Raw genomic sequence first — 111,961 nt, 5'->3', positions numbered from 1 at the left:
CTGGCGAATGAGCCGAGGCCCGGGCGGCGGGTGGTGCTGCGGTTCGGTGCCACGCCGACCCGTTGGGATCCGGCCGCCGGGCTGAGCACAGCCGCTGGGGATCTGATCCGGGCCGGCAACCTCTTCACAGCGATCGGTTTCGTGGGGCAGCCGGTCGACGGGCTGCCGTTCGACGGCGTGCTGGGAATCGTGCCGAACGTGCGGGGTGCGGTGATCGGCCGGCCGGGGCACTTCGTCACCGGGTGGATCAAGCGGGGAGCCCGCGGCGGAATCGGCGTCAACCGGGCCTGCGCCGAGGAAACCGTGCGTACCTTGCTGACCGGCGCCGAGGTGTCACCGGCACTGCTGTGACAGCTTTCGGCGGCGACGTTTCCTCCCTGAAACACAACCGTCGCACCTGGGCAACGACTCGCGATCAAGCTGTTCCTACCCGCGGGGATTCTCCCCGCGAGCTCGATCCGCCCGATCGATGAGGGAGCAGGAGTGCCCATGAGGCCGACCTTGACGGTGATCGCCGACCCCGCCGACCGCTGGATGATGAAGGCCGCGTGCGTCGGCCAGGCGCCGGCGTACGACGAGACCGCGAGTCAGTGGGAACAGCGCAAGGCGCGGGCGGTCTGCCTGACCGCCTGCCCGGTGCTCGACGAGTGCCGGGAGTGGGCCCGCCGGACCAAGTTCACCGGCACCGCGGCCGGGGAGAAGTTCCTGGACGGCCGGCGTCGCGGCCGCCCCGGACCGACCGAGCGCCGCCGTCCGACGGTCGTCGAGGTCGAGGTCGAGGTTGAGCAGCAGCAGGCCAGCTGAGACGTGCCAGGGCCCGCGCAGTCAGCCGAGCTGACCGCGCGGGCCCTTCGCCGTCAGGCGCCGAACTCAGACGCCGATCAGCTCGTCCGAGCGCTGCTCGGCCTGCTTCGTCCGCCGGAACGGTTCGGCCAGCGTCGGCAGGATCTCCCGGCGGTGGTGCACGAACGTCGCCAGCGCGAGCGCGGCGTAGACGCCGCAGAGCACGTACCGCCCGGTCTGCCCCGGTACGGCGAACTGGACCGCGAACAGCCCGAGCAGCGTCCAGGCGGCCCAGCGGGGGAAGCGCAGCGTCAGCAGGATCGCGATGCCGAGCAGCGTCTGGGTCGCGGTGAGCAGGAACTCCTCGACCTGCCGCCCGTCCAGCTGCAGCGCGGCCGGGCCGCCGCCGATGCCGTACGCGATCGGCAGGCTTCCGATCAGCAGGGTCCACTGGTTCACCTTGGCCGAGATCAGCAGGCCGAGCGCCGCCGCACCCTTGCCGCGCCAGGCGAACAGCAGCGCGATGATGAACTCCGGCGCCTCCGAGGCGAGCGGAGCCAGCCACTGGACCAGCAGGAACTGGTCGATGCCCAGCGCGTGCCCGCCCTCGACCAGCGAGTCGGCGAACGGCTCGGCCGCCGCCAGGATCACTCCGGCCGCCAGCGCGAACATGGCGACCACCGTGAGCCGACGCTGCACCTTCGGCAGGGCGCCGATCCGCGCCGCCGGACCGATCAGCTCGGGCTCGTCGCCGTGCTCGCTGGCCGCCGCCCGCCACAGGTAGTACGCGAAGAACGCGAGCAGCGCGATGCCCAGCACGAGGTGGATCTGACCGGTGAGCGGGATGACGAACGCCACCACACCGGCGATCGACAGGAAGCCCAGCTCTCGCCGGTAGCCCGAGTCGAGCACCAGGGACCGGACGGAACGACCGCTGCGCCGGCTGGCGACGTACAGGCTGACCAGGACGACGCTGGACCAGCCGAGGCCGAGCAGGAGGCGGTTGGAGCCGGTCATGTTGGCCGCGGCGTACTGGACGTACTCCGGCTGGCTGCCGGCGGTGTGGGCGAAGTACAGATCGACCGCGTACTCCGGAAGCACGGCGATGACCGCGAGCAGCGCGATCGCCAGCCCGCCGGAGATGTCCAGCTCGGCGGCCTCGGCGGCCCAGGCGAGCACGAACGAGGCGGCGACCACACCGAGACCGAAGACCATGATCGCCAGCGGGGCCGCTGGGTGGACTCCGGTGACGCGCAACGCCACCGCGGGAACCGCCACCGCGAGACAGAGGAGCACGGGGCGGAGAGCTCTGACCATGCCGTCCAGATTAGTCATCGTTTCGATACTTTCGCAATTGCGAAAGTGTGAGATGGTGCTCACCACCGGCCTGCCGCCTGCCCAGGACCCGCTGCACCGGTCACAATGACCGCGAGATGACAACACCGTTCCCCGAACCGACGAAGGCCCAGCTGGAGTCCGCCGCCGGCACCTTCGCGATGCTGTCCGCGCCGGTGCGGCTGCATCTGGTCTCCCTGGCCGCCCAGGGCGAGTACGACGTGGGCACGCTGGCCGATCGCGCCGGCGTCAGCATCGCGACGGCCAGCCAGCACCTCGGCAAGCTCCGGCTGGCCGGCATCATCACCGCCCGGCGGGAGGGGCGGCGGCACATCTACACGGTCGACGACCCGCACGTGCTGAACCTGGTCGACCAGATCTTCGAGCACATCGCCCCCGACGGCTCGCTGGCCCCCGACCCGCCGCTGCGCACCCGGCCACCGCACGCTGCCGACTGACCCAGCCGCCGCCTGGCCCCCGGCCGCCGGCTAGAGAATGTGCCGCAGGTACCGCTGGGGTCCGTCCAGGTACGCCCGCCAGTTCTGCACCAGCTCCAGCTCCTCCCAGGCGGACTCCCGGATGCCCCAGTCGCCGACCTCGAGAATGGTCGCGCCGGGCAGTGCCGCGATGACGGGGGAGTGGGTCGCGCACAGCACCTGCGAGCCGGACCGCGCCAGCTCGTTCAGAACGCCGACCACGGCGAGGCTGGACGAGAACGACAGCGCCGACTCGGGCTCGTCCAGGCAGTAGAGGCCCCGGCGGGTGAAGCGGTCGCCGATCAGGGCGAGAAAGCTCTCGCCGTGGCTCATCTCGTGGAACACCGGCTCCGGCCGGGCGCCCGGATTCTCCTCCAGGTAGGTGTAGAAGCCGTGCATCGTCTCGGCCCGCAGGAAGAACCCGGCCTTCGACGCGCCGGCGCCCCTGGTCAGCACGAGGTCCTGCGACAACGGTGACTCGCTGGCACGCGTGGTCAGCCGGGCCCCGGTCGACCCGCCCTCCGGCGACATGCCGAAGGCGACCGCGACCGCCTCGACCAGCGTCGACTTGCCCGCGCCGTTCTCGCCGACCAGGAAGGTGACGCCGGGGCCCAGGTCGAGCCCGTCGGTGAGCAGCTGCCGGACCGCGGGAATCGTGTGCGGCCAGTGCCCGGACGGCCGAACGCCCTCCGCCGCGGCCACCCGGCGTACGGGGTGGTCGGCGAAGGGCATCCGCTCAGCCTAGACCAGCAGGAGGATCAGTCGTCCTCGTCGTCGAGCCGGGCCAGCCAGGTGGCGAAGCGCTCGATCGGCGTCTCGAACTCGGGGTTCAGGTCGACGAACTCGCGCAGCCGCTCGGCCACCCAGGCCAGCGAGACGTCCTCCTCGCCCCGCCGGCCCTCGAGCTCCTCGATCCCTCGGTCGGTGAAGTACACGTCAGCTGAACGCCTGCTTCAGCAGCGTCGCCTGCTCGGCCTGGTGCACACCCATCGAGCCGACCGACGGCGCCGACATCGCGGGCCGGGAGACCCGGTAGAACGGCTTGCCGCCGAGGTGCTCGGTCAGGTTCAGCGCCATGAACGGCCACGGACCCTGGTTCGCCGGCTCGTCCTGCACCCAGCGGATCTCGGTCGCGTTCGGGTACTTCGCCAGTTCCGCCTTGATCTGCTCGGTCGGCAGCGGGTAGAGCTGCTCGACCCGCAGCACGGCGGTGCTGATCTTGTCCGGCTCGACCTTCTTGCGCTCGGCCAGCAGGTCGTAGCTGATCCGGCCCGAGGCCAGGATGACCCGCTCCACGGTGGCCGGGTTCTGCTCGGCGTCGGAGTCGTTCAGCACCGGGCGGAACGAGCCGCTGGTGAGCTCCTCCGGCTGCGACACCGCTTCCTTGCGCCGCAGCAGCTGCTTCGGCGTGAAGACGATCAGCGGGTTGTGCTCCTCCTGCAGCGTGTGCCGCCGCAGCAGGTGGAAGTACGACGCCGGCGTGGACGGCTGCGCCACGGTCATCGCGTTCTCCGCGCACAGCGTCAGGAACCGCTCGATCCGGGCCGAGGAGTGGTCCGGGCCCTGGCCCTCGTAGCCGTGCGGCAGCAGCAGCACGACCCCGGACTTCTGGCCCCACTTCGCCTCACCGGCCGAGATGTACTCGTCGATGATCGACTGGGCGCCGTTGACGAAGTCGCCGAACTGGGCCTCCCAGAGCACCAGCGCGTCCGGCCGGGCCACCGAGTAGCCGTACTCGAAGCCGAGCGCGGCGTACTCGCTGAGCAGCGAGTCGTAGACGTAGAAGTTCGCCTGGTCCTCGCCCAGGTGCTGCAGCGGGACGTGGTCCTGCCCGTTGACCCGGTCGATGATCGCGGCGAACCGCTGCACGAACGTGCCGCGGCGGCTGTCCTGACCGGCCAGCCGGACCGGGCGCCCGGCCAGCAGCAGCGAGCCGAACGCGGTGATCTCGGCGCTGGCCCAGTCGACCGGCCCCTGGGTGATCGCGGCGGCCCGGCGCTGCAGCTGCGGCAGCACCTTCGGGTGCGCGGTGAAGCCCTCCGGCAGCGTGGTGTACGCGTCGGCGATCTTCTTCAGCACCTCGGGCGTGGTCGCGGTCGCGTCCGGGCCCTCCGGCTTGTCGGGGTAGACCGGCACGGTCACGTACGGCGCCGGGGTGTCGGGCTGGCTCTTCGCCTCCCGCACCTCGGTGAACACCCGCTCCAGCCGCTGCTGGAAGTCGCGCATCGCCTGCTCGGCCTCCTCGACGGTGATGTCGCCACGGCCGATCAGCGCCTCGGTGTAGAGCTTGCGCACCGACCGCTTCTGCTCGATCAGGTCGTACATCAGCGGCTGGGTGAAGCTCGGGTCGTCGCCCTCGTTGTGGCCCCGGCGGCGGTAGCAGACCAGGTCGATGACGACGTCCTTGTTGAACGCCTGGCGGTACTCGAAGGCCAGCGAGGCGACCCGGATGCAGGCCTCGGGGTCGTCGCCGTTCACGTGGAAGATCGGCGCCTGCACCATGCGCGCGACGTCGGTGCAGTACATCGACGAGCGCGACGAGGCCGGCGAGGTGGTGAAGCCGACCTGGTTGTTCACGATCACGTGGATCGTGCCGCCGGTGCGGTAGCCGCGCAGCTGGGACAGGTTCAGCGTCTCGGCCACGACGCCCTGGCCGGCGAAGGCCGCGTCGCCGTGCACCAGGACCGGCAGCACCGGGAACGCGGCGCCGCGGTCGAGAATGTCCTGCTTGGCCCGGACGATGCCCTCGAGCACGGGGTCGACGGTCTCCAGGTGCGACGGGTTCGCCGCCACCGACACCTTGATCTTGTCGCCGAACTCGGAGACGAACTCGCCCTCGGCGCCCAGGTGGTACTTGACGTCACCGGAGCCCTGGACCGTGCGCGGGTCGATGTTGCCGTCGAACTCGCGGAAGATCTGCCCGTACGACTTGCCGACGATGTTGGCCAGCACGTTCAGCCGGCCGCGGTGCGCCATCCCGATGACGACCTCGTCCAGCCCGGCGCCGGCGGCCTCCTCGCACAGCTCGTCGAGCAGCGGGATGGTGGTCTCGCCGCCTTCCAGCGAGAACCGCTTCTGGCCGACGTACTTGGTCTGCAGGAAGGTCTCGAACGCCTCGGCCTCGTTCAGCTTGGCCAGGATCCGCAGCTGCTCCTCGCGCGGCGGCTTGGTGTGCGGCCGCTCGATCCGCTCCTGCAGCCACTTGCGCTGCTCGGGGTCCTGGATGTGCATGTACTCGACGCCGGTGGTCCGGCAGTACGAGTCGCGCAGGATGCCGAGGATCTCCCGCAGCTTCATGAACCGGCGGTCGGTCGCGGCCCCGAACGAGCCGGTGGCGAACTCGCGGTCCAGGTCCCACAGGGTCAGCCCGTGGGTGGCCACGTCGAGGTCGGGGTGGCTGCGCTGCTTGTACTCCAGCGGGTCGGTGTCGGCCATGATGTGGCCGCGCACCCGGTAGGCGTGGATCAGCTCGAGGATGCGGGCCTGCTTGCTGATGTCCTCCTCGTGGCTGTGCGGGAGGTCGGCGGCCCAGCGGATCGGCTCGTACGGGATCCGCAGGCTCTGGAAGATCTCGTCGTAGAAACCCTCCTCGCCGAGCAGCAGCTGGTGGATCTTGCGCAGGAACTCACCCGACTGGGCGCCCTGGATGATCCGGTGGTCGTACGTCGAGGTCAGCGTCATCACCTTGCTGACCGCGAGCTTGGCCATCGTCTCCTCGGCCGCGCCCTGGTACTCCGGCGGGTACTCCATCGCGCCGACGCCGATGATGCAGCCCTGGCCGCTCATCAGCCGCGGCACCGAGTGCTGGGTGCCGATCGTGCCGGGGTTGGTCAGGCTGATCGTGGTGCCCTGGAAGTCGGGCAGCGCCAGCTTGTTGTCCCGGGCCCGGCGCACGATGTCCTCGTAGGCCATCCAGAACTCGGCGAACGTCATCGTCTCGGCGGCCTTGATCGACGGCACCAGCAGCTGCCGGGTGCCGTCCGGCTTGGCCATGTCGATGGCCAGGCCCAGGTTGATGTGGGCCGGCTGGACCAGGGTCGGCTTGCCCTCGGTCTCGTCGTACGACGCGTTCATCTCCGGCAGCGTCTTCAGTGCCTTCACCAGCGCCCAGCCGATCAGGTGAGTGAAGGAGATCTTGCCGCCGCGGGCGCGCTTGAGGTGGTTGTTGATGACGATGCGGTTGTCGATCAGCAGCTTGACCGGCACCTGGCGGACGCTGGTCGCGGTGGGGACCTGGAGGCTGGTCTCCATGTTCTGCGCGGTCCGGGCCGGAGCGCCCCGCAGGACCTTGCGCTCCGCGTCCGTGCTGGTCGCCGGGGCGGGCTTGGGCTGCGCGCTGGGCGGTTGGTTCACCGTTCCTCCGGTCGGCGCGCCGCTCGCGGCGGGCGCGGTCTGCTGGGCGGACGCCGGGGGCTGGGTCTGGGCCGGCCGGCTCTGAGCCGGCTGGGCCGTGGACGCCGTGGTCGGCGGAGCGGCCTGCTCCGGGGTGCGGGCGGCGGCCTGCGCGGCCGGCTTGCTCGCGGCCGGGGCGGTCGCGGTCGTCCCGCGGACGGCGGCCTCCGGGGTCTTGTTGTCCGACACCGCATCGGGTCGGGGAGCGTCGGCCGGGCCGGTCGTCACCGGCTTCGCGTCACCCGGTCCGGATCCCTTGAATCCGTCGCTCTCGAAGTAGGTCTGCCAGGCCGGATCCACCGACTTCGGATCCTGCTGGTACTTCTCGTACATCTCGTCGACCAGCCATTCGTTGCTTCCGAAGGCTGCAAGGGGATTGGTGTCTGATGGCTCGGTGGCCACTTGGCAGTTCGCCTCTTCCGATTGCGGGTCTGATACCACTGTGCTGGGTGTGGCGGAGTTGTCGGGGGGCAGCTCCCGAAGGCAAGGCTAATAGCACCTGCATCACATCTACAGCCCGGGACCACCGGACCAGTGTGTCGAGTGGTCCCGCCGCGGGGCGTGGGCCGACCGGGCGCTGGAACACCTGCGTTTCCGGTGTTTCAGCGGTATGCCGCCGAGCGGGTCCCGGATCGGCCGCGGCACGACCGGAACCGGCTCCCGGACACGTTGCAGAGGTGGGGATCCGGCACCCTGCCGAAGGCTCGCCACAGGCTTGTTCACGCTCAGGTGCCCACTGTATGCACCAGGATCATCGCTGACCGCAAGGGCTGCCTCCGGCGCGCGATGTGGCGAAGGTCACGTGAAGCATCAGTCCAGTTCCTCTGAATTGGCTCGGTCACGGCATACTGAGCGGATGGCGCTGACGGACGAGGCGATCGTCAAGATCAAGGAGATGATCACCTCCGGCGAGCTCGGCCCCGGCGACCGGTTGCCGAGGGAAGCCGACCTCGCCGCCCGGCTTGGCCTGTCGCGGAACTCCTTGCGGGAGGCGGTCAAGGCGCTGACGCTGGTCAACGTGCTCGACGTCCGGCACGGCGACGGCACCTACGTGACCAGCCTGGACTCCGCGCACCTGCTCGACGCGCTCAGCTTCATGGTCGACCTGCACCGCGACGACTCGATCCTGCAGTTCTTCGAGGTCCGCCGGCTGCTCGAGCCCGGTGTCGCCGCGATCGCCGCCGTACGGATCTCGGCCGAGCAGCTGGCCGGGCTGCGCTCGCTCACCGGTGAGCTGACCCCGCAGGCCGGCGTCGACGAACTGGTCGCCAACGACCTGCGGTTCCACCGCGGCATCGCCGAGGCGACCGGCAACGCGGTGGTCTGCTCGTTGCTCGACGGCATCTCCGGTGCCACCCAGCGGGCCCGGATCTGGCGCGGCGTCACCCAGGCCGGCGCGGTCGACCGAACGCTGACCGAGCACACCGCGATTCTCGACGCGCTCGAGCAGCGCGACGCCGAGGCCGCCCGCGCGTGGATGACCGCGCACATCGCCGGCGTCGAGTCCTGGCTCCGCAAGGCGCGCTAGGGCGGTGCTCCGGAGAATTCCGTTGAGCCGGCCGGCGGGCCGTGGGACCCTGAGTGACGTCACATCGCCTACGTCAGGGGTGCGGGTTGTCGAACTGAGGTCTCTCACCAGCAGCGGTTGATCGCCACCGGTCGGTGCGCGGTCTCGTTCGAGATCTCGGAGCACACCCATGAACGTATCCCTGACCTGCAGTGACCTCTTTTTCGCCTGGCCGGACGGCGACGTGCTGTTCGACGGCCTTTCCTTCGCGCTCGGGCCGGTCCGGTCCGGGCTGGTCGGGCGCAACGGCGCCGGCAAGTCGACGCTGCTCCGGCTCGTCGCCGGCCGGCTGACCCCGCAACGCGGCTCGATCCGGGTCACCGGCGAGCTCGGCTACCTCCCGCAGGACCTGACCCTGGACACGGCGCTGCGTGTCGACGCCGCCCTCGGCATCGACGGCGTCCGGCAGGCCATCACCGCGATCGAGCAGGGCGACGCCTCCGAGCGCAACTTCGCCCGGGTCGGTGACGACTGGGACGTCGAGGAACGTGCCGAGGCGCTGCTCGGCCGGCTCGGCCTCGGCGCGATCGGCCTGGACCGTCACGTCGGCGAACTGTCCGGCGGCGAGACGATCCTGCTCGGGCTGGCCGCCGAACTGCTGCGCCGCCCCGACGTCCTGCTGCTCGACGAACCCACCAACAACCTCGACCTGCGGGCCAGGCGGCACCTGTACGACGCGGTGGACGCGTTCCGCGGGGCGCTGCTGATCGTCAGCCACGACCGTGAACTGCTCGACCGGGTCGACCAGATCGGCGACCTGCGCAAGGGTGACCTGACCTGGTACGGCGGCAACCTGACGGCGTACGAGCAGGCGGTCGCGGTCGAGCAGGAGGCGGCCGAGCGGATGCTGCGCACGGCCGAGTCCGACGTGCGCAAGCAGAAGCGCGACCTGATCGAGGCACGGATGAAGATGGACCGCCGCCGGGCTGCCGGGCAGCGCGCGTTCGAGTCCGGCAGCGTCTCGAAGATGGCCGCCGGCGCGCTGAAACGGTCGGCGCAGGTGTCGGCCGGCAAGCACCTCGACCTGCACAGCGGACGGCTGGACGCGGCTCAGGAAGCCCTTGCCGAGGCCGAGGAGAAGGTGCACGACGACGACCACATCCGGGTGGACCTGCCGGACACGAACGTGCCCGCCGGCCGGATCGTGCTGCGCCTGGAGGACCACGCCCTGCCGACCGGGCTGCGCGCCACCGTGGAGATCCGCGGTCCGGAGCGGATCGCACTGGTCGGCCCGAACGGCGCGGGCAAGTCCACCCTGCTGCACGCGGTCACCGGCGAAGCGCTTCCTCTGGTCCCGTACCGGCTGTTGCCGCAGCGGCTGGACCTGCTCCGCGACGAGCTGTCCATCGTGGAGAACTTGGCTCTGCTCGCGCCCGGGGCGGACAACAACGAGCGCAGGGCGCGGCTGGCCCGGTTCCTGTTCCGTGGCCGGGCCGCCGACCAGCCCGTCCGCACGCTGTCCGGCGGCGAGCGCTTCCGGGCCACGCTGGCCGCCCTGCTGCTCGCCGAACCGCCCCCGCAGCTGCTGATGCTGGACGAGCCGACGAACAACCTCGACCTGGCCAGCGTCGACCAGTTGCGCGACGCGCTGGCGTCGTACCGCGGGGCGCTGCTGATCGCCAGCCACGACGTGCCGTTCCTGCGCGAGATCGGCATCACCCGCTGGCTGGCGATCGAGGGCGACGAGCTGGCCGAGATCGACGCCCTCTGAGGCGCCTAGGCGGACATCTCCGGGACCGCGTCCGACGGCGGCACCGGTACGCAGCGCAGGTTCGCCCGGGCGAGGTCCTCCTCGAAGTCCACCTCGACCGCGGCGTAGGCCGAGATGTCGAGCGGGCGGATCTTCAGTCCCCGCTCGGCGATCGCGGTCTCGATGCCCCGCTCGAAGTAGTCGTTGTCGTCGCACCGGGCGAGGTGCTCGATCAGTGTCGGCTTGTCCCAGGCCGAGACGTAGTTGATGCCGATCGCCTCGCCCAGCCCGCCGGTCACGGTCTTGGAGAGCTGGTCGATGAAGCCGTGCGCGTCGACGGTGTACTTGACCTCCTCGTCCGCGACGGACGCGGTGTCCACGCAGACGAAGCTCTGGTCGGCGTGGATCGCCTCCGCGATGTGGTCGAGCACGGCGGGGTCGAAGACGACGTCGCCGTTCATCCACAGCACGCCGCCCGGCCCGGACACCCGCAGCGCGCGCCACAGGCTCTTGCTGGTGTTGGTGGTGGCGTAGTACGGGTTCTGCACGAAGCCTGCCTGCGGTGCGGCGAGCATCAGGTGACCGGCGTTGTAGCCGACCACCAGCGTGACCGAGTGGTCCTCGCCGAACGCGCTCTGCAGCGCGTCCAGCTGGTGACGCAGGATCGTGCGCCCGTCGCGCAGCACGGTGAGCGGCTTGGGCAGGTCGCGACCGAGACGGCTCCCCAGGCCGGCGGCCAGAATGACCGCCTGGACCCTGGTCCCGGTGCTCGGCTGCTCGGTGTCAGCGCTGGTCATACTGGCCTCCTTGTGGCGGTTTCGGATGGGTGGCCCCGGTCAGGTCCGGGAAGATGCGGTCGATCACGCGGTCGGTGGCGTGACCGTCCTCCAGGTGGCAGAACGCCTGCCGGAACGCCGCGTACGCGTCCCGGTGCGACGCGGTCACCTGGTCGAGGTCGAGCAGGGCGTCGACGACGTCGGCGCTGGTACGCAGCAACGGGCCGGGCGCGACCTCCGCGAGATCGAAGTAGAACCCGCGCAGCTGATCGCGGTAGTTCTCCAGGTCGTAGGTGAAGTACACGATCGGCCGGCCGGTGACGGCGAAGTCGAACATCGTCGAGGAGTAGTCGGTGATCAGCACGTCCGCGGCGGCGTACAGGTCACGGACGTCGGGGAAGTTCGAGACGTCCACGACCGGCGCCCCGGCCGGTACGGCGAGCCGGTCGGCGACCATGCTGTGCACCCTGAGCAGCAGCACGTGGTCGCGTCCGAGCCGGCGCGCGAAGTCGTCCAGGTCGAGCTGCAGGGTGAAGTCCGGCTGGTCCGCGGCGAAGACCTGGTCGTCGCGCCACGTCGGCGTGTAGAGCACCGCCGTGGTGCCCTCGGCAATGCCGAGCTGGTCCCGGACCTCGGCACGCACGGTGGCCTGCCTCGGTGAGCTGAGCAGGTCGTTGCGCGGGTACCCCGTCTCGTGCAGCTCGCCGGAGAAGCCGAAGGCGGTGCGTAGCCGCTCGGTGCTCGCCCGGTTCGGCGACAGCAGGTGGTTCCAGGTGGCGACGTCCTCGTCGAGGCGCTCCAGCCTGCCTTCCGGGGCCCAGCGCACGTCGTGGTGGATGCGCTTCAGCGGAGTGCCGTGCCAGGTCTGCAGGAACACGGTGCCGGACCGCTTCTTCCAATCGAGCGGGAGGTGGTCGTTCGACACCACGTAGTCGGCGGACTCCAGCGCCTCGATGCACGCGTCGCTGCCGTACGGGACGGTCCGGACCCCAGCCGGAAAGCCCTGCCGGTACGCCGGTGCGGCGGTCCAGAGGTGCTCGTGGTCCGGGGCCCGGGCGACGAGCTCCTCGTAGAGCGCGCGCGGGTTGTCGCAGTACCGGCCGCCGAAGGCGTTGTAGACGATCTTCATCGAACAGGCACCTCCGCGGTCGCAGCACGATGTCCGAGCGCGGGAAGCAGCAGGTCGGCGAGCTCGTTCCACGAGGACACCACAGTCAGCACCCCGGCGTCGTGCAGAGCGGCGATTCGCTGCGCGCGTTCGGCGGCGGGCACGAAGACGACGTTGCCGATCGTGGGGCAGCCGGCCGCGACGGCCGATCGAACGCCCGGGACCGAGTCCTCGACCGCGAGGCCGGCGGCGGGCTCGATGCCGAGCCGCTCACAGGCGTACCGGTAGATCGCCGGATCCGGCTTGCTCGTCGGGGTGGCCAGCGAGTCCTCCGCGGAGAACACCAGCTCGGTCCGGATCAGCTCGTTCAGGCCGGTGGCGGCCAGGCAGGTGTGCAGCCGGGTCAGCGCACTGGAGCTGACCGCGGCGAGCACCAGGTGCCGCCCGAGCTCGGTCAGCGGGTCGATGACGGACCGGTCGGGAGTGAGCGTTCGCTGGAGGTGAGCGGTGACGACACGCTTCTCCTCGTCCACCCAGGCCTCGAGGTCCGGAACCTCGTGGACTCCGTGCTCGGCCGCGAGCGCGAGCGCGGTCCGCCGGAACGTCATCCCGGTCGTCGCGCGGCGCAGCTGCTCGGCGCTGAGGGCGCCGGTCACGCCGAGTCCGGTCAGGAACCGGTTCGTCACCTGCGCGGACGCGGCGAAAGCCGGCTCCTCGGACGGGAACAGGTTGCCGTCGGCGTCGCACAGCAGGACCTGGACGGCGTCGGTGACGGACGTCGGGAGGGTTTCGCCGCGGGGGTGCGGACGGGGAATCGGTGCGGTCAAAGGTAGGTCCTCATCGTCGGGGTCAGGCCTCGGTGGTCGAGGCTGCTGATCATCGTTTCGATCGTGCGGACGTCGTCGTCGTGGTGGGCCAGGTCGGCGAAGACGTCGGTCAGGGTGAGCACGGCGGCAGGCCCCTGCGCGGCGAGTGCTCGCAGCTCGGCCAGCCGGGCGTCCTCGACCTCGATGGTCTCGTTGCGCAGGCCGACGCCGTGCAGGTAGCGCAACCAGGCGGCGACGGCGAGCAGCAGCAGGTCACGCGGCCGGCCGGCGGCTTGGGCCGCGTGCAGCGACGGCAACAGGTAGGCGGGCATCTTGGTCGAGCCGCGCCGGCACAGCCGCGCCAGCCCGTCGCCCACGGCCGGATTGCCGAACCGCTCGATCAGCGTACGTCGGTACTCGCCGAGCTCCATGCCCGGGACGTCCTGCGGCAGCAGCGGCGCGATCTCGTCGGCGAGCAGCTTCGCCACGTACCGCCCGATGACCGGGTCGGCCATCGCCTCGTCGGTCCGGCGGTGGCCCGCCAGGGTCCCGAGGTAGCCGAGTGCGCAGTGTGCGCCGTTCAGCATCCTGGTCTTGATCAGCTTGTACGGCGCCACGTCGTCGACGTACCGGACGCCGACCCGGTCCAGCGGCGGCCGCTCGTTGCCGAAGCGGTCCTCGATCACCCACTGGCTGAACGGCTCGGTGATCACCGGCCAGCCGTCGTTGACCTGGAACTCCTGCTCGATCCACCGCCGGTCGCCCGGGCTGGTGACGGGCGTGATCCGGTCCACCATGCTGTCGGGAAAGGCCACCGACCGGTCGATCCACGCGGCCAGCTCGGTACTGCGTTGCTCGGCGGCGGCGACCACCGCGCTCCGGGCGGCCGCACCGTTGTCCGGCAGGTTGTCGCAGGACAGCACGGTGAAGGGGGTGATGCCCCGCTGCCGCCGCAGGTCCAGGGCGGCCGCGATGACGGTGAAGACGGACGGGCGGCCGCTGGTTCCACCGGCGGCGTACCCGTCGCCGGTGATCGTCAGGGTGACCAGGCGGATGCGGGGATCGATCAGGCGCGCGAGGACGGCGTCGCGGTCCTCGGCGAGCAGCAGGTACTCGACCATCACACCGACCACCCGGGCAGTGCTCGCGGTCGAGCCGCGCTGGACGACGGTGAAAAGATTGTCCTGGCCGCTGAGGACCTGACCCATCCGGGGGCTGCTGATCCCGACGCCGACAACGCCCCAGTCGTTCACCCGCAGGCTGGCGAGCTCGTCGAAGTAGCTCAACTGGTGGGCGCGGTGAAAGCCGCCGACCCCGAAGTGCACGACGGCCGGCGTCAGCGCCGTCCGGTCGTAGCTGGGGAGATCGACCCTGCGGGCGGGGGCGGGGAGAGTCGACGGGGTGCGACGAAGGGCCATGGAACTCCTTGGGGGCTCGATCCACCGAACCCTGCTGCCCAACGCTCGGAGGAATCCGGTGCCCCGTCGCAGGAGTTGTAAACGTGTCAGCTACCCGTGATGAACGTCACGTGTCCGTCCGGTGACGGTCAGGGGCGCGGATTGACCCGGCGCCAGCGCGGGCGGAGGTCGGCGGCCCGCTTGCCCGCCACCGCCGCGCAGCGCGGGCACTGCCGCTGCACCTCGTCGGCGGCGCCGCCGGTCTCGACGAAGGTTTCCTCCCACGGAACGTGCGGGAAGCGGCGCAGCCGGGCCCGGTTCAGCGGCAGGCCGCAGACGGTCTGGTTCAGGCCCTGCTCCCAGGCGTGCACCTCGCCGCCGGGCAGGCGGGTACCGGTCTCGTCGATCCACTGGCTCGACGCCGCCACGGCGTACCGCCGACGTGCTGCCATCTCGGTCGTCTCCCTTCGCGTGCGGGCTCGGGGGTGCTGTACCCGTCGCTGAGGCTTGCTACCGGGCCGGGGTGACCTGAGCGGCGGCGGGTCGAGCGAGGGCGCATGTCGCCGCGTCGTCCGGGTACCGCCTGAGCACCGGCTCGCGCGAACAGGAGGCTGCCATGGCGACCGATGATCCCGAGCGGACCGCGGCGGACCGGGGGGCCCGCAGGCCCCGGGTGGTCGTCGTCGGCGGCGGCTTCGGCGGCCTCCAGGTGGTCCGGAACCTGCGGCGCGCGGACGTCGACGTCCTGCTGATCGACCGCACCAACCACCACCTGTTCCAGCCGCTGCTCTACCAGGTGTCGACCTCGTTGCTCGCGCCCGGCGACATCGCGCCCGCGCTGCGCAAGATCTTCGCCGGTCAGCGCAACGCGAAGGTGCTGCTGGGAGAGGCGACCGACGTCGATCCGGTCGGCCAGACGGTGCAGGTGCAGCTGGCGGACGGGACCCGCCGCGCCGCGCCGTACGACCACCTGGTGCTGGCGACCGGCTCGGAGCCGAGCTACTTCGGGCATCCGGAGTGGGCTCGGGACGCGCTGCCGATGAAGACGATCGATCAGGCGGTGACGCTGCGGAACCGGCTGATCCACGCCTTCGAGGCGGCCGCGGTCGCCGAGGACCCGGACGAGCGGCGCGAGTGGATGACGTTCGTGGTGATCGGCGCCGGCCCGACCGGCGTGGAGCTGGCCGGTCAGCTGGCGGCGATGGCCCGCCGGACGTTGCGGGACCAGTTCCGCGACCTCGACCTGAGCGAGGTCCGGGTCGTGCTCGCCGACGGCGCGGACAGCGTGCTCGGCGCGTTCCCGGAGACGCTGCGCAAGCACACCCACCGGCGGCTGCAGAAGCTCGGCGTGGAGATCGTGCTGGGCGCCTTCGCGACCGACGTGAAGCCGGCGGCGGTCACGTTCAAGGCCGGCGAGCACGAGCAGGTGATCCACGGCCGCACGATCCTGTGGACGGCCGGCGTGCAGGCGTCGCCGCTGACCCGGGACCTGGCCAAGGCGATCGGCGCCGAGACCGACCGCGGCGGCCGGGTCGTCGTCGGCCCGGACTGCCGCCTGCCCGGGCATCCGGAGATCTTCGTGATCGGCGACGCGGCCAACGTCGCCAACCTGCCCGGCATCGCGGAACCGGCCATGCAGGAGGGCAAGTACGTCGCCAAGGTCATCCGGCACACTCTCGAGGGCGAGCCCTTCGACGAGCCGTTCAAGTACCTCGACCTCGGCACGATGGCCACGATCTCCCCCGGCGACGCCGTCGCCGACATCCGCGGTCTGCGCCTCAAGGGCGTGATCGGCAAACTCGCCTGGGCCGCCGTCCACCTGGCCTTCCTGGTCGGCTGGGGCAACCGCGCCTCGGTCCTCACCACCTGGGCCGCCACCACCCTCAACGGCACCCGCCGCCAGCAAGTCATGCTCGGCGGCCCCACCACCCGAACCCCCGACTGACCCCGCGGTACGCCGGTCAGCTCGGGGTCGGGGCGTCCGCGCGGAGGAGGCCGGTGGATTTCAGGTCTGACCAGAAGGGGGTGGGGACCTGGGTGCGGGCGAGGGTGGCGTTGGCGTGGACCTCGGCGGCGGAGCGGCAGCCGACGGCGATGCCGGCGACGGCGGGGTGGAAGAGGGGGAAGGCGAGGGCGGCTGACGGCAGGGTGAGGCCGTGGGCGTCGCAGACGTCGGCCAGCTGGTTCGCCTTGGCGATCAGGGCGGCGTCGGCGGGGGCGTAGTTGAAGGTGGCGTCGGCGGACGGGCGGGGCCGGGCCAGCAGGCCGGAGTTGAAGACGCCGACAGCGATCACCTGGACGTCGTTCTCGACGCAGGCCGGCAGCACGTCGTCCAGGCCGTCGGGGTCGATCAGGGTGTAGCGGCCGGCCAGCATGATGACGTCGAGGTCGACCTCCCGGACGAAGCGGGTGAGCATCGCGGTCTGGTTCATGCCGGACCCGATCGCGCCGATCACGCCCTGGTCGCGCAGCTCGATCAGGGTCGGGAAAGCGGTCGCGACCGCCTCGTCGTAGTGGTCGTCCGGGTCGTGCACGAAGACGATGTCCAGCCGGTCGGTGCCGATCCGGCGCAGCGAGTCCTCGATGCTGCGCAGCACGCCGTCGCGGCTGAAGTCCCAGCGGCGGCGGCGCTTCGACGTCACCGCGAACCCCTCGTCGTCGGGCGCCTCGGAGTCGGCCTCGTCGATGATCCGCCCGACCTTGCTGGACAGCACGTACTCCGACCGCGGCTTGCCGGCCAGCGCGGCGCCGAGGCGCTCCTCGGCCAGCCCGAGTCCGTAGTGCGGCGCGGTGTCGAAGAACCGCCAGCCCTCCTGCCAGGCCGCCTCGACGGTCGTGGTCGCGTCGGCGTCCGAGATCGGCGTGAACAGCCCGGCCAGTGGGGCGCCGCCCAGCCCGATCCGCAGGTCGGTGGGAAAGATCTTCACGTCGGCATCACCTTCCAGGAAGAGATCGAGCAAGACAGTACGCCGCACAACCCGCCGCCGGCGGTCGCCGGGCGCGGCCTCCCGCTGATCAACGCGTCCGACGGCTGCGTCACCCGCGAACAGGCGGCCCGACCGAGTCGCGGGGGAGGCGGGTGACGCCGGCGCGGGTGCTGGAGCGCCGGCTCAGTTGCGCCCAGCAGGCAGCCGCAGGTTCTGCATCCCGCCGTCGACGGCGAGCGCCGTACCGGTCGTCGAGCCGGACAGCGGGCTGGCCAGGTAGACGATCGCGTTCGCGACCTCGTCGGCGGTCACCAGCCGGCCCATCGGCTGCCGCGCCTCCAGCGCCGCGCGCTCCGCCTCCGGGTCCGTCGCCGCGTCGAGCAGCCGGCCCACCCACGGGGTGTCGGCGGTGCCCGGGTTGACGCAGTTCACCCGCACTCCTTCGCGCACGTGATCGGCCGCCATCGCCATCGTCAGCGCGAGCACGGCACCCTTGCTCGCGCTGTACACGGCGCGGTTCGGCAGCCCCGCGGTCGCGGCGATCGAGCAGGTGTTGACGATCGCGGCGGCCGGGGAGCGCCGCAGGTACGGCAGCACCGCCCGGGTCACCCGCGCGATCCCGACCACGTTCACGTCCAGCACCCGGTGCCACTCCTCGTCGTCGTTCGCCGTGATGTTGCCCTGGGCCCCGATCCCGGCGTTGTTCACCAGGATGTCGATGGCACCGAGCCGCAGCGCCGCGGCGGCGACCGCGTCCCGGACGGAGCGGTCGTCGGCGACGTCGGCCGCGATCCCGGTCAGCGGCTCCGGCACGTCCGGCTTCAGGTCGAAGACCACCACCTGCGCGCCCCGCGCGGCCAGCTGCTGGGCGGCGGCCAGGCCGATGCCCGAGGCGCCTCCGGTCACCACGGCCCGCAGGCCGGCGAAATCGGTCACTTCGACTGCTCCTTCGTGAACTCGGTCCAGACCTTGCCGCCGGGGTACCGGAAGTCGCGCAGCGTGCCGGCGGCCAGCTCCGCGCTGAACCCGGGCCGGACCGGCGCGACGTAGTGTCCCGCCTCCATCACGACTGGGTCGAGGAAGTGCTCGTGCAGGTGGTCGACGTACTCGATCACCCGCTGGTCCGTACTACCACTGACCGCCACCAGGTCGAACATCGACAGGTGCTGCACCAGCTCGCACAGACCGACCCCACCGGCGTGCGGACACACCGGTACGCCGAACTTCGCCGCCAGCAGCAGGATCGCGACGTTCTCGTTCACCCCGGCGACCCGGGCCGAGTCGATCTGCAGGAAGGACAGCGCCCCCGCCTGCAGCAGCTGCTTGAACACCACCCGGTTCTGCACGTGCTCGCCGGTGGCGACCCGGGTCGGCGCGATCGCCCGCGCGATGGCCGCGTGCCCGAGCACGTCGTCGGGGCTGGTCGGCTCCTCGACCCACCACACGTCGTACGGCGTGAGCGCCTCGATCCAGGTGATCGCGTCGGCGACGTCCCAGCGCTGGTTGGCGTCGATCGCGATCCGGATGTCCGGGCCGACCGCCTCCCGGGCCAGTTGCATCCGGCGGACGTCGTCCTCGAGGTTCGCGCCGACCTTCAGCTTGATCTGGCCGAACCCCTCCGCGACCGCCTCGTGGCAGAGTTGGACCAGCTTGGCGTCGTCGTACCCGAGCCAGCCCGGTGTCGTCGTGTACGCCGGGTAGCCGTGGTCGAGCAGTTGCTTCTCCCGCTCGGCGCGCCCCGGCTCGGCCTTGCGCAGGATCTCCAGCGCCTCGTCGTGGGTGAGCGCGTCGGTGAGGTAGCGGAAGTCGACCAGGTCGACGATCTGCTCCGGGCTCAGGCCGGCCAGCAGCTTCCACAGCGGCACACCGGCGCGTTTCGCGGCCAGGTCCCAGACGGCGTTGACGACCGCGCCGATCGCCATGTGGATGACCCCCTTCTCCGGGCCCAGCCAGCGCAGCTGCGAGTCGTGCACCAGGGACTTCCAGAACCCGCCGAGGTCGGCCAGCGTGGACTCCACCTCGAGCCCGACCACATGGTCGCGTAGCGCCTCGATGGCCGCGGTCTGCACGTCGTTGCCGCGGCCGATGGTGAAGGCGAAGCCGTGTCCCTCCAACCCGTCGCCGGCGTCGGTACGCAGGATCAGGTACGCGGCGGAGTAGTCCGGGTCGGCGTTCATCGCGTCGGAGCCGTCCAGGTGCAGCGAGGTGGGGAAGCGGACGTCGTACGTCTCGAACTCGGTGAAGCGCGGCATGGCGGTCCGTCCTGGGCTGCGGGGCAAGCGAATGAGGCGGATCCTATAGGATATGTGTCCCCGCCGTCACGAGCGCCGCCGGGCGGAGGCCGAACGCCCACCACTGACCAACCGCCCACGGACGCCAGGCGACCGCCCGACAGCGGCGCCCCGGCACGGGACCGGCCGGGTTGGTGAGTGGTGGACGTTCGCTGCCTGGCTAGAGTCGGGGGCGTGGCTGCTGCGGGGGTGTTGCGACTGGGCGCGCGGACGTTCGGGGCGAACGAGTTCGCCCTGATGGCGATCGTGAACCGGACGCCGGACTCGTTCTACGACCGCGGCGCCACCTTCGCCACCGACGCGGCGTACGACGCGATCGGCCAGGCGGTCGCCGACGGCGCGGACCTGGTCGACATCGGCGGCGTCAAGGCCGGCTACGGCGAACCGGTCAGCGAGACCGAGGAACTGCGCCGCACGGTCGACTTCGTCGCCGGGATCCGGTCCCGGCATCCCGACCTGGTGATCAGCGTCGACACCTACCGCAGCGGTGTCGCGCGCCGGGTCGGCGAGGCGGGCGCGGATCTGATCAACGACACCTGGGCGGGCGCAGATCCCGGCATCGCCGCCGCCGCGGCCGAGGTGGGGGCCGGGCTGGTGTGCAGCCACGTCGGCGGCTTGACCCCGCGGACCGACCCGCACCGGATGGCGTACTACGACGTGGTGGCGGACGTGATCGCGACGACGACGAGGCTGGCCGAGCGCGCGGTCGCGGCGGGCGTCCGGCGCGACGGCATCGTGATCGACCCGACCCACGACTTCGGCAAGAACACGCTGCAGTCGCTCGAGCTGACCCGGCGCCTGGACGAGCTGGCGGCGACCGGCTGGCCGGTCCTGGTCGCGGTGTCGAACAAGGACTTCATCGGCGAGACGCTCGACCTCCCGCCGGGGCGGCGCGGGGCCGGGACCCTGGCCGCGCTGAGCGTCTCGGCGTGGCTCGGCGCCCGGGTGTTCCGCGTGCACGACGTACCGGCCGCCCGGCAGGCGCTCGACCTGATCGCCGTACTGCGTGGCGCGGCCCAGCCCGCCGGAACCCGAAGGAGCCTGGCGTGATGCGTCCGCTGTCCGAGCTCACCGAGGCCGAGGTGATCGCGGCGTACCAGGTCGCGGACCGGTCGGTGCCGCACCTGCGCTGCAACTTCGTCACCAGCATCGACGGCGCGATGGAGGTCGAGGGCAAGTCCAAGGCGCTGAGCGGGGCGGCGGACCAGGAGATCTTCGGCAAGCTGCGGATGCTCAGCGACGTGGTGCTGGTCGGCGCGGGCACGGTCCGGATCGAGGGGTACCGGCCGCTCCGGCTGAGCGCGGCGCGGCGGGAGTGGCGGCGCGCTCAGGGTCTGCCGGAGAACCCGACGCTCGCGATCGTGTCGTCGCGCCTCGACCTCGACCCTGCCTCGCCGTTCCTGGCCGAGGCGCCGGTGCGGCCGATCGTGTTCACGCACACCGCGTCGCCGTTGGATGCTCGGGAGGCGCTGGCCGAGGTGGCCGACGTTGTCGTCTGCGGGAGAGCCGGGGTCGACCTGCGCGCGGTGATGAAGACGTTGGTCGAGCGCGGGTTGCCGCAGGTCCTGTCGGAAGGCGGTCCGCACCTGCTGGGTGCGCTGACCGCGGCGGACCTGGTCGACGAGATGTGCCTCTCGCTGGCGCCGGTGCTCGCCGGGCCGGGGTCGGGCCGGATCACCGCCGGGCCGACGGCGACCGCGATCAGGTCGTTCGCCCTGCGCTCCTTGCTGGCCGGCGACGACGGCTTCCTCTTCTTCCGCTACCTGCGGGAGGCCTGACGTGCCCGTTGTCGCTGCTGTCGTCTGCCCGCATCCGCCGTTGCTCGTCCCGGAGGTGGCGAGTGGTGCCGCGGCCGAGCTGGACGATCTGCGCGCCGCATGCTTCGCCGCGCTCGACCAGCTGGCGGACGTCGACCGCCTCGTCGTCGTCGGCTCGGGCCCGACCACCGGCACGCAGTACGACGGAACGGCCGCAGGCACCTTCGGCCCGTACGGCGCTTCGTCGGTGCGGGTCGGTTCCGGGCCGGTGGTGCTGCCGTTGTCGCTGACGATGGGAGCCTGGCTGATCGGTCGGAGCAAAGTCGCCGGGGTGCCGAGGACTTCTGTCACCGTCGCGGCCGACGAGAGCCCGGCCGGTTGCCTGGCCCTCGGCAAGGAGCTTGCCGGTAGCAACGATCGCGTCGGTCTGCTGGTGATGGGCGACGGGTCCGCGCGGCGCAGCGAGCACTCGCCGGTCCATCTGCATCCCCGCGCGGAGATCTTCGACAGCACCATCGCCTCGGCCCTCGCTCTGGCCGACACCACCACGCTCGCTGCCCTGGATCCAGATCTCGCCGCTGAGCTCTCCGCCGCCGGCCGAGCCCCGTGGCAGGTCCTCGCCGCGGTCCCGGAGCTCACCGGCAATCTGCTCTACCACGCGGCCCCGTACGGCGTCGGCTACTTCGTCGCCGTGTGGAGCTGACCCCGGCCGAACCGTCCGGCCTCGCCCGCCGCGGACCTCTTGCGCGAGTTCACGCCGCCGCGGCACTGGGCGATCGTGGTCGCCGCAACCCGGTGATCACCTTGTGCACCCACCAGCCGGATCCGGCGCGGTGTGATGGCTGGTCGGTGCACAGAGCCGCAGCTCGGGCGAGCGGGAGCGACCGGCAGGAGCGGGGTCAGGGCTGGACCGGGACGGGGGCCCAGCGGGGTTCGGTGCGGGCGAGGTCCTCGTGGCCGCCGGTCCGGAGTTGGTGGGCGAGCTCGACCCGGGCCGCGCGGACGGCGGCGACGGCCTCGTCGGCGGTCGGGTAGGGCCCGGACCAGTTGCAGACGGCGTCTCCGGCGTACCAGTCGCCGGCGGAGGACCGGCGTACGTGCGAGGTGGCGAGACGGTCGGCGGGCAGGGCGTCGCCGCGTCCGGCCGCCAGCTGGACGACTGCGTCGACGGCGACGACCTCGGCCGAGAGGTCGGTCAACGGCCGGAGGTGCACGGCGTCGGTCAGCACGAACTCGTACCCCGCGGGAGCCCGCTCGGCCAGCCAGGCGAGGGCTTCCTGCGCGGTGTCGTGCAGGAGCTTGGAGTTCTCCGGGTCGGCCAGCGTGTGCACGCCGACCAGCCGGGTGTGCGTCGGCCGCAGCTCGTTCTGCCACAACCGCACCTGCAACTCGCCCCGCCCGTCCAACCGCCGCCCCAGAATCCGCGCCAGCCCGACCACGTCGAAGTTCAACTCGTCTGCAGTCCGCCGCCGCCCGGGCTCAGTCGGCTCACCCGCCGCCGTTCCATAGCTGGTCCAGGGCCCCACATGCCACCGCTGCAACCCACTCACAACCCGACCCTACAGACGCTCCGGCTGAGCACGCCTACCTTCCACCCGCAGCCCACGGCCGGGCTCGCGAGCAAGCTCGCAGAAAGAAGTCAGCCGGTCGGATTCCCCTCGCCGTATGCCGGCGACCGCCGCTCTCGGGCCGGGCGCCGTGCGTTCGTCTTCTGCGAGCTTGCTCGCGTGCTCAGCGGGGCACGGGGTTCGGGTGTCAGCGCACGCCCCGCGTCCGGCGACCCAGTCAGCTCTTGACCGGCGCCGGAACGTCGAAGGTCTTGGCGAGGTCGGTGAGGATGGCCCAGGCGCCTTGCAGGCCGACCGCGGTCATCCAGGTCAGGTCGGGCACCTCGTGCACCTTCGGCGCGAGCGGCTTCCACAGCGGGTTGGCCTTGAACTGCTCCGCCGTCTTCGCGCTCAGTCCCTTCTCGTCGGCGTAGACCGCCACGAAGATCGCGTCCGCGTCGGCGTCCTTGATCCGCTCCGCGCTGATCTCCGCCGCGAACCCGTCGGCGTCCTGCGACGTCGGCCGCCGCAGACCGGCGTCTTTGAACACGATGCCGGAGAAGCTGCCGTTCTGGTACAGCCGGGTCGGCCCGTCGACGAAGCGCACCATCGAGATCGTCGGGTTGTTCGCCTTCGCGTTGATCGCGTCCCCGACCGTCTTGGCCGCCGTCTGGTACGCCGTCAGCTCCTTCTCGGCGAGCTCCTCCTGGCCGAGCGCCTTCGCGGCCAGCCGGATGTTGTCCTTCCAGGTCGGCCCGGTGGTCTCCGACATCACCGTCGGCGCGATCGCGGTCAGCTGCTCGTACAGCTTCTCGTGCCGCACCTTCGCCGAGATGATCAGGTCCGGGTCCAGCTCGGCGATCTTCTCCAGGTTCGGCTCGGCGAGCGTGCCGACCGCCTGCGCGTCCGACCCGTACGTCGTCCGGTCCTCGCCCAGGTAGTCCGGCAGCTTGCCGTTGATGCTGCGGTAGTCGGTGTAGCCGACGACCGGCGTGTCCAGGATCAGCGTCGCGTCGACGAAGCTGGCGTCCAGCGCCACCACCCGCTTGGGCTTGCTCGGGATCTCGGTCTTGCCCATCGCGTGCTCGACCGTGCGCGGGAACCCCGCGCCGGCACCGCCCGCGGCGGCCGAGCTGTCCTCGGCTCCCGATCCACACCCGGCCAGCGCGAGCGCGGCCACGACCAACACGGCACTCAGACGGCGGATCCCCACAAGCACTCCCAAGATCGTCACGAACGGATCAGCGGAACCCTACTCCACCCAAGTTAGGCTCGGCTCACCTAAGATCGGGCCACCATGGTGAGGGTTCGGGTGTCGCGGCCGGTGGCGCTGCTGGGGTTGGTCCTGCTCGTCGTACTGGTTTTCGGCGCCAGTCTCGCGCTGGGCTCACGCTGGCTGGGCGCCGGCGCCGTGCTGCGGGCTCTGGTCGAGCCGGCCGGCACGGACGCGGACGTGATCGTGCGCAGCTTGCGTTTCCCACGGACGGTGGTCGCGGTGCTGATCGGCGCCTGTCTCGGAGTGGCCGGCGCGCTGATGCAGGGTCACACCCGCAACGCGTTGGCCGAGCCCGGCATCTTCGGGGTGAGTGCGGGCGCGGCGCTCGCGGTGGTGCTGGGGCTGCAGCTCGGTGTGGTCGAGTCCGTGAGGTCGACGGTGTGGTTCGCGCTCGTCGGAGCGCTGATCGCCACGTTCGGCGTGCAGCGGCTGGCGTCGCGGGGGAGTGGCGCGACTCCGGTCGGGCTGGCGTTGACCGGAGCGGCGGTCGCGGCCCTGCTCGGAGCCTTGACCTCGGCCATCGTGCTGCTCGACGCGGACACGCTCGACTCGTACCGGTTCTGGGCGGTCGGCTCTGTCGCTGGGCGTGGCCTGGATGTCGCCGTGCAGGTGCTGCCCTTCGCCGTGGTCGGCCTGGTGCTGGCGGTGATCAACGCGCGCGACCTCGACCTGCTCGCCTTGGGCGACGACGTCGCTGCCGGGCTCGGGCTGTCCATTCGCCGCGCCAGGTTCGTCGGACTGCTGGCGATCGGTCTGCTCACCGCGGCCGGAGTCGCCGCCTGCGGCCCGATCGGCTTCCTCGGGCTGCTCGCCGGACACGTCGCCCGCCGGGTCTTCGGCGCCCGCAACATCTGGCTGATCCCGGCCGCGGCCCTGACCGGCGCGGCAGCGCTGATGCTCGCGGACCTGGTCGGCCGGTTGGTCGGCGGCGCCGGTGAGGTCCAGGCAGGCGTCGTGCTCGGACTGGTCGGAGCTCCCTTGTTCGTTCTCGTCGTACGGCGCCGGGCGGTGGCTCTGTGACCGCCACAACGCAAGCCCTGGCTCCGACGGTGAAGCCGCGCACGGTAGTCCTCGCCGCAGCCTTCGCCATCGCCGCTGTCCTGGCAGCCCTCGTCTCCCTCAGCGTCGGTACGACGAGACTCCCGCTGGCCGACGTCGTCGAAGTTCTGCTGGGCGGTGGACGGTCAGGGACGCGACTGGTGGTCCTGGAGCTTCGCATGCCGCGCGTGGCCACCGGTCTGCTCGTCGGAATCGCCTTCGCCGTCTCCGGTGCTCTGCTGCAGACACTGTCGCGCAACGCGCTGGCCAGCCCGGACATCGTCGGCGTGAACTCCGGCGCCTCTGCCGCAGCAGTGGCGGTGATCGTCCTGGCGGGCACCGGAGGCGGCAACATCTCCGGCTACGCGGCGAAGGTCGGCATCCCGCTGGCCGCCGTACTGGGCGGGCTGCTGGCCACGGCCGTCGTCGCGATGCTGTCCATCCAGCGTGGCGTCGTCGACGCCGGCCGGGTTGTGCTGATCGGAGTCGGAGTCGCCGCAGCGGCCAACTCGCTGGTGGCGTGGCTGCTGGTGATCGGTGACGTGACAGACGCCGGCCGGGCGGCTGCCTGGTTGGCCGGCTCGCTCAATGCCAGGACCTGGAGCGACGCTGTACCGGTCGGCCTGGCCGTGCTCGTCCTGCTGCCGCTCGCGCTGACCTTCAACCGCAGTCTGGAAGCGCTGGTTCTCGGGGACGACGTGGCCTCGTCACTCGGCGTCCGGGTGTCCCGGGTCCGGATCGCCCTGCTGGTCGTCGCGACCGTGCTGGCGGCGATGGCGACCGCCGGAGCCGGCCCGATCGCCTTCGTCGCGCTGGTGGCTCCGCAGATCGCCCAGCGGCTGGCCCGGTCCGAGCGGCCGCCGCTGATGACCACGGCGATGCTCGGGGCGCTGTTCGTGACACTCGCCGACCTGGTCGCCCGGAACGGCCTGGAAGTCCTGCAGGTCGGCCCGTACGAGCTGCCGGTCGGCGTGGTCACCGCCGCGTGCGGCGCGCCGTACCTGATCCAGCTCATCGGGCGTCAGCAGAAGGGACGTTGAAGCGTGCACGTCGAGAACCTCACCCTGGCGTACGGGACCGACGAGCCGGTCGTGTCCGGACTCACCCTGGAGGTGCCGCGCGGCCGGATGACCGCTGTGGTCGGCCCGAACGGCTCGGGCAAGTCCACCCTGCTGCGGGGCATGAGCAGGCTGCTCAAGCCGCAGTCCGGTCAGGTCCTGCTCGACGGCAAGGACATCCACCAACTTCCCGCGCGCGAACTGGCCCGCCGGCTCGGCGTACTGCCGCAGGGGCCGGTCACGCCGGAAGGCATTACCGCAGCCGAGCTGGTGTCGCGCGGCAGGCACCCGCACCGGGGCATGTTCGCCCGGCTCACCGCTGAGGACCAGCAGGCGATCGAGGACGCGCTGGACGCGGTGGAGCTGGCCGAGCTCCGGGACCGGCCGGTCGACCAGCTCTCCGGCGGCCAGCGGCAGCGGGTCTGGATCGCCATGGTGCTCGCCCAGGGCACTGAGCACCTCCTGCTCGACGAGCCGACCACCTACCTCGACCTGGCGCACGCAGTCGACGTGATGAACGTCGTGCACGCCGCCGCGCACAGCTCCGGCCGGACAGTGATCACCGTGCTGCACGACCTCACCCTGGCCGCGCAGTACGCCGACCACCTGGTGGTGATGGGCGAGGGCCGGATCGCAGCGCAGGGGCGGCCGGTGGACATTCTCAGCGAGCGGCTGCTCGCGGATGTGTTCGGTCTGCGCGCGACCATCGTGGAGGTCGGCGGCGCACCGGTTGTCGTGCCCGACCGTACGCTGGCGGTATGACGTACACCGCGAGCCGTCTCGCGGACCTGCTGGACGCCGAGGTCTCCTGGCTGTCGGTGCGGGCGACGGACCGGGTGCCTGGTCCGGACTGGGTCCACTGCGCCACGCTGCTGGAGGAGCAGCTGGCGGGTGCTGATCCGACGTACGGGTGGCGGAAGGCGCTGCAGGACGACTACGGCCGGGAGTATGCCATCGAGCCGCCTGCGCAGGTGGCCGCGATGTTCGTGCTGATGTGGTACGTGTCCGTGCCCTCGATCGTGGCCGGACTGTCCACCGCGCTGACCGGGGTTTCACCGGACGTGTCGCCGGAGTCGCTGGCCTTCCGGCGCCACCCGACCGCGCACTATCCGGTCGAGGTCGCACTGCTGTCGTCCGAGCTGGTCGAGCCGGAGGAGGCCGCGCGGCAGGTCGACCGTCACACCCGGGCCTTCACCGACAGCTACCGCCCCGGGGTGAAGCTCGGCTCGCGGCAGCGGCGCGGAGCGGTCCAGGACGAACTCCGCGCGGCTGTTCGCTTGCCCGACGAGGCACTGCACGCGGCCCGCGCCGCTGAGGCTTTCGGACTGGATCTGCAGCAGCGTCTGCGGACGTCGTGCTGCTTCGTCTACGCGCTGCCGAACGTCAGGCCGTGCAGTGGCTGCCCGCGGATTTCCGCCGAGATCTGAGGCAGGGCGCAAAAACTGTCGGTGCCGCCGGGCACGATGGCGGGCATGAATTTCTGCCAGTGTCAGCTGCTGATGTCACCGACGGGTCACCGGATGTCGGTTGTCCCGGCCGGTCCGCGGAGTTAGGTTCGCAGACGTGACGGAGCCAGGTTCGACCTCGGCGACGACTCCGATCGGCTCCCGGGCCGACGCGGAGGGGTACGTCGCGATGGTGTGTTTCAAGCACGGCCCTCCTCGGCTGCACGGTGTCGAGCTGGAGTGGACGGTGCACCATGCGGACGATCCGCACCGGCCGCTCGACGCCGGACAACTGAGCAAGGCCCTGGGCGCGCACGCGCCCGCCACCCTGGTGCGCGGCAGTCCGCAGCTGCCGCTCGGTCGGGGTGCTCTGGTCACGGTGGAGCCGGGTGGCCAGGTGGAGATCTCCGGCCCCGCCTCGGCCTCCGTGCCCGGGCTGATCGAGGACACCGCCGCCGACGCGGCGCAACTCACCTCCCTGCTGGCCGCCGGCGGCCTCGTGCCCGGCGACCACGGCCTGGACGCCTTCCGTCCGCCGCGCCGCCTGCTGACCGTGCCGCGCTACGCGGCGATGGAGCGAGCCCTCCAGCAGCTCGGCCCGCACGGCCCGCGAATGATGTGCAGCACCGCCGGTCTCCAGGTCTGTCTCGACGCCGGTGAGCCGGGGCAGACGGCGACGCGCTGGCGGGCCCTGCACGACATCGGTCCGGCGATGGTCGCGCTGTTCGCCAACTCCCGGCAGCGGGCCGGCGCGAACACCGGCTGGGCCTCCGCCCGGACGGAAGCCACCTTCGGCACCTGCGCACCCTTCACCGAGCCACCGACCCAGGACGGCGACCCCGCCGAGGCGTGGGCCCGGACGGCGATGGAGGCGCCCGTGCTCTGCCTGCGCCGCGGCGACAGCTGGGACGCACCGGCCGGGCTGAGCTTCGGCGCCTGGGCCGACGGCGCGCTGCCCGGCGACCGACCGACGTACGACGACCTCGACTACCACCTGTCCACCTTGTTCCCGCCGGTCCGGCCGCGCGGCTACCTCGAAGTCCGGTACCTGGATGCCCAGCGCGGTGACGACTGGATCCCGCCGACGCTGCTGCTGATCGCCCTGCTGTCCGACCCGGCCGTCACCGACCAGGCGCTGGCCGCGGCCGCTCCGGCGGCGGGCCGGTGGTTCCCGGCCGCGCGGCACGGGCTGGACGACAAGCTGGTTCACCAAGCCGCCGCGGAGCTGGTCGAGCTGGGCGCCCGCGCGCTCGACCGCACCGGCGCAGGCCGGGACCTCACCGACCAGGTCGCCACCCAGCTGCACCGCATCGTCGACGACACCCACGGAAGGCGAGCATCATGACCCACCAACTGTCCGACCTGACCGAGGAGGGCCTGCGGGCCTTCGTCGCCGGACAGCTCGAGCGCTCCCGCTCGCGTACCGTCCAGCTGACCGACGCCGTCGACACCGACGACCTGGTCCGCCAGCACAGCAAACTGATGTCGCCGCTGATCTGGGACTACGCCCACATCGGCAATCAGGAGGAGCTCTGGCTGGTCCGTGACGTCGGCGGCCGGGAGCCGGTCCGGCAGGACATCGACGAGCTGTACGACGCGTTCATGCACGCCCGGGCGGACCGGCCGTCGCTGCCGCTGCTCGGGCCGGCCGAGACCCGCACCTACGTGGTCGAGGTGCGGGACAAGGTGCTCGACGTGCTGGACCACGTGAAGTTCGACGGCGGTCGCGAGCTGGTCGACAACGCGTTCGCGTTCGGCATGATCGTGCAGCACGAGCAGCAGCACGACGAGACCATGCTGGCCACGCACCAGCTGCGCGCGGGTGTGCCGGTGCTCGACGCCCCGGCTCCGCCCGCCGGCCGACGGCCGGCCGCGCCGGAGGTGCTCGTGCCGGGCGGCGTGTTCGAGATGGGCACGTCGATCGAGCCGTGGGCCCTGGACAACGAGCGGCCCGCGCACGCCGTGCACGTCGCGCCGTATGTGATCGACGCGGTGCCGGTGAGCAACGGCGACTACCTGAGGTTCGTGCTCGCCGGTGGGTACGACGACGAGCAGTGGTGGTCGGAGGCGGGCTGGGCGCACGTGCGCAAGGCCTCGCTGGTCGCGCCGCGCTTCTGGGAGGTCGTCGACGGCCACTGGACGCGTACGCGGTTCGGGCACCGCGAGCCGCTGCCGCTGGACGAGCCGGTCATGCACGTCTGCTTCTACGAGGCCGAGGCCTACGCCGAGTGGGCGGGCAAGCGGCTGCCGACCGAGCAGGAGTGGGAGTTCGCCGCCCGCTTCGACCCGGAGTCCGGGCGGACGCGGCGGTTCCCCTGGGGTGACGAGAGCCCGGGGCCGCAGCACGCGAACCTCGGCCAGCGGCACCTGCGCCCGGCGCCGGTCGGGGCCTACCCGGCCGGTGCGTCGCCGCTCGGGGTCGAGCAGCTGATCGGCGACATCTGGGAGTGGACCAGCAGCGACTTCACGCCGTACCCGGGCTTCCGCGCGTTCCCGTACGACGAGTACTCGCTGGTGTTCTTCGGGTCCGACCACAAGATCCTGCGCGGCGGGTCGTTCGGCACCGACGAGGTGGTCGCCCGCAGCACCTTCCGGAACTGGGACTACCCGATCCGCCGGCAGATCTTCGCCGGCTTCCGCTGCGCCCGCGACCCACGGCCCGAGGAGCTCGCCTAGTGTGCCGTCACCTGGCGTACCTGGGACCGCCGGTCACGCTGGCGAGCCTGGTCCTCGACCCGCCGCACTCCCTCTACGAGCAGAGCTGGACGCCCTGGGACATGCGCGGCGGCGGATCGGTCAACGCCGACGGTTTCGGGCTGGGCTGGTACGTCGACGGTGAGCCGGTCCGGTACCGGCGCAACGTGCCGATCTGGGCGGACGAGTCACTGCCCGGACTGGCGCGTTCGGTGCGATCGGGCGCGGTGCTGGCCGCCGTGCGCAACGGCACCGTCGGCATGCCGTTGATGGAGACGGCGGTCGCGCCCTTCCACCGCGACCAGTGGTTCTTCAGCCACAACGGGCGGATCAGCGGCTGGCCCGGGTCGGTGGCGAAGCTGGCAGAGACCCTGCCGGTGACCGACCTGCTGACGATGGGCGCACCGGTGGACTCCGCCCTGCTGTGGACGCTGATCCTGCGGCGCCTCGACGACGGCGTACCGGCTGCTGAGGCGGTGGCGGGGGTGGTGCTCGACGTGGCGGCGGCCGCGCCGGAGTCCCGGCTCAACGTCCTGCTCACCGACGGCGAGCAGCTCGTCGCCACCACCTGGACGCACTCGCTGTGGGTTCGTCAGGCCGCCGAGTCGCTCACCGTCAGCTCCGAGCCGTGGGCCCGCGACGACCCGTCCTGGCAGCCCGTACCCGACCACTCGTTGCTCACCGCAACAAAGAACGAGTGTGCCGTCACCCCCTTGGCAGCACCCCCGATGGAAGGACGACAGTGACCCTGATCGACGTTCATCTGACCCCGGACTACACCTCCCGTGCACTGCGGGAGGACGCCCGGGCCGGGCTGACCGCGGACCCGAAGTGGCTGGCGCCGAAGTGGTTCTACGACGCCCGCGGCAGCGAGCTGTTCGAGCAGATCACCCGTCTGCCCGAGTACTACCCGACCCGCGCCGAGCGGGAGATCCTGCTGGCCCGCTCGGCCGAGATCGCCGAGCTCACCGGTGCACGGACCCTGGTGGAGCTGGGGTCCGGCTCCTCGGAGAAGACGCGGCTGCTGCTCGACGGTCTGCGCGACCACGGCACACTGACGACCTTTGTACCGCTGGACGTGTCCGAGTCGGCGTTGCGGGAGGCGGCCGCGGCGATCACCGCCGACTACCCGCAGCTGACGGTGCACGGCGTGGTCGGCGACTTCACCGAGCACCTGGACAAGCTGCCGGGTGACGCGCCGCGCGTGGTCGCGTTCCTCGGCGGCACCATCGGCAACCTGCTACCCGCCGAGCGGGAGAGCTTCTTCGCCTCCGTGCGCGAGGTGCTGGAGCCGGGGGAGTGGTTGCTGATCGGCACCGACCTGGTGAAGAACCCGGCCACCCTGGTCGCGGCGTACGACGACAGCGCCGGGGTGACGGCCGAGTTCAACCGCAACGTCCTGCGGGTGCTGAACCGCCAGCTCGGCGCCGACTTCGACGTCGAGGCGTTCAGCCACGTCGCGCTCTGGGACCCGGAGAACGAGTGGATCGAGATGCACCTGCGCGCCGACCGGACGATGCGGGTGCTGATCCCGGAGATCGGCCTCGAGGTCGACTTCGCCGAAGGCGAGGAGCTCAGCACCGAGATCTCCGCCAAGTTCCACCGCTACGGCGTGGAAGCCGAGCTCGGCAAGGCCGGCTTCACCTCGGCCGCCTGGTGGACCGACTCCGAGGACCGCTTCGCCCTGTCGCTCTGGCAAGCGGTCTGACCTGGTCATTGCGCACGAGAGCCCGGCCAGGAAACCCTGGCCGGGCTCTCGGTCAACCGGCGGTCAGCCGCCTTGCTTGATCAGGTCGTTGATCTTGCCGACGTAGGTCTGCAGCTCCGACACTGGCTTTTTGCCGTTGAGGATCGGCTGGTACTGGGCCACGCCTCCTGGACGGTAACGTTTCCAACGCTTACTGTCGGGTGACGATGCCGTGTCGCGAGAGGGAAGTCAACCCTGTGTCCGAAACGTTTCCAAGGCTGTCGGAGCCGAAGCCGCCGACGATGATCGACGTGGCCCGGCGGGCCGGCGTCGGGCTCGGCACGGTGTCCCGGGTGGTGAACGGCGGCGCCGGCGTCCGGGCGGAGACCGCGGACCGGGTCCGGGTCGCGATCGACGAGCTGGGTTTCCAGCGCAACGAAGTCGCTCGCGCGTTGCGGCCGGGCAAGAAGTCGTCCAGCCTCGCGCTGGTGCTGGGCGACCTGACCAACCCGTTCTACGCGTCGATCGCGAAGGCGTCGCTGGAGGTGGCCGGGCAGTCCGGCTTCGCGGTGGTGCTGGGCAGCGTCGACGAGGACCCGGCGGGGGAGAAGCGGGCGATCCAGGAGCTGATCGGCCGGCAGGTCGCGGGCCTGATGATCGTGCCCGACCAGGGGGACCACTCGTTCCTGGCCGGTGCGGGGGTGCCGGTGGTGTTCGTCGACCGGCCGGCGCACGGCATCGAGGCCGACATCGTGATGGTCGACAACGAGGGCGGCGGCAAGCTGGCCACCGACCACCTGCTCGGCCAGGGACACCAGCGGATCGCGATCCTGCTCGCGCCGTCGTACTACACCACCGGCCGGCGGCTGCGGGGATACCGGCGCGCGCACCGGGCCGCCGGCCTGCCGGTGGACGAGTCGCTGGTGGTCGCGCTGCCGGAAGGTACCGCCGAGGCCGCGGAGAAGGCGACCCGCGAGCTGCTGCACCGGCCGGATCCGCCGACCGCGGTGTTCGCCTCCACGAACTTCGTTGCCGAGGGCGTACTCCGGGCCCTGCGCGAGGTCGACCGGCAGCCCGCGGTGGTCGGCTTCGACGACTTCCGGCTCGCCGACATGCTGCCCACGCCGGTCACCGTCGTCGCCTCCGACACCGCCGAGCTCGGCCGGGCCGCCGCCCGCCTCCTGCTCGCCCGCGCGGCCGGCGCCGATCCCCGTCCACCCCAGCGCATCATCCTGCCCTGCGCCCTCATCCAGCGCGGCTCCGGCGAACGGCCGCCACCCTGATGCGCGCCGGCCCCGCGTCGCCGGCGATCGCGGCCAGGTTGGGGTCACGGCGTACGGGCGGAATCTGGTGCAAAAGGCTGAAGGCGTCCGGTCGCTGAGGGGCGGGGCGACCGGACGCCTGATCGAGGCGGCTGCTAGGGCGTGTTGATCAACACGCCCTAGAAGTTCGGCCAGGCCCAGCCGAGGTAGTTGGAGAAGTACGGGAGCTTGGCGAGGCCGATCTTGCCGCCGACGCTGGTGGCCCAGAAGTAGCCGTCACCGCGGGCGACGCCGACGTGGCCGTAGGGGGCGGCCAGGTCCCAGAAGACCAGCGCGCCCTTGGGTGGGTTCAGGTCGCCACGGTGCGCGGCGCCGCGGGCGACGGCGTCGTTCCAGTTCGCCTTGGCGGAGGCGTAGATCCCGGTTTTGCCGTAGGAGTTCTCGGCCGCCATCTCGCAGTACCCCTGGAACGCCGTCGAGCCGTTGCGGGCGGCGAACCAGGCGATCGCCTTGTCCGCCCGCGGGTTGCTGCTGCACAGCGGCGCGACCAGGCCGGTGCTGCCGGTGTTGACGTAGGCGTCGGAGATGAAGCCCTTGCCGGGGATGTGGTCCCAGATCAGGCTGCGGCCGAACTTGCCGGTCACCGGCTCGCCGTAGAGCTGGCAGTCGATCTGGACCGTGCCGTTCGGCTGGGTGCCGACGGCGCCGAAGCTGGTGGCGTTGCCGGACCGGATGGTCACGCCGGTCCCGCTGTCGGTGACGACGGTTCCGGTGGCGGCGTGGGCGGGCACGGTGGCCGCGCCGACGAGGGCGGTGCCGCCGATCAGGGCGGTGACGGTGGCTCGGGCGACGGTACGGAAGAGGGCGGTCCGCATCGGTTGCCTCCTTTTCACTCGGAGTGCCTGGACATTCGGCACTGCTTGCAGAGAATCAGAGGGTCACCGTGTTGTCGCAGTGGGCAACGAAAACATCCAACCAGCCATGGGTAAACTCCGTGGACCAGTAACGGTGAGACGGGAGTGCACCGTGAGGCCAGCTCAGGCGCGGACCGTGATCGGCAGCCGGATGCGCGAGCTGCGCGAGGCGGCCGGTGTGCCGCTGACCCGCGCGGCGGCGATGTCGGGCTGGGACAAGGGGCACCTGTCCCGGGTCGAACGGGGTCACACCAAGCCGAGCCGCGAGCTGATCGAGTGGTACGACGAGTCGTTCGGCGCCGGCAGCGCGCTGGTCAACCAGCTGGTCGAGCTGGACGCCGCCGTCCGGGCCGGCAAGGACGTGTCCCAGCGGGACCTGCGCCGGCACGTCCAGCCGATGCTGCTCGGCGGCTCGGTCCCGGTCGACCATCACCCCGAGGACCGGGCCGAGCTGGTCGGCGAGACCGTGCCGGACGGCAGCCGGGTCGTCCGCGACCAGACGTTCGAGAAGACCTGGGAGCTGCGCAACAGCGGCGAACGGCCGTGGCGCGACCGCTGGCTGACCCGCCAGGGCGCCGCCGCGACCCCCGGCTGGATGCGATCGCCCCGCAGCGCGCGCATCCCCGACGCCCTGCCGGGGGACGTGGTGACGATCCGGATGACGCTGCAGGCGCCGTCCCAGGTCGGCGCCTCCACGGCGTACTTCAAGGTCACCGACTCCGACGGCCGGCTCTACTACCCGGGCCTGGAGTCCCCGCCGATCTACTGCACGATCTTCACCGTGTACGAGGTGTGAGACGCGGGTTTGCCCTTGCCGTGGGGCTGACACCTGGCTTCCGGTGCCGTCCAGGTTTTAGGTTGCACCATCCTGTCCGCCTGGAATCACCACGGGAGCTCGAGCGTGATCAAAAATCAGAAGGTCGCGGTGGCCCTGGCCGCGTTGCTGGTGGCCCCACTACTGACCACCACCACGGCCGCTGCGGCGCCGCAGCCGACCGACCCCCCGACGCCGTCCATCCCGCAGAAGTACCTCGACCAGCCGATCCAGTGGTCGGTCTGTTCGTTCGACGCCCAGATCAAGCGGCTCTACCCGCAGGCGCCGACCACGAACTGCGCCAAGGTTAAGGTCCCGATGGACTGGGCGAACCCGACCGCGCACCCCGACATCGAGGTGGCGATCTCCTACAGCAAGGCCACCGGCACGTCGCGCGGCCTGATGGCCTCCAACCCCGGTGGCCCGGGTGGCGCGGGGCTCACCCTGTCCGCCGCGCTGGCGACCGAGAAGCCGCAGCTGTTCAGCGACTTCGACCTGCTCGGCTTCGACCCGCGCGGGTTCGGCCAGAGCACGCCGCTGCAGTGCATCACCACGGCCGAGGAGCTCGAGGCGCTGCCGGTGACGCCGGACTACAAGGAGCGCACCAAGCTCACCCACCGGGTCGAGGTGGCAGAGGCCAAGCTGCTCGCCGACGCCTGCTCCGCGACCGAGTTCGGCCAGTTCGTCAGCAGCCAGCAGACCGTGTACGACATGGAGTTCCTGCGGGCGCTGTTCAAGTCCCGGCAGCTCAGCTTCATCGGCTACAGCTACGGCACCTGGCTCGGCGGCTGGTACGCCGACGCCTACCCGTCGAAGGTTGGCCGGTTCGTGCTCGACTCGAACATGGACTGGACCCACACCCAGTGGCAGAACGTGAACTTCGACCCGTTCTCCGGCCAGCGCCGGCGTGACACCCAGCTGTTCCCGTGGATCGCCCGGCACGCCGACCAGATCACCGGCCTGGGCTCGACGCCCGCGCAGGTGAAGGCCCGCTACAACGGCATCCGCGCGTCACTGGTCACGCTGGTCAAGGCCGGCGAGAGCTCGGTCCGCGGTGACGACCTGGACGGCAAGATCTACAGCACGATCTACGGCAACGTCCGGTTCATCCGGGCCACGCTCGACATCCTCGTGCACGACGAGTTCGTCAAGGACCCGTCGGCGTCCGGCGCGGTCGAGCTGCGGCACGTCGACAAGGCCTGGGCCCGGCTCTCGCCGGAGCTGCAGGCGTTCGACACGCTCGCCGCGATCAGGGCCCGGTACGGCGTGACGGCCGCCGCGGCGGACACTGTCGCCGCAGTCCAGGTCGACTCGGCCAAGTCGGTGCTCGCCGACGCCCGGCAGACCGCGGCGCGGGCCACCTCCGGCGATCAGCCGGTGAACCTCGGCGCGATCGGGACCACGGTCCGCTGCAACGACACCGCCTGGAGCCACGACCCGAAGTTCTACCTGCGCGAGGCCGACCGGATGGCGCGCAAGTACGACTTCTTCGGCTACATGAACGGCGTGCCGATGTGCGCGTTCTGGAAGTACGCGCCGCAGGACCGCAAGCTCGACCTCAAGGGGTCGCCGCGGATGCTGATGGTCCAGGCCGAGCTCGACCCGGCCACGGCGTACGAGGGTGCGCTGCGGACGCACAACGACACGTTGCGGGCCACTCGCTTCGTCGCGATCGACGACGAGGGCCAGCACGGCCAGTACATCGGCTCGGCGTCGGCGTGCGCCGAAGCGATCGGAGACCGGTTCGTGTTCACCGGCGAGCTGCCGGGCAAGGACCAGGTCTGCGGCACCAGCCCGCTGCCGGCCGAGCTGTCCGTCTTCCCGGTCGACGGTCCGGTGGACGGCAACGCGGTCCGGCTGCCGAAGTCCAGGGCCAACACCGGCAAGACCAGCCCGATGCTGCAGCAGGTCCGCGACATCGTGGCGGCCGGCTCGCTGCGGTAGTCCGCGCACGGATTCACCCCGAGGCCCCGGCGACTGCCTTGTCGCCGGGGCCTCGGTCCGTGTCGGGGGTACGGCGTACTGGCGTCAGCTCGGGCCGAACTCGGCGTCCAGTTGGGCGTCGAGCTGCGCCTTGCGCTTGATCCAGCGCTCGCTGAGAGCGTCCACCTCGGACTCGATGAAGTCCACGAAGCCGATCGTGCCGCGGATCCGGCGGTCGGCCGGCGAGCCCTGGGCGACGGAGGCCTGCAGCTGGACCAGGCTCTCCCGCCAGCGGCTCAGGTACCGGTCCTGGCGCATCATGCTCTCGTACCAGAAGTCGTCCTGGACCACGTAGACGTCGCGCCGGCTGCCGGGCTCCCGCTCCCGGGTCGCCATCCGCATCTGGAGCAGGAACCGGACGGCTCCGGACACCGCCGCCGGGCTCGCCTGCAACTGCTCGGACAGCTGGGCGGCGGTCATCCGCCCGTTCTCGCTGGCCAGGATGGCGGCGAAGACCCGGGCCGACATCCGTGGCCAGCCTGTCTCGGCCAGCAGGTTGCCGAACTGCTCGGCGTGCCGCTGCACCGCGTCGTCGTCTCGTCGGCTCATCGCCCCATCATCTCCTTCGCGACGCCGGAAACCTGACGTGTGAGCAACGTGTTAGGAAGATTCACAAATTTCTGAATGAAGTGTAGCTTGTGAAGCATGACATCAGCCATCGTGGTCTCCGGACTGCACAAGTCGTACGGCAGCACGCACGCCCTCGACGGACTCGACCTGGAGGTCGCGACCGGCGAGGTGCACGGCTTTCTCGGCCCGAACGGGGCCGGGAAGTCCACCACCATCCGGGTCCTGCTCGGCCTGCTCCGCGGTGACGAGGGCGACGTGTCGCTGCTCGGCGGCGATCCGTGGCGCGACGCGGCCGCGCTGCACCGCCGGCTCGCGTACGTCCCGGGTGACGTGAACCTCTGGCCCAACCTGACCGGTGGCGAGGTGATCGACCTGCTCGGCCGGCTGCGCGGCGGCCTCGACCCGACCAAGCGCGACGACCTGCTGCGCCGCTTCGACCTGGACCCGACCAAGAAGGGCCGGACCTACTCCAAGGGCAACCGGCAGAAGGTCGCCCTGGTCGCGGCGCTCGCCTCCGACGTCGAGCTGCTGATCCTGGACGAGCCGACCTCCGGGCTGGATCCGCTGATGGAGGAGGTGTTCCGGCAGTGCATCGAGGAGGAGCGCAAGCGGGACCGGACCGTCCTGCTGTCGAGCCACATCCTGTCCGAGGTGGAAGCGCTGTGCGACCGGATCAGCATCATCCGCAAGGGCCGGGTGGTCGAGACCGGGACCCTGGCCGACCTGCGGCACCTGACCCGGACGTCGATCCAGGCCGAGCTGTCCGGCGCGCCGAACGGGCTGGCGAACCTGCCCGGCGTGCACGGCCTGGAGGTCGAGGGCCACCGGGTCCGGTGCGAGGTCGACACCCCGCTGCTCGACGGGTTGATGAGGCAGCTCGCCGCGAGCGGGATCAAGAGCCTGGTCGCGCAGCCGCCGACGCTGGAGGAGCTGTTCCTGCGGCACTACGAGAACGACGCGGTCGCGCCCGCCGAGCCGGTGGCGGCCGGGCGATGAGGGACTTCGTCGGAACGTCCACCCTGGTCCGCCTGGCGCTGCGCCGGGACCGGGTGCTGATCCCGGTGTGGATCGTCGTGTTCGTCTCGATGGCGGCCGGCTCCGCGCAGGCGTCGATCGACCTGTACCCGGACGTGCAGTCGCGGGTCGAGGCAGCGACGACGTCGAACTCGTCGCCGGCCCTGGTGTCGCTGTACGGCCGGATCTTCGACCCGACCTCGCTCGGGGAACTGTCGCTGTTCAAGCTGACCGCTTTCGGCGCGCTGCTGGTCGCGCTGCTCGCCGCGATGATCGTCGTCCGGCACACACGGGCCGAGGAGGAGACCGGCCGGCTGGAGCTGCTCAGCGCCGGCGTTCTGGGCCGGTACGCCGCGCTCACGGCGGCGCTGATCGTCTCGGCGCTGACCGCCGTGCTGCTCAGTCTGCTGACCGCGCTCAGCCTGATCGCGGTCGGTCTGCCGGCGAGTGGATCGTTCGCGTTCGGGCTGGTCTGGGCGTCGGCCGGGCTGGCGTTCGCGGGGGTCGGCGCGGTGGCGGCCCAGCTCACCGAGGGCGCCCGCGCGGCGAACGGCCTGACCGCCGTCGTGCTCGGCGTCGCGTACGTGCTGCGCGCGGTCGGCGACTCCTCGGCCGCGTGGGTGTCCTGGCTCTCGCCGATCGGCTGGTCCCAGCAGATCCGCGCGTACGCCGGCGACCGGTTCGTGGTCGCGCTGGCACCGTTGGCGCTGCTGCTGGTGCTGGTCGCCGCGGCGTACGCGTTGATCCGGCGGCGGGACATCGGGGCCGGCCTGGTCCGGCCGCGGCCGGGGCCGGCGACTGCCGCTGCGTCGCTGCGCTCGCCGCTCGCGCTGGCCTGGCGACTGCACCGCGGCGCCTTGGCCGGCTGGGGGGCCGCGTTCCTGCTGCTCGGCTTCGTCGTCGGCAACATCGCCAGCAACGTGGACGGTTTCGCCAGCTCCGAGAACACCAAGGAGATGATCCAGAAGCTCGGTGGCGTCAACGGTCTCACCGACGCGTTCCTGTCCACGGAGATGGGCATGCTCGGGCTGCTCGCCTCCGCGTTCGGCATCCAAGCGGCCCTTCGGCTGCGTTCCGAGGAGACCGCCCTGCGCGCCGAACCCCTGCTCGCCACCGGCGTCACCCGGGCTCAGTGGGTGTCCAGTCATCTCCTGATGGCTCTGCTGGGCACCGGCGCCCTGATCGTGGTCGGCGGTCTGGGGGCCGGCATCTCCAGCGGCGCCGAGCTCGGTGACATGGGCCGCCAGGTGCCTCGCCTCCTGGCCGCGGCCGTCGTGCAGCTCCCGGCGATCTGGCTGGTCACCGCCGTGGTCGTCCTGTTCTTCGGCCTGGTCCCCAAACTGGTCACCGCGGCCTGGGGTGTGTTCGGCGCGTTCCTCCTGATCGGCCAGTTCGGCCCGGTCTTCGGCCTGCCCGAGTCCGTGATGGACCTCAGCCCGTACGGCCACACCCCGCGCCTGCCCGGCGGCGACTTCTCCGCCACCCCGGTCGTCGCGCTCGCCGCCATCGCCTGCGCCCTGGCGCTCACCGGCTACGCCACCTTCCGCCGCCGAGACCTCGGCTGACAGTCCGGTGCCGGTCTGAGGGGTCCGGCACCACCCCGGCCCGCCTGCGGCGTCGCGGGCGGGCCGGTTGTCGGTGGGCGGTGTGAGGATCGGCGGCATGATCGAGGGACGGTTGTTGATGGAGAGTCTGCGGATCGGCGCGGACCTGGTGGTGCCGGGGTTGCGGGTGGCTCGGTTGGCCCGGGTGGACGTGAGCGGATCGGTGAGCGCGACGCAGCCGGACGTGTGGGGCTTCGTCGACTTCGAGGCCGGCGACGAGCTCGCCGACGAGTTGGCGGAGGCGCTGGCCGCGGTACTGCGGATTGAGGACGGGTGGTGGGCCGACTTCACCGTCGGGGACGACCATGTCGTGGTCTTCGCCGGGAAGGTGTTCCGGTACCGGAAGGGCGACTCGGCCGCCCGGGAGTAAGCCGTGGCCTACGGCCGGTCGGTCGGGACGCCGGAGCACCAGCTCGACTGGGGCGACTGACCGGCGAGCGGGAGGCTGTCTACGATCGGGGGGTGCCGGAGCCGCTGAAGTCGCAGTCGTCGGAGTTCGCCGAGTTCTGGCGCGAGCGGCACCTGTGTGTGCTGAGCACGGTGCGCCGGGACGGCACCGTGCACGCCGTACCGGTCGGGGTGACGGTGGACTTCGAGGCGGGGATCGCGCGGGTGATCTGCTCCGGCGGGTCGCACAAGGCGCGGCAGATCCGGGCTGCTGGAGACGCGGGGGCCGCGGTGGCCGTCGCGCAGGTGGACGGGCGGCGCTGGTCCTCGCTGGAGGGGCGTGCCGTGGTGAGCGACGACCCGGAGCGGGTGGCCGACGCCGTCCGCCGGTACGCCGAGCGCTACCGTCAGCCGCGGGTCAACCCGGAGCGCGTGGTCGTCGAGATCGCCGTGACCAAGGTGCTCGGCAATGTCTGAGCCGCTGGTCGTCGTTGGTGTCGGCGCGGACGGCTGGCACGGGTTGTCCCCGGCGGCGCGGGCCGCGATCGAGGGTGCCGAGGTGCTGATGGGCAGTGCCCGGCAGCTGCAGCTGGTGCCCGACGGCGCGAGCGAGAAGATCGCCTGGCCGTCGCCGCTGTCGGAGTCACTGCCCGGACTGCTCGCGACGCACGGAGCGCGGCGGATCTGCGTGCTGGCGAGCGGCGACCCCACCTTCCACGGCATCGGTACGACGCTGACCCGGCTGCTCGGCGCGGGCGCCGTACGGGTGATTCCGCATCCGTCGAGCGTGTCGCTGGCGTGTGCCCGGCTCGGCTGGCCCCAGGACCAGGTCGAGGTGATCAGCCTGGTCGGGCATCCGCTGGAGCTCGTGCATCCGCAGGTCCAGCCCGGGCGACGCCTGGTCATCCTCAGTTGGGGCGCACACACGCCGACCGAGGTCGCCGGACTGCTGACAGAACGCGGGTACGGCGGCAGCGAGTTCATCGTGCTCGAGCAGCTGGGCTCCGCCGACGAGCGGATCAGGACCAGCTCCGCGCGCGACTGGGACGGCGACGTCGACCCGCTCAACGTGATCGGGGTGCTCTGCCAGGCCGATCCAGGGGCGCCCCTGCTGTCGACGAGCCCCGGACTGCCCGACGACGCGTACGAGAGCGACGGCCAGCTGACCAAGCGGGAAGTGCGCGCGGTGACGTTGTCGCGGCTGGCTCCGGTGCCGGGCCAGCTGCTCTGGGACGTCGGAGGCGGCGCGGGCAGCATCGCGATCGAGTGGTCGCGGCACCACCCGACCTGCCGGGCCGTCGCGATCGAGCGGGACCCGGACCGGGCCAAACGGCTCGACCGGAACGCCGTGAGCCTCGGCGTCGTTGTCCGGACCGTGGTCGGCGCCGCCCCCGAGGCGCTCGCCGAGCTGGAGACGCCGGACGCCGTGTTCGTCGGCGGCGGCGGCACGGTCCCGGGCGTGCTGGAGGCGTGCTGGCAGGCGCTCGCCCCCGGCGGCCGGCTGGTGATGAACGGCGTCACCCTGGAGACCGAGAGCCTGATCGCCCGCTGGTACGCCGAGCTCGGCGGCGACCTCGTCCGCCTGTCCGTTCAGCGCGCCTCGCCGGTCGGCGGCATGACCGGCTGGCGCCCCGCGATGCCCGTGACGATCTGGAGCGTGACCAAGTGAGCCCCCGCAGCCCGATCTCCGCCCCGGCCGGAGCAGTCCGCGCGAGCGTGACCCGATGACCGTGCACTTCATCGGGGCCGGTCCGGGCGCCGCCGACCTGATCACGGTCCGCGGCCGCGACCTGATCGCCGCCTCGCCCGTCTGCCTGTACGCCGGTGCGCTGGTCCCGGTCGAGCTGCTCGACCACTGTCCGCCGGACGCGCGCAAGGTCGACACCGCGAACCTCGACCTCGACCAGATCGTCGCCGAACTGGCCGGCGCCCACGGGCGCGGCGAGCACGTCGCCCGCCTGCACTCCGGCGACCCGTCGGTCTTCTCCGCGATGGCCGAGCAGATGCGCCGGCTCGACGCGCTCGGCATCCCGTACGACGTGACGCCCGGCGTGCCGGCGTACGCGGCGGCCGCGGCGTCGCTCGGCCGCGAACTGACCGTGCCGGAGGTCGGCCAGACGGTGATCCTGACCCGGGTCGCGGCCCGGGCGACCGCGATGCCACCGGGGGAGGACCTCGCGACGCTCGGCGCCAGCCGGAGCACGATCGTGCTGCACCTCGCCGTCCAGCACATCGAGCGGCTGGTCGACGAGCTCACCCCGAACTACGGCGCCGACTGCCCGGCCGCGGTGGTGGCGCGCGCCAGCCGGCCCGACGAGCTGATCCTGCGCGGCACGCTGGCCGACATCGCCGAGCAGGTCCGGGCCGCCGGCGTCCGCCGCACCGCGGTGGTGGTCGTCGGCCGTACCCTTGCTGCCGGCAACTTCCCGGACAGTCACCTCTACTCGGCCACCCGCGAGCGGCACCCGGCCGGATGAAGGTGCTGCTGCTCGGCGGAACCGGCGAGGCGCGGCAGCTGGCCGAGGTGCTGGTCGCCGAGCAGGGCCTCGAGCTCGTCTCGTCGCTGGCCGGACGGACGACCGGGGCGCGGCTGCCGGCGGGCGCCGTCCGGCAGGGCGGGTTCGGCGGCACCGACGGCTTGGTCGCGTGGTTGCGGGACGAGACGGTGGATGCCGTCGTCGACGCGACGCATCCGTTCGCGGCGACGATGACCCAGCACGCGGTCGACGCCGCGCGCACCGTCGGCGTACCGCTGCTCGTGCTGCGACGGCCCGGCTGGACCGCGTCGCCCGGCGACGACTGGCACTGGGTGCCGACCGCGGCCGAGGCGGCAGCGTTGCTGCCGGCGATCGGGTCGCGGGCTTTCCTCACGATCGGCCGGCAGGGGCTCGGCGCGTTCGCTGCCGTGGGCGTCTGGATGCTTGCCCGCTGCGTCGATCCGCCCGAACCGCCGCCGGACTGGTGCGAGCTCGTTCTCGACCGCGGGCCGTACCACCTGGCCGGCGAGATCGACCTGCTGCGGGACCGGCGGATCGACGTCCTGGTGACGAAGGACAGCGGTGGGAACATGACGTCGGCCAAACTGGTCGCGGCGCGGCAGCTCGGCGTACCGGTGGTGGTGATCCGGCGACCGCCGCTGCCGGCCGGGGTGGACACGGCCGGGTCGGTGGACCAGGTCGTCGGGTGGCTGCGGCGGCGTCGGTAGAATCCCAGTCCTTATGGGAATCCAGATCGCACCCAGCATCCTGTCCGCGGACTTCGCCAACCTGGCCGACGAGGCCGCGGCGGTCAGCAACGCCGACTGGCTGCACGTGGACGTGATGGACAACCACTTCGTGCCGAACCTGACCCTCGGCCTGCCGGTGGTGGAGTCGCTGGCCAAGGCCGCCGCGCAGCCGCTCGACTGCCACCTGATGATCGAGGACCCGGACCGCTGGGCGCCCGGGTACGTCGAGGCCGGCGCGAGCAGCGTGACCTTTCACGCCGAGGCCTGCCGGGCGCCGATCCGGACCGCGCGGGAGATCCGCGCGAAGGGCGCGCGGGCGTCGATGGCGCTGAAGCCGGCGACGCCGATCGAGCCGTACGAGGACCTGCTGCCCGAGCTGGACATGATCCTGATCATGACGGTGGAGCCCGGGTTCGGCGGGCAGAAGTTCCTCGACGTCTGCGTCCCGAAGATCCGCCGGACCAGGCAGCTGCTGGACCAGCACGGTCTCGAGCTGTGGATCCAGATCGACGGCGGCGTCTCGGCCGACACCATCGAGCGGTGCGCCGAGGCGGGCGCCGACGTCTTCGTGGCCGGCTCGGCCGTGTACGCCGCCGACGACCCGAACACGATGGTCGACAAGCTCCGCACGCTCGCCGAGAACGCGCGGACCGCGCGGTGAGCGAGCAGAAGCCGGTCGAGAGTTGGCTGACCGACATGGACGGGGTGCTGGTGCGCGAGGAGCGCGCGATCCCGGGAGCGGCCGAGTTCATCACCGCGCTGCAGACGTCCGGGCGGAGGTTCCTCGTGCTGACCAACAACTCGATCTACACCCCGCGGGACCTGCGTGCCCGGCTGCTGGCCGGCGGCATCGACGTGCCGGAACTGGCGATCTGGACCAGCGCGATGGCGACCGCCCAGTTCCTGGACGACCAGCGGCCCGGCGGTACGGCGTACGTGATCGGCGAGGCGGGGCTGACCACCGCGCTGCACGAGGTCGGCTACGTGCTGACCGACCGGGCGCCGGACTACGTGGTGCTGGGGGAGACCCGGACCTACTCGTTCGAGGCGATCACCAAGGCGATCCGGCTGATCGCCGACGGCGCCCGCTTCCTGGCGACCAACCCGGACCCGACCGGTCCGTCCACCGAGGGCCCGTTGCCGGCCACCGGCTCGGTCGCCGCGCTGATCACCCGCGCGACCGGCGTCGCGCCGTACTTCGTGGGCAAGCCGAACCCGCTGATGATGCGCAGCGCGCTGAACCGGATCGAGGCGCACTCGGAGACGACGGTGATGATCGGCGACCGGATGGACACCGACATCATCAGCGGTCTGGAGGCCGGCCTGCGCAGCGTGCTCGTGCTCTCCGGCTCCACCGGTGAGCACGAGGTCGACCGCTTTCCGTACCGCCCGACCCGGATCGTGGAGTCGATCGCCGACGTGGTCCCGCTGGTCACCGCGCTCAGCTAGGGCCCTCGCACCGGGTGGCCCGGAAGCCGAAGCCCTTCGCCTTCAGCGTCTTCAGGATCGTCGGCAGCGCGGCGACGGTCTGCGCCCGGTTGCCGCCGCCGTCGTGGAAGAGAACGACCGAGCCGTGCCGGGCGCCGGTGACCACCCGGCGCACGATCGCCGCTGTACCGGGCCGGTCCCAGTCGCGGGAGTCGACGTCCCAGAGCACGAGCTGCTTGCCCAGGCCGGCGGCGCGCTGGACGACGACCGGGTTCTGCGCGCCGTACGGCGGGCGCAGGCAGCGCGGGGTGGTGCCGGTGTGGGCGTGGATCTGCTCGTCGGTGCTCCGGATCTGCCGGTCGAACGCGGCGGCCGAGAGCCTGCGGAGGTCCGGGTGGGACCAGGTGTGGTTCTGCACGCTGTGGCCGCGATCGTGCAGGGAGCGGGTCAGTGCGGGGTGCCGGGCCACCTCGGTGCCGACGGCGAAGAAGGTCGCCTTCGCCTCGTACTGGTCGAGGATGTCCAGGATCCGCGGGGTGTACCGCGGGTCGGGGCCGTCGTCGAAGGTGAGCACGACGTACTTCGCCGGCGGCGGTGGCGCGGCGGCGTGAACGGCCGGCGCGGGCTGTCGGTCGCCGGCGCCGAGCGCGGCGATCATCCCGATGACCAGCGCGGACACCGCCAGCACGATCGGCGCGCTGACCCGCCCCCACTGATCTCCCCGCCACCCTGGCAGCCGGGCGGAGCCGTCGGGCGGCAACGGCCGGAACGACGACGGGGCAGGGCGTCCGCTGGGCGGAGCTAGGTCCTGTTCGGGTGGCGGGGAGTCGTGGGCGGGGTGGTGCGGGCGGCGGGCGGGCGGGTGACGCATGTGTCTCCCCGGGACGTTGGTGACCTCACCCGCCTACCATCGGCCCGATCCGGCGAATGCCCGGGATCCACGCCGCTTCCACGTCAACTACCCGGATACCGGACGCAATGCCCGCAGACAGCAGTCGAGCCTGAGTTGCCCGTGGCTCAGAGCACCTGGGACAGGAACTGGCGTAGCCGGGGCGACTCCGCCGCGGTGAACAGCTTCTCCGGCGGGACCGACTCGACCACGACGCCCTGGTCCATGAACGCGACCTGGTCGGCGACCTGCCGGGCGAAGCCCATCTCGTGCGTGACGACGACCATCGTCATGCCCGCGCCGGCCAGGTCGGCCATCAGCGCCAGCACGCCCTTGACCAGTTCCGGGTCGAGCGCCGAGGTGGCCTCGTCGAACAGCATCACCTCGGGCTTCATCGCCAGCGCCCGGGCGATCGCGACCCGCTGCTGCTGACCGCCGGACAGGTTGCCGGGCCGCGCCGACGCCTTCTCCTTCAGCCCGACCAGCTCCAGCTGCACCAGCGCGGCCTCCGCCGCGCCCTCCTTGGTCAGCTTCTTGATCTTGCGCAGCGGCAGCGTGATGTTCTCCAGCACGGTCTTGTGCGGAAAGAGGTTGAAGTGCTGGAACACCATGCCGATCCGCCGGCGCAGCTCGTCCGGGTTGCTGCGCAGCACGGACTCGCCGCCGAGCCGGATGTCGCCCGCGGCCGGCTCCAGCAGCCGGTTGGTCGCCCGCAGCAGTGTCGACTTGCCGGAACCCGACGGGCCGATCACGCAGGCGGTGGTGCCGGCCGGTACGGCGAGGTCGACGCCGCGCAGCACCTTGTTGCTGCCGAACGCCAGCTCGATGCCGGTCAGTTCCAGGCTGGCCGCCTCGACGGCGGTGAAGGACTCAGCGGTGGTCGGCATGGACGAGCTCCTCGACCTCGAGATCGGCGGGACGGCCCTCGCGCAGCCGCTTGTCGAACCAGTTCACCAGGTGCGTCAACGGCACCGTGATGATCAGGTAGAAGATGCCCGCGAGTAGCAGCGGCGACAGGTTGCCGTTGGTCGCGGCGGCGTCCTGCCCGATCCGGAACAGCTCCCGCTGGCTGGCCAGCAGCCCGAGGAAGTAGACCAGGCTGGACTCCTTGACCAGCGCGATGAACTGGTTCACCAACGCGGGCAGCACCCGGCGTACGCCCTGGGGGATGACGACCAGCCGCATGCCGGCCGAGTACCCGAAACCGAGCGCGCGGGCGGCCTCCAACTGGCCCTTCTCCACGCTCTGGATGCCGGAGCGGAAGATCTCACCGATGTAGGCGGCGGCGATCAGCGACAGCGCGAGAATGCCCAGCGGGTAGGGGTTCGGCCCCCACCAGTGCCGGGTGATCGGCGACAGGCCCTGGCCGATCAGCAGGATGGTCAGGATCGCGGGCAGGCCACGGAAGATGTCGGTGTAGATCTTCGCCGGCCAGCGCAGCCAGCGCCGCCGCGACAACCCCATCACCGCCACGACCATGCCGAGCACGGTGCCCAGCACGACCGAGGCGGCGGCGAGGATGAGCGTGTTGACCAGTCCCACCTTGAGCATCTCGGGCAGGACTGCCTTCATCGACTCCCAGTCGAGAAAGGTGTCGTTGAGGGTGGACCAGATGTCCATCAGCCGGCGGCGGGGGCGCCGCTGGCCTTGGGCGCGGTGAACTTCACGGTGCCGCTACCGGGCTTGAAGTTCGCCGGTACGGCGCGGCCGGGGTAGTACTGCTCGACCAGCTTGGTCCAGGTGCCGTCGGCGATCACCTCGTCCAGCGCCTTGTTGACCGCCTCGCGCAGCTTGTCGTTGCTCTTGGCGACGGCGAAGGCCATCGGCGCCTCGCTGAGCTCCTTCGCGGCCAGGATCACCGTGCCGCCGCCCTGCTCCTTGGCCATCTTCTCGCCGATCTCGGCAGGCGAGACCCAGGCGTCCGCCGTACCGGCCTTGAGCTGGCCGAGCGCGGCGTTGTAGTTCGGGACGCGGACCGGGTTCAGGTTCTTCTCGGTCGCGTAGTCGTCCTGGACGGTGCCCTGGACGACCACCACGCGCTTGCCGGTCAGCTGGTCGAACGAGCTGATGCCGGAGGTCTTGGTGGTGTTCAGGCCGAGGTAGCCGAAGTCGTAGCCGTTGCTGAACGCAACGGTCTTCTTGCGGGCCTCGGTGACCGTGATCGAGGAGCTGCCGAGGTCGTACTGGCCGCCGTTGACCTGTGACAGCAGCGCGGAGAAGTCGGTGCCGACGAACTCCGGCTTGAGGTTCAGCTTGGCCGCGACCGCGGTGATCAGGTCGTTGTCGAAGCCGGTGAACTTGCCGTCCTTGACGTACACGTTCGGCGGGGCGTCGGTGAGCGTGCCGATCCGCAGGGTGCCCGGCTGGAGCAGGCCCAGGTCGGGGCCGGAGGCATCCGTCTGGTCGTCGCTGCCGCAGGCCGCGAGCGTGACGGCCAGGGTGATGGCCGTACCGAGAGCTGCGATCCGGCGGAAAGCGCTGATGGCGCGCACAGGTGTCTCCTTCAACAAGCAGGGGGCTGGAACGGTGGGGATGACCCACCGAACGACGCTAACGCCGCCCGCGGGCGGCGCATTCCGTCGTGACACCGGATGAGACGGCTCCGGAATGTCTACTCCGACTGTGGTATATCAACCGGAATGACGCTCGAAGTGTGCCACAGCGTCATCGGTTCGTCCCGCACCGTAGGCGAGCAGCAGTTCGGCAAGTCGCGGTGACTCGGGCCCGATCAGGTCCGCGGCCCGCTGCACCTCCTCGGCGGAGGCGACCGCGCGGAACAGGTCCTGGATCTCGCGGACCACGGACCGGCTGCTCGCCCGGGTGACCGTTGCCCGCGGCGCCGACCGGGTGAAGGCGCCGGTCGCGCCGCGGATCTGGTCCAGCGCGGCGGCGAGCTCCTCGGGGCTCAGCTGCTCGGCGCCGGCGCGGGCGGCGAGCTCGTCGAGGGCCTGCAGCCGGGACACCACCGCCGGGTTGCCGATTTTCACCCGCTGGGCGCTCATCAGCTGGGACAGCATCGGCGCCGACAGTCCGATCGCCTCGGCCAGCCGGGCCTGGGTGAGGCCGAGCGCGCCGCCGATCCGGCGGATCAGGTCGCCCAGCGGCTCGCCGTACAGTTCGGTCTGCTGCTGCAGGTTGTGTGCCGTCTGGTCCATCGCCGTGCCGTGCTCCTTCGAGGGCCGCCCGCGGTGGGCTGCGGTCAATCTTCGCAGCCGCGAATCAAAAAAGCCACTGAGGGCGGGAGTTGGCATTCGCGATAGCAAACTGCGAAGGTTGCGATAGCGAATCTCTGGGAGGACACGATGGTGCGAACGCGGACGTACCGCCACTCCGCGGCTCTGGTGCTGGCGGCGGCGGTGGTGCTGGCAGGTCACCCGGCCAGCCCCGCCCAGGCAGCGCCGGCCGACGGTGACAGCGGCAAGTTGGTGCGCCGTACGCGGGACAGCAGTACCCGCCGCAGGGGCCTGGCCACCCCGGCTCGAACCAGGGTGGCCCGTACCCCCGCTGATCGACGCAGTTCCTGAGCCCCGGCAGGTCACAGACCAGCCGGGGCTCACGTCGCTTGGGCAGGCATAGGGTGGCGCGGTGGATACCGAGGCGGTGCGCTCGTTCGTTCGCGCGGCTGAGCTCGGACAGCTGCAGCAGGCGGCCGATGAGCTCGGCGTGACGCAACAGGCGGTGTCGAAGCGGATCGCCACCCTCGAGCGGCGACTAGGCCGTGAGCTGTTCATCCGCACCGCCCGCGGCGTCGAGCTGACTCTCGACGGCCAGGCCTTTCTGCCGCACGCCCGGAGCCTCGTCATCGGCGTCGATCGCGCTGTCGCCGCGATCCGGCCGGGCTCGCGGGCGCTGCGGATCGACGTGCTCGGGCTGCGATCCGCGCAGGCCGTCGTGCTGCACGACTACTGGCGGGCGCATCCCGGGACCGACCTCGACGTGGTGACGCTGCGGGTCGACGACCCGCGCGTGGCCGTCGCCGCCGTCCAGGCAGGAGACGTCGACGCCTCGTTCCGATCGGTCACCGACCCGGCGACGCTGCCGCGCGACGTGCGGATGATCCCCGCGTTCGACTCCGCGCTGGAGCTCTTGGCCGGGCCGCGGCACCCGCTCGCCGGCGCGCGCACGCTGACGCCGTCCCAGCTGCGAGGGCACCGGATCTGGGTGCCGGGCATCGCGCCGGGCAGCGAATGGTCGGAGTTCTACGACCGGCTCGCCGGCGCCTTCGCCCTCCGTATCGACGCCACCGGCCCGAACTTCGGCACCGAGGTTCTGCTCGACGCCCTCGCGGACTCCGACGACCTCGCCACCCTCGTCGGCGCCGGGGACCGGTACCTCTGGCCGGCGCAGTACGACCTTCGCCGCATCCCGATCGAGAACCCGGTGCTCGCGTACCCGCTGTCGCTCATCCTGCCGAGAACGAATCCGCATCCGGGGCTGCGAGCAGTCGTGAAGCATCTCCGAGCTCTGCCGGCGACGCCCGAGCCGGCCTGGCGCCCTTCGTGGGCGACGACATCCCGCATGAATGCTGGGGACAGGTTCTCCACCACTCAATAACCTGCCGCCGGCAGCTTTCCCGAGCGCGGACTCGACACGGCGGGGCCGCGCTCGGGAGGGTTGCTGAGTGGCGCAGGTTCAGCAGCCGGAGCTGCCTGGACTGCGGAACGCGGTGGCGTTGAGGGCCGGCCGGGCAGATGGACGGGGGCGGGTCAGCGGAGGAGCAGCCAGGCGGCTGCGGCGGCCAAGGTGGTGGCGCCGGCGAAGCTGCCGATCGCCAGCAACAGGAGAGGGCGGCGGGGCGACGCGACGCCGCGAGACGGCGTGGTGCCGGCGGGTGTCGGCGCCGGGCTCCCGACGGCGTGCGCGGACGGGTCGGGCGCGCGACCCCGGGCCGACCCCGAGGCGGTCGCGTGGTGGCCGCCGGACGGGCTCGCGGGCGTGGGCTCCATGAGTGCGGTGGAGGAGATCGGCGGGCGGACGGGAGTAGCGACTGGCGCGGGACCGGTGGGGGTCCACAGGGGTGGGAGCGGGGGGAGTTGGTCGAAGACTTCGGGTGGATCCGGGTGGTGGGTCCAGGGGGTTGTGTCGGGGGCGGGGAGGGCGCCGGACTCGGCGAGCAGGCGGCCGGCTTCTTCGGCTGCGGCCGGGCGGGCATCGGGGTCTGCGGCGGTGAGGCGGTGGATGAGGTTGGCCAGAGGACCGTCGAGGGCGGGGAGGGCGCCGGTGGAGGTCGGGCGTACGCCGGTGAGGAGTTCGGCGGCGACGGCGCCGACGGTGTACAGGTCCTGGCGCGGATCCGGGTCCGCGCCGGCCAGTTGCTCGGGCGGGAGGTAGCCGGGGGTGCCGAGGATCGTGCTGTGGCGGGTCATCCGGGGTTCGTCGACGAGGCCGGCGATGCCGAAGTCGGAGATCCGCAGGTGCGGGCGGCCCGTGCCGGTGGCTTCGAGCAGGAGGTTCGCGGGCTTGAGATCGCGGTGCACGACGCCGGCCGCGTGGATCGCGGACAGCCCGTGCAGTACCTGGTCGAGCAGCACAGCGACGTACGCCGCGGGCAGCGGCCCGTGATCACCCAGCAGCGTCGCCACCGACCCACCACGGACCAGGTCCATGGCGAAGACGACCTTGTCGTCGTCCGCGGCCCACCCGTGCGGCGCGACCACGTGCGGGTGCTGGATCCGCAGCGACTGTTCCCGGACGAACCGCAGCAACATCCCTGCGTCGTGCTGCCCGAGCACCTTGGCCGCGACGTACGCCTGCTTGCGCAGGTCCCACGCCCGCCAGACCGACCCCATGCCGCCGGTCCCGATCAAGTCGATCAGCCGGTACCGCCCCGCCAACGCCTCCACCCGCCAGAAACTACAACGCGGCGGCACCACGCCCACTGCCACCCGCCCGCCGGCGGGCGAGGTCCGCGTCCACCGCGGCGGCACGAAGGCGCGGGCGGTCAAGCCGTCAGACGACCTTCGGCGAGGGTCAGCCGGCGGGTGAGGTTGATCTGGGCCAGGAAGCGTTCGTCGTGGCTGACGACGACGAAGGCGCCTTGGTAGGCGTTCAGGGCGGACTCGAGCCGTTCGACGCTGACCAGGTCGAGGTTGTTGGTGGGCTCGTCGAGCAGGAGGAGCTGGGGCGCGGGTTCGGCGTACAGGACGCAGGCGAGGGTGGCACGCAGGCGTTCGCCGCCCGACAACGCCGCGACCGGGAGGTGGATGCGCTGGCCGCGGAACAGGAAGCGCGCCAGCAGATTCAGCCGTTGCGCCTCGGGCATCGTCGGCGCGAAGGCGGCGAGGTTCTGCGCGACCGTGCGGTCCAGGTCGAGCAGGTCGAGGCGCTGGGACAGGTACGCGATGCGGCCGTCCGCGCGCTTGACCCGGCCGGCCTCCAGCTCGCCCTGGATCCACCGCAGCACCGTCGACTTGCCTGAACCGTTGGGTCCGGTGAGGGCGATGCGCTCGGGACCGCGGATGCTCAGCGCCGCGCCCTCACCCGCGAAGAGGTCGGCGAACGGCACCTTCAGCCCGCTGCCCTCGAAGACCGTGCGACCCGCCGGCACGCTGGTGCCTGGCAGTTCCAGCGCGATCTTCGGCTCGTCCCGCCGGGCCCGTCCCGCCTCGTCGAGCTTGGCCTTGGCGTCGCTGAGCCGGTTGGCGTGCACCGCGTTCGACTTCGCCGCCGACACCTCGGCGCTGCGCTTCAGGTTGCCGGCGACGATCCTCGCCAGGCCGGCGTCCTTGAGGTTGCGCTGCGCGGTGCTCGCCCGGCGCTGCGCCCGCTCACGCGCCTGCTGCAGCTCGCGCTTCTCCCGCTTCAGCTCCTGCTCGGCGCTGCGGATGTTCTTCTCCGCGATCTCGCGCTCCTGCTCGACCGCCTCCTCGTACGCGCTGAAGTTGCCGCCGTAGGAGGTGACCTCGCCCCGCTCCAGCTCGGCGATGCGGTCCATCCGGTCGAGCAGCGCCCGGTCGTGGCTGACCAGCAACAGGCAGCCGTTCCAGTTCTCCAGTACGGCGTACAGCTTGCGGCGGGCGTCCAGATCGAGATTGTTGGTCGGCTCGTCGAGCAGCAGGACGCCGGGCTGTTTCAGCAGCTGCGCCGCCAGGCCGAGCGAGATCACCTGGCCGCCGCTGAACGTGCTCAGCCGGCGGTCGAGCTCGGCGTCCAGACCGAGCCGGTCGAGCTGGGCGCGGGTCCGTTCCTCGATGTCCCAGTCGTTGCCGACGGTGGTGAAGTGCCGTTCGTGCACGTCGCCGGCCTCGATCGCGTCGATCGCGTCGATCACCGGCTGGACGCCGAGCACCTCGGCGACGGTGAGGTCGCCGACCAGCGGCAGGCTCTGCGGGAGGTAGCCGAGCACGCCGTCGACGGACACGCTGCCGGAGGTGGGTGTCAGCTCACCCGCGATCAGCTTGAGCAGCGTGCTCTTGCCGGCGCCGTTCGGCGCGACCAGACCGGTCCGGCCGGCGCCGGCGGTGAAGGCGAGGTCCTGGAAGACGGGAGTGTCGTCCGGCCAGGTGAAGGACAGGGAGGAGCACACGACAAACGGTTCGGACATGCGAGAGACCTCGGGAGAAGATGCGCCGGTACGCGCCGCGGCCGGCGAGGAACGAGTGGTCAGGAAACGCCGATCAGGCCGCGGCCTCGGCACTCACGCGCCGGCCGGTGGCCTGTCACCTCGGGACTCACCCCGAGATGTCGTCGTCAACTCCTGCCACGTTCGCTTCTCCTGGAGATCGGTGACTCAGTGCCACGATAGCAGTCCGTCCGTGACGGTTCGAAGGGCTTTTCCCGCCTCCGGCCGGGCCAGAGGCTGGTGACCGAGTGGTGGAAGCAACATCGGCGGGCCGGGCGGGGCGTCGTACACTGCGAGTACGAGTGAACCCACTCGCGTGCTCCGGGGTCGGTGTAATTCCGAGCCGGCGGTGACAGTCCGCGACCCGGCCGACGAAGGTGTCGGCTGGTTGACCTGGTGGAATTCCGGGACCGACGGTGAAAGTCCGGATGGGAGGCGCACGCGATCGGCGGGTGCGCTCCGGCATGCGGGCCGGGTGTTCGACGGCCGGTAGGTCGGGTGGTGCGCGCGAGCCGGTTGTCATGACCCCGGAATGCGGTCCGTGACAACGAGGGATCGTCTGTGACAAACGCTTCGCCGATCGACGTCGCCTGGATGCGGCGTGCGATCGAGCTCGCCGCGCGGGGCCTCGGGAGCACCCACCCGAACCCGGTCGTCGGCTGTGTGATCACCGGCCGGGACGGCCATCCCGCCGGTGAGGGTTTCCACGCGGTGGCCGGCGGCCCGCACGCCGAGGTCGCCGCGCTGCGGATGGCCGGCGACCGCGCCCGCGGCGGTACGGCGTACGTGACGCTGGAGCCGTGCAACCACACCGGCCGGACCGGTCCGTGTGCCGACGCCCTGATCGAGGCCGGCGTCGCCCGCGTCCTGTACGCCGTACCGGACCCGAACCGGCAGGCGGCCGGTGGTGCCGACAAGCTGCGCAGCAAGAACGTGCACGTCGAGCAGGGGCTGCTGCGGGCGGAGGCCGAGGCGGTCAACCACGTCTGGCTGCACAGCGTCCGGATGGGCCGGCCGTTCGTGACCTGGAAGTTCGCCACCACCCTGGACGGCCGCAGCGCCGCGCCGGACCGGTCGAGCCGCTGGATCACCGGCGAGCAGGCCCGCGCCGACGTGCACCGGCAGCGCGCCGAGTGCGACGCGATCGCGGTCGGCACCCAGACCGTGCTGACCGACGACCCGGAGCTGACCGTGCGGGACGCGCAGGACCGCCCGGTCGGCCGGCAGCCGCTGCGGGTCGTCGTCGGCGACCGCGAGATCCCGGCGACCGCCCGGGTCCGCAACGACCGGGCCGAGACGCTGCTGCTGCCCACCCACGACCCCGCCGAGGTGCTCCGGCAGCTCGACGACCACCACATCCGCCACCTGTGGCTCGAAGGCGGCCCGACACTGGCCGCCGCGTTCCTGCGGTCCGGGCTGGTCGACCAGATCGTCGCGTACGTCGCGCCGGCGGTGCTCGGCTCGGGCTTCGCGGCGATCGGCGACCTGGGTGCGGAATCTATCGACCACCTGCGGCGGTTCCAGCTTGCGGACGTCACTCGCCTCGGCGACGACGTCCGGCTGACCCTGACGCCGCTCGAGCAAAGGACGCACTGACATGTTCACCGGAATCGTCGAAGAGCTCGGCACGGTCGAGTCGCTGGACCTGCTCGACGGGGACGCGGCCCGGCTCACCATCCGAGGCCCCAAGGTCACCGCGGACGCCGGTCACGGCGACTCCATCGCGGTCAACGGCTGCTGCCTGACCGTGGTCGAGACCGGCGAGGGCACCTTCACCGCCGACGTGATGCGCGAGACGCTGCAGCGGACGAGCCTCGGCGGCGTCGCGCAGGGCGGGGCCGTCAACCTCGAACGCGCGGTCACCGCGCACGCCCGGCTGGGCGGCCACATCGTGCAGGGCCACGTCGACGGCGTCGGCACGATCGTGAGCCGCGAGCCGGCCGAGCACTGGGAGGTGGTCCGGATCTCGGCCGCGCCGGAGCTCCTGCGCTACGTCGCGGAGAAGGGCTCGATCGCGGTCGACGGCGTCTCGCTGACGGTCACCGACGTGGACGACGCCACCGGCACCTTCGGGATCAGCCTGATCCCGACCACGCTGGAGCTCACCGTGCTCGGCCGCAACCGGATCGGCGACACGGTCAACCTCGAGGTCGACGTGATCGCGAAGTACGTCGAGCGGCTGCTCACCGCGCAGGGCGCCGCCGCTTCGGTTGTGGGAGGCAAGCAATGACCGTGTTCGACTGGTTGCTGCACGAGCAGGTGACGATCGCCGGGTCCCCGGTGCTGGTCCGCGAGATCGTCGGCAACGTCTTCGGGCTGGGCAGCGCCGTGTTCGGCATGCGCCGGCTGGTCGCTGCCTGGCCGGTCGGCATCATCGGCAACGTGCTGCTGTTCACGGTCTTCGTCGGCGGGCTGTTCGACACGCCGCAGGACAAGGACCTGTGGGGCCAGGCCGGTCGCCAGGTGTTCTTCGCGCTGGTCAGCCTCTACGGCTGGTACCGCTGGTACCAGACCCGCCACGGCGGCGCGCAGACCGGCGTCCAGCCGCGGTGGGCGTCCGCGCGCGAGCGGCTGCAGCTGCTGGGCGCGGCCGTCGTGCTCTACGCGGTCTCGTACTTCGTACTGCGGGAGCTGGACTCCTGGGGTCCGCAGTGGGACGCCTGGATCCTGACCGGCTCGATTCTCGCGACGTACGGGATGGCCCGCGGTTTCGTCGAGTTCTGGCTGATCTGGATCGCGGTGGACGTCGTCGGCGTCCCGCTGCTGCTGCAGTCGAAGTTCTACCCGTCGGCGGCGATGTACGTCGTGTACGGGTTGTTCTGCGTGGTCGGGTTCGTCGCGTGGTGGCGGATCAACAAGCGGGAGGCCGTCACGGTCGCCCCTGAACCAGTGGTGGTGGGTTGATGGGCGAGGTGCTGAAGCTCGACACGATCGAGCACGCGATCGAGGAGATCCGGGCCGGCCGGCCGGTGATCGTGGTCGACGACGAGGACCGGGAGAACGAGGGCGACCTGGTGTTCGCCGCGTCCAAGGCGACGCCGGAACTGCTGGCGTTCCTGATCCGGTACAGCTCGGGCGTGGTCTGCGTGCCGATGGAGGCCGCCGAGCTGGACCGGCTCGGCATCCCGCTGATGACGCCGCACAACCGCGAGCGGCTGCGCACGGCGTACACGATCTCGGTCGATGCCCGCGACAACGTGACGACCGGGATCTCCGCGGCCGACCGGGCCCGGACGATCCGGGTGCTGGCCGACTCGGCGTCGGAGTCGTACGACCTGGTCCAGCCCGGTCACGTGTTCCCGCTGCGGGCCCGCGAGGGCGGCGTACTGGTCCGGCCCGGGCACACCGAGGCCTCCCTCGACCTGGCCCGGCTGGCCGGGTTGCGGCCGTCCGCGGTGATCGCCGAGCTGGTCAACGACGACGGCACGATGAAGCGCGGCCAGGACCTGCGGGCGTTCGCCGACGAGCACGGCCTGGTGCTGATCTCGATCGAGGACCTGATCCGCTACCGGCGCCGCACCGAGAGCCAGATCCTGCGGGTGGCGACCACCACGCTGCCGACCCGGTACGGCGACTTCGTTGCCCACGGCTACCGCAACGTCGTCGACGGGTCGGAGCAGCTCGCACTGGTCCGCGGTGAGATCGGAGCCGGGCCGACCCTGGTCCGGCTGCACTCGGAGTGCCTGACCGGGGACGCGTTCGGCTCGCTGCGCTGCGACTGCGGTCCGCAGCTGGACGAGGCGATGCGGCAGGTCGCGGCCGAAGGTGGTGTGGTGGTCTACCTGCGCGGGCACGAGGGCCGGGGGATCGGGCTGCTGCACAAGCTGCAGGCGTACGAGCTGCAGGACGCCGGCCGCGACACGGTCGACGCGAACCTGGACCTCGGACTGCCCGCCGACGCCCGCGACTACGGCACCGGCGCGCAGATCCTGGCCGACCTGGGCATCACCTCGGTCAAGCTGCTCACCAACAACCCGGACAAGCTGTCCGGCGTCCAGGGCTACGGGATCGACGTGGTCGAGCGGCGCGGGATCTCGATCAACCCGACCGAGCACAACCTGCGGTACCTGCGCACCAAGCGCGACCGGATGGGCCACCACCTGCCCACCGGCACCGACGAGAACGGAGTCATCTAGTGTCCGGCAGCGGAGCGCCCTCGATCGAAATGCCACGGGTGGACGGGGCCCGGGTCGCGGTGGTCGCCGCGCAGTGGCACCCGAAAGTCACCGACGCGCTGGTCGCCGGCGCGATCCGGGCACTGGACGAGTCCGGCGTCACCGACTACACCGTGATCCGGGTCCCCGGCTCGTTCGAGCTGCCGGTGGCGGCCCTGCACGCGGCGAAGTCCGGGTACGACGCGGTGGTGGCGCTGGGCGTCGTCATCCGGGGCGACACCCCGCACTTCGAGTACGTGTGCCAGGCGGCGACCGACGGGCTGATGCAGGTCGGCCTGAGCACCGGCGTACCGGTCGGCTTCGGTCTGCTCACCTGCGACAACGACCCGCAGGCCCTCGACCGCGCGGGCCTGCCGGACTCCCGCGAGGACAAGGGCTACGAGTCGACCCAGGCGGCGCTGTCCACGCTGGTGGCAATCAAGGGGCTGTGAGCTGCTGGTGCGATAGGCGGCGGTTGCCTCCTACCCACCCCGCTACGGGCAGAACGAGATGCGCAAGGAGCTGACGTTGTCCTCGACGCCGCTCCAGTGCCCGCCGGGCCAGGTCACGTAGCCCTCGTTGATGAAGAAGTACTCGTGCCAGCCGGTGTAGTTGAGGCCTTCGAACATCACCCACTGGCACGGCGTGCGGTTCCAGACCGAGCTGACGGTGTCGTTCATGCCCTGCTGGCGGAGGTCTGGTGACTGGTACTTGAACCATGCCATCGGGCCGGTGCCGTTGCGCCACTGGAACAGGCAGATGTAGCCGTCGGGGCAGCGCTCGTACCCGCCGGCGGCCCGGGTGACACCGGAGTCGGCGACGGCCGGTGCGGTGCTGGGCTGTGCGGTGCTGGACCGTGCGGTGGCGGGCTCAGGCGGCGCCGCGGCGGTGGCCGGACCGGTGGTCAGGGCGAGGCTGCTCGCGGCGAGTACACCGGCGGCTGCCAGCCGGCCGAGGCGTGAGCTGAAGATCTTCATGAGTCCTCCCGAGTAGGAACCGGCCGACCGGAGCAGATCGGCCGGTTCCCACGGTGCCGGGGACGCCTCTCAGATCACTCGCAGTCTGCTGTCGATCAGCTCGTGCGGGTGTGGGTCATCTGCCAGTTGGGCACCCAGGTCGCGCCGCCGTCGGGAGAGAAGGACTGCTCCCACGACGCCTGCCGGTCGCCGGGCGTCCAGGTGAAGCGGACGTCGATCGGCTGGTCCTCCCAGACGTCCGCGCCCTCGAACACGCCGACGCCGTTGCTGAACGAGCCGACCACCGGGGGCTCGAGCCTGCCGCGCCGGCTGTTGATCCAGTAGATCGACCAGGTGCCGGAGTCCGGGGTGTAGAGCCGGAAGGTGGCGCCGCGGAAGCCCAGCGAGGGGAACCAGCCCTCGTCGAAGCTGACCGCGCCGTCGAAGTAGCTCCACACCTTCATCGTCGACTCGAACTCGTACCACTCGGCCGGATCGCCGAGGGCCGGCTTGCGCCGGCGGTTGTGCAGGTCCCACGCGCCCGGCAGGAAGTCGAAGTCGCCGGTCACCTTCGGCGCGTCCACCGGCGGCGGCTCGGTGTCGCGGCGGGTGAAGTCCATCGTCCAGTTGAGCTCCCACGTCTCACCGCCGTCCACCGAGAACGATTGTTCCCAGTGCGCGGTGGTGTCGGTGACGTCGGACCACCGGTAGCTCGCGAGGATCGGCCGGCCCTCGTGCTCGTCCTCGCCGACCAGCCAGCAGGAACCGCCCTCCCAGCGGCCGCGCACCGGCGGGAACAGCTCGTACGTCTTGCTGTTCACCCAGTAGATCGTCCACTCCTTGCTCTCCGGGTCGAACAGCCGCAGCGACATCCCGTAGTGCCCCTTGGTCGGGAACTGCATCTCGTCGATGCTGATCGCGCCGTCGAAGTGCGTTCGCGCGCTGCAGGTGCCGGCGTACTCCTCCCACTCGTCGCTACCGGTGAGCGGCTTGAGCAACTGCCGGTGCACGACGTCGAAGTGCCCGTTGAGGAAGTCGAAGTCCCCGGTCTCTTTGGTCCATTCGGTCATGCCCCGAGCCTGCCGTCGAAACCTGACAGGCCATGGCAGCGTTTGCGGATACTGTGGGCGGATGCGGTCCAGCCGGTTGTTGTCGATCTTGCTGCTGTTGCAGACGCGGCGGCAGTTGACGGCGCGTGAGCTGGCGGAGGAGCTGGAGGTCTCGCTGCGGACGATCTACCGCGACGTCGAGGCGCTGGCCGCGGCGGGAGTGCCCGTGTACGCCGATCAGGGGCGGGCGGGTGGCTATCGGCTGGTGGACGGGTACCGGACGAAGCTGACCGGGCTCACCGAGCAGGAAGCGGCTGCGCTGTTCCTGGTGGGTATGCCCGGGCCGGCGGCCGCGCTCGGGCTGACGGCTGAGACCTCGGCGGTGGAGTTGAAGCTGCTGGCGGCGTTGGCGCCCGACCAGCGGGATCGCGCCGGGCGGCTGAAGAACCGGTTCCACCTCGACATGCCCGCGTGGTACCGGGAGGCGGAGGACTCGCCGTACCTGGCGCAGGTCGCGGAGGCCGTGCTGCAGGATCGGCGGATCACCGTGCTCTACCGTCGCTGGGAGGAGCCGCGCGAGGTGGAGCGGACCCTCGATCCGTACGGGCTGGTGCTGAAGCACGGCAGTTGGTACGTCGTCGCGGCCGCATCCGGGGGCGTGCGGACGTATCGGGTGTCGAACATCCTCGCGCTGACGATGACCGGCACGGTGTTCACCCGGCCGGCCGACTTCGACCTGGCGCGGCGCTGGCAGGAGCACCTGGACGAGTTCGACCGGCGGCGGTTCACCGGCGAGGCCGTGGTCCGGGTGTCGGCCGGGTTGGCTCGGCGGTTGAAGGACCTCTCGTTTCCGCTGCTGGAAAAGGCGATCGAGGGCGCCGAACCGGGCCCGGACGGGACCGTGGTCGCGACCGTGCCGATCGAGTCGGTCGGCAACGCGGCGGCGCAGTTCATCCGGTTCGGCGCCGAGCTGGAGGTGCTCGAGCCGCCGGAAGTGCGGGAAGAGATCAGGCGGATGGCGTTGTCGGTGGCTGCGCTCTATCCCGCGCCGTGAGGGCCCGGCCTCTCGTGTGACATGACCGGTGAGCTCGGCGTCGTAGGTCGGTGACGGGGTGTTGCAGATACCGATGGCGAGGAGAGTTCGTGAGGACATGGCGACGAAGGTTGGTCGCGGGGGCACTGGCGCTCGCTGTGGCGATGACCGGTATCACCGGGACAGCTGCGAGCTCCGCCGATCTGCAGGCCGCGCCGGCCGGGCACGGCGGGCCGGACACCACGATCACCTTGATCTCCGGCGATCAGGTCCGGCTGCGGGGCGCCGAACCGCCCGTCGTGCGGGGTGGGCCGGGCCGGGCAGGCATGCGGTTCCACATCTCCAAGCAAGGTGCTGACACCCACGTCCTGCCGTACGACGCGGCGGCGCTGGTGGCCGAGGGACGGGTCGACCGGCGACTGTTCAACGTGACAAGACTGGCCGAACTCGACTTCGACGACCGGTCGCGCGGTGACATTCCGTTGATCGTCGCCGGGAGCAGCGAGAAACTTCGGGCCATGACGTCCGTCGGGCGCAAACTCGGCCTCGGCAGTGTCGGCGCCGTGGCACTGCGCGAGCCGAAGGCCCAGGCGGCGGAGTTCTGGAACAGCGTACGTGGCAGCGCGAAGAGAACGCTGGCGACCGGAGTGCAGAAGATCTGGCTGGACGGCACGGTGGAGGCCACGCTGGACCGCAGCGTCCCGCAGATAGGGGCAACGGCCGCCTGGCAGGCCGGACACACCGGGGCCGGCACCAAGGTCGCCGTGCTCGACACCGGCATCGACACCGGGCACGCCGATCTGTCGGACGCCGTCGTGCAGGAGCAGGACTTCACCGGCAGCGAGTCCGGCACCGACGACCGTTCCGGCCACGGAACCCATGTCGCCTCGATCATCACGGGCAGTGGCGCGGCCTCCGGCGGCAACCACCGCGGCGTCGCGCCCGATACCCAACTGCTCAACGGCAAGGTGCTGGGCGATGACGGTACGGGCTCGGAGTCCGGGGTGCTGGCGGGCATGGAATGGGCCGTCGCGCAGGGCGCGGACGTGGTGAACCTCAGCCTCGGCTCCAGCGACCCGGGCGACGGGACCACGCCGCTGGAACAGGCGGTCGACCGGCTCACGGCCGAGTCCGGCGCGTTGTTCGTCGTCGCTGCCGGCAACGACGGACCAGGCAGCCAGACCGTCGGCAGCCCGGCCTCGGCCGATGCCGCCCTGGCCGTCGGGGCGGTGGACAGCTCCGACCACCTGGCCGAGTTCTCGTCCCGGGGTCCGCGCGTCGGCGACGGGGCGATCAAGCCCGACCTGACGGCTCCTGGCGTCGGCATCGTCGCCGCCCGGGCTCAGCACGCGACCGTCGGTGAACCGGTCGGCGCCGGCTACTCCCGGTTGAGCGGAACCTCGATGGCAACCCCGCACGTCGCGGGCGCCGCCGCGATCCTGGCCGGGCAGCACCCCGACTGGACCGCCGGCCGGCTGAAAGCCGCACTGATGGGCACAGCCGAGCCCAACCAAGCCCTCACCGTCTACCAGCAGGGCTCGGGCCGGGTCGATGTCGCACGAGCGACGACTCAGCAGGTTCGGCCGGCCATCGGTAGCCTGAACCTGGGCACGGCGCAGTGGCCGCACCACGACGACCAGCCGATCACCCGTACGGTGACCTATCACAACGACAGTGACCAGCCGGTCACCCTGACCCTGTCCGCCGACGACGTCGAAGCCCCCGGGGGCGAACCAGCTCCCGCCGGGATGTTCACGGTGACAGCGAAAAATCTGACCGTACCGGCGCACGGATCGGCCTCGGCCGGTCTGATCGCCCATCCCGCGGTCGATGGGCCGGACGGGACCTACAAAGGGGCACTGGTCGCCAGCGCCGGCACCACGCGGGTGCGGATCACCGTCGCTCTCTATCGCGAGGTGGAAAGCTACGACGTGACGGTCAAGACGGTGGACTGGGACGGCCGCCCCGCTCGGCCGGACCACTTCCTGATCGCCAACGTCGACAGGCCCGGCTTCGCCTTGCTGCACTTCCCGGAGGCGACGTCCTCCGTACGGCTGCCGAAAGGCAGGTACTACTTCGATTCGTTCCTCTTCAGGATCAACAGCGAACAGCCTTTCAGTTACAGCGCCGCCTACTTCATCGAGCCGGAGACCACTGTCTCCGGCACCACGACGCTGACTCTGGACGCGCGCGACACCGTGCCGATCGGCTTCGGCACGGACCGCCCCGAAGCGGAGCTGGGCGGGCACCAGATCTCCAGTTGGCGTGATACGCCCTACGCCGGCGAGGACTCGATCGGATTCTCGGCCGGGGGCACCGACTTGTTCCCGATCGTCGAGGACCTCCGGATCCGGCCGTCGCGGACTTCGGCACCGGGCAAGTACCACTTCGACCTGGAAGGCCTTCTCGCCAAGCTGGACGGCAACGGCGGCTACACGGGAAGCCCGTACCAGTACCATCTGAAGTGGTCGGAGGACGGCAAGGTCCCCACCACGCTGAACCGCCGGTTCCGCGACCAGGATCTCGCCGAGCTACGGACCACGATCGCCGCACAGATGCCGGGCGGGGTTGCCGAGAAGGACGGAATTGCAGCGATCACGACGCCCGGAACGATCGTCGAGCGCTACTCACCAGGCTTCGAGTTTTCCGCCACCGTCGACCAGTGGGCCGACCGGGAGACGGGCGAGGCGGTCGCTCAGCACAGGGCAGTCGTTCCCCGAGTCTTCGCCAAGGCGGGGTGGGCAGGCACAGAGCGATGGAACGTCGGGCCGTTCATGCCCGCGCAGGATCCCCTGCGCTGCTCGTGCCGGACACGGGACGCGATGCTCGTCAGCCTGATGCCGTACTCCGGCCAGAACCTCGGCCACGTCGGTGATGCGGCCGTCGGTTCCGCCACCACCAGACTGCTGCGCGACGGCGTCCAGGTCGCCTCGTCCGCGTCGGCCGGTTTCCTGGCCACCGAAGTACCGGCCGGGCAGGCGACGTACCGGCTGGAGACCGAGGCGGTTCGCGGCAACTCGCCGTTCAGCACCCGTCAGTCCGCTGCCTGGACCTTCCGGTCGGGCAGCACGACCGAAAGCACCCCGCTGCCGTTGACGCTGATCCGGTTCGCGCCGAAGCTGAACGATCGGAACGAGGCGCCGGCCGGAGGGTTGTACGCCGTACCGGTCCACCTGCAGGTGCAGCACGGAGCTGCGCGCGGAACGTTGACCTCGCTGAAGGTCGAGGTCTCCTACGACGACGGCGCGACCTGGCGAGCGGCCAGGCTGAACGGGCAGACCGCAGTGATCGAGCATCCGCAGCGGGCCGGCTACGTGTCGCTGCGGGCGACGGCGACCGACTCGGAGGGAACCAAAGCCGAGCAGACAGTGATCCATGCCTACCGGCTGAGCACGCGATGAACGCCGCGGGACGGGTTCCGGCGGCGTGTGACAACGGCGGCCGGGCCCGTTCCGCTCGAAAGAGGTGACGCCATCGGCGGAGCGACCTGCCGCAGCACAGCAGATCCCACCACGAGCAGGAGTTCGCCTCGGTGCGCGCCGCCGTCACCGATCCAGCGGCGGGAGCGGAGGTCCGGGCTCACCCTGCGACAGGTGCCCCACGCGACACCGTCGGAGGACGTCAAGCCCGGGCCGTCCGCGCCGTGAGGCCGGCCGCGGCGACCAGCTCGTGCGGTACGGCGTACCGGGTGCGGCCGCGGAATCCGGTGGTGGTGCGGGCGGTGACGAGCGAGTTGAGCAGGGCCTCCTCGACGGCGTCGAGGGTCGCTTGGAAGACGGGCCGGAGGTTGCCTTCGAGGAACGGCTCGGGGGCTGAGGGTGTGGTGCTGAAGGCGATGGCGTAGTCGCCGCTGCCGGGGGCATAGTCGGAGCCGATCAGGCCGAGCGCGAAGATCGCGCGCCGGGCGATCCGGCCGAGCTGGCGTGCGTCGAGCGGGAGGTCGGTGGCGAGCACGATCATGCAGGAGTTGCCGGTGGGCTCGGACGGCGAGGGTGGGGCGGGGATCGGCGTACCGAGGACTCGGAGCAGGCCGGAGAAGTTGGACTGCACCAGGGCACCAACCGTGCCGCTCGCGGGGGCGGTTCCGGATGTGCGGGTCGGCACTCGGCGGGACGACGTGCCGATGCCGGCTTTGAAGCCCAGGGCGGCGGTTCCGGTGCCGGCGCCGACGCAGCCCTCGGCCGGGAGCCCGGATGAGGCGGTGGTGAGGGCGTCGAGGACGTGCTGCTCGGTGATCGGGCGACGGCGGATGTCGGACAGGTAGCCGTCGTTGGTCTCGCCGACGACCGGGTTCAGGCTGGTCGCCGCCGAGTCGCGGTCGAGCAGGTAGGTCAGCAGTGCGTCAGCCGCGCGGAACACCGACAACGTGCCGGTCAGCAGGATCGGCGTCTCCAGCCGCCCCAGCTCGTCCACCTGGGTGGAGCCGACCAGCTTCCCGTATCCGTTGCCCACCGCAACCGCTGCCGGCAGCGCCGTCTGCGGCGACCACGCAGTTGCTGAGGTGCCGGCTCCTGCGGACGGCGTCGGGACGATCGCGGTGACTCCGGTGTGCAGGTCGGCGCCGTCGTCGAGGGTGGTGTGGCCGACCAGGACGCCGGGAACGTCGGTGATCGCGTTCAACGGACCGGTGGGCAGGGTGCCGGGGACGACCCCCAGGTCGCGCGCTCTGAGCTGCATGCCGACTATCGTCGGCCAGATGGGTGAGAACACCGGCGACCGGGGGCTCGAGCACGTGGCCGGGCGCGTCTGGTTGTATCCGCACGACCCGGACCCGGACGCGATCGGCGCCTCGGTCGCGGTGATCGCGGACGAGCGGGGCAGCGTGCTGATCGACGCCGGCAACAGCCCGGCGCACGCCCGCGAGGTCCGGCGGGCCATCGCCGCCGCGGGACTGCCCGCACCGCGCTGGCTCGTCTACACCCATCACCACTGGGACCACACCTGGGGCGCCTGCGCCTGGGCGGACGTCGAGGTGATCGCCCACGCGTCCGCGACCGCCCTGCTCGCTGCCGAGGCCGACCGGCCGTGGAGCCATCAGTACCTCCGCGACCAGGTCACCGAGAACCCGAAACTCGGGCCTAGCTTCCGCGCCCGCGCCCTCGCCGTACCGGACTTCGGCGAACTCCGGATCGTCCTGCCGCACCGCACGTTCACCGACACCCTCACGCTGCCGACCGGCGTCGTACTCCGCTTCGTCGGCGGCAACCACGCCCCGGACTCGCTCGTCGCCGTGGACCCCGACTCCGACGTCATGCTGGTCGGCGACTGCTACTTCCCACCACCCTTCCACCTCCGCACCGACGCCGACACCCCCGACCTGCCGATGGCCCGCCGCCTGCTCGCGGAACGCCACGCCTACTTCATCGACTCCCACTCCGCCCCGCGCAGAACCACCTGACCACTTCAACCCCGAACACACCGTCGCTGCGTCAGCTGCCGACGTCAGGCAGCCAGCCTCGTACGGAGCGCCTGGGCAATCTCGTCGAGCGCGGTATCGGCGTCGTCGAACGCGCCGGGGTTCCCGAGAAAACCGTGAAGATGCCCGTTCCAGCGTCGGTGCACTGTCGGCACGTCCGCGGCTTGCAGGTGCTCGGCGTAGGCCTGTCCCTCATCACGCAGCACGTCGTACTCGACGGTGAGGACATAGGCCGGAGGGAGGCCGGCCAACGACGGGGCCCGGAGTGGAGAAGCATCCGGCGAGAACGGGTCGCCGTCAGGACCGAGGTAGTGGTCCCAGTAGGACAACCCGTCCTCGTAGACCAGCCCGAAGCCCTCTCCGCACTCGCGATAGCTGGGGTAAGCATCTTGATCGCGGTAAGCGACCGCGTCGACGGGCGGGTAGGCGAGCACCTGCAGTACCGGTAACGGCGCTCCGGCATCGCGCAGACGACGGCACAGGACTGCGGCGTTGTTGCCTCCAGCGCTGTCACCGGCTATCGCCACCCGTCCGGCGCCGGCCGGAGCCAACTCCGCGGCTCGTGGCAGCAACCACCGATACACAGCCTCGGCATCGTCGACCGCCACCGGACAGCGGTATTCAGGTGCTCGGCGATAGTCCACCGCGACCAAGGTGGCCGGCACCCGGTTGGCCAGGCGACGGGTCAGCCCGTCATAGCTGTCCACAGTGCCGGTCACATGGCCCCCACCGTGGAGATACAGCACCACACCGACCGGGCAGACCGGACTGTAGACGCGGGCCGGTACGTCGCCGTCCGGTCCGGGTACAAGCACATCGATGACCCGAGCCACCGACTCACGAGCAGGATCGTCAACTGACTCGGCTTGCACACGAGCCTGCGCAACGGTCAGCTGATGCGACGCTCGGACACCAGCTCGCCGCTGCCGGTCAAGAAACGCGGCAGCCTGCGGATGAAGAGCCATGCTCGCTCAGGTACCCGGCACTACACGTGGCCACGGGGCGGGACCCTTCGAAGTGTGAGACTGGGCGGGTGGACGAGCGGGTGGAGCAGGGTGGGGCTGCGGCGGCGGTGGGCGTCGGTGGTGCTGCTGGGGTGGTGCGGAGGTTGTTCGACATCAACACCATCACCGGGCCGCGGGTGCCGCGGTGGTTTCTGTGGACTTTGGCGCGGCTGGGGTTGCTTGTCGTCGGCAATGTGATCGGCCGGATTCTGTGGGAGCTGGTCACTGGTGAGCCCGCGGGTGATCGCGGGCTCGTTGAGCGGGTGGTCTGCAACGCCTACCTTTGGGCCTGTTTGGTCGCCACCGGGGTGTACGCCCTGTACGACCGGCGTCAGCGCACGGGAACCGACTGACTCAGCCGGCGGCGATGCCCACGGGTGTGCCGGAGTGTTCGGTGAGGGCGGTCGCGACGGTGCGGGTGTTGGTGCGGAACTCCTCGACCGGGACGTGGGGGAGAAGGTCGCCCCAGAGCGAGAGCAGCGGGCCGCGGAGTTGCATCAAACCGGCGGGGCGGGCGAAGAACCAGACGTGAAAGTGCTCGCTGCCGTCGCCGAAGCGGCTGAAGTGGGTGCGGGCGACGCCGTCGATGCGGCGGATCGCGCCGGCCACGCGCTGGATCATCGGGCCGAGCTCGGCGGTCAGCTCGGCCGGCAGGTTGTCGAGGCGGAAGTGCTCGCGGGGCACCAGCAGGGCGACCATCGGCAGGCCGGTGGGCTCGAAGCCGGCCTTGAGGATCCAGCGGTCGTCGGCCCAGATCGCGGCCGACTCCGGCTCGGTGCAGGTGGGGCACGGGGCGCCGCCGGGTTCGCCGGAGCGGGGTGGTTCGGGGATGACCGGTTCGGCGAGCGGGACGACCCGCAGGTCGCCGTCGAAGGCGAAGAACGGACCGCCGAGAACGGGCTCGGCGGAGACGCGTTCGCCGTACGGGAGTCGCTGGTGGTACGCCGTCGGGCGCTCGGTGGACGTCATGCAGAGCACTCTGCCCGCCCGGGGGCCGGGACGTCACCGGAGATACGGTTTCGGCATGGCGATCGAGCAGCGGCCCGAGTTGGCCGAGGTTTTGGACCTGGCGCGGCATCCGGAGGGCGGGTGGTTCCGGGAGACCTGGCGGTCGGAGGTCGGCTTCGAGCCCGACGGGTACGACGGGCAGCGGGCCAGCGCGACCGCGATCTACTTCCTGCTGGGACCGGGCGAGCAGTCCCGCTGGCACAAGGTGCGGTCGGCGGAGATCTGGTTGTGGCACTCGGGGGGAGCGTTGACGCTGGAGCTCGGTGGGGTCGGCGACGAGCCCGAGCTGCGGGAGTCGATCACGCTCGGGCCGGACGTGAAGGCGGGGCAGCAGCCGCAGGTCGTCGTACCGGCGGGGGCCTGGCAGGCGGCGCGGCCGGTGGCGGACGAGGCGGTGCTGGTGTCGTGCATCGTCACGCCCGGCTTCGACTTCGCGGACTTCACGCTTCGCTGAGGACGCCCCGGGGAAAGGGCTCAGGCAACAGTCACCTGAGCCCCAGAGGGAGGGATCAGCGCAGAACGGTGGCGAGCGCCTCGTACCCGGGCAGCAGGTCCGGGCCTTCCTTGCCGAGCTGCTGCACGACGATCTGGTCGGCGCCGGCCTCCAGGTGCGCGGTGAGGCCTTCGGCGATCTCGACGGCGGTGCCGTGCAGGACGAGCGCGTCGACCAGGCGGTCGCTGCCGCCGTTCGCGAAGTCGTCGTCCTCGAAGCCCAGGCGCCGGAGATTGCTCGTGTAGTTGCTGAGCACCAGGTAGCCGGCCAGGTAGTCGCGGGCGATCGACCGGGCGATCTCGACGTCGGTCTCCAGCACCACCTTGTGCTCCGGGGCGAGCAGGACGCCGTCGCCGAGCAGCGAGCGCGCCTGACGGGTGTGCTCCGGCGTGGTCAGGTAGGGCAGGGCACCGGCGGTGCGCGCCGCGGACAGCTTGAGCACGCGCGGGCCGAGCGCGGCGAGAGCCCGGCGCTCGACCGGGACCTTGGCCTCGTCGAGCGCGTCCAGGTAGTCGACGATCGTCTCGTACGGCGTCTTGTACTCGCCGGTGTGCTCCCGGTGACCGATCCCGACGCCGAGCAGGAACCGGCCGGGGTGGTCCTCCTCCAGCCGGTGGTACGACGCGGCGACCTCGGCCGCGTCGGCCTTCCACATGTTCACGATGCTGGTGCCGACGGTGACCGCGGCGGTCGACGCGAGCAGCACCTCGGCGTCGCGCAGGTCCGCGGTGGGGGAGCCGCCGAGCCAGAGCGTGCCGTACCCGAGCTGCTCGACACCGGCGGCCAGCTCGGGACCCCATTTGTGCGGCTGGTGCCAGACCCCGAACCGTCCCAGTTCGACCGCCACGTCGTGCTCCTCTCGTTGACGCTTCCCTTCGGGCAACTCCGGGCGGAGAGCAGCCATTCCGGCGACGGAGCCAGTCTTGCCGACAGGCCGTCCGCACTCAACGATGATTGAGGCGACAAGCACTGCGGAGTCGGCGATCGGCGGCGTGAGCTCGAGGGGTTCTAGCATCGTGCGATGCGGACGCTGACCTACTTCATCGGGACCTCCCTGGACGGGTTCATCGCGGAGCCGGACGGTGGGCTCGGGATGTTCGCGGTCTCACCGGAGCTGCTCGAGTTCGTCACGACGCAGTACCCGGAGACGTTGCCGGGGCAGGTGCGGGCTCAGCTCGGTCTGTCCGGGCCGGGCAAGCACTTCGACACCATCGTGCAGGGCCGGGCGAGCTACGCGCTCGCGCTCGACGCCGGCGTGACCAGCCCGTACCCGCATCTGCGGCAGTACGTCGTGTCGTCCACCCTCGCCGCCGACATCGACCCCGATGTGACCGTCATCCCGTCCGACCCGCTCGGTGCGATCCGCGAGCTCAAGCAGGCCGACGGCGGCGGGATCTACCTGGCCGGCGGCGGCATGCTGGCCGGACAGCTGCTGGCCGAGATCGACGAACTGGTCGTGAAGGTCTACCCGGTGGTGGCCGGCGGCGGTGTCCCGCTGTTCGGCGGCGGTTTCGCCCCGGTCGGGTTGACCCCGGCCCGGCAGCAGGTCCTCGGCGACGGCACCGCCGTACTGGGCTACCGGCTCAAGCGTCCAGGAACGTCGTGAGACGGTCGAGCAGGGTCTTGGGGGATTCCTCGGGGATGAAGTGCCCGCAGCCGAGGCCCTCGCCCTGGAGGTTCGGCGCCCAGCGGGACCAGGTCTGCATCGGGTCGAACCACTGCGGCAGGTCGCCCGCGCTGCCCCACAGGACCAGCACCGGGCACTCGATCGTGCGGCCGGCGGCGAGGTCCTGCTCGTCCAGCTCGCGGTCGACGGTGGCGCCGGCGCGGTAGTCCTGGCACATCGCGTGCCGCACGGAGGGCCGGTCCAGGGCCGACAGGTAGTCCGCCAGCGCGTCCGGGTCCAGCGCGATCTCGTGCGGCGAGATCGACGGGCTGCCGTCGGGGAACAGATAGTCCGGGGTGAGCCGGTTCTCCGGCTCCGGCTCCGGCCGGGACAGCACGTTCCAGTGCCAGTCCTCGAGCTTCTCCTCCGGTTCACCGGCGGCCGCCGCCCACATGTCCGCGGTCGGCACGATGTCGAGGGCGACGAGCTTGTCCACCCGCTCCGGGTGGTCCAGCGCCAGCCGGTAGCCGACCCGGCCGCCGCGGTCGTGGCCGACGACGCTGAACCTGTCGTGACCGAGCGCTTCCATCAGCTCCAGCTGGTCCTTGGCCATCGCCCGCTTCCCGTACGCCGCGACGCTGTCCTGCCGGGCCGGACTGGACCCGCCGTACCCGCGCAGGTCCGGTACGACGACGGTGTGCGTCTTCGAAAGTTCCGGGGCGACCTGGTGCCAGCACGCGTGCGTCTGCGGGAAGCCGTGCAGCAGCAGGACGGGCGGTCCGTCGCCACCCACCCGGTACTGCACGGACGTCTCGGTGAGGTCGGTCGTCTTCAGGTCGAAACCGGTGAACATGCTCTGCCTGTTCACCGGCGGGCAGCACGGCAAACCGGCGGCCGGGCCTCAGGTTTCTGCGCGGGGAACCGGACGGGCAGAGCTCTCCCGAACCGGGTGGAGAGGAAAAGATCGCGTCAAGAAAACGCCGGCGCGGGGCCGACGGCCAACCTCAGGAGGCGCTGCGGCGTCTTCGAAAAGAGTGTGATCGTTCCGCAGGAGAGTGCTCCCGCGCGTCGTCGCGGGACAAGACCATCCACTGCAGTGGTATGAACCCTGCGGGCTTACACTCGCAGCGACTCGGCAGCACAACCCCTCGACCGCCGGGCCGCGGACACAGCGACGTGGGCCGCATTCCCTGGACACGGAAGAAGGGCGAGCAGTGAAGGTCGGAGTTCCGAAAGAAGTCAAGAACCACGAGTACCGGGTGGCGATCACCCCGTCCGGTGTGCACGAGTTCGTGCGCAACGGGCACGAGGTTCTGATCGAGCAGGGCGCGGGCTCCGGCTCGCTGCTCACCGACGAGGAGTTCGTCGCCGCCGGGGCACGGATCGTGCCGACCGCCGACGAGGTCTGGGGCGACGCGGAGCTGGTGCTCAAGGTCAAGGAGCCGGTCGCCGAGGAGTACCACCGGATGCGCCGCGACCAGGTGCTGTTCACCTACCTGCACCTGGCCGCGAGCCAGGAGTGCACCGACGCGCTGGTCCGGTCGGGCATCACCGGCATCGCCTACGAGACGGTCCAGCTGCCCGACGGGTCGCTGCCGCTGCTGGCGCCGATGAGCGAGGTCGCGGGCCGGCTGGCGCCGCAGGCCGGCGCGTACCACCTGATGCGCAACGGCGGTGGCCGCGGTGTGCTGATGGGTGGCGTCTCCGGCGTGCACGCGGCCCGGGTGGTCGTGATCGGCGCGGGGGTGTCGGGCATGAACGCGGCGGCGATCGCGCTCGGCATGCAGGCCGAGGTGCAGTTGTTCGACCGCAACATCGCCCGGCTCCGCGAGGCCGACAAGATCTACCAGGGGCACCTGCGCACGGTCGCGTCGAACGCGTTCGAGATCGAGCGCGCGGTGCTCGAGGCCGACCTGGTCATCGGCGCCGTGCTGATCCCGGGCGCGAAGGCCCCGAAGCTGGTCAGCAACGAGCTGGTGTCGCGGATGAAGCCGGGCAGCGTGCTGGTCGACATCGCGATCGACCAGGGCGGCTGCTTCGAGGATTCCCGGCCGACGACGCACGCCGACCCGGTGTACCGGGTGCACGACTCGCTGTTCTACTGCGTGGCGAACATGCCCGGCGCGGTGCCGAACACGTCGACGTACGCGCTCACCAACGTGACGCTGCCGTACGCCGTCGAGCTGGCCAACCTCGGCTGGCGGGAGGCGATGAAGTCCGACCACAGCCTGGCGCTCGGGCTGAACACGCACGACGGGCACGTCACCTACGGGCCGGTCGCCGAGGCGCACGATCTGGACCAGCTGAAGCTGGACGAGGTCCTGGTCTGACCGGTGCAGCGGGCAGACTGCTCCGCATGAGTGACATCGGGCGGGCGGTCAGCGCCTATCTCGACCACCTGACGGTCGAGCGCGGGCTGGCCGCCAACACCCTGGCGTCGTACCGGCGGGACCTGCGCCGGTACGACGAGTACCTGGCCGGCGCGGGCATCTCCGCGCTCGGCCGGGTCACCGAAGCGGTCGTCGGTGACTTCCTGATGCGGTTGCGGGAGGGCGACGAGCATCACCCGCCGCTGACCGCGTCCAGCGCGGGCCGCACGGTCGTCGCCGTCCGGGGGTTCCACAAGTTCTGCCTGCGGGAAGGGCTGACCGTGATCGACCCGGCGGCCGCGGTGAAGCCGCCGGTCCCGCCGCAGCGGTTGCCGAAGGCCCTGTCCGTCGACGAGGTGACCCGGATCCTCGCGGCCGCGGCCGGTGCCGACGCCGAACCCGCAGTCCTGGCGACCCGGGACGCGGCCCTGCTGGAGTTCCTCTACGGCACCGGCGCCCGGATCTCGGAGGCGGTCGGGCTGGACGTGGACGACGTCGACCTGGAGTCCGGGCAGGTGCTGCTCCGCGGCAAGGGCAGCAAGGAACGTGTCGTCCCGGTCGGCTCCTACGCCCGCGAAGCGCTCTCGGCGTACCAGGTGCGCGGCCGGCCCGATCTGGTCGCCCGCGGTCGCGGGACGCACGCGCTGTTCCTCAACGCCCGGGGCGGCCGGCTGTCGCGGCAGAGCGCCTGGACGGTACTGCGGCGCGCGGCGCAGCGGGCCGGGATCAGCAAGGAGATCTCGCCGCACACGCTGCGCCACTCGTTCGCCACGCATCTGCTCGACGGCGGCGCCGACGTCCGGGTGGTGCAGGAGTTGCTCGGCCACGCCTCGGTGACGACGACCCAGGTCTACACGCTGGTCACCGTCGACAAGCTGCGCGAGGTCTACGCGACGTCCCACCCGCGGGCCTTGTCGTCGGCTCCGTAGCGTGACCTGATGACCCATCGACGCGTGCTGGACGCGGCCGAAAAGGTGCTCGCCGCAACCACCCGGTCGCCGTACGCGCACACGAGCCATCTCCTGGTCCGGGTGGACGGTACGACTGTGGTGGACGAGCACCTGCGTGGGCCGCTGGTGTCCGACGTCTTCTCGGTCACCAAGACCGTGCTGGCGACGGCGCTCGGAGTGATGGCCCGGCGGCGGTTGCTGCCGGACCTCGACAGCCCGCTCGGCGACGTCCTGCCGGTACTGCGTGGGCAGCCGCACACCTGGCGTCACCTGCTGACGATGACGCGTGGCGCGGAGGTCGACGACACCGACGAGGTCGTCGCGCTGCCGGGCGGACAGGTCGAACGCTTCGCGCGAGCGGCTCAGCTCACCGAGCCCGGTACGACGTTCGCCTACGACGACGGCGCCGCGCACCTGTTGTCGGCGGCGGCCGGTCAGGTGCTCGGGGAGTCACTCGGGGACTTCGCCCGCCGGGAGGTGTTCGAGCCGGTGGGCATCACGGACGCGGAGTGGCTCGCCGATCCGGACGGCGTGACGTACGGTCACGCGCATCTGCGGATCAGCGCCGACAGCCTCGGCCGGCTCGGTCAGCTCTGGCTCGACCGCGGAGAGTCGCGTCGGCACGGGCTGATCGACCCGGACTACTTCTCGCAGCTGGTGACGCCGTCCTCGGCCGGTGGTCCGCCGGAGCAGTTGCCGTACGGGTTCCTCGTCTGGCTCGACGACGGGATGCTGCTGGCCGGCGGATGGGCCGGGCAACACGTCCTGGTGGTGCCTTCAGCACGCGCCGTGGTGGTGACGACCGGCTTCCCGAACTTCAGGTTCGGACCGCCGCCGGCCGACGACCTGCCGCCGGACTGGGCGCCCGCGCTCGACCTGGTTCGCCGCCGGCTGCTGCCGGTACTCCGGACACGCTGACCCGGACCCGGTCCGGCAAGCCGATCGAACCCTGTGCGATCATTCCTGCACGGTCGGTCACCGGACGAAGGTGAGCGGCCCGCTGGGCGATGCCGACCGGAAACGACCGGACCCCGCTGCGGAGTGGCCGCTTGAGAGTGCTTGAATGCACGCCTACAGTCGCTGGGATCGCCCGCATCGGTTGAAAGGTTTGACGAGTCATGAACGAGTCGACATTCCCGGGCACCCAGCACCTGTCGCCGTCGACGGAACCGATGACGCCGGCACCCGTACCGCCCAGCGCGCAGCAGGACCCGGTGGCTCCCGCCGACCCGGGCCAGCCGCAGCGCCCGATCATCCCGGACAACTATGCGGAGATGCCGAGGCCCACGGCCAAGCTCACCGCGGAGGACATCGCACCTGTGAATGACCCGCACGGCCCGAGGAACAAGATCGGGCCGACCGGCCGGCCGGTTCCCGACCTGCCGGACGTGTTGCCGCCCACCCGGCGCGGACCCGCCCAGGTGATCGCGATGTGCAACCAGAAGGGTGGCGTCGGCAAGACCACGACGACCATCAACCTGGGCGCCGCGATCGCCGAGACCGGGCGCAAGGTGCTGCTGATCGACTTCGACCCGCAGGGCTCGGCCTCGATCGGGCTCGGCGTCCAGCCGCACAGCCTGGAGCTGTCGGTCTACAACCTGCTGATGCAGCGCGACATCACCCCGGACGAGGTGATCCAGCCGACCAAGGTCGAGAACCTCGACCTGCTGCCGGCCAACATCGACCTGTCCGCGGCCGAGGTGCAGCTGGTCCAGGAGGTCGCCCGGGAGTACACGCTGCAGCGCGTGCTGGAGCCGGTGATCCCGCACTACGACGTGATCCTGATCGACTGCGCGCCGTCGCTGGGCCTGCTCACCGTCAACGCCCTGACCGCGTCGCACGGCATCGTCGTACCGCTGGAGTGCGAGTTCTTCGCGCTGCGCGGGCTCGCCATGCTGACCGACACGATCGGCAAGGTGCAGGACCGGCTGAACCCGAAGCTGGAGATCGTCGGCATTCTCGGCACCATGTTCGACGGCCGGACCACGCACGCCCGGGAGGTGCTCGACCGGGTCGTCCAGGCCTTCGACGAGCGCGTCTTCCACACCGTCATCCGGCGCACCGTCAAGTTCCCCGAGACCACCGTCGTCGGCGAACCGATCACGACGTACGCCCCTTCGTCCCAAGCGGCCATGCAGTACCGCGACCTTGCCAAGGAGGTGCTGGCGCGTTGTCCCGCCGGGTGAGCCTGCCAGGTGCCAGCGAGCTGTTCGGGGGTGCGGCACCGCAACAGACCCGACCCGAGAAGCGCCAGGAGACCCGCGGCGCCCAGGACGGACCGGCACTCGCCGACCGTGCCGGCGCCACCGGGCGGTCGCGGACGGCCGTGGTCGAGGACCGCAAGTCCAGCGGCCGGATCCGGCACGACACGAAGATCACCGTGTACGTGACCGAGGAGGAGCTGCTCGGGCTGGAACAGACCCGGCTCGCGCTACGCGCCGAGCACGGGCTGACCGCCGACCGGGGCCGGATCGTCCGGGAGGCGATCGACGTGCTGCTGGCCGACTTCGTCGACCACGGTCCCGACTCGGTGCTGGTGCAGCGGCTCCGGGCCGCCGCGGAGTAACCGGTCATGCCCGACACCTCGACGTCCGAGCTGCCGATCGACCTGCCAGGCGCCGCGGACGCCGAGTCGCCGGTGAGCTCCGGCAAGGGCTTCAGCGTCCACCTGGTCAACTTCGAGGGCCCGTTCGACCTGCTGCTGCAGCTGATCAGCAAGCACAAGCTGGACATCACCGAGATCGCGCTGTCCCAGGTCACCGACGAGTTCATCGCGCACATCAAGGCGCTCGGCTCGGAGTGGGACCTGGACCAGACCTCGGAGTTCCTGCTGATCGCGTCGACGCTGCTCGACCTGAAGGCGGCCCGGCTGCTGCCGCAGGGTGACGTCGAGGACGCCGAGGACCTGGCGCTGCTGGAGGCGCGGGACCTGCTGTTCGCGCGGCTGCTGCAGTACCGGGCGTTCAAGCAGATCGCCGCGCTGATCCAGCAGCGGATGGCCGACGAGGGGCGGCGGTTCCCGCGCGCGGTGGGGGTCGAGCCGCGGTTCGCCGAACTGCTGCCCGAGGTGCTGCTCGGGGTCACGCCCGACCAGTTCGCCGCGTTGGCGGCGGCCGCGATGGCGCCCAGGAACAACATCCCCGAAGGCGTGTCGCTGGCCCACCTGCACGCGCCGGCGGTGACGGTGCGCGAGCAGGCCGCGGTGATCGTCGACCGGCTCCGCAGACAGCGCAGTACGACGTTCCGCACGCTGGTCTCGGACTCGCCGGACACGGTGACCACGGTCTGCCGGTTCCTGGCGCTGCTGGAGCTGTTCCGGGAGGCGGCGGTCGCGTTCGAGCAGGTGACGCCGCTGGGGGAGCTGACGATCCGGTGGACCGGCACCGACGAGGGCGAGATCGCGGTCGGCGACGAGTTCGACGAGGTGGTGCCGCCGGAGTCCGCCGAGGGTGAGGCGCCTGAGGTCACCGAGGACCACATCGCCGACTTCCTCGCCACCGGCGAACCCGTCACCGAGGACGACCCGCCCGACCCGGCCTCCACCCCCGAGCCAGGCGATGCGAACGAAACGGTGAATCAGTGACCGAAGAGCACACCCCGACCGACACGCCGCGGACCGAGGACGCCACGTCGACCCCGGCCGACGCGGCTGCCGGAGTGGAAGAGGCGAACGCCGGCGACGGTGCGGCGGAGCTGGCCGACGCGGCGACGGCGGATGCGCTGGAGTCGGTGGCGACCAGTGAGCAGGTTGTCGAGCGGGATGCCGACGCCGACGTGGTAGCCGACCAGGTGGACGACGGGCAGTTGCCGTTGGAGGGGGTTGGCGGCGCCGGTGGTGAGGTGGTCATCGACGACGTCACCATGCGACGGGCGCTCGAGGCCATTCTGATGGTGACGGACGAGCCGTTGCCGGTGCTCACCCTGGCGCGCGCGGTCGGGCGGCCGCCGGGTGACGTCGCGGAGGCGCTGACCGGGTTGTCCGAGGAGTACACCGAGCAGGGGCGTGGGTTCGACCTGCGGGAGATCGGCGGCGGCTGGAGGTTCTACACCCGGCCGGAGCAGGCGCAGTACGTCGAACGCTTCGTGCTCGACGGGCAGCAGGCGCGGTTGACGCAGGCTGCGCTGGAGACGCTCGCGGTGGTCGCGTACAAGCAGCCGGTCAGCCGGGCGCGGGTTTCGGCGATCCGCGGCGTCAACGTGGACGGCGTGATGCGGACGCTGATCAGCCGCGGCCTGGTCGAGGAGGCCGGCGCGGACACCGAGTCGCAGGCGACGCTGTACCGGACCAGCTCTTACTTCCTCGAGCGAATGGGTATGCAGAGTCTGGAGGACCTGCCCGAACTCGCCCCCTACCTCCCGGAGATGGACGACGTGGAAGAAGAGCTCGCCGCCCAGAACACCCCGGCCCCCGAAGACGTCGCGCCCGGCGAGACCGCAGGTGGTTCCGCCGAGCAGACCGCGACCGCCGGCGCCGACGCCACCGCGGACGCCGACGAGGCTGTCACCTCCGACATCGGCGCGGCGACCGACGCGGCCGGTCCGGGGATCGACGGGGATCTGGTGCGCGACGACGAGCCAGAGCTGGACCTGGAGCAGAGCGAGGACGAACTGGCGCCGGCCGAGGAGCTGGAGGCCGGCGGGGATACCGAGCTCGAGCAGGAGGAGGCCGATCCGGCCGAGTTCCCCGAGATCGGGGATGGTGGAACCGAGGACCCCGAGACCGGGGAGCCGGGTGATGGCGAAGCCGGCACGACGGACGGCGACCAGCCGGGCGATGGGTTCGACACCGACGCGTCGGGTGACGGCTTCGACCAGGAGCTGGGTGGTGGATTCGGCGGGGAGTCGGGCGTCGGAGTCGCTGGCGAGGAGTCCGGTGACGCGTTCGGGCAGGGGGCCGGCGATGCGTTCGGGCGGGAGTCTGGTGACGCGTTCGGGCAGGAGTCTGGCGGCGGGTCCGGGCAGGAGTCTGGCGGCGGGTTCGGTGGCCGGGAGGCGGGCGATGGGCTCGGCAGCGGGACCGGGGACGCGGCGGACGGCGTACTGCTGCCCGGTGGCGGCGGGGACCTCGACGATTCCGGCGACGGGGCGGATGAGGACGGCGAGCGGCTGCAGGCGGCGGAGGAGCTGGAAGGTGACGCCCTCGGCGCGGACGACGACATCGCCGTGGACCTCGGCTCGGGCGAAGAGCTGGAAGACGAGCTCGGTTCGGCTGATGGAGCTGGCGCCGGCCCCGAGGGTGGCGACGACGCGGAGCAGCGACTGAGGGGTGGGCGCGACGCGATCGGTGACGCGGACTCCGGTGATGAGGTCGCCGGCGCCGGCTCGGGCGACGACCCGGGCTCGGGCGACGACGCGGGCTCGGGCGACGACGCGGGCTCGGGCGACGACGCGGGCTCGGGCTACGACGCCGGTTCGGGTGATGAGGCCGGCTCGGGCTTCGCCGCGGATTCGGTCGGCGGCGTGGGCTCGGGCGTCGACGCCGGGTCGGGCGGTTCGGTTTCCGGGAGTGACGCCGGTGAGCAGGCCGACGAGGACCGGTTGGCAGCGGCTGAGGAGCTGGGGGCAGCGGGGGCGCAGTACCGTAGCGGTAGTGATGACTGAAGAGGACGGGATCCGGCTCCAGAAGGCGCTCGCGCAGGCAGGTGTCGCCAGCCGGCGGAACGCGGAGCTGCTGATCGAGCAGGGCCGGGTCGAGGTGGACGGCGCGGTCGTCACCGAGTTCGGTACCCGGGTGGACCCGGCCGTGTCGGTGATCCGGGTCGACGGTGAGCGCATCCCGCCGGTGACCGCGCACGTGTACCTGGTGCTGAACAAGCCCCGCGGCGTCGTCACCACGATGTCCGACCCGCAGGGGCGTCCGTGCATCGCCGACTACGTGCAGGAGCGGCCCGAGCGGCTGTTCCACATCGGCCGGCTCGACACCGACACCGAGGGACTGCTGCTGCTCACCAACCACGGCGAGTTCGCGCACCGGCTCGCGCACCCGTCGTACGAGGTCTCCAAGACGTACGTCGCGGAGGTGGACGGCAACGTCAAGCCGATCGTGCTGCGCCGGCTGCTGGACGGCGTCGAGCTGGAGGACGGCTTCGCCCAGGCCGACACCGTCAAGGTGATGTCGGAGATCAAGGGCCGCACGCTGATCCAGATCACCCTGCACGAAGGCCGCAACCGGATCGTCCGCCGGATGTTCGACGCCGTCGGCCACCCGGTCAAGCGGCTCACCCGCACCGCCATCGGCCCGGTCCGCCGCGGCAACCTGCACACCGGCGAGCTCCGCGAGCTGGACCCCAAGGAACTCGGCCAACTCCTCGACCTCGTCAACCTCTGACCCCGCGCGTCCCTTCCCCCGCTCCCCGAGCGCCCGCGTTCCGCACTTTGAGCACCGTTCGGCCGTTCTCACGCGGCGCAGACGGCTGGACCGCGCCCAAGGTGAATCTTCGGAGCGGGTGTGCCGCGTCCGAGCTCCGTGGAGCTCGCAGTCGTCGGTCACCTCGTTCTGCTCTCACCCCGCGCCGCTCAGGCCGTACCAGGTCCGCGCTTTGTGCACCGTTCGGTCGTTCTGAGGCGGCGTGAGCGGCTGGACCGTGCTCAAGGTGGGTCTTGGGAGCGGGTGTGCCGCGTTTGGCCCGGTGGGGCTCGCAGTCGTCGGTCACCTCGTTGTGCCCATCCCGCGCCGCTCGGGGCGTACGAGGTCCGCGCTTTGTGCACCGTTCGGTCGTTCTGAGGCGGCGTGAGCGGCTGAACCGTGCTCAAGGTGGGTCTTGGGAGCGGGTGTGCCGCGTCCCGAGCTCCGTGGAGCTCGCAGTCGTCGGTCACCTCGTTCTGCTCACCCTGCGCCGCTCGGGGCGTACGAGGTCCGCGCTTTGAGCACCGGTCGGCCGTTCTCACGCGGCGAAAACGGCTGGACCGTGCTCAAAGTCGAGGCGGCGGGATCGTCGTGGCGGCGGCGGGCGGTGCGGGAGGTGGTCAGCGCGCGAGGGAGTGCTGGAAGAACCTGCGGACGACGGCCCGTACGACGGGGATCGCGCGCGGGTGGTCGCCGATCAGCGAGGTGCGCTCGGCGGGGGTCATCAGGCCCGCGGCGACGAGTTGCGGGGCGAAGGCGGCGTAGTCGGTGAAGACCCAGTGGCGGGACTGCCGTAGCTCGACGCGGCGTACCGGGCCGTCGTGGGCGAGCATGGCCGACCACGTCCGGTCGAAGCGGGCGTCGCGGAAGCCGTCGGTGCCGACGAGCAGCAGCGGGCGGTCGGTACCGTGCTGGGCGATCGGGTGGAGCGAGCCGTCGGCCAGGTCCAGGTAGCCCTCGAGATTGACCGCGGCGTCGATGCGGCGGTCCTGGTACATCGCCTGGGCAGCGGTGGCGCCGCCTGCGGAGTGGCCGTAGACGCCGACCCGGCGAAGGTCCAGCGCGCGGTGCAGACCGCGGGGGAGTGGGCGGTGGGAGGCGTCGGGGTGGTGGCCCGCGGCGAGGCGTTCGAGTTGGTCGAGCACGAAGCGGGTGTCGGCGAAGCGAGTCGTCATCATCAGCCGGTTGAGCACGGGATCGGTCTGGACGGCCGGCGTGACCTCGATCGTGCGCGGAGGCCGGCCGGGGAAGTCGACCTCGCTGGTCTCGCCGGGATGGTCGAGGGTGACGACGACGTAGCCGTGGCTCGCGAGGTCCACCGCGAGGCTGGTGCCGATCGTGCGGGGGTCGGCGCCGCCGGGACTGTAGAGCAGGACCGGACGACGACCGGCGGCGGCAGGCGCACCGGCGTACGCGTGGGTGGTGGTGGCGGCCCAGTCGACGCCGCAGCTCGGGAGTTCGGGGTGCAGGACGCCGGCGTCGAGCCGGCCGAAGACGGTTGCGGCCGCCGGGGTCAGGTGCGGGGCCGGCGCGAAGCCGTGGACCGTGGAGGCCGGGTAGTAGACGGTGGTCATCAGTTCGCGGGTCGCCGACTTGTTCCAGGGATCGGGGCGGCTGGGGTCGGCGAGGTGCAGCGTGGTGGTGCCGACCTGATGGCGGCCGGTGGGTGCCGGCAGGCGCAGGACGAGTCCGGAACCACAGGCAGAACGGCCTGCCGGACTCGCCAGGGACGCGCGGGCGGGGCCGGCCGGCAACGCAGTCGCCGCGAGGGCTAGTGCGAAGGCCGTGATCGTTGCTGTGATGGGTTTTCTCATACGGTTCACCGTCGCAGTGGCGGCGCGCCGGCGGCGAGCGTGCCGGCCGGCCTCCACCCGAAGATCCACCCGGCGGCGGACCGTGCGGTGCGGGCGGATCGGAGCGCGGTGGGTTGACTTTGGGTAACGCATACTGGCGGCGCGCCTGGAACGGGACCCGGATGTCGGAGCCGCGACGTACTGTGGTTGGTGTGAACCGGCGAATCTTCGGTCTGGAGAACGAGTACGGCGTCACCTGCACCTTTCGCGGTCAGCGCCGACTGACCCCCGATGAGGTGGCGCGGTACCTGTTTCGGCGCGTCGTGTCCTGGGGGCGGAGCAGCAACGTCTTCCTCCGCAACGGGGCCCGGCTCTATCTCGACGTGGGCTCCCACCCGGAGTACGCGACCGGCGAGTGCGACTCGGTCACCGACCTGATCGCGCACGACAAGGCCGGTGAGCGGATCCTCGAGGGACTGCTGGTCGACGCCCAGAAGCGGCTGCACGACGAGGGCATCTTCGGCGACGTCTACCTGTTCAAGAACAACACCGACTCGGCCGGCAACAGCTACGGCTGCCACGAGAACTACCTGGTCAGCCGGCACGGCGACTTCGCCAAGCTGGCCGACGTGCTGATCCCGTTCCTGGTCACTCGGCAGCTGATCTGCGGCGCCGGCAAGGTGCTGCAGACGCCGCGCGGCGCGGTGTACTCCGTGTCGCAGCGCGCCGAGCACATCTGGGAGGGCGTCTCCAGCGCGACCACCCGGTCCCGGCCGATCATCAACACCCGCGACGAGCCGCACGCGGACGCCGAGCGGTTCCGCCGGCTGCACGTGATCGTCGGCGACTCGAACATGTCCGAGACCACGATGCTGCTCAAGGTGGCCAGCACCGACCTGGTGCTGCGGATGATCGAGGCCGGCATCGTGATGCGCGACCTCACCCTCGACAACCCGATCAGGGCGATCCGCGAGATCAGCCACGACATGACCGGCCGCCGCGAGGTCCGGCTGGCCAACGGCCGCGAGGCCAGCGCGCTGGACATCCAGGGCGAGTACCTGTCGAAGGCGCGCGACTTCGTCGACCGCCGCGAGCTCGGCACGCCGGCCGTCGAGCGGGCGCTGTCGCTGTGGGAGCGGACGCTGAAGGCGATCGAGTCCGGCGACCTGTCCGGGATCGAGCGCGAGATCGACTGGGTGATCAAGTACCGGCTGATCGAGCGCTACCGCGCGCAGAACAACCTCGGCCTGGCCAGCCCGCGGGTGGCCCAGCTCGACCTGGCGTACCACGACATCCACCGGCCGCGCGGGCTGTACTACCTGCTCGAGCGCAAGGGCGCGGTCACCCGGGTGGTCGACGACCTGCGCGTCTTCGAGGCCAAGTCGGTGCCGCCGCAGACCACGCGGGCGCGGCTGCGCGGCGAGTTCATCAAACGGGCGCAGGAGCGGCGGCGCGACTTCACCGTCGACTGGGTGCACCTGAAGCTGAACGACCAGGCCCAGCGCACAGTGCTGTGCAAGGACCCGTTCAAGTCCCACGACGAGCGCGTCGAGAAGCTCATCGCCAGCATGTGAGGTCAGCGCCCGGCACGACGAACGCCCAGGCGCTGCACCCCACGTACAGATCCCTGTAGACGGAAGGGCAGAACGTCAATCGTCGCCGTCGCGCTTCTGACCGGCCTGTTCATCGGGCGCGAACTTCATCCCGAGCGCGGCCGTGATGATCAGCGCCAGGCAGGCGACGATGGCGAAGTTGTCACCCATCATCCCGTGCGGGGTCTCGATCGCCGGCCGGATCAGCAGGGACATGATCAGCAGACCGATGCCGATCCGCAGCAGCACCCTGGCCGCCGTCCTCATCATGGTCACTACCTACAACCGGTTGGGCTGAGGGCTTGCCTCGTCGGCAGCCAGGTGCTTCAGCGGTGGGATCTGGTCGAAGAAGAAGCAGGCGGTCCGGTGACCGGAGCCGATGTCGATGAGCGGCGGAGCCTCCTTGCGGCAGACGTCCTGGACCAACGGACACCGGTTGGAAAAAACGCATCCCTTCGTCGAGGGCTCGCCGGTCAGCCGCTCGGAACCGCCGCCCTCCGCGTCCCGCTTGCGCACCAGCACCGGATCCGGGACGGGAATCGCCTGGAGCAGCATGTGCGTGTACGGGTGGCTGGGTGTCTTGATCAGCTCCTCGACCGGGCCTTCTTCGACGATGTGGCCGTAGAACATGACCGCGATACGCCCGCCCTGCGCGAAGTACCGGACCACCCCGAAGTCGTGGCTGATGAAGACGAACCCGATGCCACGATCGCGCTGGAACGAGAGCAACAAGTCGAGGATCGCGACGCGCATCGACACGTCGAGCATGCTGGTCACCTCGTCGGCAACGATCAGCTTCGGCTGCAGACTGATGGCCCGGGCGATCGACACCCGCTGCCGCTGACCCCCGGACAACTGATGGGGGTATCGCTGCAGGAACGCCGGCGTGGCGTCCAGCCCGACCTGCTGCAACAGCTTGATCATCTCCGCCTGGACGGTTCGCCGGTTCGCCAACTTGTGCCGCAGCATCCCCGGAGCCAACGTAGCGCCGATGGTCAGCCCCGGATTCAGTGAACCGTACGGATCCTGATGCACCATCTGGACGCGACGCCGCCAGTCCTTGCGCTGCTTGCCCCGCAGTCCCGCGATGTCGCTGCCCTCGAAGGAGATGCTGCCGCTGCTGGGCTCGTGCAATCCGGCGATGAGTCGGCCCAGCGTGGTCTTGCCACAGCCGGATTCGCCCACCAGGGCCACGATCTCGCCCTCCTTGGTGGACAGCTCGACGTTGTGCAGTACCGGCCTGCCGGTGCCGGTGTCGTAGGTGTGCGTCACATTCCGCACGTCGAGCAGGCTCATGCCTTCGACACCTCCATCGGTACGACATCGCGATTCACGACGTGGCAGGCCACGAGGTGCCCACCACCATCGCCGAGCAGTGGGGGCTCGCTGTGCCGGCAGATGTCCTCCGCCAATCGGCACCTCGGAGCGAACCGGCAGCCGGCCGGCAGATCGGCGAGATTCGGCACCGCGCCGCCGATCGGCTGGACCCTGAGGCCCGCGTCCAGCACGCTCGGAATCGCGTTGATCAGCGCCTCGACGTAGGGATGCCGGCGTTCAGCTTTGAAGATCTCCTCGACCGTCCCGGTCTCGACCAGACGACCCGCGTACATCACGGCGACGCGGGTGGCCACCTCGGCGACGACCGCAAGATCATGCGTGACGAAGACGATCGTCACCCCGAGATCGCGATGAAGATCCTTGAGGATGTCGATCACCAGCCGCTGGTTGAGGACATCCAGCGCCGTGGTCGGCTCGTCCAGGATCACCACGGACGGCTTCAGCAACAAGGCAACGGCAATCGCCACGCGTTGCTTCATCCCGCCGGACAGTTGGCTCTCGAACGACTTCCAGATCCGCTTCGGCGGGAGTTGGACGAGCTCGAGAAGGTGCTCGAAGTGTTTGCGGCCCTCCTTCGGATCGGGGAACACCTCAGGATGCGCCTGCAAGATGTGGTCCACCTGCGTGCCGATGGTCACGACCGGATTGAACGCGTTCATCGCGCCCTGGAAGACCATCGCCAGTTCGGCACCGCGCAAGGCGTTGAGCTCGCGCTTCGACATCGTGACCAGGTCACGTCCCCGGAACCTGATGTTGCCGCCGGTGACCCGGCCCGGCGGCGGCACGATCTGCAGCATCGAATACGCCAGGGTGGACTTGCCACAGCCCGACTCGCCGACCAAGGCGTAGATCTCACCGGCGGCGACGGAGAGGCTGACGTTCTCGACGGCGCGGACCGAGCCGGCGCCGTCGCCGAAGGCGACCGTCAGGTCGTCGATCTCCAGCAGGGTCTGGTCGTCTGTGCTCACGCTGGTCACGCCGTTCACTGGACACGCAGCCTCGGGTTGAACACGCTGTCGAGCGCGCGGGAGAAGAACACGAACGCAACCTGCAGGATCACGATCGCGGCCATCGGGGAGAAGAGGTAGAACGCGCTGTCGGTGGTGTACAACGCTCCTTGGGCCATCGCGAGATTGATCATGATGCCCCAGTTGTTGCCGCTGATCGGAGCGATGCCGAGCAGGAACAGGCCCACGGACGCGTAGATGGCCCCGGTGATGGCCAGCAGGAAGTGAATCGCGACGTACGGCCCGACGTTCGGAAGCAGTTGCCGTCCGACCATGTTGCCGAGGGACACACCCTGGAGCTTGGCGGCTTCGACGAACTCCCTGCTGCGCAGGCTCATGGCCTGGGACCGGATCGCCCGGGCCAGCCCGGCCCAGGCGGTGATCGACAGGATGAAGGCCAGCACCACCGGGTTAGTGGTGTTGATCACGCTGGCGAGGACGATGATCAGCGGCAGGCCGGGGATGGTGAGGAAGATGTCGGTGACGCGCATGATGAGCGTGTCGGCCACTCCGCCGACGTACCCGGTCAGCAGTCCGATGGCCACGCCGACGAAGACCGTGATCACCGCGGACAGCACGCCGACGATCATGATCGGCCGGGTGCCCACGATGATCTGGGACAGCACACCCTGACCGAGGGAGTCGGTGCCGAGAGGGTGCTCCAGTGACGGAGGCAGGTACGCCTGGCTTGCGTCCTGCTCGGTGCCCACCTCGACGAGCATCGGGCCGAAGACCGCCGCCAGGCAGTAGATCAGCACGATCGCTCCGCCGATCAGGGCCCCCTTGTCGTGGCGCAGGATCCGCCACAGGTCGCTGAGGAATCTCATGCCATCGAACCTCCTGCCGGCAGCACTTCCTGATCGGGGTCGGTGGGCTGGTCAGCGGCGCGGGCGCGGGCGGCCGGATTGGCGATCCGGGGATCGACCAACGGGTAGAGCAGGTCGACCAGCAGATTGGTGATGATCACCGAGACCGTGATCAACAGGAAGCAGCCCATCATCAACGAGTAGTCGCGTTGGCCGACCGACTGGATCATGTAGAACCCGATCCCTGGGTACTGGAAGTAGGTCTCGATGAACACCGAGCCGCCGAACATGAAGCCCACGGACAGGGCCAGCTGCGTCACCATCGGCAGCATCGAGTTCCGCCCGACGTAGGACTGGGTGATCCGGCGATCGCTCAGTCCGCGTGACTCGGCCGCCCGGACGTACTCGGCACCGAGCACTGAGACCGCGCTGCCCTTCATACCGAGCGCCCATCCGCCGAACGACGTGATCACCGACGCGGCGATCGGCAGGACGGCGTGGTAGAGCACGCTGATCACGTACGGGCCGTTCAGCCCTGGTGTGACATCGACTCCGTAGGCTCCACCGGACGGAAACACCTGATAGACACTGGTCAGCACGTAGAGCAGCGCGATCGCCACCAGATAGCTCGGAATGGCGCTCAGAAAGGAGACGATGAAGGTCACCGACTGGGACAACCGGCTGCCCTGGAAGGCGGCCATCATCGCACCGACCGCGATACCGATGACGAAGCTGATGATCAGCGACACCGCCACCACCATGATCGTCCAGGGCAAGGCCTCGGCGATCACCGCCACCACGGTGGTGCCCGGATTGGTGATCGGGCGGCCGAGATCGCCACGCAGCGCGCCCCACACGTACTGGACGTACTGCTCCCAGACCGGAGCGTCGGGCGTCACGCTGTAGACGGCGCTGATCCGTTGCTGGATCTCAACTTCGCTGAGGCCGCCCTGCATCCGCAGCTGGGCCTCCAAAGCCGCCATCGGGTTGCCGGGCATCAGCCGGATCATGAAGAACGACAGGGAAACGACGATGTAGATGATCAGCAACGACATCGCCAGTCGTTTCAGGACGTAGGAAACCATCAGCGCCTTCCGGGGTCGGGGCCGTGTCGATCGACAACGCGTGCGGTGTCGTCCGGAAAGTGAAGGACTTACGGCTTGGGAGTGATGTAGCCCTGCTGCATCGCCAGCGAGAGCCCGCCGGTCATATCGGCGCTGATGATGTCCCACAGTTCACTGGTGTTGTTCTCGCCCAAGGGCGGCCAGTTCGTGAAGTCCTTGGTGGAGAACGGGAACTGGTAGACCTTGGTGGCGTACCAGATGTAGGGCACCTCTTCGTTGACCAGCTGCGCCCAGTTCCACACCTGCTTGTTCATCTCCTCGCCCGGTTCGACCGTGCGGACCTGCCGGTCGATGGTGCTGGCCACGTCGACCTCACCGAGACCAGGAACGTTCTTCTTCGGGCCGAAACCGATCCCGCGCTTTCCGGCGTAGTTGCCCTGGCGGGTGAAGTTGTATCCCGGGCCGAGCAGGAAGTTGTACATCCCGAGCGGGTTGCTGCCACCGACGAACGCCATGCCGGCCTGGAAGTCGCCGTTGTGCTGATCGGCGTCCTGCTGCGCCCCTGAGGTCGCGTTCACCTCGGACTTGATCCCGAACGCGGTCAGCGCCTTGGCTGCGGAGTTGAACGACGTGACGATGTCGCTGGTCTCGGCGTTGGCAGTGAAGGTGATCGTGAACGGCTTGCCGTCCGGCTTCATCCACTGATCGCCCTTCTTGGTGAAGCCCTCGCCCTGCAGCAGTTCGGTCGCCTTGGCCGCGTCGACCGGATACTTGTTCAGCTGCTCGATCTGCTCCGGCTTGAGGTAGAGCTCCTCGAGCGTCGGTGAGATGCCCGTGCTGACTTCCTTCCAGGTTCCACCGGCCGCGTCATCGGTGCCGTAGGCCGCCTCGCTGATCTGCTGCCGCGGAATCACGTACGCGAGTGCCTGCCGTACCGCTTTGGAGTCGAGCGGCTTCTGATTGCTGTTGAAGACGATGGCGAACCCGAAGCCGAGCGAGAGCGCCGTGTTGGAGTTGGGGGTCGTCTTCCAGCGGTTGAGGATGGGCGGCGGCATGTACACGTTGGACAGGTGCACGTTTCCGCTGAACAGTTGCGGATAGACGGTCTGGTTGGATCCGTTCAGGTACCGGATGCCGGCGAACTTGATCTGGTCCGCGTCCCAGAACCCGTCCCACTTGACCAGCTTGGCTTCCTTGGTGGTGATGTTCTCCAGCCGGAACGGCCCGTTGCCGATCAACTTGTCGACTTTCAGCGCGGCCAGGTTCTTGAACGCATCGCCCATCCGCCGGGCCTCGGCCAGCTTCGTGGCCTGCTCCGGATTCTGCTGCAGCGTGCGGAAATACTTGATCACGTCCTGCTTCAGCTCGTCGGTGACGAGCTGGCCGTACACGCTGGACGGGTACGGGCGGATGGCGTTCAAGATGTCCAGTTTCGCCAGTGACTCGGGCTGGCCTTCCTTCAGGGTGAAGGCGACCGTCTTGTCGTCCACGATGTCCACGCCGGTGATGTCGTTCCAGAACCCGTCACCGCGGAGCCCGTTCAAGATGGCGGTGTCGTGCAGATCCTTGCTCGTCACCGGCGTGCCGTCCTGCCACTTCGCATCGTCGCGCAGGTGGACGTTGAGCTTGCCGTTCTCGACCGCCCACTTGTCGGCCAGCTGCGGGACGAATTCCGTCAGGCTCGGTGCTTTCGCGATCGCCAGCCGCATGGTGATGAAGTCGTTCTGGATGCCGAGCTGGTTCACGTTGTACGGGTTGAAGGACCACGTCGTGTTCCAGCTGCAGCACGGGAAGAAGGTGAGGACCTTGCTGGAGTCGCCTCCTGCGGCGTCTGTGCCGCCGGCGTTCCCGGAGTTCTTGGCCGGGCTTCCCCCGCCTGCCGTGCCTGCGGTGCAGGCTGTCACCAACATGATCACCAGGCATGCCGAGACCAGGGCCAGCAGGCGCCTTCGGGCGCGACAGATTACTCGAGGCAACATCATCGTCGATCCTCTCGACCGGGGCGGGCGTCGGGCTCCGATCATGTCGAGATCGAGCGGTTTAGTAAAGAGGATGGAGGAACTACTTCGTGAGCGATACGGCCATGCTTGTTCGCGAACCGCGTGCTCGGGCTGTGCTGTGACTCCCTGGCCGAGAAGTACCCGCAGGACTCATGTCGACGTCCTGTCGACTCGACCGCTGAGCAGGACGCCGAGGTAGCGCGGCCGGTGAGTCTTGGCCCGGCCGCCGTCCGGGGCAGGGTTTTGTCGACGCTGCGTGACGTGACCGAACGGTGACGCAGGTGGTGGTCGGCGACTTGTCCGTGCCCGCTAGGGTGGGCGCGTTCATGGCTGTCCATCAAGGCGCGGGGTCCGCGCCGTGATATTTCGAGGTGCTTGTTCGTGCGCAAGCTGTTGAGTGTGGTCGCGGTCGTTGCGCTGGGGTCCTCCCTGGCCGCCTGCGGCTCCGAGTCCGGCGGGAACGACGACTTCGGTGCGGCCGGGGTCAAGGTCGAGTCCGAGTTCGGCAAGAAGCCGACCGTCACCCACCGCGACGGTGAGCCCGAGAAGACCCTGGTGACCGAGGTCCTCAAGGAGGGCGACGGTCCCGAGGTGAAGAAGGGTGAGCTGCTCACCGCCAACTACCTGGGCCAGATCTGGCGCGACGGCAAGGTCTTCGACAACTCCTACGACCGCGGTGCGCCGTCGTCGTTCCCGATCGGCGTCGGTGGCGTCATCGCCGGCTGGGACGAGGGTCTGGTCGGCAAGAAGATCGGCAGCCGGGTGCTGCTCTCGATCCCGTCCGACAAGGGCTACAAGGAGCAGGGCAACGAGCAGGCCGGCATCAAGGGCGACGACACGCTGATCTTCGTCGTCGACCTGGTCTCCGCGGCCGCCAACGACACCAAGCTGGATGCCGACCCGGTCGCCGCGCCGGCCACCAAGTTCAAGGTCACCGGCGAGCTGAACGCCGAGCCGAAGGTGACCGTTCCGGCCGGCTCCAAGCCGCCGGCCAAGCCGGGCAAGCCGGTCGTGATCGCCACCGGCAAGGGCAAGCCGGTCGACAAGTCCAGCACGGTCGTCGCGCGGTACGTGATCTTCGACTACGCCGGCAAGAAGCAGGCCAGCACCTGGGACGGCCAGCAGGGCCAGGCGGGCGCGCCGGCCGAGCTGCAGGTCGGCCCCGGTCCCACCGGCCAGACCGGTGCGCTGGACGCGCTGGCCGGCATTCCGGTCGGTAGCCGGGTCCTGGTCGAGCTGCCGCCGTCGAAGGACGACAAGGGCAAGACCGTCAACGCGTTCGCGGTGATCGACCTGATGAACAACTTCCCGGCCGGGAAGCAGCAGAAGTAGTCGCCACCCGCTCCGGTCCGCAGGCCGGCTCCCCGCACCGGGGAGCCGGCCTGCGGCGTGTGCGGCTTGTCAGGACCGGGCGCGGCGGAACCACGCGGTCGTGTCGGGGTGGAAGGTCAGCACGCAGGCCGTGATGACGGCGAGCACGTGCACGGTCCGGAGTACTGCGAAGACGACGAAACCGGCGGTCACGTCGACGCTCGCGACGTCGGCGCCGTCGGCCAGCCAGCTGATCGGGCTGATCAGCAAAGTGGCCAGTCCGACCGTGCCGAGCAGCACGGTGAGCAGCCAGCGGGACCACGGCACGCCGTGGCGGAAGTAGCGGTCGATGGTGACGAACAGCCCGCCGTACACGATCGTGCGCAGGGCGACCTGAGCGACCAGGCCGACCACGGGCGTACCGTCGCCGATCGCGCCGACGAGCCCGAGCACGGACTCGGCCACTCCGGCGCCGACCGCCAGGAACCACGCGCTGGTGGCCGTCCGGGCCGTGAGGGGTGCGGTGCGGACGACAGGTCGGGGACGTCTGATGTCGGTGGTGGTCATGGCTCCAGCATCGGCCGATCGCGGCCGCGCATCAGGAGTACAGGGACCCCGGTCCAGGTGGTGGTACGTCCACCAGCCGCGCCGCGTGCCGCCCGGAAGCCGCCGCCGCCTCGAAGTAGGCGCGGTCACCGTCGAGGTCGCGGCCCATCGTCGACAGCTTGACCGGCGCCTCCCGCAGGGCGTCGTACAGGCCCTCGACGCCGACCCGGACCACCCGGTGCCGGGCCTTCAGCGGTTCGGCCGCGTCGCGGACGGCGTCGCCGAAGTCGCCGGACAGGTCCGGTACGACGACGTCGGCCGGCTGCAGCGCCACCCGCCCGTACGCCGTGAGGCTGTGGTGCGAGATGCCCCGGTGACGGGGCCGGGGGTCGGCCTCGGAGATCCGCAGCGACGCGACGGGCCGGCCGCCGAGCGTGCCGACGGCGTTGACCGCCTCGCCCGACTGGACGCCGGAGAAGCCCCAGCGCGTCCCGGTGCCGAGGTTGCCGGGACCCTGGGTGAGCACGACCAGCTCCGCGGCCAGGACGTGCACCGCGGTGAGCAGGCCGGTGTGCACGGTCACGGCCTCGCGGTCGCCGCCGTACGCCTGGCCGACGGTCACCGTGCCGGCCAGCCAGCCGCTGTCCCGCAGCGAGGCGACCGTGCGGGAGAAAGCCAGCGGGAGGGCGCCGCCGTCGGTCATCACGTAGACGACGCGGGTGGTCGGCCGGGTTTCGTAGACCCCGGCCAGGACGGCGGGCAGCGCGGAGTGCAGGTCGGCCACGACAACCGGCGTACCGAAGAGGTCGTCGGCGTCCCGGAGTACGTCGTGGTCGGGGGAGTCCTGCTCGTCCGCGCCGAGCACCATCGCCTGCAGCGGGGTGTAGCGGGCCTTGACCAGGTGGCCGCTCTCCGGCGGATCGGCGGGCAGGCGGTCGGGGACCGCCACGACGAGCGCGTAGCCGCCGGTGCCGAGACCGCGGTCCAGGGCGCCGACGTTGAGCAGCACCCGGTCGCCCGGTTGCGGCCGGCCGACCAGATCGGGGTATGCGAGCGCCCGCACGCTCTGCTCGCCGACCCTCACCTTCAGTTCCTGCGCGCCAGTCCATGCCCGGCCGAGCTCGGTCACCACACCTTCACGCCAACGGATCACACGCAGACCCTAAGCCTGAACCTCCACCACTGACCAAGTGCCGCTGAACGGGTCCGCGGCGTGCGGATGGAGCGTGCGCCGGCGCGGTGTGGGCGGCTTGCTGAGTGGTGGGGGTCCGTCGGCGACGATCTCGAACGTCTGTTCGGCGCGCAGCACGCGATTCGGCCCGGAAACCCCGTAAGGTGGTCGGGTGTCGGCGCGGAAGAGTGAGCGGCTGCTCAACCTGGTGATCTGCCTGCTGGTCGCGCGCACGTACGTGACCAAGGAGCGGATCCGCGAGGTCGTCGAGGGCTACGCCGGGCAGACCGACGACGCCTTCGAGAAGATGTTCGAGCGCGACAAGGACGAGTTGCGCGACCTCGGCATCCCGATCGAGATGGGCACCATCGACAAGTTCTTCTCCGACGACGTGGGCTACCGGATCCGCCGCGACGTCTTCGAGCTGCCCGAGGTGCACCTGGAGCCGGACGAGGCCGCCGTGCTCGGCGTCGCCGCCCGGGTCTGGCAGCACGCCAGCCTGGCCGAGGCGACCACGTCGGCGGTGCTGAAGCTGAAGGCGGCCGGCATCCAGACCGACCAGTCCGCGCTGAGCGCGATCGAGCCGCACGTCGGCGCCTCCGAGCCGGCCTTCGACCCGCTGTGGTCCGCGGTGGTCAGCCGCACCGCGGTCCGGTTCGAGCACCGGCGCAGCGGCGCGACCGAGGCGACCAGACGGACCCTGGAGCCGTGGGGCATCGTGTCCTGGCACGGGCGCTGGTACGTCGTCGGGCGCGACCGGGACCGCGAGGCGACCCGGATGTTCCGGCTGTCCCGGATCGGCGGCAACGTGAAGACCGTCGGCGGGCCCGGCGCGTTCACCGTGCCGCCCGGGACCGACATCCGCTCGCTGGTCGCCGAGCTGGCGCCGCCGCGGCCGACGTCCGAGGCGAAGGTGCGGGCCCGGACCGGGTCCTGCGTCAGCCTGCGCCGCCGGGCGAACGCGATCGAGCCGTACGAGCAGGGCTGGGACCTGCTGCACGTCCCGTACGCCGACTCCGGCGTCCTGGCCGAGGAGATCGCGTCGTACGGGCCGGACGCGGTGGTGGAGGGCCCCGGGGACGTGCTGGACGGCGTACTGCGGCGGCTGCGCACGGTGGCAGGGGTGTCCGGATGAGCAACGCGCGGGACCAGGTCCAGCGGCTGCTCGCGCTGGTGCCGTACCTGCGGGAGAACGACGGCGCCCGGGTGGACGACGTCGCCGCGGAGTTCGGGGTCCGGCCGAAGCAGATCATCGCCGATCTCAAGGTGCTGTGGTTCTGCGGCCTGCCGGGCGCGCAGATGGGCGACCTGATCGAGATCGACATCGACGCCGCCGAGGGCGAGGGCGTCATCCACCTGAACAACGCCGACTACCTGGCCCGGCCGCTGCGGCTCGCGGCGGACGAGGCGCTCGCGCTGCTGACCGCGCTGCGCACCCTGCGCGAGGTGACGGCCGGGGCGGACCGCGACGCCGTCGACCGCGCGATCAGCAAGCTGGAGACCGCCGCCGGCCAAGGTGCGGGGGCCGGCGAGAGCGCGGCCGCCCACGTGCACGTCGAGCCCGCCGCGCCGGAGATCGCCGAGACGGTCAACCGGGGCCTGGCCGGGCAGCGCCGCCTGCACCTGACGTACGACGTACCGTCGCGGGACGAGACGACCGAGCGGGACGTGGACCCGATGCGGCTGGTCGTCTCCGAGGGGCGTACCTACCTCGAGGCGTGGTGCCGGCTGGCGGAGGACGTGCGGTTGTTCCGGCTCGACCGGATCGCCGGGGTCAAGCTGCTCGACCTGCCGAGCGAACCGCCGCCGGAGGCGACCCCGCGCGACCTGTCGAACGGGATGTTCCAGCCGTCGGAGCGGGATCTGCTCGCCACCGTCTCGCTGGCGCCGCCGGCGCGATGGGTGGCGGAGTACTACCCCACGGAGTCGGTTGAGGAAGGGCCGGACGGGTCGCTGATCATCAAGCTGCGGGTGGCCGACACTGCTTGGCTGCAGCGGCTGGTACTTCGGCTCGGTGGCTCAGCCACGGTTCTGGAGCCGGCCGAGCTCGGGGCGCAGATCGCCGGCACGGCCCGCGAGGCCCTCGCGGCGTACGACGACCACCTCTGAACGGCGAGTCGCGCCTCCGCCGCCCCCGGCGTCCGCCTGCCTCCGGCGTTTCAGGGGTTAACCCACCAGATGCAGGGTTGGCCTCCCCGATTTCCATGGGCCAACCCTGCACTTGCAGGGTTAACCCCTCAGACGGCGACGTGGAGGGCGGGAGGAGGGTTGGCGGGGAGGGCAGCGCGGGGGTATGGGGGAGCCGGGGGTGAGGCGCGGCGCGGGTGGTGGCGTGGGTGACGCGAAGGCGCGGGGAGCTGGAGTGGGTACGCGTGGGTGGGGGGCGGTCAGCCTTGGCTGAGGAGGCGTTCCAGCGGGGTGCGGAAGCGGGGGGTGATGCGGACGCCGGCGAGCCAGGTGGTCCAGCGGGCGGCGTGGTCCTCGATGGCGGCGAGGGTGTCGCGGCCGACGTCTTCCAGGAGCTGGTAGCGGACCTCGCCGGACTCGGGCTGGCCCCAGGCGCCGACGATGCGGCCGTCGGCCCAGATGGTGGGGCCGATGTTGCCGGTGGTGTCGAACAGCCGGGACTTGTGCTCGCCGAGGTACCAGTCGCGGTCCTTCCAGCCCATCGGCGTCGGGTCGAGCGCGGGCAGGAACGCGACCCAGGGCTCGACCTCCACCTCCGGAGCCTCGTCGCCGGGCAGGACGTAGCCGGTGGCGCCGTCCAGGTCGACCTCGACCGCCTCGATCGCGACCAGCGCCTTCCTGGTCTGACCGAGCGTCCAGCCTGTCCACCACTGCAGGTCCGCCAGTGTGCCCGGGCCGAAGGACTCCAGCCAGGCACGAGCGAGCTTCGTCCGGGCTTCGTCCGCGGTCAGGTCGCCGCGCAGTCCCTCGGGCAGCCACTTCTCCGCCGGGGACCACTGGTGCTGGCTGCTCAGCCACGTGCCGAGCGGGCGGCCGCGCACGATCCGGCCCTCGGCGGCGAGCTGGAAGAGGACGCGACTGGTGACGTACGGCTGAGTGGCGTACGACTTGCCGGTCGCCATCGCCAGCCGGCTGCGCAGCCGCGGCTCGTCCTGAGCGAGCTCCTGGGCCGTTGCCGACCCGCGCAGGGTCAGCGCCGTTGCGGTCGACTCCTCCACCGACCGCAACCACTGCCCAGCGCTGTCGGCATCCGGCGCGATCCCGGCCTCGACCAGATGCTTCACCAGGAGCTTGCGCTGCTTGAGCGCGATGTCGTCGGAACACGCCGCCTGCACCACCGGCGCCAACGACGTCGGTACGACGAAAACGGTGCGCCGCATCCCGAGCATCCGGATCAGCGCGCGGTCCTCGTACAGGGCACGCTCCGTGTGCGTGACGTCGCTGCCCGGCACCCGGGCCGCGACCGACAGATGCACGGTCGCCGGATCGGTGGCGTGCAGGACCACCAGCGACGCGGCGGCCTGCACCGGGTCGGCCGCCTGGCACGACGTCGCCAGCCGGTGCCGGCGGCCGAGTCGTCTCCGCCGTTGCTCGATCCCGATCCGCAGCATGTTCCCCCTTGGTCGTACGGCCCGCCCTCGCCGGACACCAATTCTTACCATCACGTTCCGACACCGTTGGGCCGCGGTAACACCCGGCGGCGTGGGTGCGGGCCCAGAACCGGATAGGCTCCTGCTCATGTACTGGTTCCTGCTGTTCCTCGCGGTGGTGGCGGTGTGGCTGCTGGTCCTCGCCCTGCTCGCCCGGAAGCTGTGGGGCCAGGTCAAGGCGCTGACACGTGAGTTCGTCGCCGCCCAGTCCAAGCTCGAGCAGGCGCAGTCGCGCGGATCCGGACGGACCCGGGCGGCGGACGCCGGCCGGGCGTAGTATTCGGCCCAGTCTCACGTGAGCCACCGTTTGTCGTGAAAGGGAGATCGTCATGGCCCCGCTTATCGGTATGCCCCAGGGCGCCGAGTGGCTCGTCATCCTCGCGATCGTCGTGCTGCTGTTCGGTTCGGCCAAGCTGCCCGCGCTGGTCAAGCAGCTCGGCCGGTCGAAGAAGATCTGGGAGGAGGAGGTCGGCACCGGCAAGAAGAAGGACGCCGAGCTGACCGAGGGCACCCAGCCCACCGCCCAGCAGCAGACCACGCCGCCCGTGCAGCAGGCCCAGCCGGTTCAGCAGGCCCAGCCGGTTCAGCAGCCGAACCAGGTCAACGGCCAGGCCCCGGGCGACGGCATGCCGCCGACGCACACGGCCAACTGAGCCCCGCGCTCCACCTGTGACGCTGGTGAGGATCGGACGGCGGAAAGAGCGCCGCCCGGAGGACGACGAGGGCCGGATGACGCTCCGCGAGCACATCGCGGAGCTGCGCAACCGCCTGCTCATCGCGGTGCTCGCGATCGTGCTGATGTCGGTCGTCGGCTACATCTTCTACGACCAGGCGCTCGACTTCCTCAAGCGGCCGTTCGACGCCGGCGTCAAGGACCTGATCGCCAGCAAGAACGGCGGCAAGGAGCCCGAGCTCACCTTCAACTCGGTGACCTCGCCGTTCACCTTCCAGATCAAGATCTCGCTGGTGTTCGGCCTGATGCTGGCCAGCCCGATCTGGTTGTACGAGCTGTGGGCGTTCATCGCGCCCGGGCTGCACCGCTCGGAGCGCCGCTGGGCGGTGCTGTTCGCGGCGATCGCCACGCCGCTGTTCGCGGCCGGGCTCGCGGTGGCGTACTGGACGCTGCCGAAGGGCATCGAGATCCTGATCGGGTTCACCCCGGACTTCGCGCAGAACCTGATCACGCTGCCGGAGTACCTGGACTTCGTGCTGCGCACGATGCTGGTGTTCGGGATCGCGTTCCTGCTGCCGCTGGTGGTCGTGCTGCTGAACATCGTCGGCCTGGTGCCGGCCGCGGCGCTGGCGAAGTTCCGGCCGTACATCGTGCTCGGCATCTTCGTTTTCGGCGCGGTCGCGACGCCGTCCGGTGACCCGTTCTCGCTGATGTTCCTGGCGCTGCCGATGTGTGCGCTGTTCTTCGCCGCCGAGGTGATCGCCCGGATCATCGACAAGCGCCGGGCGCGGAAGACCGAAGAACTGCTGGCGGAGTGAGCGGGCGCAGGATCGCGCTGGTGGTCAACCCCACCAGCGGCCGTGGACTGGGCGCGCGGGTGGCGCCGGTGGTGCGGCAGCGGCTGGCGGCCGCCGGCCTGACGGTCGACGAGTTCACCACCACCTGCGCCGAGGACGTCGGCCGGATTTCCGCGGAGGTGATCGCGTCCGGTGCGGACTCGGTCGCTCTGGTCGGCGGCGACGGCACGCTGCACCTCGCCGCGCAGGTGCTCGCCGGGTCGGGCATGCCGTTCGGCGTCATCCCGGCCGGGACCGGCAACGACTTCGCCCGCGGCCTCGGCGTACCGCTGAAGGACCCGGTGGCGGCGGCCGAGCTGATCGTGGCCGGCCGGACCCGCCCGGTCGATCTGGCGGTTTCCGGCCAGGAGTTCATCACCACCGTGGTGGCCGGCGGCTTCGACTCGCTGGTCAACAAGCGGGCCAACGCGATGACCTGGCCCAAGGGCAACGCCCGCTACACCCTGGCCACGCTGGCCGAGCTGCGCACCTTCAAGCCGCTGCCGTACGTCGTGACGGTCGACGGCGAGGTGATCGAAACCGACGCGATGCTGGTCGCGGTCGGCACCGGTCCGACGTACGGGGGCGGGCTGCAGATCTGTGCCGGCGCCGAGATCGACGACGGGCTGCTGGACGTCACCATCATCAAGCCGGTGTCACGGCTGACGCTGCTGCAGATGTTCCCCAAGTTGTCCAAGGGCACGCACGTCGGCCATCCGAAGGTGCTGGCGCTGCGCGGCACGACCGTCCGGCTGGAGTCTCCGACGGTCACCGCGTACGCCGACGGCGAGGTCCTCGGCCCGCTGCCGGTCGACATCACGATCGAGCCGGGCGCCCTCAGCGTCTACGCCTGATCCGGGCCGGAGGTGGTGCGTACGCCACCCTCGAAGCGGCGTACGGGCGACTGTGGCGCGCCGCCGTTCCTCCTAGCGTCGTACCCGACGAAAGGAGCGCGACATGCGCGCGATGATCGCGAGTGTGCTGGCGGCGATGGTGCTGGCCGGAACGGCGGGGCACGCCGTCGCCGAGGACGGCGGGGGGAGTGCGGACGGGGTGCGGTGGCACGCGAGCTGTGCCACCGGACCGGACGATGAGCTCGGGAGCAAGCTGGACGAGGCGAAGGCCAGGTGCGGGGAGATCTCCGTACCGCTGGACTACCGCGACCCGGATGGTCGTCACCTCACCGTGGCGTTCTCACACCTCCCGGCGAAGGACAGGGCGGACCGGATCGGTGCTCTGGTTCTGAACGACGGTGGCCCGGGCGTCGGCGCGCTGGGCATGCCGCTGCGCCTGCGCGACACCCTGGGCCAGTACGACCTGATCGGGATGGACCCGCGCTTCACCGGCCGCAGTACGCCGCTCGACTGCGGCTGGCCGACCGCGTTGCACCTGCGGGCGGCGCCGACCCGGGCGGCCTTCGCCGACGCGCTGCACCTCTCCCGCGATCTCGCGGACCGCTGCAGCAAGGACAAGGACGTTCTCCCGCACGCCACGACAGCCAACACCGCGCGGGACATGGACCGTCTCCGCATCGCCCTGGGAGAGCCGCGACTGCACTACCTGGGCTACTCCTACGGCAGCTACCTGGGCATGGTGTACCTGCAGTTGTTCGGGCAGTACGCCGGACGGTTCGTGCTGGACGGTCCGGTCGCCCCGGACCGGATCGGCTCGGACCTGCTCCGCGAGACCGGCCCGGCCAACGAAGCGGCGCTCCGGGACTGGGCGCAGTGGGCGGCCGGCCAGGATGCGACGTACCACCTCGGCCGTACGCCGGCGCAGGTCGTCGCCGGCGTGCAGGAGTTGATCAGCACCGCCGAGCGGCGTCCCCTGCCGGTCGGGGAGCACAGAGTCGATGCCGGCGTGCTCCCGGTGATGCTCTGGATGCTGGTCCCGGACGACCGGCCGGAGGGCAACGCCATGCTGGCGCGCGTGGTCATGGACCTGCGCGCGGCCGCACGCGGCGAATCCGTCGATCCCGACTCACCGCTGATGGCCCTGGCCGGCTTCCTGCTCACCGGCAAGGAGTCCGCGACCGCCAGTGCGCTCGCCGCGATCACCTGCGCGGACCGGGCGACCGCGGTGACCGCCCGCTCCGCCTGGCCCGACATCCAGCGGCACCGGCGCACCGAGCCGGTCTTCGGATCGCTGGTCCGCAACGTCGGGGTCTGCGCGTACTGGCCGACGCGTCCGGTGCAGACGCCGGTCACGATCGGTAACGACCGGCCCGCGCTGCTGATCACCGCCACCCGCGACACCCGCGTCACCTGGGACCAGGCGCTCGCCAGCCGCCGGGTCCTGACCGGCTCCCGGTTGCTCAGCGTGAACGCCCGCAAGCACGGCCTGTACCGCGAGTACGGCAACGCCTGTGTTGACCGCACCACGACGGAGTACCTGCTCACCGGTCGGCTGCCGCGGGCGGACACCACCTGCTGACGAACCTGGCGATATCCGCGTGCCGTCACCCCGGTCCAGCAGCGGGGGTGACGGCATCGCATAGCCTGGGGCCATGAGCACCCCGTCCGAGAAGTACGCCCTTTTCCGCTCGGACCAGGAGCATCCCGCCGTCAAGGAGTTCCGGGCGCTCTACGACTTCGACCTGGACGAGTTCCAGCTGCGCGCCTGCGCGGCGCTGGAGGACGGCCACCAGGTGCTGGTCGCCGCGCCGACCGGGTCCGGCAAGACGCTGGTCGGCGAGTTCGCCGTGCACCTGGCGCTGCAGCGCGGGCAGAAGTGCTTCTACACCACCCCGATCAAGGCCCTGAGCAACCAGAAGTACGCCGACCTGGTCCGCCGCTACGGCCAGGACAAGGTCGGTCTGCTGACCGGGGACAACTCGATCAACTCCGAGGCGCCGATCGTGGTGATGACCACCGAGGTGCTGCGCAACATGCTGTACGCCGGGTCGCACACCCTGCTCGGCCTGTCGTACGTGGTGATGGACGAGGTGCACTACCTGGCCGACCGGGCCCGGGGCGCGGTCTGGGAGGAAGTGATCATCCACCTGCCGGACTCGGTCGCGGTCGTCTCGCTGTCGGCGACGGTGAGCAACGCCGAGGAGTTCGGCGACTGGCTGGAGACGGTCCGCGGCAACACGGTCGTGGTGCTGGAGGAGAAGCGGCCGGTGCCGCTGTTCCAGCACGTGATGGTCGGCAAGCGGCTGCACGACCTGTTCGCCGGCGAGGCGCCGACGGCCCGGGCCGGTGCCCCGGCGCTGTACGGCAACCCGTCGGGCAAGTCGAAGTCGGGCAACCCCGCCAAGTCCGGCAACCCGGCCAAGTCCGGCCCCCCGGCCTCGGCGGCGCCGGACCTGCGCGACCTGGTCAACCCGCAGCTGGTCCGGATCGCCCGCGAGGACAACCGGATCTTCCGCGACGACTCGCGCAAACCGCGCCGCCGCCGGGACCTGCCGAAGAACCGGCCGAGCAAGTCGCACTTCACGCCGTACCGGTCCGACGTGGTGGAGGAGCTGGACGCCGGGGCACTGCTGCCGGCGATCTACTTCATCTTCTCCCGCAAGGGCTGCGAGGACGCGATGCTGCAGTGCCTGCGATCCGGGCTGCGGCTGACCAAGCCGAGCGAGCGGGACGAGATCAAGCGGGTGCTCGCCGAGCGGACCGCGGACCTGCCGGACGAGGACCTCGGCGTGCTCGGCTACCACGACTTCGCCGAGGCGCTGAGCCGCGGCATCGCGGCCCACCACGCGGGCATGCTGGCGGCGTTCAAGGAGGTCGTCGAGGAACTGTTCGCGCGCGGTCTGATCAAGGTCGTGTTCGCCACCGAGACGCTTGCCCTCGGCATCAACATGCCGGCCCGCACGGTGGTGCTGGAGAAGCTGAGCAAGTGGAACGGCGAGGCGCACGTCGACATCACGCCGGGGGAGTACACCCAGCTCACCGGCCGGGCCGGCCGGCGCGGCATCGACGTCGAGGGACACGCCGTCGTGCTCTGGCAGCCCGGCTTCGACCCGCGCGCCGTGGCCGGCCTGGCCAGCACCCGGACGTACCCGCTGCGCTCGTCGTTCTCGCCGTCGTACAACATGGCGGTCAACCTGGTCCGTCAGGTCGGCCGCGGGCGGGCCCGCGACATGCTGGAGCTGTCGTTCGCGCAGTTCCAGTCCGACCAGGCCGTCGTCGGGCTGGCCCGGCAGGTGCAGCGCAACACCGAGGCGCTCGAGGGTTACAAGGAGTCGATCGACTGCCACCTCGGCGACTTCCTCTCCTACGCCGACCTGCGCCGGCGGATCGGTGAGCGCGAGTCGTCCGGCTCCAAGCGGCGCAAGCTGGACCGCCGGGCCGAGGCCCAGGAGTCGATCGAGAAGCTGCGGATCGGCGACATCATCCGGATCCCGGCCGGCCGCAGCGCCGGCTGGGCGCTGGTGCTCGACCCGGGCATGCGCTCGGAGCGGGAAGGGCCGCGGCCGACCGTGCTCACGCTGGACCGGCAGGTGCGCAAGCTGTCGATGATCGACTTCCCGGCGCCGGTCGAGGCGATCGGGTCGCTGCGGGTGCCGAAGAAGTTCAACGCCCGCAACCCGCAGCAGCGCCGCGACCTGGCCCAGGTGCTGCGGAACCGGACCGACATGCTCGGCGAGGACGGTCCGCCGTCCCGTAGCAAGGGCCGCGACGTGATCACGCATGCCGACGACCCGGAGCTGCAGGAGATGCGCGCCCAGCTCCGCGCCCACCCCTGCCACGGGTGCGCGGACCGCGAGGACCACGCCCGCTGGGCCGAGCGCTACTTCCGGCTCGACCGGGAGACCCGCGAGGTGCAGCGCAAGATCGAGCAGCGGACGAACACGATCGCCCGGCAGTTCGACCGGGTCTGCCAGGTGCTGGACGCGCTGCACTACCTGGACGGCGACAAGACGACGGAGGCCGGCGACCGGCTGGCCCGGATCTACACCGAGCTCGACCTGGTCGCGGCCGAGTGCCTGCGGCAAGGCGTGTTCGACGACCTGGACGTGCCGCAGCTCGCGGCCTGCCTGGCGGCGCTGGTGTACGAGTCGCGGTCCAAGGACGAGCCGACGTCGCCGCGGCTGCCGCAGGGCGACGTCCGGCACGCGCTGGAGCGGATGGGCTCCATCTGGCGCGACCTGTCCGCCCTGGAGCGGAACATGCGGGTCGACTTCCTGCGCTCGATGGATCTCGGCTTCTGCTGGGCCGCGTTCCGGTGGGCGTCGGGTGCGTCGCTCAGCGAGGTGCTGTACGAGTCGGACCTGGCGGCCGGCGACTTCGTCCGCTGGGTGAAGCAGCTGATCGACCTCACCGAGCAGGTCGCCGACGCGGCCGGCCCGACCCCGCTGCGCGCAACCGCCCGCGCGGTGACCGAGGAGATCCGCCGCGGCGTCATCTCGTACGCCTCGGTGGTGGACGAGCCCTGATCAGCAGCGCCGGACGGCGGCGGTGAAGGTCGTGTTGCTGGCGGTGGCGACGTAGTAGTCGGTGACGTAGGTGCCGTCGGTCAGCCGGTTCCAGACCGCGGTGGTGCCCACCTTGGAGCCGGACCGCTGGCAGGTGATCCACGCGAGCGACCCGCTGGGCAGTGTGCCCTTCGCCGAGTACGACGTACCGGGGCCGCTGCGTTTGGTCAGGGACGTGGTGGTCTGGTAGGCCTGCGAGCAACCGGGCACGGGGTAGGAGTACGTCGTGTTGGACGGCGTGCTGACGTAGTAGTCGGTGACGTACGCGCCTGAGGTCAGCTTGTTCCAGACGGTGGTGGTACCGACCTTCGGGCCGTAGGTCTGGCAGACGACGCGCAGGCTCGCGCCGGCGGCGTACGTCGCGACGACCGGGTAGCTGGTCGACGGTCCGCTGCGTGCGCTGAGCCTGGTCGTGGCCGAGTAGGCGAAGCCCACCGACCCCACCGGCGCGTCGAAGCGGTCGCTGTCGATGTTGAGCGTCACCCCGCCGTACGTCTCGTTGTGGTCGCCCCAGTACTGCTTGGCCCGCTGACCGGAAGCCCAGTAGGCGTTGTTCACCGTCGGCCAGTTGAACAGTCCGGTCTTCTTGTCCCACCGGGCGATCCACAGCGCGTCCGGCCGGGCGTACGCCGTGCTGTTGTAGACCTCGGCCAGATGCCGCGCTCCGCTGTCCTGGTGCGCGTAGACGGCGGACAGGTACCCGTGCCGGTGGAGCTCTTTCGTCCATGCGGACAGATAGCTCAGTACTGCGGCCCGGCAGCTGCTGTTGCCGAGGTCGTAGTGCTCCATGTCGCCGTAGATCGCACTACCACCGATCAGCCCGAGTGCTCTGGCCTTCGTGACCGCGTCCGCGGCGGATCCTCTGGCTTGCGAGGCCGCGGTCGCTGTCGAGCCGGACATCTTCAGCGCGGTCGTCCGGTGCGTGCAGGGCGCCTGCCAGCCCAGGTAGATCGGGATGAGCCGCCAGCCCATCTTCGTCACCGTGCTGACCCAGCCGGCCGTCAGTTGCGGTTGCTTGCAGCTCCGGTTCCCGCCGCCGATGTAGATGCCGACCGCCCGGTACGGCGACGCCTTCCACGCCGACATCTGCGCGACCGTCGGCGCCGTACAGGTGTCGAACGCCCAGCCGTTGTACCGGGTCGACGAGGCGCCCCCGGGGTACGCCACCACCGTCGCCGGCTCGGCCACCGCCGACCCGCTCGTCCCGACCAGCAGCGCCCCACTCACCAGCGCGCCGACCACCAGCAGAACCTTGCTCCGCAACACCGCCACCACTTCCCCGCTGCAGTCATCCACCAGCAGTACACGCCTGAAAGCCGCGCACGGCAATCCCCGGCTCAGCGCATCCCGTCGACCACGATCCTGACCGTCCGGCGCCTGGCGGCTCGCATCAGGCAGGATGTGGTGATCCGACCAGGAGGGGTGAGTCATGCCGGAGATCGTCGAGCGGGACGAACAGCCGTACGTCGCGGTGAAGGCGACCGTGCGGATGACCGAGATCGGGGCCTTCGCGGAGCGCGGTGACGAGGTGTTCGACTGGCTCGCGCAGCGGGGCGTCGAGCCGGCCGGGGCGGTCTTCTTCAAGTACGACGTGGTGGACATGGAGGCTGGCCTGGTGATCGAGCTGGGCGTGCCGGTGGCAGAGGCGCAGCAAGCCGATGGGGAGATCGTCGCGGGCGTGCTGCCGGCCGGGCGGTACGCCAGGGTCACTCACCACGGGCATCCGGACGGGCTGCTGCAGGTGACCGGCGACCTGCTGGCCTGGGCCGAGCAGGAGGGGCTGCAGTGGGACGCCGACGGCAACAACTGGGGGTGCCGGCTGGAGGTCTACCACTCCGACCCGGACGAGGTGCCGGACCTGAACGACTGGGACACCGAGCTGCTCTTCCGGCTGAAGGACTAGGACATGTCTGACCGTTCCCTGCGTGCTGCGCGGCACCCGGCACGGCACCTCGCCGCACTGGAGCAAAGGCCACGATGGAAAGACATCGAGGCCTTCACTCCAGCACGCCGAGCTACCGCACCGGGCACCTGCTCGCAACTGCAGGGAACGGTCAGACATGTCCTAGGCGTGCGGACTGCGCTGCGGAGGCGATGAGTGCCAACCGTTCTCGCTGGGCTCAGCCGGCTCGACCCCGAGCGGATCCGGCACGTCGCGTCGCCGCTGATCGAGCTTGGCTGTGCTCTGCACGTGCTGGCCGAGCCACGGCACCACGACCGCACCGAGTGGGCCGCCGAGCTGCGCGACCGGATGCCGCAGCAGCTGTGCGAGGAACTGACCGCCTGGACCTGGACGGTTCGCGCCGTCCGCGCCCGCTTCTTCGCGACCAGTCCGGCAACGGGCCTCCCGACCTGGCAGGACGAGTTGGCGACTCTCCGCGCCCGACCGCCGGAGGAACTCGCCGCTGAGCTCGTCCGGCCGTTGCGCGGTCGTCCGCTGAGCACCAGGACCACCGACACCGACGCTGTACGCCGCTGGGCACGTAGCCGGGGACAGGAGGTCGGAGCGCTGGTGGAGTCGCTGCTGACCGCTCCGGCCGAGCCGGTCGCCCGGTTCCTGGCACTGCTCGACGCCTGCTGGCACGAGTGGTTCGCGGAGGTGTGGAGCGAGTCCCGGGACCAGCTGGCCGCGCGAGGCCGGCAGGACCGGGACCTGGCCGCCCGGGACGGCGTGGCGGCGATGCTGCGAACGCTGGACGGCGCGGTCCACCCGCGGGACCCGGACAGCGTCGTCGTGCAGAAGGTGCAGAACAAGCGGATCGACGTCGCCGAGCGGTCCGTGCTGCTGGTACCGAGCAACTTCATCGCGCCGCACCTGTTTCTCGGCGAGGTGCCGGGGGAGCCGTTGACGGTGATCTACCCGGCCGCGGCCCAGCGGACCGGCGTACCGGCGGCTCAGGTGGTGCGGAGCCGGCTGGAGGCGCTGGCGGCGCCGGACCGGATGCAGGTGTGCCGTGCGGTAGCCAGCGAACCACGAACGGCCGGGGAGATCGCCACACTGTGGGGGCTCAACGCCACCCAGGTCACTCGCCATCTGCGCGCCCTGACCCGCGCCGGGCTGGTCACCGCGGAGCGGCAGGGCCGGTTCGTCGCGTACCGGCTGGACGAGCAGGTGGTGCGTCAGCTCGGCACAGACCTGCTCGATCTCGTGATGCGTTGACGGATTCCGTCAATCCACCGGCCGGGTGACGTCCGGCGCGGTTGGCTGATGGCCATGACTGCTTCCCTTGCGCCCGAGGTCCGCCGGCTGGTGGTCGCGACGCTGGTCAACACCTTCGGCAACGGCGTGTACGCCGCAGTGGGCGCGCTGTACCTGACCCGCGGGGCCGGGCTGTCGGTCGCCGAGGTCGGACTCGGCCTGACGGTGGCCGGACTGGTTGGGCTGCTCGCGAGCACGCCGCTCGGTGTCGTCGCCGACCGCCTCGGTCCGAACCGTGCGTACGTCGGCTTCCTGCTGCTGCAGGCGCTCACCATGACCGCGCTGACCCAGGTCGGCTCTCTCGCCCTGTACGTCGTGGTCGCGGCGGTCACCGCGATCGCTGACTCAGGCCAGCGGGGCGCGAAAGGTGCGCTGATCGCCGGACTGGTCCCGGCGGACCAGCGGGTGCGGACGCGGGCCCTGCTGCGGGTGACCACGAACATCGGCATGGGCGTCGGGATGGCGCTGGCCGGGATCGTGCTGGCGGTGGACCGGCGTGAGGTGTACGTGGTCGCCCTGCTCGCCAACGCCGCGACGTACCTGGTCACCGCCGCGCTCGTCCGCTGGCGGATGGCGCGCGTCGCGCCAGTGCCCTCGGCCGCCGGGCCGTCCGGTCTGGCAGCGCTGAGGGACCGGCCGTTCCTCGCCTTCGTGGCGCTGGACGGCCTGCTCAGCATGCACAACGCCATGGCGCAGGTGGCGATCCCGCTCTGGGTGGCGACCGCGACGGATGCGCCGACCTGGTTGGTGTCCGTCCTGCTGGTGGTCAACGCGGCCGCGGTGATCCTGCTGCAGATCCGGGTCGCGCGGGGAACCGAGCGGCTGGCCGGAGCGGCGCGAGCCGGTCGCCGGGCCGGACTGCTGCTGGCGCTCGCCTGTGCGGCACTGGCGATCACCGATGTCACGTCGGGAACACTGACGGTCGTTCTGCTGATCGTCGCGGCGCTGGTCCACGTGCTGGGCGAGATGCTGCAGTCGGCCGGTGGCTGGGGCATCAGCTTCGAGCTGGCGCCGCCCGGAGGACAGGGTCAGTACCAGGGCGCGTACGCGATGGGCCACCAGGTCGGCGACCTGCTCGCGCCGCTCGTGCTGACCGTCGTCGCGGTCAGCTGGGGCTGGCCGGGTTGGTTGCTGACGGCCACGATCTTCCTGGTGGCCGGGCTGCTGGTCCCGGTCAGCGTTCGCCGGCACCCCCGCTGGACGACCGAGCCGGCGCCAGTTCCGGCTTGAGCAGGTCGCGCAGCTCGCGGGCGGCCGCGAAGCCGGCGCGGTTGCCGCCGATCGTGCTGGCCGACGGCCCGTAGCCGACCAGATGGATGCGCGGGTCGAGCACTGTGCGGGTCCCGTCCATCCGGATCCCGCCGGACGGCTCGCGCAGGTGCAACGGTGCGAGGTGAGCGAGATCGGCCCGGAAGCCGGTCGCCCACAGGATCGCGTCCGCCTGCTGCGAGCGCCCGTCCGCCCAGACCACACCGTCGGGGGTGATGCGCTCGAACATCGGCAACCGTGTGTAGACCCCACGCTCGTACGCCGCCTGCTCCTGCTTGCGCAGCTGCAGCCCGGTCACGCTGACCACGCTGCGCGGCGGCAGCCCGGCCCGGACCCGTTGCTCGACCTTCGCGATGATCTTCCGCCCGAGCTCCGGACCGAACTCCCCGTCGGTCCGCCACTCCGGTGGCCGCCGGGTCACCCAGGTCGTCGACGCGACCTCCGAGATCTCGGCCAGCAGTTGCACCGCCGAGGCGCCGCCGCCGACCACGAGCACGTGCTGCCCGGTGAACTCCTCGGCGCCGTTGTAGTCCGAGGTGTGCAGCTGACGGCCGCGGAACGTCTCGATCCCGGGGTACCACGGCAGGAACGGCCGGTTCCACGTCCCGGTCGCGTTGACGATCGCGTCGGCGGTCCAGGTCCCGGCGTCGGTGCTCAGCGAGAACCGCCCGTCCAGCTCGCGCACGCTCTGCACCCCGACCGGTCGCACCACCGGCAGCCCGAACCGGGCCTCGTAGTCGGCGTAGTACCGCGGCACGAACTCGTTCGCCCGCTCGGCGCCGATGCTCGGCGGCACGTCCGCGCCCGGCAGGTTCGCGATCCCGTGCACGTCGTCCATGGTCAGCGAGTCCCACCGGTGCTGCCACGCGCCGCCCGGCGCCGGGTTCCGGTCCAGCACCACGACCTCGTCGTACGGCGTGAACCCCATCCGGACCAGGTGGTACGCCGCCGACAACCCGGCTTGCCCCGCTCCGATCACCACCACCCGGGTATCCACACCCACTGCAACGTCCCTGCCGACCACCCTCTTCCCGGTGGCCGGGGACGAAGAGCCCGGCGCTGCTGCGCCAGGCTCTTCGGACCCAAGGGCGGATCAGTCGAAGCTGTTGTCGATGCGGTGGTGGTAGCGCTGGCCGGCCTTGCCGCCGATCACCGCGGCGAGCAGGGTGACCACGAGCACCGCCGCGGCCAGGATCAGGCCGCCGGTGGTCAGGTCCTCGCCGGCGATCGGGATCGAGGGCAGGTCGACCCGGTCGAGCACGTCGTACTGCGAACCGGCCAGCGCGCCGATGCCGGCCACGATCAGGGTGACAGCGACGCCGATGCCCCAGACGCCGAAGCCCTGCCGGGCGCCGTCGAACCGGGCCAGCCGGCCGGCCACGTACCCGCCGTTGTAGTAGGCGATCGCGAGCACCAGGACCAGCAGGGCCCCGGAGACGATGCCGATCGTGCCGGCCTGCTCGTCGATCAGGCCCCGGTCGATGGTGACCGCGTAGTCGACCGCCGCGGCGATCGCGCTCACGATCGCGGTCAGCAGGACGGTCAGGCCGACCGCGATCAGCCAGCCGAAGAAGGCGGACCCGCCTTTGAAGCCCCGGTACGCCGGGTGCACCTCGCCGGTGACGGCGGTGTCGACGTCGGCGCGGTGAGCGGGCCGGTGGTCGTGGCCCGGGCCTTCTTCGACGACCGGTTCGGTGGCGGTGTGGTCGGCGGTGAACCGGTGGTGCCGGGTGTCGGTGTCGTCGCGGTAGTGCTGGACCATGGCAGTTCTCCTCACAAGGACGGCCCCGTAGCACTGAACCCGTACCCTGCGCGCGACGGGCGCATGCGCGCAGTCAGTTCCGGTCACCGTCGGTCAGGTCAGCAGGCTGTCGATCTTGTCGTGATAGCGCTGCCCGGCCTTGCCGCCCAGGACCGCGAAGACCAACGTGAGCAGGACGACCGCACCCGCGGTGACGAGTGCACCGGTCTCGAGGGTGCTGGTCGCCAAAGTGCCCGTACGCAAGGGCAGGTCCTCGCGCTCCACCTGCCCGAGCAGGTCGTACCAGACGTTCAGCATCCCGCTGACGCCCGCCAGGGGTATGAGGAACAGCACGGACAGCAGCCAGACTCCGAACCCCTGCCGCTTCCCGTCGAACCGGGCGAGCCGGCCGGCGACGTACCCACCGCTGTAGAAGGCGAGCGTCAGCACCAGCGTCCCCAGGATCGCGGCGATCAGCGCCATCTCGGCCGGCCGCTGCCGGGCGTCCACCTGGGTGTAGTCGAGCAGGTAGCTTCCGCCGCCGACGACCGCGGCCACCACGACGGCGAGCACCACCGTCATCGACAGCGCGACCAGCCAGCCGAAGAAGGCGGCCCCGATCTTGAACCCCCGGTACGACGGCCGCTGGTACTGCTCTTCCGGCTCGGGGTCGCCGTAGCTGTGAGCCACTTCTGATCTCCTCATGGTCAGCCTTGCGCTGGCTCTACCCGGGTCGGAAGTGGCTCATTCGTCGCGGCCGGCCTTGTTAACCAGTTCTTGTGCACTGTCCGGATAGCGGCGCGGCGTGAACACCAACGGGCCGGCCGGGCGATCGACCGACTGCGTCTGCGACGAGCCGATCAGCAGCAGGCACCGCATGTCGACCTGGGCCGGATCCAGCTCGCCGAGCGTGGTGATGGTGACCGACTCGCTCGCGCCGCCGACGTCGCGGCCGATCACCACCGGCGTACCGGGGGAGCGGTGCTCGAGCAGCAGGTCGCGGGTCGCCGCGACCTGCCAGGTGCGCGACTTCGAGGCCGGGTTGTAGATCGCGATGGCCAGGTCGGCGGCCGCGGCGGCGCCGAGCCGGGCGGCGATCACGTCCCAGGGCTTGAGCCGGTCGGACAGCGACAGCACGCAGTAGTCGTGACCGAGCGGGGCACCGGCCCGGCTGGCGACCGCCTGCGCAGCGGTCATCCCGGGCAGCACCCGCACGGTCAGATCGGCGTACTCCGGTTCGGCGGCGACCTCCGTCACCGCGCTGGCCATGGCGAAGACGCCCGGGTCGCCCGAGGAGACCACCACCACCCGGGACCCCTTGCGGGCCAGGTCGAGCGCGAACGCGGCCCGCTCGGACTCGACCTTGTTGTCCGAGCCGTGCTTGCGCTGCCGGGCCCGGTCGGGCAGCCGGTCGACGTACGGGCCGTAGCCGATCACGTCGTCGGCGGTCGCCAGCGCGGCCCGGACCTCCGGCGTCATCCACTCCGGACCCGCCGGGCCGAGGCCGACCACGGTGACCGACCCCGGCGTCGCCTCGGCGACGGCCGGAGCCTGGAACGCGGTGTTCATCGGGCTCGGCAGCAGGGCCAGCGAGAAGTACGGGACCGAGTCCGGATCGACGTCGGCCAGCCGGGCCGTGCGCTGCGCGTCGGTGGTCGCGCGTTCGACGTACCAGGCCTCGTCGGCGCGGCCGGCCAGCTCGAACGCCTCCCGGACGTTGCCGAAGGTGCGCCCGAGCTTCATCACCGCGGCGGCGTCGGTGGAGCGCAGCCGCTCGGCGAGCACATCCGGCGGCAGAGTGCCGGGCAGCACGGTGAGAATCTCGTCGCGCTCGCACAGCGGCCGGCCGAGCACGGCCGCGGCGGCGCTGACCGAGGTGACGCCCGGCACCACCTCGCACGGGTAGCGGTCGGCGAGTCGTTTGTGCATGTGCATGTAGGACCCGTAGAACAGCGGATCGCCCTCGGCGAGGACGACGACGTCGCGGCCCGCGTCCAGATGAGCCGCCAGCCGGGCGGCGCAGTCGGCGTAGAAGTCGTCCATCGCGCCCTGGTAGCCGCCTGGGTGGTCGGTGGTCTCGGTGGTCAGCGGGTAGACCAGGTGCTCCTCGACCTGCCCGTCCCGCAGGTACGGCGCGGCGACCGAACGGGCGATGCTCCGGCCGTGCCGCGCACTGTGGAACGCGATCACGTCGGCCGCGCCGATCAGCCGGGCGGCCTTCACGGTCACCAGTTCGGGGTCGCCCGGGCCGAGCCCGACACCCCACAGCCGGCCGCTCACTCGTCCTCGCTCGCGATCGCGTTGACGGCGGCGGCGGTGATCGCGCTGCCACCCCGGCGGCCGCGGACGACCAGGTACTCCAGGCCGAGGTCGTTGGCCGCGAGCGCGTCCTTGGACTCGGCGGCGCCGATGAAACCGACCGGGACACCGAGCACCGCGGCGGGCTTCGGGGCACCGGCGGCGATCAGCTCCAGCAGGCGGAACAGCGCGGTC

General features: G+C 70.9%; 108 protein-coding genes and 1 riboswitch (2 of these 109 cut by a window edge). Of the genes, 62 read left to right on the top strand and 46 right to left on the bottom strand.

The features are described 5' to 3' along the window. Together KFLA_RS35955 and KFLA_RS25725 are read left to right on the top strand one after the other, a co-directional pair. Positions 1-351, top strand: the 3' end of a protein-coding gene (locus tag KFLA_RS35955) for an FAD-dependent oxidoreductase (RefSeq protein ID WP_012922759.1). 1,149 nt of this gene lie to the left of the window's left edge; 351 of the gene's 1,500 nt are visible here — the last part of the coding sequence; its start codon lies beyond the left edge, outside the window; it ends in the stop codon at positions 349-351. A 138-nt stretch (positions 352-489) separates the two neighbouring features. Next, positions 490-804: a WhiB family transcriptional regulator gene (locus KFLA_RS25725; RefSeq protein WP_012922758.1), complete on the top strand. Its 315-nt coding sequence runs from the start codon at positions 490-492 to the stop codon at positions 802-804. Between the two features lie 66 nt (positions 805-870). Here the strand turns inward: KFLA_RS25725 and KFLA_RS25720 are convergent, their stop codons facing one another. Further along, positions 871-2,118 carry a sodium/hydrogen exchanger gene (locus KFLA_RS25720; protein WP_012922757.1) on the bottom strand — a complete coding sequence of 416 codons (1,248 nt, stop codon included), beginning with the start codon at positions 2,116-2,118 and terminating at the stop codon, positions 871-873. Between the two features lie 98 nt (positions 2,119-2,216). Between KFLA_RS25720 and KFLA_RS25715 the strand changes: the two genes are divergently transcribed. Further along, positions 2,217-2,576: an ArsR/SmtB family transcription factor gene (locus KFLA_RS25715; protein WP_012922756.1), complete on the top strand. Its 360-nt coding sequence runs from the start codon at positions 2,217-2,219 to the stop codon at positions 2,574-2,576. Positions 2,577-2,606: 30 nt separating this feature from the next. On the opposite strand, the gene KFLA_RS25710 is transcribed toward KFLA_RS25715, so the two are convergent. Genes KFLA_RS25710 through KFLA_RS25705 form a run of 3 tightly spaced genes read right to left on the bottom strand, consistent with a single transcriptional unit; the run spans position 2,607 to position 7,388 of the window. Next, positions 2,607-3,326 (bottom strand): AAA family ATPase, encoded by a 720-nt coding sequence (locus KFLA_RS25710; RefSeq protein ID WP_012922755.1) that lies wholly within the window; start codon positions 3,324-3,326, stop codon positions 2,607-2,609. A gap of 26 nt (positions 3,327-3,352) precedes the next feature. Further along, positions 3,353-3,529: a DUF6104 family protein gene (locus tag KFLA_RS38465; RefSeq protein ID WP_012922754.1), complete on the bottom strand. Its 177-nt coding sequence runs from the start codon at positions 3,527-3,529 to the stop codon at positions 3,353-3,355. A 1-nt stretch (position 3,530) separates the two neighbouring features. Then, positions 3,531-7,388, bottom strand: a complete 3,858-nt coding sequence (locus KFLA_RS25705) for a multifunctional oxoglutarate decarboxylase/oxoglutarate dehydrogenase thiamine pyrophosphate-binding subunit/dihydrolipoyllysine-residue succinyltransferase subunit (protein WP_012922753.1) — start codon at positions 7,386-7,388, stop codon at positions 3,531-3,533. A 454-nt stretch (positions 7,389-7,842) separates the two neighbouring features. Here KFLA_RS25705 and KFLA_RS25700 point away from each other — a divergent pair, with 454 nt between their 5' ends. Further along, the gene (locus KFLA_RS25700; RefSeq protein ID WP_012922752.1) at positions 7,843-8,514 is read left to right on the top strand and encodes a FadR/GntR family transcriptional regulator; all 672 of its coding nucleotides are present in this window, start codon (positions 7,843-7,845) and stop codon (positions 8,512-8,514) included. Between the two features lie 169 nt (positions 8,515-8,683). Further along, the gene (locus KFLA_RS25695; RefSeq protein WP_012922751.1) at positions 8,684-10,264 is read left to right on the top strand and encodes an ABC-F family ATP-binding cassette domain-containing protein; all 1,581 of its coding nucleotides are present in this window, start codon (positions 8,684-8,686) and stop codon (positions 10,262-10,264) included. Between the two features lie 5 nt (positions 10,265-10,269). Here the strand turns inward: KFLA_RS25695 and KFLA_RS25690 are convergent, their stop codons facing one another. The 5 genes from KFLA_RS25690 to KFLA_RS25670 form a co-directional block, all read right to left on the bottom strand. After that, positions 10,270-11,040 (bottom strand): phosphocholine cytidylyltransferase family protein, encoded by a 771-nt coding sequence (locus KFLA_RS25690; RefSeq protein ID WP_012922750.1) that lies wholly within the window; start codon positions 11,038-11,040, stop codon positions 10,270-10,272. Continuing rightward, complete coding sequence (locus tag KFLA_RS25685; RefSeq protein WP_012922749.1) at positions 11,027-12,148, bottom strand: CDP-glycerol glycerophosphotransferase family protein; 1,122 nt, start codon at positions 12,146-12,148, stop codon at positions 11,027-11,029. Before KFLA_RS25685 ends, KFLA_RS25690 begins: the two co-directional genes overlap by 14 nt. Then, entirely contained in the window at positions 12,145-12,954 is an 810-nt protein-coding gene (locus tag KFLA_RS25680) for an HAD family hydrolase (protein WP_012922748.1), read from the bottom strand. Before KFLA_RS25680 ends, KFLA_RS25685 begins: the two co-directional genes overlap by 4 nt. Next, positions 12,951-14,351 carry a mannitol dehydrogenase family protein gene (locus tag KFLA_RS25675; protein WP_012922747.1) on the bottom strand — a complete coding sequence of 467 codons (1,401 nt, stop codon included), beginning with the start codon at positions 14,349-14,351 and terminating at the stop codon, positions 12,951-12,953. Before KFLA_RS25675 ends, KFLA_RS25680 begins: the two co-directional genes overlap by 4 nt. Before the next feature lie 128 nt (positions 14,352-14,479). Then, the gene (locus KFLA_RS25670; protein ID WP_012922746.1) at positions 14,480-14,782 is read right to left on the bottom strand and encodes a type 2 periplasmic-binding domain-containing protein; all 303 of its coding nucleotides are present in this window, start codon (positions 14,780-14,782) and stop codon (positions 14,480-14,482) included. 164 nt (positions 14,783-14,946) lie between these two features. Between KFLA_RS25670 and KFLA_RS25665 the strand changes: the two genes are divergently transcribed. Beyond that, positions 14,947-16,275, top strand: a complete 1,329-nt coding sequence (locus tag KFLA_RS25665) for an NAD(P)/FAD-dependent oxidoreductase (RefSeq protein WP_012922745.1) — start codon at positions 14,947-14,949, stop codon at positions 16,273-16,275. A 16-nt stretch (positions 16,276-16,291) separates the two neighbouring features. Here the strand turns inward: KFLA_RS25665 and KFLA_RS25660 are convergent, their stop codons facing one another. From KFLA_RS25660 to KFLA_RS25650, 3 genes are all read right to left on the bottom strand, one after another. After that, entirely contained in the window at positions 16,292-17,257 is a 966-nt protein-coding gene (locus KFLA_RS25660; RefSeq protein ID WP_012922744.1) for an aldo/keto reductase, read from the bottom strand. Positions 17,258-17,440: 183 nt separating this feature from the next. After that, positions 17,441-18,193 (bottom strand): SDR family NAD(P)-dependent oxidoreductase, encoded by a 753-nt coding sequence (locus KFLA_RS25655; RefSeq protein ID WP_012922743.1) that lies wholly within the window; start codon positions 18,191-18,193, stop codon positions 17,441-17,443. Beyond that, complete coding sequence (locus tag KFLA_RS25650) at positions 18,190-19,509, bottom strand: L-fuconate dehydratase (RefSeq protein ID WP_012922742.1); 1,320 nt, start codon at positions 19,507-19,509, stop codon at positions 18,190-18,192. Before KFLA_RS25650 ends, KFLA_RS25655 begins: the two co-directional genes overlap by 4 nt. Before the next feature lie 213 nt (positions 19,510-19,722). On the opposite strand from KFLA_RS25650, the gene folP reads away from it, so the two are divergent. The 3 genes from folP to KFLA_RS25635 are packed head-to-tail and all read left to right on the top strand — an operon-like array spanning position 19,723 to position 22,008. Continuing rightward, the gene (folP, locus tag KFLA_RS25645; protein ID WP_012922741.1) at positions 19,723-20,598 is read left to right on the top strand and encodes a dihydropteroate synthase; all 876 of its coding nucleotides are present in this window, start codon (positions 19,723-19,725) and stop codon (positions 20,596-20,598) included. Then, entirely contained in the window at positions 20,598-21,326 is a 729-nt protein-coding gene (locus tag KFLA_RS25640) for a pyrimidine reductase family protein (protein WP_012922740.1), read from the top strand. Before folP ends, KFLA_RS25640 begins: the two co-directional genes overlap by 1 nt. Before the next feature lies 1 nt (position 21,327). Beyond that, positions 21,328-22,008: a class III extradiol dioxygenase subunit B-like domain-containing protein gene (locus KFLA_RS25635; protein WP_012922739.1), complete on the top strand. Its 681-nt coding sequence runs from the start codon at positions 21,328-21,330 to the stop codon at positions 22,006-22,008. 196 nt (positions 22,009-22,204) lie between these two features. On the opposite strand, the gene KFLA_RS25630 is transcribed toward KFLA_RS25635, so the two are convergent. Together KFLA_RS25630 and KFLA_RS25625 are read right to left on the bottom strand one after the other, a co-directional pair. Continuing rightward, positions 22,205-22,756: a hypothetical protein gene (locus tag KFLA_RS25630; protein WP_237706591.1), complete on the bottom strand. Its 552-nt coding sequence runs from the start codon at positions 22,754-22,756 to the stop codon at positions 22,205-22,207. 334 nt (positions 22,757-23,090) lie between these two features. Then, complete coding sequence (locus tag KFLA_RS25625; protein ID WP_012922737.1) at positions 23,091-24,065, bottom strand: ABC transporter substrate-binding protein; 975 nt, start codon at positions 24,063-24,065, stop codon at positions 23,091-23,093. A gap of 84 nt (positions 24,066-24,149) precedes the next feature. On the opposite strand from KFLA_RS25625, the gene KFLA_RS25620 reads away from it, so the two are divergent. The 9 genes from KFLA_RS25620 (at position 24,150) to KFLA_RS25580 (ending at position 33,333) form a co-directional block, all read left to right on the top strand. Beyond that, positions 24,150-25,148 (top strand): FecCD family ABC transporter permease, encoded by a 999-nt coding sequence (locus tag KFLA_RS25620; RefSeq protein WP_041289480.1) that lies wholly within the window; start codon positions 24,150-24,152, stop codon positions 25,146-25,148. Then, positions 25,145-26,206 carry a FecCD family ABC transporter permease gene (locus tag KFLA_RS25615; RefSeq protein ID WP_012922735.1) on the top strand — a complete coding sequence of 354 codons (1,062 nt, stop codon included), beginning with the start codon at positions 25,145-25,147 and terminating at the stop codon, positions 26,204-26,206. Before KFLA_RS25620 ends, KFLA_RS25615 begins: the two co-directional genes overlap by 4 nt. 3 nt (positions 26,207-26,209) lie before the next feature. Continuing rightward, on the top strand, positions 26,210-26,986 hold the full coding sequence (locus KFLA_RS25610) for an ABC transporter ATP-binding protein (RefSeq protein WP_012922734.1): 777 nt from the start codon (positions 26,210-26,212) through the stop codon (positions 26,984-26,986). Continuing rightward, complete coding sequence (locus KFLA_RS25605; RefSeq protein ID WP_012922733.1) at positions 26,983-27,651, top strand: (2Fe-2S)-binding protein; 669 nt, start codon at positions 26,983-26,985, stop codon at positions 27,649-27,651. Before KFLA_RS25610 ends, KFLA_RS25605 begins: the two co-directional genes overlap by 4 nt. A gap of 136 nt (positions 27,652-27,787) precedes the next feature. After that, complete coding sequence (locus KFLA_RS25600; protein ID WP_012922732.1) at positions 27,788-29,014, top strand: glutamate-cysteine ligase family protein; 1,227 nt, start codon at positions 27,788-27,790, stop codon at positions 29,012-29,014. Beyond that, positions 29,011-30,345 carry an ergothioneine biosynthesis protein EgtB gene (gene egtB / locus KFLA_RS25595; protein ID WP_012922731.1) on the top strand — a complete coding sequence of 445 codons (1,335 nt, stop codon included), beginning with the start codon at positions 29,011-29,013 and terminating at the stop codon, positions 30,343-30,345. Before KFLA_RS25600 ends, egtB begins: the two co-directional genes overlap by 4 nt. Continuing rightward, positions 30,345-31,109, top strand: a complete 765-nt coding sequence (gene egtC, locus KFLA_RS25590; protein ID WP_012922730.1) for an ergothioneine biosynthesis protein EgtC — start codon at positions 30,345-30,347, stop codon at positions 31,107-31,109. Before egtB ends, egtC begins: the two co-directional genes overlap by 1 nt. Further along, positions 31,106-32,071 carry an L-histidine N(alpha)-methyltransferase gene (gene egtD / locus KFLA_RS25585; protein WP_012922729.1) on the top strand — a complete coding sequence of 322 codons (966 nt, stop codon included), beginning with the start codon at positions 31,106-31,108 and terminating at the stop codon, positions 32,069-32,071. The genes egtC and egtD overlap by 4 nt, the downstream gene beginning before the upstream one ends. Before the next feature lie 281 nt (positions 32,072-32,352). Then, complete coding sequence (locus KFLA_RS25580; RefSeq protein ID WP_041289479.1) at positions 32,353-33,333, top strand: LacI family DNA-binding transcriptional regulator; 981 nt, start codon at positions 32,353-32,355, stop codon at positions 33,331-33,333. A gap of 158 nt (positions 33,334-33,491) precedes the next feature. On the opposite strand, the gene KFLA_RS25575 is transcribed toward KFLA_RS25580, so the two are convergent. Beyond that, complete coding sequence (locus KFLA_RS25575; RefSeq protein WP_012922727.1) at positions 33,492-34,187, bottom strand: CHAP domain-containing protein; 696 nt, start codon at positions 34,185-34,187, stop codon at positions 33,492-33,494. Between the two features lie 151 nt (positions 34,188-34,338). Between KFLA_RS25575 and KFLA_RS25570 the strand changes: the two genes are divergently transcribed. Together KFLA_RS25570 and KFLA_RS25565 are read left to right on the top strand one after the other, a co-directional pair. Beyond that, complete coding sequence (locus KFLA_RS25570; protein ID WP_012922726.1) at positions 34,339-35,022, top strand: NBR1-Ig-like domain-containing protein; 684 nt, start codon at positions 34,339-34,341, stop codon at positions 35,020-35,022. Positions 35,023-35,127: 105 nt separating this feature from the next. Further along, entirely contained in the window at positions 35,128-36,984 is a 1,857-nt protein-coding gene (locus tag KFLA_RS25565) for an alpha/beta hydrolase (RefSeq protein WP_012922725.1), read from the top strand. A gap of 84 nt (positions 36,985-37,068) precedes the next feature. On the opposite strand, the gene KFLA_RS25560 is transcribed toward KFLA_RS25565, so the two are convergent. Next, entirely contained in the window at positions 37,069-37,572 is a 504-nt protein-coding gene (locus KFLA_RS25560; RefSeq protein WP_012922724.1) for a GbsR/MarR family transcriptional regulator, read from the bottom strand. A 96-nt stretch (positions 37,573-37,668) separates the two neighbouring features. On the opposite strand from KFLA_RS25560, the gene KFLA_RS25555 reads away from it, so the two are divergent. The 9 genes from KFLA_RS25555 to KFLA_RS25515 all read left to right on the top strand — a co-directional run bounded on the left by KFLA_RS25555 (position 37,669) and on the right by KFLA_RS25515 (position 45,273). Then, positions 37,669-38,589: an ABC transporter ATP-binding protein gene (locus tag KFLA_RS25555; protein WP_012922723.1), complete on the top strand. Its 921-nt coding sequence runs from the start codon at positions 37,669-37,671 to the stop codon at positions 38,587-38,589. Further along, positions 38,586-40,172, top strand: coding sequence for an ABC transporter permease (locus KFLA_RS25550; RefSeq protein ID WP_012922722.1), 1,587 nt, complete (start codon positions 38,586-38,588; stop codon positions 40,170-40,172). Before KFLA_RS25555 ends, KFLA_RS25550 begins: the two co-directional genes overlap by 4 nt. Positions 40,173-40,269: 97 nt before the next feature. Continuing rightward, entirely contained in the window at positions 40,270-40,581 is a 312-nt protein-coding gene (locus tag KFLA_RS25545; protein ID WP_049797436.1) for a hypothetical protein, read from the top strand. Positions 40,582-40,673: 92 nt separating this feature from the next. Then, the gene (locus KFLA_RS25540; RefSeq protein ID WP_012922721.1) at positions 40,674-41,075 is read left to right on the top strand and encodes a TIGR03618 family F420-dependent PPOX class oxidoreductase; all 402 of its coding nucleotides are present in this window, start codon (positions 40,674-40,676) and stop codon (positions 41,073-41,075) included. Further along, positions 41,068-42,267, top strand: a complete 1,200-nt coding sequence (locus tag KFLA_RS25535; protein ID WP_012922720.1) for a bifunctional cobalt-precorrin-7 (C(5))-methyltransferase/cobalt-precorrin-6B (C(15))-methyltransferase — start codon at positions 41,068-41,070, stop codon at positions 42,265-42,267. Before KFLA_RS25540 ends, KFLA_RS25535 begins: the two co-directional genes overlap by 8 nt. A gap of 55 nt (positions 42,268-42,322) precedes the next feature. Continuing rightward, positions 42,323-43,075 (top strand): precorrin-4 C(11)-methyltransferase, encoded by a 753-nt coding sequence (cobM, locus tag KFLA_RS25530; protein WP_012922719.1) that lies wholly within the window; start codon positions 42,323-42,325, stop codon positions 43,073-43,075. Continuing rightward, complete coding sequence (locus tag KFLA_RS25525) at positions 43,072-43,803, top strand: cobalt-precorrin-6A reductase (RefSeq protein WP_012922718.1); 732 nt, start codon at positions 43,072-43,074, stop codon at positions 43,801-43,803. The genes cobM and KFLA_RS25525 overlap by 4 nt, the downstream gene beginning before the upstream one ends. A gap of 13 nt (positions 43,804-43,816) precedes the next feature. Then, complete coding sequence (gene rpe / locus KFLA_RS25520) at positions 43,817-44,485, top strand: ribulose-phosphate 3-epimerase (protein ID WP_012922717.1); 669 nt, start codon at positions 43,817-43,819, stop codon at positions 44,483-44,485. Further along, positions 44,482-45,273, top strand: a complete 792-nt coding sequence (locus tag KFLA_RS25515) for an HAD-IIA family hydrolase (RefSeq protein WP_012922716.1) — start codon at positions 44,482-44,484, stop codon at positions 45,271-45,273. Before rpe ends, KFLA_RS25515 begins: the two co-directional genes overlap by 4 nt. On the opposite strand, the gene KFLA_RS25510 is transcribed toward KFLA_RS25515, so the two are convergent. The 5 genes from KFLA_RS25510 to KFLA_RS25490 all read right to left on the bottom strand — a co-directional run bounded on the left by KFLA_RS25510 (position 45,266) and on the right by KFLA_RS25490 (position 49,296). Further along, the gene (locus KFLA_RS25510) at positions 45,266-46,123 is read right to left on the bottom strand and encodes a polysaccharide deacetylase family protein (protein WP_012922715.1); all 858 of its coding nucleotides are present in this window, start codon (positions 46,121-46,123) and stop codon (positions 45,266-45,268) included. The genes KFLA_RS25515 and KFLA_RS25510 overlap by 8 nt on opposite strands. Before the next feature lie 146 nt (positions 46,124-46,269). Next, the gene (locus tag KFLA_RS25505; RefSeq protein WP_012922714.1) at positions 46,270-47,028 is read right to left on the bottom strand and encodes an amino acid ABC transporter ATP-binding protein; all 759 of its coding nucleotides are present in this window, start codon (positions 47,026-47,028) and stop codon (positions 46,270-46,272) included. Beyond that, the gene (locus KFLA_RS25500) at positions 47,012-47,761 is read right to left on the bottom strand and encodes an amino acid ABC transporter permease (RefSeq protein ID WP_012922713.1); all 750 of its coding nucleotides are present in this window, start codon (positions 47,759-47,761) and stop codon (positions 47,012-47,014) included. The genes KFLA_RS25505 and KFLA_RS25500 overlap by 17 nt, the downstream gene beginning before the upstream one ends. Continuing rightward, positions 47,761-48,633, bottom strand: a complete 873-nt coding sequence (locus KFLA_RS25495; RefSeq protein ID WP_012922712.1) for a substrate-binding periplasmic protein — start codon at positions 48,631-48,633, stop codon at positions 47,761-47,763. The genes KFLA_RS25500 and KFLA_RS25495 overlap by 1 nt, the downstream gene beginning before the upstream one ends. Positions 48,634-48,771: 138 nt before the next feature. Then, positions 48,772-49,296: a hypothetical protein gene (locus tag KFLA_RS25490; protein ID WP_012922711.1), complete on the bottom strand. Its 525-nt coding sequence runs from the start codon at positions 49,294-49,296 to the stop codon at positions 48,772-48,774. 430 nt (positions 49,297-49,726) lie between these two features. Here KFLA_RS25490 and KFLA_RS25485 point away from each other — a divergent pair, with 430 nt between their 5' ends. Beyond that, positions 49,727-50,695, top strand: coding sequence for a LysR family transcriptional regulator (locus KFLA_RS25485; protein WP_012922710.1), 969 nt, complete (start codon positions 49,727-49,729; stop codon positions 50,693-50,695). Positions 50,696-50,847: 152 nt separating this feature from the next. On the opposite strand, the gene KFLA_RS25480 is transcribed toward KFLA_RS25485, so the two are convergent. Both KFLA_RS25480 and KFLA_RS25475 read right to left on the bottom strand, forming a co-directional pair. Continuing rightward, positions 50,848-51,984 carry a serine/threonine-protein kinase gene (locus KFLA_RS25480; RefSeq protein ID WP_237706590.1) on the bottom strand — a complete coding sequence of 379 codons (1,137 nt, stop codon included), beginning with the start codon at positions 51,982-51,984 and terminating at the stop codon, positions 50,848-50,850. A 98-nt stretch (positions 51,985-52,082) separates the two neighbouring features. Continuing rightward, a complete protein-coding gene (locus KFLA_RS25475) occupies positions 52,083-53,684 on the bottom strand; it encodes an ABC-F family ATP-binding cassette domain-containing protein (RefSeq protein ID WP_012922708.1) in 1,602 nt (533 codons plus the stop codon). Between the two features lie 330 nt (positions 53,685-54,014). Further along, positions 54,015-54,147: riboswitch (FMN riboswitch) on the top strand. Between the two features lie 116 nt (positions 54,148-54,263). On the opposite strand from KFLA_RS25475, the gene ribD reads away from it, so the two are divergent. Genes ribD through ribH form a run of 5 tightly spaced genes read left to right on the top strand, consistent with a single transcriptional unit; the run spans position 54,264 to position 58,308 of the window. Continuing rightward, complete coding sequence (gene ribD / locus KFLA_RS25470) at positions 54,264-55,298, top strand: bifunctional diaminohydroxyphosphoribosylaminopyrimidine deaminase/5-amino-6-(5-phosphoribosylamino)uracil reductase RibD (RefSeq protein ID WP_012922707.1); 1,035 nt, start codon at positions 54,264-54,266, stop codon at positions 55,296-55,298. A 1-nt stretch (position 55,299) separates the two neighbouring features. Next, entirely contained in the window at positions 55,300-55,932 is a 633-nt protein-coding gene (locus tag KFLA_RS25465; protein ID WP_012922706.1) for a riboflavin synthase, read from the top strand. Next, a complete protein-coding gene (gene pnuC / locus KFLA_RS25460; protein ID WP_012922705.1) occupies positions 55,929-56,606 on the top strand; it encodes a nicotinamide riboside transporter PnuC in 678 nt (225 codons plus the stop codon). Before KFLA_RS25465 ends, pnuC begins: the two co-directional genes overlap by 4 nt. Further along, a complete protein-coding gene (locus KFLA_RS25455) occupies positions 56,606-57,838 on the top strand; it encodes a bifunctional 3,4-dihydroxy-2-butanone-4-phosphate synthase/GTP cyclohydrolase II (protein WP_012922704.1) in 1,233 nt (410 codons plus the stop codon). The genes pnuC and KFLA_RS25455 overlap by 1 nt, the downstream gene beginning before the upstream one ends. Next, positions 57,838-58,308, top strand: a complete 471-nt coding sequence (gene ribH, locus KFLA_RS25450) for a 6,7-dimethyl-8-ribityllumazine synthase (protein WP_012922703.1) — start codon at positions 57,838-57,840, stop codon at positions 58,306-58,308. The genes KFLA_RS25455 and ribH overlap by 1 nt, the downstream gene beginning before the upstream one ends. Positions 58,309-58,350: 42 nt before the next feature. Here the strand turns inward: ribH and KFLA_RS35950 are convergent, their stop codons facing one another. Next, positions 58,351-58,833, bottom strand: a complete 483-nt coding sequence (locus KFLA_RS35950; protein ID WP_012922702.1) for a peptidase inhibitor family I36 protein — start codon at positions 58,831-58,833, stop codon at positions 58,351-58,353. Between the two features lie 95 nt (positions 58,834-58,928). Next, positions 58,929-59,882 carry a hypothetical protein gene (locus KFLA_RS38460; protein ID WP_012922701.1) on the bottom strand — a complete coding sequence of 318 codons (954 nt, stop codon included), beginning with the start codon at positions 59,880-59,882 and terminating at the stop codon, positions 58,929-58,931. A gap of 61 nt (positions 59,883-59,943) precedes the next feature. Here KFLA_RS38460 and KFLA_RS25435 point away from each other — a divergent pair, with 61 nt between their 5' ends. Then, entirely contained in the window at positions 59,944-60,915 is a 972-nt protein-coding gene (locus tag KFLA_RS25435) for a helix-turn-helix transcriptional regulator (RefSeq protein ID WP_012922700.1), read from the top strand. A gap of 143 nt (positions 60,916-61,058) precedes the next feature. Beyond that, positions 61,059-64,295, top strand: a complete 3,237-nt coding sequence (locus KFLA_RS25430; RefSeq protein WP_063822851.1) for a S8 family serine peptidase — start codon at positions 61,059-61,061, stop codon at positions 64,293-64,295. A 220-nt stretch (positions 64,296-64,515) separates the two neighbouring features. Here the strand turns inward: KFLA_RS25430 and KFLA_RS25425 are convergent, their stop codons facing one another. After that, positions 64,516-65,571: a P1 family peptidase gene (locus KFLA_RS25425; protein WP_012922698.1), complete on the bottom strand. Its 1,056-nt coding sequence runs from the start codon at positions 65,569-65,571 to the stop codon at positions 64,516-64,518. A gap of 19 nt (positions 65,572-65,590) precedes the next feature. On the opposite strand from KFLA_RS25425, the gene KFLA_RS25420 reads away from it, so the two are divergent. After that, a complete protein-coding gene (locus tag KFLA_RS25420; protein ID WP_012922697.1) occupies positions 65,591-66,292 on the top strand; it encodes an MBL fold metallo-hydrolase in 702 nt (233 codons plus the stop codon). 44 nt (positions 66,293-66,336) lie between these two features. Here the strand turns inward: KFLA_RS25420 and KFLA_RS36270 are convergent, their stop codons facing one another. Then, the gene (locus KFLA_RS36270) at positions 66,337-67,275 is read right to left on the bottom strand and encodes an alpha/beta hydrolase (protein ID WP_012922696.1); all 939 of its coding nucleotides are present in this window, start codon (positions 67,273-67,275) and stop codon (positions 66,337-66,339) included. Between the two features lie 68 nt (positions 67,276-67,343). On the opposite strand from KFLA_RS36270, the gene KFLA_RS25410 reads away from it, so the two are divergent. Continuing rightward, on the top strand, positions 67,344-67,667 hold the full coding sequence (locus tag KFLA_RS25410; RefSeq protein WP_012922695.1) for a hypothetical protein: 324 nt from the start codon (positions 67,344-67,346) through the stop codon (positions 67,665-67,667). A gap of 1 nt (position 67,668) precedes the next feature. On the opposite strand, the gene KFLA_RS25405 is transcribed toward KFLA_RS25410, so the two are convergent. Next, on the bottom strand, positions 67,669-68,283 hold the full coding sequence (locus tag KFLA_RS25405) for an HIT family protein (RefSeq protein ID WP_012922694.1): 615 nt from the start codon (positions 68,281-68,283) through the stop codon (positions 67,669-67,671). Between the two features lie 55 nt (positions 68,284-68,338). Here KFLA_RS25405 and KFLA_RS25400 point away from each other — a divergent pair, with 55 nt between their 5' ends. Beyond that, positions 68,339-68,776, top strand: a complete 438-nt coding sequence (locus KFLA_RS25400) for a cupin domain-containing protein (RefSeq protein WP_012922693.1) — start codon at positions 68,339-68,341, stop codon at positions 68,774-68,776. A 55-nt stretch (positions 68,777-68,831) separates the two neighbouring features. On the opposite strand, the gene KFLA_RS25395 is transcribed toward KFLA_RS25400, so the two are convergent. Further along, positions 68,832-69,662 carry an LLM class F420-dependent oxidoreductase gene (locus KFLA_RS25395; protein ID WP_012922692.1) on the bottom strand — a complete coding sequence of 277 codons (831 nt, stop codon included), beginning with the start codon at positions 69,660-69,662 and terminating at the stop codon, positions 68,832-68,834. 174 nt (positions 69,663-69,836) lie between these two features. Here KFLA_RS25395 and KFLA_RS25390 point away from each other — a divergent pair, with 174 nt between their 5' ends. Continuing rightward, complete coding sequence (locus KFLA_RS25390) at positions 69,837-70,421, top strand: dihydrofolate reductase family protein (protein WP_012922691.1); 585 nt, start codon at positions 69,837-69,839, stop codon at positions 70,419-70,421. On the opposite strand, the gene KFLA_RS25385 is transcribed toward KFLA_RS25390, so the two are convergent. Beyond that, the gene (locus KFLA_RS25385; protein ID WP_202797021.1) at positions 70,399-71,289 is read right to left on the bottom strand and encodes an alpha/beta fold hydrolase; all 891 of its coding nucleotides are present in this window, start codon (positions 71,287-71,289) and stop codon (positions 70,399-70,401) included. The genes KFLA_RS25390 and KFLA_RS25385 overlap by 23 nt on opposite strands. Positions 71,290-71,635: 346 nt before the next feature. Between KFLA_RS25385 and ald the strand changes: the two genes are divergently transcribed. The 8 genes from ald to KFLA_RS25345 all read left to right on the top strand — a co-directional run bounded on the left by ald (position 71,636) and on the right by KFLA_RS25345 (position 80,068). After that, positions 71,636-72,751 carry an alanine dehydrogenase gene (gene ald, locus KFLA_RS25380; protein ID WP_012922689.1) on the top strand — a complete coding sequence of 372 codons (1,116 nt, stop codon included), beginning with the start codon at positions 71,636-71,638 and terminating at the stop codon, positions 72,749-72,751. 26 nt (positions 72,752-72,777) lie between these two features. Continuing rightward, the gene (gene xerD, locus KFLA_RS25375; protein ID WP_012922688.1) at positions 72,778-73,719 is read left to right on the top strand and encodes a site-specific tyrosine recombinase XerD; all 942 of its coding nucleotides are present in this window, start codon (positions 72,778-72,780) and stop codon (positions 73,717-73,719) included. Between the two features lie 9 nt (positions 73,720-73,728). Continuing rightward, positions 73,729-74,658, top strand: coding sequence for a serine hydrolase domain-containing protein (locus tag KFLA_RS25370; protein WP_012922687.1), 930 nt, complete (start codon positions 73,729-73,731; stop codon positions 74,656-74,658). Between the two features lie 200 nt (positions 74,659-74,858). Beyond that, complete coding sequence (locus KFLA_RS25365) at positions 74,859-75,926, top strand: ParA family protein (RefSeq protein ID WP_012922686.1); 1,068 nt, start codon at positions 74,859-74,861, stop codon at positions 75,924-75,926. Beyond that, the gene (locus KFLA_RS25360) at positions 75,911-76,306 is read left to right on the top strand and encodes a hypothetical protein (RefSeq protein ID WP_012922685.1); all 396 of its coding nucleotides are present in this window, start codon (positions 75,911-75,913) and stop codon (positions 76,304-76,306) included. The genes KFLA_RS25365 and KFLA_RS25360 overlap by 16 nt, the downstream gene beginning before the upstream one ends. Before the next feature lie 6 nt (positions 76,307-76,312). After that, positions 76,313-77,323, top strand: coding sequence for a segregation and condensation protein A (locus KFLA_RS25355; RefSeq protein WP_012922684.1), 1,011 nt, complete (start codon positions 76,313-76,315; stop codon positions 77,321-77,323). Beyond that, complete coding sequence (scpB, locus tag KFLA_RS38455) at positions 77,320-79,341, top strand: SMC-Scp complex subunit ScpB (RefSeq protein ID WP_012922683.1); 2,022 nt, start codon at positions 77,320-77,322, stop codon at positions 79,339-79,341. Before KFLA_RS25355 ends, scpB begins: the two co-directional genes overlap by 4 nt. Further along, positions 79,334-80,068, top strand: a complete 735-nt coding sequence (locus KFLA_RS25345; RefSeq protein ID WP_012922682.1) for a pseudouridine synthase — start codon at positions 79,334-79,336, stop codon at positions 80,066-80,068. Before scpB ends, KFLA_RS25345 begins: the two co-directional genes overlap by 8 nt. Positions 80,069-80,706: 638 nt before the next feature. On the opposite strand, the gene KFLA_RS25340 is transcribed toward KFLA_RS25345, so the two are convergent. After that, positions 80,707-81,900 carry an alpha/beta hydrolase family protein gene (locus KFLA_RS25340; protein ID WP_012922681.1) on the bottom strand — a complete coding sequence of 398 codons (1,194 nt, stop codon included), beginning with the start codon at positions 81,898-81,900 and terminating at the stop codon, positions 80,707-80,709. Positions 81,901-82,091: 191 nt separating this feature from the next. Between KFLA_RS25340 and pafA the strand changes: the two genes are divergently transcribed. Beyond that, entirely contained in the window at positions 82,092-83,453 is a 1,362-nt protein-coding gene (gene pafA, locus KFLA_RS25335) for a Pup--protein ligase (RefSeq protein ID WP_012922680.1), read from the top strand. Positions 83,454-83,528: 75 nt separating this feature from the next. Here pafA and KFLA_RS25330 read toward each other — a convergent pair whose 3' ends face one another. The 6 genes from KFLA_RS25330 to KFLA_RS25305 form a co-directional block, all read right to left on the bottom strand. Beyond that, positions 83,529-83,720, bottom strand: a complete 192-nt coding sequence (locus tag KFLA_RS25330; RefSeq protein WP_041289475.1) for a hypothetical protein — start codon at positions 83,718-83,720, stop codon at positions 83,529-83,531. 30 nt (positions 83,721-83,750) lie between these two features. Then, entirely contained in the window at positions 83,751-84,767 is a 1,017-nt protein-coding gene (locus tag KFLA_RS25325; protein WP_012922678.1) for an oligopeptide/dipeptide ABC transporter ATP-binding protein, read from the bottom strand. Next, entirely contained in the window at positions 84,764-85,777 is a 1,014-nt protein-coding gene (locus tag KFLA_RS25320) for an ABC transporter ATP-binding protein (protein ID WP_063822850.1), read from the bottom strand. The genes KFLA_RS25325 and KFLA_RS25320 overlap by 4 nt, the downstream gene beginning before the upstream one ends. A gap of 14 nt (positions 85,778-85,791) precedes the next feature. Continuing rightward, positions 85,792-86,643, bottom strand: coding sequence for an ABC transporter permease (locus KFLA_RS25315; RefSeq protein WP_012922676.1), 852 nt, complete (start codon positions 86,641-86,643; stop codon positions 85,792-85,794). Further along, on the bottom strand, positions 86,640-87,707 hold the full coding sequence (locus tag KFLA_RS25310) for an ABC transporter permease (RefSeq protein ID WP_012922675.1): 1,068 nt from the start codon (positions 87,705-87,707) through the stop codon (positions 86,640-86,642). Before KFLA_RS25310 ends, KFLA_RS25315 begins: the two co-directional genes overlap by 4 nt. A gap of 68 nt (positions 87,708-87,775) precedes the next feature. Continuing rightward, entirely contained in the window at positions 87,776-89,596 is a 1,821-nt protein-coding gene (locus KFLA_RS25305; protein ID WP_158307299.1) for an ABC transporter substrate-binding protein, read from the bottom strand. Positions 89,597-90,067: 471 nt separating this feature from the next. On the opposite strand from KFLA_RS25305, the gene KFLA_RS25300 reads away from it, so the two are divergent. Then, on the top strand, positions 90,068-91,018 hold the full coding sequence (locus KFLA_RS25300) for an FKBP-type peptidyl-prolyl cis-trans isomerase (protein ID WP_012922673.1): 951 nt from the start codon (positions 90,068-90,070) through the stop codon (positions 91,016-91,018). A 69-nt stretch (positions 91,019-91,087) separates the two neighbouring features. On the opposite strand, the gene KFLA_RS25295 is transcribed toward KFLA_RS25300, so the two are convergent. Then, positions 91,088-91,564: a hypothetical protein gene (locus KFLA_RS25295; RefSeq protein ID WP_012922672.1), complete on the bottom strand. Its 477-nt coding sequence runs from the start codon at positions 91,562-91,564 to the stop codon at positions 91,088-91,090. A gap of 31 nt (positions 91,565-91,595) precedes the next feature. After that, complete coding sequence (locus KFLA_RS25290) at positions 91,596-92,696, bottom strand: DUF3866 family protein (protein WP_012922671.1); 1,101 nt, start codon at positions 92,694-92,696, stop codon at positions 91,596-91,598. A gap of 190 nt (positions 92,697-92,886) precedes the next feature. Between KFLA_RS25290 and KFLA_RS25285 the strand changes: the two genes are divergently transcribed. Then, positions 92,887-93,849 carry a helix-turn-helix transcriptional regulator gene (locus KFLA_RS25285; RefSeq protein WP_012922670.1) on the top strand — a complete coding sequence of 321 codons (963 nt, stop codon included), beginning with the start codon at positions 92,887-92,889 and terminating at the stop codon, positions 93,847-93,849. Further along, on the top strand, positions 93,846-94,823 hold the full coding sequence (locus KFLA_RS25280; protein WP_012922669.1) for a helix-turn-helix transcriptional regulator: 978 nt from the start codon (positions 93,846-93,848) through the stop codon (positions 94,821-94,823). Before KFLA_RS25285 ends, KFLA_RS25280 begins: the two co-directional genes overlap by 4 nt. Before the next feature lie 278 nt (positions 94,824-95,101). Here KFLA_RS25280 and KFLA_RS25275 read toward each other — a convergent pair whose 3' ends face one another. Continuing rightward, entirely contained in the window at positions 95,102-96,292 is a 1,191-nt protein-coding gene (locus KFLA_RS25275; protein WP_012922668.1) for a winged helix DNA-binding domain-containing protein, read from the bottom strand. 127 nt (positions 96,293-96,419) lie between these two features. Here KFLA_RS25275 and KFLA_RS25270 point away from each other — a divergent pair, with 127 nt between their 5' ends. The 6 genes from KFLA_RS25270 (at position 96,420) to KFLA_RS25245 (ending at position 103,220) form a co-directional block, all read left to right on the top strand. Next, on the top strand, positions 96,420-96,608 hold the full coding sequence (locus KFLA_RS25270; protein ID WP_012922667.1) for a hypothetical protein: 189 nt from the start codon (positions 96,420-96,422) through the stop codon (positions 96,606-96,608). Positions 96,609-96,660: 52 nt separating this feature from the next. Next, complete coding sequence (locus KFLA_RS25265) at positions 96,661-96,984, top strand: twin-arginine translocase TatA/TatE family subunit (protein ID WP_012922666.1); 324 nt, start codon at positions 96,661-96,663, stop codon at positions 96,982-96,984. 25 nt (positions 96,985-97,009) lie between these two features. Further along, on the top strand, positions 97,010-97,822 hold the full coding sequence (gene tatC, locus KFLA_RS25260; RefSeq protein ID WP_041290489.1) for a twin-arginine translocase subunit TatC: 813 nt from the start codon (positions 97,010-97,012) through the stop codon (positions 97,820-97,822). Then, positions 97,819-98,694 (top strand): diacylglycerol/lipid kinase family protein, encoded by an 876-nt coding sequence (locus KFLA_RS25255; RefSeq protein ID WP_012922664.1) that lies wholly within the window; start codon positions 97,819-97,821, stop codon positions 98,692-98,694. Before tatC ends, KFLA_RS25255 begins: the two co-directional genes overlap by 4 nt. Positions 98,695-98,797: 103 nt before the next feature. Beyond that, entirely contained in the window at positions 98,798-100,273 is a 1,476-nt protein-coding gene (locus KFLA_RS25250; protein WP_012922663.1) for an alpha/beta fold hydrolase, read from the top strand. A gap of 73 nt (positions 100,274-100,346) precedes the next feature. Next, complete coding sequence (locus tag KFLA_RS25245; protein WP_012922662.1) at positions 100,347-103,220, top strand: DEAD/DEAH box helicase; 2,874 nt, start codon at positions 100,347-100,349, stop codon at positions 103,218-103,220. Here the strand turns inward: KFLA_RS25245 and KFLA_RS25240 are convergent, their stop codons facing one another. Continuing rightward, positions 103,221-104,525 (bottom strand): glycoside hydrolase domain-containing protein, encoded by a 1,305-nt coding sequence (locus KFLA_RS25240; protein WP_012922661.1) that lies wholly within the window; start codon positions 104,523-104,525, stop codon positions 103,221-103,223. It abuts the gene before it with no gap. A gap of 163 nt (positions 104,526-104,688) precedes the next feature. Between KFLA_RS25240 and KFLA_RS25235 the strand changes: the two genes are divergently transcribed. From KFLA_RS25235 to KFLA_RS25225, 3 genes are all read left to right on the top strand, one after another. Further along, positions 104,689-105,162 carry a GyrI-like domain-containing protein gene (locus KFLA_RS25235; RefSeq protein ID WP_012922660.1) on the top strand — a complete coding sequence of 158 codons (474 nt, stop codon included), beginning with the start codon at positions 104,689-104,691 and terminating at the stop codon, positions 105,160-105,162. Positions 105,163-105,357: 195 nt separating this feature from the next. After that, a complete protein-coding gene (locus KFLA_RS25230) occupies positions 105,358-106,419 on the top strand; it encodes an ArsR/SmtB family transcription factor (RefSeq protein ID WP_012922659.1) in 1,062 nt (353 codons plus the stop codon). A 54-nt stretch (positions 106,420-106,473) separates the two neighbouring features. Then, positions 106,474-107,688, top strand: a complete 1,215-nt coding sequence (locus tag KFLA_RS25225; protein WP_148256733.1) for an MFS transporter — start codon at positions 106,474-106,476, stop codon at positions 107,686-107,688. Here KFLA_RS25225 and KFLA_RS25220 read toward each other — a convergent pair. From KFLA_RS25220 to KFLA_RS25200, 5 genes are all read right to left on the bottom strand, one after another. Further along, complete coding sequence (locus tag KFLA_RS25220) at positions 107,633-108,730, bottom strand: FAD-dependent oxidoreductase (protein ID WP_012922657.1); 1,098 nt, start codon at positions 108,728-108,730, stop codon at positions 107,633-107,635. The genes KFLA_RS25225 and KFLA_RS25220 overlap by 56 nt on opposite strands. 90 nt (positions 108,731-108,820) lie before the next feature. Further along, positions 108,821-109,489 carry a hypothetical protein gene (locus KFLA_RS25215; protein ID WP_012922656.1) on the bottom strand — a complete coding sequence of 223 codons (669 nt, stop codon included), beginning with the start codon at positions 109,487-109,489 and terminating at the stop codon, positions 108,821-108,823. A 93-nt stretch (positions 109,490-109,582) separates the two neighbouring features. Continuing rightward, positions 109,583-110,158 carry a hypothetical protein gene (locus tag KFLA_RS25210; RefSeq protein ID WP_012922655.1) on the bottom strand — a complete coding sequence of 192 codons (576 nt, stop codon included), beginning with the start codon at positions 110,156-110,158 and terminating at the stop codon, positions 109,583-109,585. A gap of 54 nt (positions 110,159-110,212) precedes the next feature. Next, a complete protein-coding gene (locus tag KFLA_RS25205) occupies positions 110,213-111,748 on the bottom strand; it encodes a precorrin-2 C(20)-methyltransferase (RefSeq protein WP_012922654.1) in 1,536 nt (511 codons plus the stop codon). Continuing rightward, positions 111,745-111,961 carry the 3' portion of a precorrin-8X methylmutase gene (locus tag KFLA_RS25200; protein WP_012922653.1) on the bottom strand. Its footprint extends 419 nt past the window's final position, so only the last 217 of its 636 coding nucleotides appear in the window; its start codon lies beyond the right edge, outside the window — the gene reads right to left on this strand; its stop codon occupies positions 111,745-111,747. Before KFLA_RS25200 ends, KFLA_RS25205 begins: the two co-directional genes overlap by 4 nt.

This window comes from Kribbella flavida DSM 17836 (assembly GCF_000024345.1).
Classification (GTDB): domain Bacteria; phylum Actinomycetota; class Actinomycetes; order Propionibacteriales; family Kribbellaceae; genus Kribbella; species Kribbella flavida.
The sequence above is the reverse complement of the archived record's forward strand: the minus strand, read 5'-3'. Positions and strand labels throughout refer to the sequence as shown.

Excerpts from the sequence above, each read along its gene's own strand:
- KFLA_RS25725 (WP_012922758.1), top strand. The coding sequence starts at position 490 with ATGAGGCCGACCTTGACGGTGATCGCCGACCCCGCCGACCGCTGGATG.
- KFLA_RS25720 (WP_012922757.1), bottom strand. The coding sequence starts at position 2,118 with ATGACTAATCTGGACGGCATGGTCAGAGCTCTCCGCCCCGTGCTCCTC.
- KFLA_RS25715 (WP_012922756.1), top strand. The coding sequence starts at position 2,217 with ATGACAACACCGTTCCCCGAACCGACGAAGGCCCAGCTGGAGTCCGCC.
- KFLA_RS25710 (WP_012922755.1), bottom strand. The coding sequence starts at position 3,326 with ATGCCCTTCGCCGACCACCCCGTACGCCGGGTGGCCGCGGCGGAGGGC.
- KFLA_RS25700 (WP_012922752.1), top strand. The coding sequence starts at position 7,843 with ATGGCGCTGACGGACGAGGCGATCGTCAAGATCAAGGAGATGATCACC.
- KFLA_RS25695 (WP_012922751.1), top strand. The coding sequence starts at position 8,684 with ATGAACGTATCCCTGACCTGCAGTGACCTCTTTTTCGCCTGGCCGGAC.
- KFLA_RS25690 (WP_012922750.1), bottom strand. The coding sequence starts at position 11,040 with ATGACCAGCGCTGACACCGAGCAGCCGAGCACCGGGACCAGGGTCCAG.
- KFLA_RS25685 (WP_012922749.1), bottom strand. The coding sequence starts at position 12,148 with ATGAAGATCGTCTACAACGCCTTCGGCGGCCGGTACTGCGACAACCCG.
- KFLA_RS25675 (WP_012922747.1), bottom strand. The coding sequence starts at position 14,351 with ATGGCCCTTCGTCGCACCCCGTCGACTCTCCCCGCCCCCGCCCGCAGG.
- KFLA_RS25670 (WP_012922746.1), bottom strand. The coding sequence starts at position 14,782 with ATGGCAGCACGTCGGCGGTACGCCGTGGCGGCGTCGAGCCAGTGGATC.
- KFLA_RS25665 (WP_012922745.1), top strand. The coding sequence starts at position 14,947 with ATGGCGACCGATGATCCCGAGCGGACCGCGGCGGACCGGGGGGCCCGC.
- KFLA_RS25650 (WP_012922742.1), bottom strand. The coding sequence starts at position 19,509 with ATGCCGCGCTTCACCGAGTTCGAGACGTACGACGTCCGCTTCCCCACC.
- KFLA_RS25640 (WP_012922740.1), top strand. The coding sequence starts at position 20,598 with ATGCGTCCGCTGTCCGAGCTCACCGAGGCCGAGGTGATCGCGGCGTAC.
- KFLA_RS25620 (WP_041289480.1), top strand. The coding sequence starts at position 24,150 with ATGGTGAGGGTTCGGGTGTCGCGGCCGGTGGCGCTGCTGGGGTTGGTC.
- KFLA_RS25605 (WP_012922733.1), top strand. The coding sequence starts at position 26,983 with ATGACGTACACCGCGAGCCGTCTCGCGGACCTGCTGGACGCCGAGGTC.
- egtB (WP_012922731.1), top strand. The coding sequence starts at position 29,011 with ATGACCCACCAACTGTCCGACCTGACCGAGGAGGGCCTGCGGGCCTTC.
- KFLA_RS25580 (WP_041289479.1), top strand. The coding sequence starts at position 32,353 with ATGATCGACGTGGCCCGGCGGGCCGGCGTCGGGCTCGGCACGGTGTCC.
- KFLA_RS25575 (WP_012922727.1), bottom strand. The coding sequence starts at position 34,187 with ATGCGGACCGCCCTCTTCCGTACCGTCGCCCGAGCCACCGTCACCGCC.
- KFLA_RS25560 (WP_012922724.1), bottom strand. The coding sequence starts at position 37,572 with ATGAGCCGACGAGACGACGACGCGGTGCAGCGGCACGCCGAGCAGTTC.
- KFLA_RS25555 (WP_012922723.1), top strand. The coding sequence starts at position 37,669 with ATGACATCAGCCATCGTGGTCTCCGGACTGCACAAGTCGTACGGCAGC.
- KFLA_RS25550 (WP_012922722.1), top strand. The coding sequence starts at position 38,586 with ATGAGGGACTTCGTCGGAACGTCCACCCTGGTCCGCCTGGCGCTGCGC.
- KFLA_RS25545 (WP_049797436.1), top strand. The coding sequence starts at position 40,270 with ATGATCGAGGGACGGTTGTTGATGGAGAGTCTGCGGATCGGCGCGGAC.
- KFLA_RS25535 (WP_012922720.1), top strand. The coding sequence starts at position 41,068 with ATGTCTGAGCCGCTGGTCGTCGTTGGTGTCGGCGCGGACGGCTGGCAC.
- cobM (WP_012922719.1), top strand. The coding sequence starts at position 42,323 with ATGACCGTGCACTTCATCGGGGCCGGTCCGGGCGCCGCCGACCTGATC.
- KFLA_RS25525 (WP_012922718.1), top strand. The coding sequence starts at position 43,072 with ATGAAGGTGCTGCTGCTCGGCGGAACCGGCGAGGCGCGGCAGCTGGCC.
- rpe (WP_012922717.1), top strand. The coding sequence starts at position 43,817 with ATGGGAATCCAGATCGCACCCAGCATCCTGTCCGCGGACTTCGCCAAC.
- KFLA_RS25510 (WP_012922715.1), bottom strand. The coding sequence starts at position 46,123 with ATGCGTCACCCGCCCGCCCGCCGCCCGCACCACCCCGCCCACGACTCC.
- KFLA_RS25505 (WP_012922714.1), bottom strand. The coding sequence starts at position 47,028 with ATGCCGACCACCGCTGAGTCCTTCACCGCCGTCGAGGCGGCCAGCCTG.
- KFLA_RS25500 (WP_012922713.1), bottom strand. The coding sequence starts at position 47,761 with ATGGACATCTGGTCCACCCTCAACGACACCTTTCTCGACTGGGAGTCG.
- KFLA_RS25490 (WP_012922711.1), bottom strand. The coding sequence starts at position 49,296 with ATGGACCAGACGGCACACAACCTGCAGCAGCAGACCGAACTGTACGGC.
- KFLA_RS25475 (WP_012922708.1), bottom strand. The coding sequence starts at position 53,684 with ATGTCCGAACCGTTTGTCGTGTGCTCCTCCCTGTCCTTCACCTGGCCG.
- KFLA_RS25465 (WP_012922706.1), top strand. The coding sequence starts at position 55,300 with ATGTTCACCGGAATCGTCGAAGAGCTCGGCACGGTCGAGTCGCTGGAC.
- pnuC (WP_012922705.1), top strand. The coding sequence starts at position 55,929 with ATGACCGTGTTCGACTGGTTGCTGCACGAGCAGGTGACGATCGCCGGG.
- KFLA_RS25455 (WP_012922704.1), top strand. The coding sequence starts at position 56,606 with ATGGGCGAGGTGCTGAAGCTCGACACGATCGAGCACGCGATCGAGGAG.
- KFLA_RS35950 (WP_012922702.1), bottom strand. The coding sequence starts at position 58,833 with ATGAAGATCTTCAGCTCACGCCTCGGCCGGCTGGCAGCCGCCGGTGTA.
- KFLA_RS38460 (WP_012922701.1), bottom strand. The coding sequence starts at position 59,882 with ATGACCGAATGGACCAAAGAGACCGGGGACTTCGACTTCCTCAACGGG.
- KFLA_RS25435 (WP_012922700.1), top strand. The coding sequence starts at position 59,944 with ATGCGGTCCAGCCGGTTGTTGTCGATCTTGCTGCTGTTGCAGACGCGG.
- KFLA_RS25430 (WP_063822851.1), top strand. The coding sequence starts at position 61,059 with ATGACCGGTATCACCGGGACAGCTGCGAGCTCCGCCGATCTGCAGGCC.
- KFLA_RS25425 (WP_012922698.1), bottom strand. The coding sequence starts at position 65,571 with ATGCAGCTCAGAGCGCGCGACCTGGGGGTCGTCCCCGGCACCCTGCCC.
- KFLA_RS25420 (WP_012922697.1), top strand. The coding sequence starts at position 65,591 with ATGGGTGAGAACACCGGCGACCGGGGGCTCGAGCACGTGGCCGGGCGC.
- KFLA_RS36270 (WP_012922696.1), bottom strand. The coding sequence starts at position 67,275 with ATGGCTCTTCATCCGCAGGCTGCCGCGTTTCTTGACCGGCAGCGGCGA.
- KFLA_RS25405 (WP_012922694.1), bottom strand. The coding sequence starts at position 68,283 with ATGACGTCCACCGAGCGCCCGACGGCGTACCACCAGCGACTCCCGTAC.
- KFLA_RS25400 (WP_012922693.1), top strand. The coding sequence starts at position 68,339 with ATGGCGATCGAGCAGCGGCCCGAGTTGGCCGAGGTTTTGGACCTGGCG.
- KFLA_RS25390 (WP_012922691.1), top strand. The coding sequence starts at position 69,837 with ATGCGGACGCTGACCTACTTCATCGGGACCTCCCTGGACGGGTTCATC.
- xerD (WP_012922688.1), top strand. The coding sequence starts at position 72,778 with ATGAGTGACATCGGGCGGGCGGTCAGCGCCTATCTCGACCACCTGACG.
- KFLA_RS25370 (WP_012922687.1), top strand. The coding sequence starts at position 73,729 with ATGACCCATCGACGCGTGCTGGACGCGGCCGAAAAGGTGCTCGCCGCA.
- KFLA_RS25365 (WP_012922686.1), top strand. The coding sequence starts at position 74,859 with ATGAACGAGTCGACATTCCCGGGCACCCAGCACCTGTCGCCGTCGACG.
- KFLA_RS25355 (WP_012922684.1), top strand. The coding sequence starts at position 76,313 with ATGCCCGACACCTCGACGTCCGAGCTGCCGATCGACCTGCCAGGCGCC.
- KFLA_RS25345 (WP_012922682.1), top strand. The coding sequence starts at position 79,334 with ATGACTGAAGAGGACGGGATCCGGCTCCAGAAGGCGCTCGCGCAGGCA.
- KFLA_RS25340 (WP_012922681.1), bottom strand. The coding sequence starts at position 81,900 with ATGAGAAAACCCATCACAGCAACGATCACGGCCTTCGCACTAGCCCTC.
- KFLA_RS25325 (WP_012922678.1), bottom strand. The coding sequence starts at position 84,767 with ATGAGCCTGCTCGACGTGCGGAATGTGACGCACACCTACGACACCGGC.
- KFLA_RS25315 (WP_012922676.1), bottom strand. The coding sequence starts at position 86,643 with ATGAGATTCCTCAGCGACCTGTGGCGGATCCTGCGCCACGACAAGGGG.
- KFLA_RS25310 (WP_012922675.1), bottom strand. The coding sequence starts at position 87,707 with ATGGTTTCCTACGTCCTGAAACGACTGGCGATGTCGTTGCTGATCATC.
- KFLA_RS25305 (WP_158307299.1), bottom strand. The coding sequence starts at position 89,596 with ATGTTGGTGACAGCCTGCACCGCAGGCACGGCAGGCGGGGGAAGCCCG.
- KFLA_RS25295 (WP_012922672.1), bottom strand. The coding sequence starts at position 91,564 with ATGACCACCACCGACATCAGACGTCCCCGACCTGTCGTCCGCACCGCA.
- KFLA_RS25280 (WP_012922669.1), top strand. The coding sequence starts at position 93,846 with ATGAGCAACGCGCGGGACCAGGTCCAGCGGCTGCTCGCGCTGGTGCCG.
- KFLA_RS25275 (WP_012922668.1), bottom strand. The coding sequence starts at position 96,292 with ATGCTGCGGATCGGGATCGAGCAACGGCGGAGACGACTCGGCCGCCGG.
- KFLA_RS25270 (WP_012922667.1), top strand. The coding sequence starts at position 96,420 with ATGTACTGGTTCCTGCTGTTCCTCGCGGTGGTGGCGGTGTGGCTGCTG.
- KFLA_RS25265 (WP_012922666.1), top strand. The coding sequence starts at position 96,661 with ATGGCCCCGCTTATCGGTATGCCCCAGGGCGCCGAGTGGCTCGTCATC.
- KFLA_RS25250 (WP_012922663.1), top strand. The coding sequence starts at position 98,798 with ATGCGCGCGATGATCGCGAGTGTGCTGGCGGCGATGGTGCTGGCCGGA.
- KFLA_RS25245 (WP_012922662.1), top strand. The coding sequence starts at position 100,347 with ATGAGCACCCCGTCCGAGAAGTACGCCCTTTTCCGCTCGGACCAGGAG.
- KFLA_RS25235 (WP_012922660.1), top strand. The coding sequence starts at position 104,689 with ATGCCGGAGATCGTCGAGCGGGACGAACAGCCGTACGTCGCGGTGAAG.
- KFLA_RS25225 (WP_148256733.1), top strand. The coding sequence starts at position 106,474 with ATGACTGCTTCCCTTGCGCCCGAGGTCCGCCGGCTGGTGGTCGCGACG.
- KFLA_RS25215 (WP_012922656.1), bottom strand. The coding sequence starts at position 109,489 with ATGGTCCAGCACTACCGCGACGACACCGACACCCGGCACCACCGGTTC.